Origin of the sequence: Amycolatopsis sp. NPDC049159 (assembly GCF_040648295.1) — a bacterium.
Lineage (GTDB): Bacteria > Actinomycetota > Actinomycetes > Mycobacteriales > Pseudonocardiaceae > Amycolatopsis > Amycolatopsis pretoriensis_A.
The window spans coordinates 227,304-333,999 of the sequence record NZ_JBEZDL010000011.1; the positions used below are offsets into that span (position 1 = coordinate 227,304).

The window sequence follows — 106,696 nt, forward strand, 5'->3', positions numbered from 1 at the left end:
CGAGCTCGCGCGCCTCGCCCAAGACGAGCTTCGCCGCGCGCGCGGACGCCTCCTGCAGGTCGGCGAGCGCGCGGCCGAGCAGGACGTCGCCGGCCTGCTCCGGTTTGGCCTTGTACCCCAGTTCGGACCGGCCGGTGCCGGCCGCCTGGGCGCCGATCCGGAGGCCGGCGGCCCGCAGCAGCGCGGGGTCGGCTTCGAAGCCGTTCATTCAGGTCGTCCTTCGGGTCAGCCCGGGGAACCGGGGCTCAGCTCGGCGATCAGCGATGGGGGCAGCGAAAACGACCGCTCGGCGCCGGTGCCGCGGCGGGCGCTCGGGTCGACGAGCAGCCCGGTGGGCGTGGCGCGCCGGCCGGCGCGGCCGACGAACTCGCGGCCGGTCGCCTGGAGCCCGCTGGGCCAGTGGCACCCGACGGCGTCGCGGTAGCCGGCCAGGGTGTGCTCGTCGCGGAAGACGCAGAGCCAGGCCCCGCGCGGGCCGAGGTCGACGACGATCGGTTCCCGCGCCAGGTCCGCCGGCGCGCACCAGGACTGGTCGAGGAACCACCGGACGACGTCGTCCGCGTTGGCGTGGAAGCCCTCGATGGGACTGGGCGGCGGCACGGTCCGGCCGGCCAGCCGCTGCTGCGCCCGGATGATCTCCCGCTCGCCGAACGGGGACTTGGGCGTCCGCAGGCTCAGGTACAGGGCCTCCTGGAAGTGCTCGAGGTCGCGGGTGTGGCTCCGGGCCGAGCGGCCCGGGAGGCTCTCGAGCCGCGTGCCCAAGTTCGCCGACAACGGCTCCGGCCCGATGTTGTAGGCGGCGTGCACCAGTTCGGGCTTCGGCTCGACCATCGAGTCGAGCACCTGCAGCAACCGCAGGCACACGATCGCGCAGACCCGCACGGGCGGGGCCTCGGTTTCGATCGCCCAAATCCGGCGCAGATCGGCACCGAGCTTCCCCGGCAGGCCCGCGCCCCGGACACCGGCGTTTTTGTGCAACCGGCTGGCGGCGTTTTCCGCGCGCAGGAGTCCGGGGTCCTTGCCCCCATCCGCAGTCGGGTGTCGCCCGGCCATCGTCACTCCCCAGCATCCAGAACGGAGTCCGCATCATAAAGGTCGTGCAAACCGCGCGCACAACTCCATTACCCACGCGTGTCGCCACTCAAAACCGGGCACCACCAGGGTTTCCGCCAACTTCTTGACAGATCTTGGACAACTTTCCGGCACCACTCTCGCCAAAAACTCGTCAAGCGGAATAGCGCAAGAGTCCAAACCGTACGGTCGTCCTTGACTTGTTTCTGGCGAAAGCGCAGATCAGCGGCCCGACAATGGATCACCACACGTACGTTGGTTTCGACGGCCCGTTCTCCGGCGGCCGCAAGACAACGGGAGCACCACAGTGGAATTGATCTTGATCGCGATTCTCGCGTGCTTGGTCGGCAGCCTGGTCACCGCACGCGTGTCGGCGTGGCTGCCGCGGCCGAAGGAGCACGAAAGCGACCGCAAGGTCGCCGAACTCGAAGCCCGGCTCCAGGCCGTCGAGTACGCCTACCGCACGGGCCGGCCCGTGCTTCCCCCGCCGCCGTCGGGGCCGCACCGGATTCCGCCGCCCTTCGCCGGGCCCGTGGTGCCGCCGCCGTACTGGTGACTCAGGCCAGCACGACCCGCGCCAGTTCCGCCGGCGTCGCCAGCAACCCGTGCTTCGGCAGCACCCGCACGGTGTACCCGATCGACCCCGGCCTCGGCAGCTTCAAGCGGGCCGCGAACGCGCCGATGCCGTCCTCCGTCATCGGGACCGTCACCGCGTCGCGGAGTTCGTCGTCGTCGGCCACCTGGCCGACCACCGCTTGGATGTCCACTTCGGACGGGTTCAGGCCGGCCAGGTCGATGCGGGCGCGGATCGTCACCTCCGTGCCGACCACCAGCGGCTCGGTCTGCTCCACCAGCAGTTCCGAGTCGAAGATGCGCAGGCGGGGCCAGGAGACCTCGAGCTTCGTGCGGTAGTCCGCCAGGGACAGCGCGCCGCGGTAGCCGTCGCCCGTTGCCTCGGCCACCATGCGGGAAGCCGGGAGGTAGCCGTTGTCCACGTACTCGCGGACCATCCTGGACGCCTGGACGCGCGGGCCGAGCGTCTCCAGCGTGTGCCACACCATCGACAGCCAGCCGGTCGGGACGCCGTCGGCCGAGCGGTCGTAGAACAGCGGGGCGATCTGCTGGCCGAGCAGCTCGTACAGCGCCGCCGCCTCGAGGTCGTCGCGGCGCAGGGGGTCGGTGACGCCGTCCGCGGTCGGGATCGCCCAGCCGTTGCTGCCGTCGTAGCACTCGTCCCACCAGCCGTCGCGGATCGACAGGTTGAGGCCGCCGTTCAGCGCCGACTTCATGCCCGACGTCCCGCACGCCTCCAGGGGGCGCACCGGGTTGTTCAGCCAGACGTCGCAGCCGCGGTAGAGGTAGCGCGCCATCGACATGTCGTAGTCCGGCAGGAAGACGATCCGGTGCCGGACGTCCGCGCCGTCGACGAAGCGGACGATCTGCTGGATCAGCTGCTTGCCGTTCTCGTCGGCCGGGTGCGACTTGCCGGCCACGACGACCTGCAGCGGCCGCTCCTCGTTGAGCAGCAGCGTGCGCAGGCGCTCGGGGTCGCGCAGCATCAGCGTCAGCCGCTTGTACGTCGGGACGCGGCGGGCGAACCCGACCGTCAGCACGTCCGGGTCGAAGACCGAGTCCACCCAGCCCAGCTCCAGCGGGGACGCGCCGCGCTGCAGCCACGCCGCGCGCACCCGGCGCCGGACCTCGTGCACGAGCTTCTCGCGCAGCTCGCGCCGCAGCCCCCACAGCTGGGCGTCCGAGACGCCGTCGCGCAACGGCCCTTCGCCGACGTCGAGACCCCACTCGCGGCCGAGCAGCGTGCTCAGCTCGCGCGCCACCCACGTCGGGCCGTGGACGCCGTTGGTCACCGACGAAATCGGCACCTCGTCGTGGTCGAAGCCGGGCCACAGCCGGGAGAACATCCGCCGCGTGACGCGCCCGTGCAGCTGGGAGACACCGTTCGCGCGCTGCGCCAGCCGCAGGCCCATGTGCGCCATGTTGAACAGGCCGGGGTTGTCCTCGGCGCCGAGCGCGAGCACCCGTCTCGGGTCGATGTCCGGCACCAGCCTGCCGTCGTTGAAGTAACGCTGCACCAGGTCCACCGGGAACCGGTCGATGCCCGCGCTGACCGGGGTGTGCGTGGTGAACAGCGTCCCGGCGCGGACAGCGGGCATGGCTTCGTCGAACGCGAGGCCGTCGGCCTGCACGATCTCGCGGGCGCGCTCCAGCCCCAGGAAACCCGCGTGGCCTTCGTTCGTGTGGAACACCATCGGCTGCGGGTGGCCGGTCAGCTCGCAGTACTTGCGCACCGCGCGGAACCCGCCGATGCCGGCCAGGATCTCCTGCCGCAGCCGGTGGTCGGCGTCGCCGCCGTAGAGGCGGTCGGTGACGCCGCGCAGGTCTTCGTCGTTGGCCTCGACGTCGGTGTCGAGCAGCAGCAGCGGCACGCGCCCGACGCGGGCCTGCCAGATCTGGGCGCACAGCTCGCGCCCGCCCGGCATCGCGACGCCGATCAGCACCGGCCGCCCGCCCGCGGTCAGCAGCTCCAGGGGGAACGCGTTCGGGTCGATCACCGGGTAGTGCTCGACCTGCCAGCCGTCCAGCGAGAGCGACTGCCGGAAGTAGCCGTTGCGGTAGAGCAGCCCGACGCCGACCATCGGCACGCCCAGGTCGGAGGCAGCCTTGAGGTGGTCGCCGGCCAGCACGCCGAGGCCGCCGGAGTAGTTCGGCAGGGCTTCGGTGACGCCGAACTCCATCGAGAAGTAAGCGACCGCGGGCGGCAGGTCCGCGTCGCCGCGCTGCTGGTACCAGCGCGGCTCGTCGAGGTACCGCTGCAGGTCCTCGGCCGCGGCGCGGGCGCGCGCGAGGAAGCCGTCGTCGACGGCCAGCTCGTCGAGCCGGGCCGGCGGCAGCGCGGTGAGCATCCGCAGCGGGTCGCGCACGGCGTTGAACAGCTCGGCGTCCATCGACGCGAACAGGTCACGCGTGGGCGGGTGCCAGGTCCAGCGCAGGTTGGTGGCCAGCGCGCCGAGGCCGGACAGGGACTCCGGGAGACTGGCGCGGACGGTGAACCGGCGGACTGCACGCATGGGAAGCGACGATATCGGGCCGCGGCCCGTCGTGCGCAGGCAGTAGTTCGGGGATAACGTGCACGCTCCGCGTAAGCCCTGGGTATGGTCCTGCCCGTCGGGTCCGGGTGGGTACGAGAGCGAGTGAACAGATGATCCATGGGGGAGGACGGCGCGCGCTGGTCGCGTTGCTCGCCGTCGCGGCCGTGGCCGTGAGCGGGTGCAACGACAAGGGCGGTTCGGGGAGCGGTCCGGTCCGGGACAACGGCGCCGGTTCGGTGTCCGGGCTGCCGGTGACGCACTTCGAGAGCGGCCTCAAGCCGGACGCGCCGTCGCCGGATCTCGACGTCCGCAACGCTGACGGCGGCGAGGACGACAAGCTCGCCACGGCCGCCATCGCCGACGTCCAGACGTACTGGGGCGAGCACCTGAAGGCCGACTTCGGGCAGCAGTTCGAGCCGGTGAAGTCGCTGCTGTCCTACGACGCGCAGACCGACACCGAGAAGACCGGCTGCGGCAGCGTGAAGAAGCTCGTGAACGCGTTCTACTGCCCGGTCGACGACTCGGTGGCGTGGGACCGCGGCGTGCTGCTGCCGATGCTGCGCCAGCGGTTCGGCCCGATGTCGGTGGTCGTCGTGCTCGCGCACGAGTTCGGCCACGCCGTCCAGTACCGGCTCGGCGACAAGGCCGGGATCACCAAGAGCACCCCGACCGTGGTCAAGGAACAGCAGGCCGACTGCTTCGCCGGCGGCTACTTCCGCTGGGTCGCCGAGGACAAGAGCAAGTTCTACCGGGTGTCGACGTCCGAGGGCCTGAACCAGGTGATGGCGTCGATGTTCCTGATCCGCGACCAGGCGGGCACCAGCGCCGCCGACAAGGGCGCGCACGGCACGGCGTTCGACCGCACGTACGCGTTCCAGGCCGGGTTCGAGAAGGGCCCGAAGGAGTGCGCGGCGATGAACGCCGACAACGTGAAGGCCCGGCTCACCGAGCGCCCGTTCGACAAGGGCGACACCGGCAAGGGCGACGCGAAGTTCACCGACCAGGCCGTCGAGCTGCTGAAGAAGAGCCTCGACGAGGCCTTCAAGGGCGCCGGCGTCGCCGGCCCGGAGATCACCGACGGCGGCAGCTGCCAGACCACCCCGCCGGCGTCGTACTGCCCGGGCGACAACACGGTGAGCATCGACCTGGCGAAGCTGTCGCAGCTGGCCCAGCCGATCGACCGCGAGGCCGAGATGAAGGGCGAGGACCCGGGCGGCATGGGCGACTTCGCGGCGTTCTCGGAGGTCGCTTCGCGGTACGCGCTCGGTATCCAGAAGGGCGTCGGCGCGTCGATCGACAACGCGAACGCGGGCCTGCGCACGGCGTGCCTGGTCGGCGCGTGGGCGGCGTTCACGAACCGGCCGGGCGACCTGCGGCTGTCGGCTGGTGACCTCGATGAGGCCATCGCGGATCTGCTGCAGCCGGAGAGCCTGGTGTCGGCGGACGTGAACGGGAAACGCCCGGACAGTGGTTTCGACCGGGTCGAGTCGCTCCGGAAGGGTTATCTCGAGGGCTCGTCGGTCTGCTCGAAGCAGTACGGCTGAGCGGAAGCGTGAAAGAGGCCCCCACCGCGCGGTGGGGGCCTCTTTCGTGAGTTCTCAGAAGAGGGCGCTCGCCAGGTCGCGGCGGGCCTTCATCACGCGGTCGTCGGCCGGGTCGAAGAGGTCGAACAACGCCACCAAGTGCTCGCGGACCCGGTTGCGGTCCTCCCCCGCCGTGCGGCGGACCGCGTCGATGAGGCGCTTGAAGCCCGCCTCGACGTCGTTCGCCGCGATCTCCAGGTCGGCCGCGTCGAGCTGGGCCGTCAGGTCGGTCGGGTCGGCGTCGGCCTTGGCGAGGGCCTCCGGGTCCGCGCTCTCCGCGCGGGCGGTGAACTTGACCTGGGCCAGGGCGTTCTTCGCCAGCTCGTTGGCCGGCTCGACGTCGAGGATACGCTCGTACGCCGCCTGGGCCGCGGCGAAGTCGCCGCGCTCGAAGGCCTCTTCCGCTTCGGTGAAGCGCGGGTCCTCGGGCTCCTCGACCGGGCCGCCGCCGTTGGCCTCCGCCTCGCGGATCGACGGGAGCTTGTCGCGCAGGGCGTCCAGGAGCGCGTTGATCCACTTGCGGATCTCCGGCTCGGGCAGCGCGCCGGAGAACGCGTCGACCGGCTGGCCGCCGCCGATGGCGACGATCGTCGGGATGGACTGGGCGCCGAACAGCTGCGCGATGCGCGGGTTGGCGTCGACGTCGACCTTCGCCACGACCCACGCGCCGGCGGATTCGGCGGCGAGCCGCTCCAGCACCGGGGACAGCTGCTTGCACGGGCCGCACCACTCGGCCCACAGGTCGACGATCACCAGCTGGCGCAGGGACCGCTCGACGACCTCGGTCTGGAAGGTCGCCTCGGTGACATCGATCACGGCGTCGGTCGAGACGGGCGGCGGCGGCCCGTCGCCGCCGGGCGGGCCGGCCTGCGGGGCCGGCTGGCGCTGCGCCGAGTCGGCGCGGGCCTTGAGCGCGGACAGGTCGACCGCGCCGGAGAGGGCGGCCGACAAGGCCGCTGACTTCGCTGCAGATCCGCGTGGCTGTGTCACGCCCTCCATCCTGGCACGCGCGCCGGAGGAGTTTCACCGGGTGCCCCGGCCGGTCCGCTTGGCAGGACGGCCCCCGCTGGGGCAGGCTCGGCCGGTGCACATCCGGCGTGACGTGAAGGTGGGGCTGTCGATCGCCGCCGCCGTCGCGTGGATCGGCGCGGTGACGCTGCTCATCGTGCACGAGCCGGACCCGGGCGCCGCCTCCCCGGCCGAGCTGCGCGATCGCCTGGCCACGGCGCTTTCCGGGCACGACGCGGACGCGCTGGGCGGCCTGCTCGACTACCCCGGCTCCGGCGGCGGCGACTTCGCGAAGGACTACGTCGCGGTGCTCGCCGACCACGGCGCCCACGACGTGCGGGTGGCGCTGGGGCCGGACGCCGCCGCGCCCTCGCGCGCCACGGTGACGGGCACGCTCGGAGACGGGCAGCCGTTCAGCTACCCGCTGACGGTGACGAGCGAAGACGGCCGCTGGACGGTCGCCTTCACCCCGCCACTCCCCTAGTCCGCGTCGCGGAGGTGCGCTTCGATCCGGTCCACCTTGGCTTCCAGCTGGCCCTCGAAGCCCGGCCGGATGTCCGCCTTGAGGACCAGCCCGACGCGCGCCGAGCCTTCGCCCGCGGCCTCGACCGCGCGCTTGACGACGTCCATCACCTCGTCCCACTCGCCCTCGATGTTCGTGAACATCGCGTTGGTCGAGTTGGGCAGCCCGGAGTCGCGGACCACCTTGACGGCCTTGGCGACGGCTTCGCTCACCCCGCCGTCGGGCTCCCCGCCGGACGGGCTCACGCTGAACGCGACGATCATGGTCGGAAGTCCCTTCTTCGGTGCTCTTTCCGCCGGTCGGGCGACACGCGCCGGTACCCGCTGGTAACTTCGCGTGTCATGAACCGTCCGCTGCCGTTCGACCCGATCGCCCGCGCGGCCGCGCTCTGGGAGGACCGGATCGGCCCCTCCGGGACCATGGCCGCGGTGACCGGGGTGATGCGGGTCCAGCAGATCATCCAGTCCGCGGTGGACGGCGCGCTCAAGCCGCACGGCCTGACCTTCGCCCGGTACGAAGCACTGGTGCTGCTCACCTTCGCCCGCAGCGACAGCCTGCCGATGCGGGTGATGGGCGAGCGGCTCCAGCTGCACCCCACCAGTGTCACCAACATAGTCGACCGGCTGGAGCGCGACGGGCTCGTCAAACGCGTCCCGCACCCGACGGACCGCCGCACCACGCTCGTCGAGATCACCGACGAAGGCTGCAAGCGCCGCGAGACCGCGACCGAGGCCGTGACGACCATCGACTTCGGACTGTCCGGGCTCACCGAGCGGCAGACCGAGCAGCTGACCGACCTGCTGACGAAGGTGCGCCGGGCGGCCGGCGACTTCACGGAATGACGAAAAAGGCCCGCACCGGGCGGTGCGGGCCTTTCTCACGTCTTGGGATCAGACGGCGACGGGTTCGCGCACCTGGAACAGGCCGACACCGCCGTGGGACAGCCGCTGCGGGCCGTCGAGCTTGCCGTTGCGCAGCGCCCACTTCTCGAACAGCCACGTGAACAGCGGCGGGATACTCGCGAGCAGGGCGAGGACCAGCGTCTTCGGGCGCCAGCCGAGCGGCTTCGCCACGGACAGGGAGACGACCACGTAGAGGACGAAGATCACGCCGTGCACCATGCCGATGACGGGCACGCCGCCCTCGCCGGAGGAGTGGACGACGTACTTGAGGAACATCCCGACAAGCAGCGCCGCCCAGGAAAGGGCTTCGGCTACTGCGGCCACGCGGAATACTAGAGCGGCCTTGCTGGACACGTCTTCCTCCTGTGGGGTCTCACCACGTTGGTCACTGCACACGAGCTGTGTTCACAAAAAAACGCCCGACACACCGTCCAAGGCGGACTTGCCTTGTACGTCAACGGCGTCGTCGGACGTGCTGATACCAGTGTGAGGCGTGACGGCCCTCACCGGAACACCGGGTCCCGTGACGATGCTCACGAACGTGGTCCATTGTGGTCAAGACCACGTCCGTGAGCGCCGCTGTCTAGTCAGAACACGGGGAAACCGGTGCTGCGGACGGCGAAGTCCCCCACGTCGCCTTCGCGACGTCAGCAGTCAGGGAGAAGTCCAGCGTCGCGCCGCGCTCGAGTTGGCCGAAGCCGACGTACACCTTGTCGCTCGGCTTCGAACCGACCTTCAGCCCCGCGACGTACTGCAGCTTCGCGCCGTCCGCGCCGGGGGCCTTGATCGTGATGTCGCGCCCGTTCTCCAGGTGCAGCACGGACTTGGCGAACCGCGGCGCGTTGAGCACGAAGTTCCCAGTCCCTGGGACGGCAGGGTAGAGACCGAGGGCGCTGAAGACGTACCAGGCCGACATGGTGCCGAGGTCGTCGTTCCCGGTGACACCGTTGGGCGCGTTCGTGAACAGCGTGTGCGCGGCCCGCACGACCGTCGACGTCTTCGCCGGCTGCCCGGTGAGCGCGTACATCCACGGCGAGTGCAGGTCCGGCTCGTTGTTCGGGTTGTAGCGGAACTGGTCGTAGTAGTCGTACGGGCCGACGACCCAGTTCTCGCGCACCGCGGTCGCCGGGTTCTTCACCAGTTCGTCGTAGGCGAAGAAGTCGTCGAGGCGCTTCCCGGTGGCCGCCGGACCGCCCATCCGCTGCTCCAGGCCGGGGACGTCCTGCTGGACCAGCCACTGGTACTGCCAGGCCGTGCCCTCGTGGAAGCCGTCCTGGCTCTGCGGGCTGTACGGCTTGTCGGCCGGGCTGAACCAGGCACCACCGGCCACCTTCGGCCGGAAGAAGCCGGTGAAGCCGCGGTCGGCCTGCGTTTCGTCCCACAGCGTCCGGTAGGTCCGGCCCTTCGCGGCCAGCGCGGCGGCGTCGTCCTTCTTGCCGAGCGCGGCCGCCATGACCGACAGCGAACAGTCACCGAGCGCGTACTCCAGCGTCGCCGACGCGCCGTGGTTCGGGTCGGTGTCCTGGCCCTTCTTCGGGAAGTCCGGGTCGTACTGCACGAAGCCGTCGGCCTGGTAGCTCGCGTTGCCCGAGCGGCCCTGGAACGGCGACGACGCGGGCGGGATCTGCGTCGAGTTCTGCAGCAACGCCTGGTAGGCGCGCGCTTCCTCGCCCGAGAGCGCCCCGAAGCGCCAGAGGTCGACCAGGAACGGCGTGACCGGATCGCCGGTCATCGTGTTCGTCTCCTGGCTCGCGTACGCCCACCGCGGCAGCCAGCCGCCCTGGTCGTGGATGGCGAGGATGCTCTTGGCGATGTCCTTCGCCCGGCTCGGCCGCAGCAGCGCGAGGAGCTGGTTCTGGGAGCGGTAGGTGTCCCACAGCGAGAAGAAGTCGTAGTAGGTCCAGCCGACCGCGCGGTGGACTTTCTTGTCGAAGCCGTAGTAGCGGCCGTCGGCGTCGTTGGCCGTCAGCGGCTGCAGCAAGGCGTGGTAGAGCGAGGTGTAGAACACCGTGCGGTCGTCGGTCGCGCCGCCCTTGATGTCCACAGTGGACAGCTCGTGCCGCCAGGTGCGCTGGACGTCGGCCTTGGCCGCGTCGAACGACCGGATGCGCTCCGACGCCAGGTTGACCCGCGCGCCTCGGGCGTCCACCTGGGAGGTGGCGGTGGTGGCGGTGACCTGGCCGCCGCCCGCGAACGTCAGCCACGCGCCGCGCAGGCCGGCCCCGCCCGCGGAGGAGCGGGAGCCCGGCGTGCCGCCGGTCGGCGACCACGTGCCCGAGGACTTGAAGGGCTTGTCGAACTTCGTCGTGAAGTAGGTCGTGTAGGCCTTGCCGCCGCAGAAGGCCTGCGACTCCACGGTTCCTTCGACGGTCCGGTCGTCGACGACGCGGATGCTGCTGCCCGTCACCGGCTCCTTGTCGTTGGCCTGCCCCACGTTGACGAAGACGTTGGCATCACCGGGCTTCGCGAACGTGTAGCGTTCGACGCCGGCGCGGGTGGCCGCCGTCGTCTCGACGTCGACGCCGCCGTAGCCGGTCAGGTGGACCTTGTAGTAGCCGGGCTTGCCGACCTCACCGTCGTGGGTGAACGGCGCCGCGTACTGCTTCTGGTCGAATGTTTCGGGCGCACTCGTGTCGAACGCCTTGCCGGGACCGACTTCGCCGGTGGTCGGCAGCGTCGAGACGAGGCCGCCCTGCTCCCAGCAGCCCGCGCCGGACAGGAAGAAGTGCCCGAACCCGCGGATCGCGGTGTCGGTGTAGCGGTAGCCGGCGTAGTGCGAGGTGATCGGGCTGACCTGCGTCATCCCGAACGGCGCCGAGGCACCCGGGAAGGTGTTCCCCTCGTCCTGCGTGCCGATGAACGTGTTCACGGCGTCGAGAGCGTCCCCACCGGACGCCGAAGCGACCGCGGGACTCACCCCCGTCGCCACCACGGCGAGCGTCAACGCGCCCGCCAGGACCTTGCTCTTCACTGAGCTTTCCTCTCGATGCCAGGAAAGGCCGCCCGCGCGAGGCGGGCGGCCTTTCACAGGGGGATCACTACGCGCCGATGCCGATGGCGAACACGTGCAGGGCGCCGCCGCTCACGTTCGAAGGCAGCGTCACGCTCGCCACGGTCTTGCCCGCGTCGAGGGTGATCGGGTTGGTGCCGAACACCATCGTGCGGATCTGCTGCGGGTCGCTGCCCGAAGCGTTGCGGTACGGCGTGGACAGCACGATCCGGTTGCCGAACGCCGGCTGCGCGCCGCCGCCACCGAGGGTCCAGTCGGAGAACCCGATGGTCGCGGTGGAGGTGGTGCCGTCGGTGTAGGTCACCGTCAGCGTGCCGGACGCGTTGCCGTTGGACGCCGAGCCGAGCAGCGCGAGCCGCCCGGAACCGGTCACGTTCACCTTCTGGCCGCCGGCCACCACGTTGTCCGGGTCGCCCACCGGGAAGGACGGCCAGGTGAACTTGATGCCGTCACTGGTCACCGTGCCGCCCGGGGTGGCGCCGGCCGCGGCCAGCGCGTCGGCCGAGTAGCTCCAGCCGCCGCCGTCGAAGTTGGCCGCGCCCGAGTTCGAATCCGGGGAGATGCCGGCGTTGTCCACCGTGGCGAGCCAGCTGTTCGGCTGGGCCACCAGCACCGTCAGCACGGCCTGCGTGCTCGCGAGTCCCGGGGACGAGAACGTCACCGGGATGCGGCGGGCGCCGTCGGCCAGTCCCGCCGGCACCGAAACCGTCAGATCGGCCTTCCCCTTGCCACCGGCCGGGACCGCGATGCTGCCCGCCGCCGGGGTCAGCGTGATCCCGTCGACGCTGCCCGCGCTGTAGGTCCAGCTCCGGGCGGTGCCGGAGAGGTCCTGGACGCCCACGGACGCCTTCGACGTCGACCCCGCGGGCGTCACCGCGCGGGCCGGGTCCACAAAGGACAGGCTCGGCTTCTCCTGCTCGCGGAACGACGGCGGGGCGTCGGCCGCCGCGCTGCCCCACGCGGTCGCCGTGGCGGACCGCGTGTAGTCGAGCGTGCCGCCACCGGAGATCAGTGCCTCCGGCAGCCACGCCTTCGCGGCCGTGCCGCCGTTGACCTTCAGGCTGCCCACGTAGTCGCCGGTGCCCGGCGCGTTGACGGTGACCTTCTTGCCCGCGCCGGTCGTGAGCACGGCGTGCTCGAAGCGCGGGGTGACCAGCAGCGTCTCGGCGCGGCCCGGGATCTCCGGGTAGATGCCGAGCGCGGACCAGACGTACCAGGCCGACATCTGGCCGAGGTCGTCGTTGCCGATCAGGCCTTCCGGACGCGGGTTGTACAGCTCGTCCATCGAGCGGTGCACGATCGACTGGGTCTTGGCCGGGGCGCCCGCGTACGAATACACGTACGGCGCGTTGGAGTTCGGCTCGTTGCCCATGAAGGCGTACGGCTCCTGCGTACCCGCGTTCAAGTCGGTGAAGAAGGTGTCCAGCCGGGACTGGGTCGCGGTGTTCCCGCCGAACGCCGTCACGACGCCGCCGAGGTCGTAGGGCACCATCCACTCGTACTGCGCGCCGTTGCCCTCGACCCAGCCCTGAGAGCTGGCGGGGTCGTAGGTGCCGGCGAACGAGCCGTCCGCGTTGCGCGGCTGCAGGTGGCCGGTCCCGGGGTTGTAGAGGTTCTGCCAGTTCTGCGCGCGCTTCATGAACGTCGTGTACGTCGCGCTGTCGCCGAGCCGCTTCGCGAACTGGGCGATGGAGAAGTCGGCGCTGGTGTATTCGAGCGTGTCCGCGCCGGCGCCCGGCACGTACCCGAGCTTCTGGTAGTCCTCCAGGCCCGGCCGCTCGGTGTAGCCCTGCGTCGGCTGGGTGGCGCCCTTGATCATGAGCAGCAACGCCTTCTGGGCGTCGAAGTCACGCGCGCCGAACGCGTACGCACTGGACACGATGATGTGGTACGGGTCGCCGTTCATGACGCCGGTGTAGTCGTTGGCCACCGTCCAGCGGTCCCACGAGCCGCCCTGCTCGGCGTAGGCCATCATCGACCGGACGATGTCCGACGTCTCCTTCGGGTCGATCGTCGCCAGGAGGGGGACCTCCGAGCGGTAGATGTCCCAGCCGGAGAAGTTCGTGTACATCGCGTGGCCCTTGTCGGCCTTGTGGATCCGCCCGTCGAAGCCGATGTACTGACCGTCCACATCGGAGAAGACGTTCGGCTGGATCAGCGAGTGGTACAGCGAGGTGTAGAACGTCGTCAGGTCGGCGTCCGAGCCACCGGTGACGGCGATCTTGCCGAGCTGGTCGTTCCACGCCTTCCGCGCGCCGGCGGCCACCTTGTCGAACGACTTCCCGGTGTTCTCCGCCTTCAGGTTGGCCTTGGCGCCGTCCACGGATACGAAGGACAGTCCGACCTGGACGTTCACCTGGGCGCCGTTGAGGTTGGCGAAGGTGACGTACCCGCCGCTGCCCGGGCCGGACACGGTGGTGTTCTGCTGCTTGGCGGTGGTGGTGCGCGCGATCGAGGCGTTCACGCCGTTGGGCTGCGCGACCTTCGCCTTGGCACCGCCGGTTTCCGCGGCCTTGCCCGGCGTCACGGCGCCGTTCTTCCAGGTGCCGATCGAGGCGAACGGCGTGTCGAACTTGGCCGAGAAGTAGACGCGGTAGCTGTTCTGCGCGCCGCAGAAGCGGCCGCTCGTGGCCCAGCCGCTGATGGTGTCCTTGCCGATGGTGATCGACGCGTCGTCGGTGCCGTTGACCGAGCCGGAGGTGTTGACCAGCAACGTCGAGGACGCGCCCGCCGGGTAGGTCAGCCGCGCGGAGCCGGTGCGCTGGGTCGCGCTCAGCTCGACCTTCGCGCCGCTGTCGAGGGTGACGTCGTAGGCGCCCGCGGTCGCGTGTTCGTTGGTGTGCGAGAACTTCGAGGTGTAGTGGGACGGGTCGGTCGCCGGGGAAGTCGTCACTTCACCGACATAAGGGATGAACGGGATGTCCTCATAGGTCGAACAGCCCGCGCCCGAAAGGTGCGTCAGGCTGAACCCGGTGAGGGCGTTGTCGTCGTAGAAGTACCCGCCCGGCTGGGATTTCACCGTGTCGGGGCTCCACTGGACCATGCCGAACGGCGCCACCGCGCCCGGGAACGTGTTGCCGGCACCGCCGCCGGTGCCGTGGTCGGCGCCGCCGGGGCGGGTGCCGACGAAGGGGTTGACCCACTTCGCGAAATCGGTGCTCGTGGCTGCCGCGGCGGGCAAAGCGGGAGCCACCGCTGCCGTCACCGCCAAGGTCAAAAAGGTCAAACCGGCTCTTAAGCGCAATCGCGCCATGGCCATCGCCTCTCACGTCGTCAGCGCGACCGAAATGACAACCTTGTCGCGCAGTCGGTCGAACCGGGTCACCTTGGGCAGCGGCCCACCGGACAGTCAAGGTTCTCGTCAAGACCTGTCCACTTAAGGACACCATGATCAGCCGTCTGACCTACGACGTCGGTAGCCGAATCGGCACAATCCACGCAGCAGGCGTTGACAAGCCACGGGCGGGTGGCGTTCAATCCCGGTCACTATGACAACGTTGTCTCCACCCGGCCGCGACCGGGACGGCGCCGCGCGCACCGCGAGCAGGCGCGCCACCATGAGTGACGTGGCCCGGCTGGCGGGCGTCAGCATCAAGACCGTCTCGCGCGTGGTCAACGACGAGCCGGCGGTGCACCCGGACACCGCCGAGCGGGTCATGGCGGCCATCGAGCAGCTGGGGTTCCGGCGCAACCTGGGCGCGCGCAACCTGCGCCGCGGGTCGACCACCGGCACCATCGGGCTGATCGTCGAGGACGTCGGCAACCCCTTCTACTCCGAGCTGAACCGCGCGGTCGAGCGCATCGCGACGTCGTTCGGGCGCCAGGTGCTCACCGGCTCGTCCGAGGAGAACTCCGACCGCGAGCGCGAACTCGTCCTCGAGTTCTGCGCGCGGCGGGTGGACGGCATCCTCGTCGTCCCGGCCGGTCTGCAGCACGGCTACCTGGTGCCGGAGATGCGCGCGGGCACGCCGGTGGTGTTCATCGACCGCCCGGCCGGCGACATCGTCGCCGACACGGTGCTGGTCGACAACCTCGGCGGCACCATCGAAGCCGTCACGCACCTGGCGAAGCACGGCCACCGGCGGATCGCGTTCCTCGGCGACAGCCCGGACATCTTCACCGCGGCCGAGCGCCTGCGCGGTTTCCGCGAAGGCTGCGTCCGCAACGGGATCTCCTACGACGAGTCGCTCGTCTCCATGCGCACGCCGACGCCGGAGTACATCGGCGACGTGGTGAAGCGCCTGCTGCACGGCCCGGACGCGGCCACCGCGGTGATCGCGGGCAACAACCGGATCGCCGTGCACGTGCTGCGCGCGCTGGCCCACGCCGAGCAGCGGCCGGCGATGGTCGGCTTCGACGACTTCGAGCTGGCGGACCTGCTCGACCCGCCGGTCACCGTGATCGCGCACGACGTGAGCGCGCTCGGCCACGCCGCGGCCGAGCTGCTCTTCGCCCGCGTCCAAGGAGACCAGTCCCCGCCCAGAAAGGTAGTCCTGCCCGTGCATCTCGTCGCCCGTGGTTCCGGTGAGGTCGCCCCGTGACCCTCGAACCGATCCGCCTCCCGGCCAACCAGCCACCGCAGTTCTACCGCGGTGGCGACGCCATCGCGGCGCTGCGCGGGGCGTCGTCCGACAAGAAGTTCGGCCCGGAGGACTGGGTCGCGTCGGTGAGCACCATGTTCGGGCAGGACACCAACGGCCTCACCCGGCTCCCGGACGGCGCCTGGCTGCGCGACGCCGTCGAGCGCGACGCCCCGGCGTGGCTCGGCGCCAAGCACGTCGAAGCGCTCGGGACGTCGACCGGCCTGCTGGTGAAGCTGCTCGACGCGGGCCAGCGGCTGCCCGTGCACTTCCACCCGGACGACACGTTCGCGAAGCGGCACTTCGACTCGCACTTCGGTAAGACCGAAGCGTGGATCGTGGTCGGGACCTACGGCGACGACCCGCGCGTCTACCCCGGGTTCAAGGAGACGCTGTCGAAGGCCACCGTGTCCGAGTGGACGCGCGAGCAGGACGTGCCGTCGATGCTGGGCGCGCTGAACAGCGTGCCGGTCAGCGCGGGCGACACCGTCTACATCCCGGCGGGCCTGCCGCACGCCATCGGCGAAGGCGTGTTCGTCGTCGAACTGCAGCAGCCGACGGACTTCTCGCTCACCATCGAATGGCGGGACTTCCTCGCCTCGCCCGAAAAGGGCCACCTCGGCCTGGGCTTCGACACCGCGATCGAGGCGCTGGACACCTCGGGCTGGGACACCGGGCGGCTGGACACGATCATCAAGCGGACCGCCGGCGACAGCGGTTCGACGGTCGACCTGCTGGCCACCGGTTCGGAGCGGTTCTTCCGAGCCGAGCAACTGCGCACCGACAAGGCGACAACGTTGTCATTGGACCCGTCCTTCGCGGTTCTGGTCGTGCTCGACGGCGAAGGCACCCTGCGCACCGAGCACGGCGGCGAGTACGCGCTGGCCAAGGGCGACACCTACGTCGTGCCGTTCGACGCCGGCCAGACCGAGCTGTCCGGCACGGCGACGGCCATCCGCTGCCGCCCGCCGGCGCCGGAAGAGAGGAACGGATGAGCGAAATCCTCCTGGAAGCGGTCGGCCTGACCAAGCACTACGGCTCCGTAGAAGCTCTGCGCGGCGCGTCCTTCCAGGCCCGCGCGGGCGAAGTGACCGCGCTGATCGGCGACAACGGCGCCGGCAAGTCCACCTTGGTCAAGTGCCTCTCCGGCGCGGAGCAGCCGACGTCGGGCAAGATCCTCCTCGACGGCGCCGAAGCGCACTTCGACTCGCCGACCACCGCGCGGCGCCTGGGCATCGAGACCGTCTACCAGGACCTCGCCGTCGCCCCCGAGCTCGACCCGGCCGCGAACCTGTTCCTGGGCCGCGAAATCCACCGCAAGGGCATCCTCGGCAAGCTCGGCATGCTCGACAAGGCGGAGATGCGGCGGCGGGCCGTCGAGGAGTTCCAGCGCCTCGGCGTGACGCTGCAGAGCACCGACGTCCCGATCGGCTCGCTGTCGGGCGGGCAGCGCCAGAGCGTCGCGGTGGCGCGCTCGGTCGTGTGGGCGTCGAAGGTCGTGTTCATGGACGAGCCGACCGCGGCGCTGGGCGTCGTGCAGCGCGAGCGGGTCCTCGACGTCATCAAGAAGGTGCGCGACAAGGGCATCGCCGTGGTGCTGATCAGCCACAACATGCCCGAGGTGCTGTCGGTCGCCGACCGCGTCGAGGTGCTGCGGCTCGGCAAGCGCGTCGCCCGCTTCACCGGGGCGGACACGAAGCTCGAAGACCTCGTCGCCGCGATGACCGGCGCACTCGTGCAGGAGGAAGCCGCGTGAGCGTGTCCACTCCCCCGAAGGACATCCAGGAGTCGCCCGAAGCGGGCTTCGGCAAGCGGCCGCTGGGCAAGCGCCTGGTCGAGGCCAACACGTTCTGGATCGGGCTGGTCCTGCTGGGCCTGGTCGTGCTGTTCAGCGTGATCGCGCCGGACACCTTCCCGACGCTGTTCACCTTCCAGACGCTGTTCATCGAATCCGCGGTCCTGCTGATCCTTTCGGTCGGCATGACCTTCGTGATCATCACCTCGGGCATCGACCTCTCGGTCGGCTCGGTGCTGATCCTCTCCGGCATGGTCGGCGGCAAGACGATGGAGGCGCTCTCCGGCGGCGACGCGTCGAAGGCGGGCTGGGGGGTGATCGCCGTCGGGTTCGTCGTCGCCGTGGTCACCGGCACGATCTGGGGGCTGATCAACGGCGCCCTCGTCGCGCTGGCGAAGCTCCCGCCGCTGATCGTCACGCTCGGCACCATGGGGGCGGCGCTGGCCACCGCCTACCTGCTCAACGGCGGCTCGGACCTGCGGACGGTGCCGGCCGCCCTCACCCAGACCCTCGGCTACGGCACCTCCTTCGGCATCGTGCCGAACCTGGTGATCGTGGCGATCGTGATCACCGTGATCGGGGCGTGGCTGCTGCGGACGACGAAGTTCGGGCGGTACACGTTCGCGGTCGGCTCCAACGCCGAGGGCGCGCGCCGGGTGGGCATCGGCGTCACCGCCCACCTGCTGAAGGTCTACACGCTCACGGGTGTCCTGGCCGGGATCGCCGGGTTCCTGTCGCTGGCCTACTACAACTCGACCACCATCTCCGGGCACACCACCGACAACCTCAACGCCATCGCCGCGGTCGTGATGGGCGGCACGAGCCTCTTCGGCGGCGTCGGCACGATCCTCGGCACGGTGATCGGGGTGTTCATCCCCGCGGTGCTGCGCAAGGGCTTCACCATCATCCACGTCCAGGACTTCTGGCAGATGTTCATCGTCAGCTGGGTCCTGATCGCCGCGGTCTGGTTCGACCAGCGCCGCCGCCGTCGCCGCAACTCCCGCTGAGTCCCCCCGAGTACAAAGAGGTGCTTACGCATGAAGCTGACCAAGTCTCTCACCGCCATGGGTGCCGTGGTCTCCGCCGCGGCCCTGCTCACCGCGTGCGGGTCCGGCACGGTCGGGCAGACCGGGTCCGGTGACTCGGCCCAGCCGGTCGGGGGCAAGAAGCTGGCGCTGATCCCCGGCGTGCAGGCGGAGCCGTTCTACATCTCGCTGCAGTGCGGCGCGGAGGCCGAGGCGAAGAAGCTCGGCTACGAGCTGACCACGCAGGCGCCGCAGAAGTTCGACGCTCCCCTGCAGACCCAGCTGGTCAACGCCCTCGGCTCGAACCCGCCGGCGGCGCTGCTCATCGCCCCGACCGACGACACGGCGATGCTCGCGCCGATCCAGCAGGTCAAGGCCCGCGGCAGCAAGATCGTCGAGGTCGACACCGCGCTCAAGGACACCGGCGTGGCCGCGTCGTCCGTCTCGTCCGACAACGCCGCGGGCGGCAAGCTGGCCGCCCAGACGATGGCGAAGCTCGCGAACGGCAAGAGCGGCTCGGTGCTGGTGCTCGACACGATCGCCGGCACGTCCACGACGGCGGCGCGCGCGAAGGGCTTCGAGGACGAGCTGAAGAACACCCCGAACCTGAAGTCGATCGGCGTCCAGTTCACCCAGAACGAGCCGGAGCAGGCCGCGGCGAAGGTGACGGCGGCCCTGTCGTCGACGCCGGACCTGATCGGCGTCTTCGCGACCAACCTCAACACCGGCGAGGGCGCGGCGACCGGCCTGCGCAACGCGGGCAAGGTCGGCGCGGTGAACCTGATCGGCTTCGACGCCAGCCCGTCCGAGGTCGAGGGCCTGAAGAGCGGCCAGTACCAGGCCCTCATCGCCCAGGACCCGGCGTCGATCGGCACCCAGGGCGTCGACCAGGCTGTCGCCGCGATCGAGGGCAAGCCGGTGACGCGGAACCTGACCGCGCAGCTGCACTCGATCACCAAGGCGGACATGGAAGCCAACTCCCAGTACTTCTACAAGCAGTCCTGCTGATCGGTCCGTCAGGTCCCTGCGAGGGGTGCGCGCACCTCCCGTAGGGGCATTGACCAGCGGTTTCACCGCTGGTGATCGGTCACCGCCGGTCACCGCGGCGGGGCAACCGCTCACCGCACGGCCCGTTTCACGGACGGGTGCCGCCCGTCACACTCATCTGCACATGCATTTACACATGCATGATCGCAGGGAGGGTGCGATGAACTACGAACGATCGGCCGTGCACCGGACGATCTTCGCCGTGGACGTCGAGGGCTACGGCGATCGGTGCCGGACCACACCACACCGCTTGGCGCTGCGCGAGGGGCTGTACCGCGCGCTGTGCCGGGCGTTCGACGACGTGGGCGTCCCCTGGACGGCCTGCCGGAGCGAGGACTGCGGCGACGGTGTCTTCGTCCTGGCCCCGCCGCAGATCCCGAAGCGGCTCTTCGTCGAGTTCTTGCCCAACGCGCTCGCCGTGGCGCTGCACCGGCACAACCTGAACCACCACGCCGGTGCCCGGATCCGGCTCCGGATGGCGCTGCACGCGGGTGAGGTGGCCTACGACGACCACGGCGTCACCGCGCCGGCGATCAACCACGCGTTCCGGCTCCTGGACGCGGCACCGCTGAAGGAGGCGCTCAAGGCGTCGCCCGGCGTGCTCGGGCTGATCACGTCGGCGTGGTTCTTCGAGGAGGTCGTCCGGCACAGCGAGGGGCTGGACCCGACGACGTTCCGGCCGGTGCGGGTGGCGGTGAAGGAGACCCGCACGACGGGCTGGATCTCGCTGCCCGACCGGCCCTACCCGGCCGACGCGAGCCTGCTGGTGCGAGTGCCGGAACCCGCCGAGGTCACCGGCCTCGACGACTACCGGACCTGGCGCCGCTTCCGCCGCCACGCCCAGGTGCTGGCCGATCGCGGGGAACCGGGGTAGCCGTAGGATCTGTTCCCCTGGACACCGCCGCCGAGGGGAGGCCCGATGACCGTGCACCTGCGCCCGGCGTCGCGCGCCGAACCGCTGCCGGTGCTCGCCGCCGCCCGCCGGATCACCGACGACCTGCGCGACGGCCTCTCCGGCACCCGCGCGCGCCGCGCCGCGCACGGCCTGCGCCGGCTGTTCGGCTTCCCCGGGCTCGGCCTCACCGACCTGTCCGGTTCGCTGCTCTGGTCGGGACGGCCCGGGCCGGACGCGGTCGTCGCGACGGTGCTCGACGGCGTGCTGCACACCGAGGAACCCGGCTCCGCACCGGACGTCCTGGTGCTGCCGCTGCACGTCCGAGACGAACTGGCCGGGGCGCTGCTGGTGGTCGGCGACGTCCGCGAGGCGGTCGCGGCCCAGGCGGCGGACCTGGTCGTGCAGGCGCTGGAGCGCGGCCGGCTGGAGGCGTCGGCGGAACAGGCGGCGCAGGCCGAACTGCGGGCGCTGCGGGCGGAGATGTCCCCGCACTTCGTCTACAACGCGCTGACGGTGATCGCGTCGCTGGTGCGCTCGGACCCCGACCGCGCCCGCGACCTCATGCTCGACTTCGCCGACTACACCCGCTACAGCCTGGCGCGCCACGGCGAGTACACGGTGGTGGCGGAGGAGTTCCGCGCGATCGAGACGTACCTGGCGCTGCAGCGCGCGGTGCTCGGCGAACGGCTGCGCGTCCAGGTGCGGGTGGCGCCGGAGATCCTCGCCGTCGCCGTGCCGTACCTGGTGCTGGAACCGTTGGTGGAGAACGCGATCCGGCACGGCATCGAGCCACGCTCGGGCACCGGCTTCGTCCAGGTGCACGGCCAGGCGGAAGGGAACGACTGCGTGATCTTCGTCGAGGACGACGGCGTGGGCATGGACCCGAAGCGCGCGGCGGACCTCCTCGCCGGCCGCACCGGCGACGACGACCCGGCCGGCCTCGGACTGGCCAATGTGGACAGACGGCTGAGGGACGTCTACGGCGCCTGGTACGGGCTGACCGTGGAGACCGAGGTCGGCGCGGGCACCCGCGTGGTCGTGCGGGTCCCGCGGTTCCAGCCGGGGGTGCTGCCGTGACGTCGCTTCGCGTACTCGCCGTCGACGACCTGCCGCCCGCGTTGGACGAGCTCTGCCGCATGCTGCGCGAGGCGCCCGAAGTCGGCGAAGTCGTCGGTGCGGGCGACGCGCTGAAGGCGTTGAAGCTGCTTCAGGCAGATCGGTTCGACGCGGTGTTCCTGGACATCTCGATGCCGGGCCTCGACGGTTTGGAACTGGCTTCCCTGCTGGCGCGCTTGAGCGAGCCCCCGGTGATCGTGTTCGTCACGGCCCACGACGGCCACGCGGTGGCGGCGTACGGCATCGGAGCCGTGGACTACCTGTTGAAGCCGGTCCGCGCGGAACGCCTTTCGGCGGCGCTGGCGAAGGTGCTGCGGATGGCGACACCGGCTTCCCGCTCGACCCCCGACGCGATGGCCGCGCTGCCGGTGGAGTCCGGCGGGCGCACGAGGTACGTCCGCCGCGACGACGTCCTGTTCGTGGAGGCCCACGGCGACTACGTCCGCCTGCACACCCGCGGCGGCGTGCACCTGGTGCGGATGCCGATTTCGCGGCTCGAGGAGTACTGGGAGGGAACGGGGTTCAGCCGGGTGCACCGCGGGTTCCTGCTGGCGGTGGGCGCGGTGCTGGAGCTGCGCAGCGACAGCGCGGGCGGCTTGCTGGCCCACACGGAGGCCGGCGACGTACCGGTGAGCCGACGGCACGCACGGGACTTGCGGGACCGGCTGCTGGAGGCGGCCCAGCGCGGCCAGCTCGGACCGGGCCCGCGATGAACCGCGCAGCCGCCACCCACCCCCGGCCGGGCCCGCGATGAGCAAGATCCGCCGCGTCGCCGTCACCAGCCCGCAAACCCGGCTCGCCCACGCCCGCCGCCGCTCCCGCCACCGCTGGCGCCAGTCCCGCCTCCCCGTCGGCGACACCCAGCGCGCCACCACCCTCTACCGCGCCCAGCGCCGCCGCGGCATCCCCGCCCTCGTCCTGATGTTCGCCCTGCTGCTCGGCCTTCCCGGCGTCTTCGCGCTCTTCCCCGCCCTGGACACCGTGCGCCTCGTCGGCATCCCTCTCTCTTGGCTGATGCTCGCCGTCCTCCCGTACCCCGCGATGGCCCTCCTCGCCCGCTGGCAGCTCCGCCGCGCCGAGCGCCTCGAGGACGATCGATGACCCGCCTCCCCCTCCGGCCCCGAGCGCCCCACTGTGGCGTTGGGTGCATCCAGCGCACCCAATGTGGAACCGGCGGAGCACGCTAATGGGCATCGCGCTCGCCGTCGCCCCCGTCGTCCTCGTGACGCTGCTCATCGGCGTCCGCGGGGTCGCGGCGATGCGCACGACGTCCGACTTCCTGGTCGCGTCCCGCCGGATCTCGCCGCTGGTCAACTCGGCCGCCGTCTCCGGCGAATACCTGTCCGCGGCGAGCTTCCTCGGCGTCGCGGGCCTCGTCGTCAAGGACGGCATCGGTGCCCTGTGGTACCCGGTCGGCTTCACCGCCGGCTACATCGCGATGCTCGTCCTCGTCGCCGCCCCGATGCGGCGCTCGGGCGCCCTGACCGTCCCGGACTTCGCCGAAGCCCGGCTCAACTCCCCCGCGCTGCGCCGCCTCACCGCCGTCGTGGTCCTGGTGATCGGCACCATCTACGTCGTCCCGCAGTTCCGCACCGCCGGGCTGGTGCTCACCGCGGTCGGCGGCACGCCGTACTGGGTCGGCGTGGTCCTGGCGGGCACCGCGGTCAGCGTCACGCTCGCGCTCGGCGGGATGCGCGCGGCGACGTACGTCCAGGCGTTCCAGTTCGTGCTCAAGCTGCTGCTGTTCCTCATCCCGGCGATCTGGCTCGTCCTCCAGGCGGGCGCGGTCAACCGGACCGACGCGCTCAACCCCGTCGAGTTCACCCACTTCGCCCGCGAAACCCCGGTGCGCTTCGAAGTCGACGTCACCATGGAGATCCGCGAGCCGACCCCGGTGCGGCGCAACGGCATCGTGGAAACTCTGCCGCCGGGTGAATTCACCGCGCACAGCCAGGACGAAGTCGTGTTCGGCGCGGGGGCGGCGGTCCCGGCCGTCCGCGGCGGCGCCCCGCTCGGCGGCGCCGACTGGCAGCGGCCGCTGCTCGACCTCGGCGACCAGGGCTACCCCCTGCTCGGCACCTGGTCCGTGCTCATCGCGACCATGCTCGGCACGATGGGCCTGCCGCACGTGCTCATGCGCTTCCACACCAGCCCGGACGGCCGCGCCGCGCGCCGCACCGCCGCGATCACCGTGGCGCTGCTGGGGATCTTCTACCTGTTCCCCGGCATCTACGGCGTGCTCGGCCGGGTCCTCGTGCCCGGGCTGTACCTCTCCGGCGCGACGGACACGGTGGTCGTCGCGCTGCCGTACCAAGTGGACAGTGGCTGGGCCGGCGGTCTCTTCACGGCGTTGCTGACCGCGGGCGCGTTCGCCGCGTTTCTCGCGACGTCGCTCGGCCTGCTGCTGGTGATGTCCGGCGCCATCGCGCACGACCTCGTGCCCGGCGGGCTGCGCCGGCTGCGGATCGCGGTGTTCGGCGTCGCCGCGATCATGGTGCTGCTGGCGCTGCGCTCGGCCGAGCTCGACGCGGGGGTGCTCGTCACGTGGGGCTTCACCGTGGCCGCGTCGACGTTCTGCCCGCTGCTCGTGCTCGGCATCTGGTGGCCGCGGCTGACCGCGGCGGGCGGGATCGCCGGGGTGCTGACCGGGCTCGTCGCGTCGTCGGGCTCGATCCTGTTCGCCCTCGCCGGGCCGGACCTGCACGGCTGGGTGGCGATCTTGGTGCAGCAACCGGCACCCTGGTCGGTACCGCTGGCATTCGGCGCAATGGTGCTGGTCTCCCTGCGGGGCAGGCCACCCACCTGGTCGACGGCGGCGATGCTCCGGTTGCACCTGGACGAACCCCGTTCGACGGAACCGCGAGACCGTTCGTCAACCGTTCGTCGTCTGGCCCGGCTGTTGAGCCGCTGAATCTTCACGCGAGACTCACACGTCCCTACGGTGTCGCACGTCACTTTCCGCAGCGTCGCAGGGAGCAGCAGCGATGAGCACTACGGACACCGGCGGGCCCCCGGAAACGTCTGAGACGGTCTGGGAACACGCACATGACAGCACCGAGTTCCGGGAGCTGCGCAGCCGCCTGCGCCGGTTCGTCTTCCCCATGACGGCGTTGTTCCTGGTCTGGTACCTGCTGTACGTGCTGCTCGCGGACTACGCGCACGGCTTCATGAGCACCAAGCTCTTCGGGAACATCAACGTCGGGCTGGTCTTCGGCCTGCTGCAGTTCGTTTCGACGTTCGTCATCACCGGGCTGTACGTCCGGTACGCGAACCGGAAGCTCGACCCCGTGGCCGAGAAGATCCGGGAAGACATCGAGAAGGAGCAGGCATGACCGCGACACTTGCCGCGAGCGTCGAGGGCAGCAACCCGCTCCTCAACATCGGCATCTTCGCCCTCTTCGTGCTCATCACGCTGGTGATCGTGTTCCGCGCCAGCCGCAACTCCAAGACGGCATCGGACTACTACGCCGCCGGCCGCGCCTTCACCGGCCCGCAGAACGGCGTCGCGATCTCGGGTGACTACCTTTCGGCAGCGTCGTTCCTCGGCATCGCCGGTGCCATCGCGATCAACGGCTACGACGGCTTCCTCTACTCCATCGGCTTCCTGGTCGCGTGGCTCGTCGCGCTGCTGCTGGTCGCGGAACTGCTGCGCAACACCGGCAAGTTCACGATGGGCGACGTGCTGGCGTTCCGCATGAAGCAGCGCCCGGTGCGGGCCGCGGCCGCGACGTCGACGCTGATCGTGTCGTTCTTCTACCTGCTGGCGCAGATGGCGGGCGCCGGCGGTCTCGTCGCGCTGCTGCTCGGCGTCGAAGGCTCCGGCGCGCAGGCGCTCGTCATCGCCGTGGTCGGCATCATCATGATCGCCTACGTGCTGATCGGCGGCATGAAGGGCACCACCTGGGTGCAGATCATCAAGGCCGCGCTGCTGATCGTCGGCGCGCTCGCGATGACGCTGTGGGTGCTGGGCAAGTACGGCTTCAACTTCTCCAGCCTGCTGCAGGCCGCCGTCGACAAGGCGGGCAAGGCCGGCGAGACACTGCTCGGCCCGGGCAAGCAGTACGGCGCCACCGGAACGTCCAAACTGGACTTCCTGTCCCTCGGCATCGCCCTGGTGCTGGGCACCGCAGGCCTGCCGCACGTCCTGATGCGCTTCTACACCGTGCCGACCGCCCGCGACGCGCGCCGCTCGGTCGTCTGGGCGATCGTGCTGATCGGCGTGTTCTACCTGTTCACGCTGGTGCTCGGCTACGGCGCCGGTGCGCTGGTCGGGCCGGACACGATCAAGAAGGCGCCCGGCGGGGTCAACTCCGCGGCGCCGCTGCTCGCGCTCGAACTGGGCGGGCCGGTGCTGCTGGGCCTGATCTCCGCGGTCGCGTTCGCCACGATCCTCGCGGTGGTCGCGGGGCTGACGATCACGGCGTCGGCGTCCTTCGCGCACGACGTCTACGCGAACGTCGTCAAGCGGGGCAAGACGTCGCCGGACGCCGAGGTCAAGGTCGCCCGGATCACCGCGCTGGTGATCGGCGCCCTCGCGATCGGCGGCGGCATCCTGGCCAACGGGCAGAACGTGGCGTTCCTCGTGGCGCTCGCCTTCGCGGTGGCGGCGTCGGCGAACCTGCCGACGATCCTGTACTCGCTGTTCTGGAAGCGGTTCAACACCCAGGGCGCGCTCTGGTCGATCTACGGTGGCCTGGCCATCACGATCGTGCTGATCGTCTTCTCGCCGGCGGTGTCCGGCAAGAGCACGTCGATGTTCAAGAACGCCGACTTCGCCTGGTTCCCGCTGAGCAACCCGGGCATCGTCTCGATCCCGGCCGCGTTCGTCCTGGGCTGGCTGGGCACCGTCCTGTCCAAGGAGCACGACGAGAAGAAGTACGCCGAGATGGAGGTCCGGTCGCTGACCGGCGCGGGTGCCGAGAAGGCCGTCGCGCACTGACCCCCCGAAACACCGAAGGCCGTCGTGAGTCACCCTCGCGGCGGCCTTCGGCCATTCTCAGTAGGGCAGCTTGCCTTCGGCGACCCCGGAAAGGGCCGCTTCGAGCTGCTTGCGGGCGTACTGCCACAGCCCGCCGCCGAGCGAAATCCTCGCCACCCCCAGTTCGGCGAGGCCTTCGAGGCCCGGGCTGCCCGGCCACGCGGGCGCGTTGACGGCGCCGCCGACCCCCTGCACGAACTCCGCGATCAGCTCCGGCGTGCGCAGGTGGATCGGGTAGACGCAGTCGGCGCCCGCTTCGAGGTAGGCCTTCGCCCGGGCGACGCCGTCGGCCAGCGCTTCCTTCGCGTCGACGCCGCGGAAGGAGTCGACGCGGGCGTTGATCACCAGGCCGTCGCCCGCCGCCTCGCGCAGGGCGGCGATCCGCGCGGCCTGCTCGGCGACCGGCCGCACCCCGCCGGTGGCGTGGTCGGTGTCCTCGAAGTTGCAGCCGACCGCGCCCGCGTCGGCCAGCCGTCCGGCGAGCTCGGCGCCGGACAGGCCGTAGCCCGACTCGGCGTCGACGGTCACCGGCACGCCGACCGCCTTGGCGATCCGCGCGGCGGCGGCGAACATCTCGTCCGCCGGCGCCTGCTCCCCGTCGGCGAACCCGAGCGCGGCCGCTACGGCGACCGAACTGGTCGCGACGGCCGCGAACCCGGCGGCTTCGACGAGCTTGGCGGTGTCGGCGTCCCAGGCGTTCGGCAGCACGAGCGGCTTGCCGGGGACGTGCAGCGCCTTGAGCGCGGCGGCGGTCACGAGTCCCGCTTCGGCAGTGGCGTGTGGCTGGTGATGGTCATCCGGTTCCAGCTGTTGATCGCGATGATCTCCCACGCCACCGCGCGGTACTGGTCTTCGGTGAACACCTGCGCGGCCTGCTCGTAGACGTCGTCGGGGACGGTCTGGGTCGCGGCCAGCTTGGTCATCGCTTCGGTGAGGGCGAGGGCGGCCTGCTCCTGCTCGGTGAACAGGTCCGTCTCGCGCCAGCCGTCGAGGACGAACAGCCGCCGCGGCGACTCGCCCAGCTCCAGGGCGTCGCGGGAGTGCATGTCGAGGCAGAACGCGCAGCCGTTGATCTGCGACGCGCGGGTCTTGACGAGTTCGAGGAGTTTCGGGTCGAGCCCGGCGTTGGCCCCGGCCTTGTTCACTTCGGCCTGCAGGTTCGCCATCGCCTGGTAGAGCTCGGGGGCGCCCCCGAGTCCGATTCGCTTGGTCATGACGTTCACGCTAGCCCGAACTGGTCCACGGGTATGGTCCAGTGACATGGCAGATCTGTGGTCCAGTTCCGGCGTCGACGGCGGCCCGTCGAGCGGCCTGGACGTCCACCTCGATTGGCAGCCCGCGACCGGCCGGAGCGGTCTCGCGGCGGCGATCCGCGCGGCCATCCGCGAGGGCCGCTGGCAACCGGACGCGGCGGTGCCCTCGACCCGCGCGCTGGCCCAGGACCTGGGCGTCGCCCGCGGCACGGTCACGCGCGTGTACGCCGACCTCGCCGCCGAAGGCTACCTGCGCACGGCCCAGGGCGCACCGACCCGCGTCGCGACGGCGGGTTCGCTCCCCCAGTCCGCTCCGCGCCAAGTGCCCCGCGATCCCGCGCCCCGCTGGGATCTGCGGCCGGGCCGCCCGGACCTGACGGCGTTCCCGCGTCAGGCGTGGCTCAGCGCGACCCGCCGCGCCCTGCTGCGCACCCCGGCGTCGGCGTTCGGCTACGAGTCGGAGCTGGGCGCGCCGGAGCTGCGGGACACCCTCGCGGGCTACCTCGCCCGCGCCCGCGGGGTGGTGGCCGACCCGGCGCGGATCGTCGTCTGCCACGGGTATTCGCACGCCATCGCGGTGCTGTCCCGTGCTTTTTTCGGCTTGGGCGTCGGCGAAGTGGCGTTCGAAAACCCGTCACTGGGCATGTACCGCTCGATCGCGGCGGCCCAGGGCCCGCGGGTGGTCGGCGTGCCGGTCGACGAGCACGGCCTCGACGTGTCCGCTTTGGACAGTCCGGTCGTCGTCGTGACGGCGGCACACCAGTACCCCACCGGCGTCACGCTCGCCCCGCACCGCCGGGCCGCGCTGACCCGCTCCGGCGCGTACGTGCTGGAGGACGACTACGACGGCGAGTTCCGGTTCGACCACCAGCAGGTCGGCGCGCTGCAGGCGCTGGCCCCGGAGCGAGTCGTCTACGCGGGAACGGCGAGCAAGACGCTCGCCCCGGCCCTGCGCCTGGCCTGGCTGGTGCTGCCGAGGTCGCTGGTGGAGCCGGTCCGCGCGGCGATGGCCGACAGCGGCTCCCGCCCGGCGGTGCTGAACCAGCTGGCCCTGGCGGAGCTGATCGACTCGGGCGCGTACGACCGGCACGTCCGCCGCAGCCGCGCGGAGTACCGCTCGCGCCGCACCCGCCTGCTGGCCGCGTTGCCGGATTCGGTCCGCCCCCAGGGCATTTCGGCGGGGCTGCACCTGCTGCTGGTGCTGCCACCGGGCGGCCCGACGGAGACTCAGGCCCTCGCGGCCTGCCGCCGCCGAGCGATCGGCATCGAAGGCTTGGGCAGCCACTGGATGGACGCGAACCGCCCGGGCGGCCTGATCGTCGGCTACGCGGCCCCGGCGAAGCACGCTTTCGCCGGCGCGGCCCAGACGTTGATCGAGGCCCTGCACGAGATCACCAGCTGAGCTCTCCCTTCTCCGGTGAAGCCGCGGGCCACCCTGACCGGGTGGCCCGCGGACGTCATCAGAACCAGCAGTCCGGCCGGACTCGCAGCAGTTCGGTCCGCAGCACGGGCGTCCCGTCGACGGGCGCGGGATCCTCCGCCGTCGGCTCGATGCCACCGGCGGCGACCTTGTCGAGGGTCTTCAACCCCTCGGCCCCGACGGTCCCGAACACGGTGTAGTTCGGCCGCAGCGCGGAATCGCCGTAGACGACGAAGAACTGCGAACCGTTGGTGTCCGGCCCCGCGTTGGCCATCGCCAGCAACCCGCGCGCGTACACCCGCCGCGCCCCGGTCGGGTCGGTCGGCGCCGGCGGCAGGTCCACCGGGAGCTCGTCCTTGTACTTGTAGCCCGGCCCGCCTTCGCCGGTCGCGCTCGGGTCGCCGCACTGCAGCACCTTCAGCGTCGGGTAAGAAGTAAGCCGGTGGCAGACGGTGTGGTCGTAGAACCGGTGCCGCGCGAGGTGCAAAAAGCTCTGCACGGTGCACGGCGCCTTGGCCCGGTCGAGCTTGAGCGGCAACGAACCCTGGCTGGTCGGGATCGCCACGCCGACCTTGCCGTGGTCCGGCGTCCACCGCGGATCGGGCGGCAGGGGCACCGGCCGCGACGCCGGTTCATCCGGCGTCTCGGTGTACTGACAAGGCCCATGCGTCGTCTTCGGCGGCGGCGCATCGGCCGCGGAGGCGACGCTGGTGCCCGCCGCGAACAACGCACCCACCGCCAGCGCGGTGACGAGTGTCTTCTTCATCCTGCACGCCCTCCCAGTGATCGCCCGTTTCCGGAGCGTCCCGCAGTCTAGGGCCCACCCCCCGACAGGAATAACCGGCGAAAGTCGCCCGTGTCAGCCCATCGGGTGAACCCGCGGCGGGCACCCCCGGAAATTGTCGGACCCCCGGCGCACGATGGTGATCACGCGGCAGAGCGCCGCCCGGCGAAAGGGGCACGACGTGACCGGAACAGTTGGTGCAGCAGGGATTCGGCAGCTAGCGCGGGCAGTCGCCGGGTTCCTGTGCGCCGCGCAGGGACTCGCCCTGAAGTCGCTGGCCGGCGCGGTCGCCGTTACGCGGCAACGGAAAGCGGCGAGTGGACGACCCGCCCGTGGCCGGTCGAGAGCCGCGCCGGAAAGACCCCAGCACGATCAGGAAGGTGAGCACGATCCCCGCGGCGATGACGAACACCGCAGCCCGGATCCCTTCGCCGGTCGCGATCCTCAGCGCTTCGCCGTCCGGCCGCCGGGCGCCGGCGGTGGTGGTGGCGATCAGGACGAGCACCGCGAGCCCGGCCGCCGCACCCACGCCGGAACCGGTGGTGACGATCCCCGAGGCGACACCCTGCCGGTGGCCGGGCACGCCCGTCGCCGCGGCGATGTACATGGCCGTGAAGACCATCCCGTCACCGACGCTGACCACGATCAAACCGGGCACCAGCCAGGCGTAGGAGCCGTCCGGCGTCAGCGCGAAGCCGAGCAGGCACGTGCCCGCGGCGCCGGTGGCGAGCGCGCCGAGCAGGGTGCGCCGCACCCCGATCCGCGTCACGACCGGACCGGCCAGCACCGAGCCGGCGACCACGATCGCGGTCGGCAGCAGGAACCCGAGCCCGGTGGCCAGTGCGTCGTACCCCCACACGTCCTGGAAGTGGAGGGAGAGGAAGTACAGCAGCGATCCGAACGTGGCCGTGAACATGAACGCGACCACCAGGGCCAGGGCGAGACTCGGGGTGCGCAGCAGGCCGCGGGGCAGCAGCGGGTCCGCGCCGCGCCGCTCGATCACCGCGAAGGCCCCGAGCAGCAGGGCTCCCGCGACCAGGGAGGCCACGATCCAGGGCGAACCCCACCCCGCGTCCGGCCCCCGGACCAGCGCGAAAGCCAGCAAGGTCACCGCACCGGTGACGCTCAGCGTGCCGGCCAGGTCGAATCTCCGGCTCCCCGCACGCGGCCGGTCGGCGGCGATGAGCACGAACGCCGGCACGATCGCGCAGCCGGCCAGCGGAACGTTGACGAAGAACACCGCCTGCCACCCGAAAGCCTGGGTGAGCACGCCCCCGAGCAGCACCCCGATGACCAGGCCGGCGGCCCCGGCTCCGCCCCACACGCTCAGCGCGCGATTGCGGTCGTGTCCCTCGGCGAAGGTCGTGTTGATGATCGCCAGGGTGGTGGGAAAGACCAGCGCGCCGCCCAGGCCTTGCAGCGCGCGGCCGGCGAGCTGCCACAGCGGCACCGTGGCCAGGCCCCCGAGCACCGAAGCGACCGCGTAAAGCGCCAGGCCGGCCACCAGCACCCGGCGCCGGCCGAGCAGGTCCGCGGCCCGCCCGCCGAACAGCAGGAAACCGCTGGAGGCGATCGCGTACGTGCTGATCACCGCTTGGAGCGTCTGGGCCGAGTACCCCAGATCCCGGCCGATCGCGGGCAGCGCGACCACGACGATGTACTGATCGAGCGAAACGATCAGCATCGCGAACGCCAGCAGCGCCAGCAGCGCACCGCGGTGGTCGTGGCGCGCCACCGCGGGGTGCACGGCGGTCAGCTCCGGCTCGAACGACATGTGTGCCTCCCGATGGTCACCACTGGACGCTGCCGAACTGTACGCTTCAGTACACATGAACTCAACTGTTCAGTTCAGATGAACTGGACTGAGCAGTTCAGGAGGTCGCTATGCTGAGCGCATGACGGACACGCGACGGCGCACACCCACCGGCGAGCGCGCCGACCTCAAGCGACGGGCGATCGTGGACGCCGCTCGCGAGGTCTTCCTCGCTCGCGGCTTCGAAGCCGGCATCGACGTCATCGCGCACCGGGCCGACGTCTCGAAGGTGACGATCTACAACCACTTCGGCAGCAAGAACGAGCTGTTCCACGCGGTCATCCACGACGCTCTCAAGGAGGCACTCCAGCAGTCGACGTCGGCGCTCGAGAAGAGCCTGGCCGAATCGGAGGACATCCGGGAGATCCTCGTGCGGACGGCGCGGGGGTGGGTGGCCGGGATGGCGCAGCCCCAGGTGCTCGCGCTGCGCGCGCTCGTCGCGAGCGAAGCGCAGCGGTTCCCCGAACTCGGCCAGGCGTGGAAGGCCAACGGCCCTGACCTGACGTCGGCCATCCTCACCGAGGAGTTCCGCAGGCGCATCGACGCCGGCGAGCTCGAGATCCCCGACATCGAGCTGGCCCTGGTCCAGCTCTACGCCCTCGTCCTCTACCCGCACTTCACCCACGCCGCCTACGGCGAACGGATCGGAAAGGAGCGCACCCACGACCTGATCGACCGCGGCGTGGACATGTTCCTCGCCTACTACTCGGCCGGAGAGCGGAAAGCACCGTCCCCCGCCGGGCGACGGCGCTAGCTCCGCAGTTCCGCGATCAGCTCGTCCGCGGCGGCGAACGGATCCAGCTCCCGCGCCACGACCCGCTCGGCGACCTCGGTGAGCCGTCCCCCGCCGCGCAGGTCCACGAGCTCGGCTCGCACCTGCCGGAGTGCGATGGCCTCGACCTCGTCGCGTGCCCGAGCCGCCCGGCGCCGGGCCAGCTCGTCGTGGGCGACCAGCCACTCGTGGTGTGAAGCCAGCGCGCGCACCACCTCGTCGACGCCCTCGCTCTTCGCCGCGACGGTCCGCACGATCGGCTGGCGCCAGCTCGCGCCCCGGATCTCCCGGCGCGCCAGGGAAATCATCTGCTTGAGGTCGTGCACCGTCGCGTCCGCGCCCTCGCGGTCGGCCTTGTTCACGACGAAGACGTCGGCGATCTCGAGCACCCCGGCCTTCGCGGCCTGGATCCCGTCGCCCATCCCCGGGGCGAGAAGCACCACAGTGGTGTCGGCCAGCTTCACGACGTCCACTTCGGACTGTCCGACACCGACGGTCTCGATCAGCACCACGTCGAAACCGGCGGCGTCGAGCACGCGCACGGCCTGCGAGGTCGCCCACGAGAGCCCGCCAAGGTGGCCGCGGGTGGCCATCGAGCGGATGAACACGCCCGGGTCGGTGGCGTGCTCGGTCATCCGGATCCGGTCGCCGAGGAGCGCGCCGCCCGAAAACGGCGAAGACGGGTCGATCGCGAGCACCCCGACCCGCTTGCCCTCCGCGCGCAACGCGGTGAGCAGCGCCGAAGTCGAAGTCGACTTGCCGACGCCGGGCGGCCCGGTGAGCCCGACGACCCGGGCCCGCCCGGTGTGCGGGGTCAGCGCCCGCGCGATTTCGGCGACGCGGGGGTGGGCGTCCTCGACGAGCGACAGCAGCCGCGCGACGGCACGGGGCTGCCCGTCCCGCGCGCGGCCGACCAGGTCGTCGAGGTCGAGGGAACCGGCCACTTACGCGGACGGCACCCGCAGCAGCAGGGCGTCGCCCTGGCCACCGCCACCGCACAGCGCGGCCGCGCCGAGGCCACCACCGCGGCGGCGCAGCTCGTGGATCAGGTGCACGGCGAGCCGGGCCCCGGAGGCGCCGATCGGGTGGCCGAGCGCGATCGCGCCGCCGTTGACGTTGACCTTGTCCGCGTCGAGGCCGAGCTTCTCGGTCGAGACGAGCCCGACGGCGGCGAAGGCCTCGTTGATCTCGACGAGGTCGAGCGCGTCGGCGGTCAGCTTCTCCTTGGCCAGCGCGGCGAGGATGGCGTTCGACGGCTGCTCGTGCAGGCTCGCGTCCGGCCCGGCGACGACGCCGTGCGCGCCGATCTCGGCGAGCGGCGTGAGGCCGAGTTCCTCGGCCTTCGCCTTGCTGGCCACGATGACCGCGGCGGCGCCGTCGGAGATCTGCGAAGCCGAGCCCGCGGTGATGGTGCCGTCGGAAGCGAACGCCGGGCGCAGCTTGGCGAGGCCCTCGGCGGTGGTGTCGGCGCGGACGCCCTCGTCGGTGTCGAAGACGACCGGGTCGCCCTTGCGCTGCGGGATGGCGACCGGCGCGATCTCGTCGGCGAAGTAGCCGTTCTTGATCGCCTCGGCGGCGCGCTGGTGGGAGCGGGCGGAGAACGCGTCCTGCTGCTCGCGGGTGACGCCATAGCGGGAGTTGTACTTCTCCGTAGAGGAACCCATGGCGACCTGGTCGAAGGCGCAGAACAGGCCGTCGTAAGCCATGTGGTCGACGAGCGTGGTGTCGCCGTACTTGAACCCGGAGCGGGACTTCGGCAGCAGGTGCGGCGCCTGGGTCATCGACTCCTGGCCGCCCGCGACGACGAGGTCAAATTCGCCGGCCCGGATCAGCTGGTCGGCGAGCGCGATGGCGTCGAGGCCGGAGAGGCAGACCTTGTTGATCGTCAGCGCGGGCACGCTCATCGGGATGCCCGCGGCGACCGCGGCCTGGCGGGCGGGGATCTGGCCGGCGCCGGCGGTCAGCACCTGGCCCATGATCGTGTACTGGACCGCGTCCGGGGAGACCCCGGCGCGTTCGAGGGCCGCCTTGATCGCGAACCCGCCCAGCTGGGCTCCCGTGAAGTCCTTGAGGGAGCCGAGCAGGCGCCCGATCGGCGTACGGGCGGCACCCAGGATCACGGAACCGGACACGGCGTCCTCCAAGCATCGGCGCATGGGCAGTTTTGCCGACCATACCCGGGAGGCGGCCTTCTTGATGGAGCCAGTGTGAGGCGGGGCACGCGACGATTCCGCCTCGACGCCGCCCCGCGGCCCCCTATCCTGCCTCCATGAATGACGCCCTGCGGCCGTTCGTGACGGCCATCGACCACGTCGGCATCGCGGTCCCGGACCTGGACGCGGCCATCGAGTTCCACCGCGCGCACTTCGGCCTGGAGGTCGCGCACGAGGAGGTGAACGAGGAGCAGGGAGTACGCGAGGCGATGCTGCGCGCCCCCGGTACGGCGGGCACGGAGACCCAGATCCAGCTCCTGGCCCCCCTGCGCGACGACTCGGCGATCGGCAAGTTCCTGACCAAGAGCGGCCCGGGCCTGCAGCAACTGGCGTACCGCGTGTCCGATGTGGACGCAGCGGCGGCGGCCCTGCGCGACCAGGGTCTGCGCCTGCTGTACGAGGAGGCGAAGCGAGGCACGTCGAACAGCCGGGTGAACTTCGTCCACCCGAAGGACGCGGGCGGCGTCCTGGTGGAACTGGTGGAGCCGGCGAAGAACGGCAACGCACACTGAACCCCGAACCCGTTCCGGCATAACAACTCCACCCGGCCCGGACCGCACCCGCCTGACACCTGGCCGGTCCCGGCGCCGGTCCGCGCACCGGGACCCGCCGGCGCCGGGCAGGTCTGCAGACCCACGCCAGGATCCGCCGGAGCCACGCCGGTCCGCGCGGGCACGCCGGGATCCGCCGGAGCTGGGGTCGGTCCGCACGGGCGCGCCGAGATCTGCCAGCACTGGGCCGGGCCGGCCGCACGGGTCTGGCCGGAACAGCGGGCGCCGACGGGCCGCGCCGGTACCTGCGGGCGCCCGCACCGCTGGCCCGGCCGGGACGGTACCGGTCCGCAAGTCCGCGCCGGGATCGCTGACGCCGAGCCGTTCCGCGCGACCGCCCGGGATCCGCCGGTGCTGGGCCGGTCCGCGCGCCCTGGCAGGCACCCGTGGGCGCCGGCGATCTGACCGGGCCGGCACCGGTCCGCGCAGCCGCGCCGGAACCTCGCCGCTCCAAGCTCGCCCGCTCGTCCGCCCCCGAACCCTGCCGCGCGAAGCCCGCCCGCATGTCCGCGCCAGAACCCGCCGTACCAAGCCCGCCCACACACCCACGCCAGAACCCGCCGTACCAAGCCCGCCCACACACCCACGCCAGAACCCGCGCAGGCGCGGGGCCGCTAAGCCGGGGCCGCCTTCGAGGCGAGGGCGTCGGCGATGAACGTCAGCTCGCCGTCGAACTCGGCCGGCAGGTCGTCGTCCGAGTGGCGGGCTGTCGCGTGGCGGTGGCTGACCGCGCGGGCCAGCAAGCCCGATGCGCGCTCCACGTCCGCCGACGGGAGGCCACCCCCGGTCGCCGCCAAGATCACCGCGCGGACCTGGCGGACCAGGAGCTGGAAGCGCTCGTGGAGGGCGTCGCGGACGACGTGGTGCGTGTCCGCCTCGCGCCACAACAGGTGTGACAAGCCCAACGACCGGCTGAAGCGGTGGTCGAGTTCGCGGACGAGCTTGCGCAGGCTGCCCGCCAGGTCGCCGGGGACGACGACCACCGCCGGCTCGATGCGCTCGTCCGGCAGGCGCTCGACGAGCGCCGTGAGCAGGTCCGGCTTGTGCCGGAAGTAGTAGTGCACCAGCCCCTTCGGCACTCCTGCCCGCTCCGCGATGCGGGACGTCGGGGTGGCGTCGAAGCCGGACTCGGCGAAGAGCGCCTCGGCGGCGCACAAGATGCGCTCCTTCGCCGAATCCTCGGTCATTCCGGTGCCTCCTACAGCGTCAGTGCTGGCCTGCCGTGCGGTGCGCGGCGGTCGCGACCGGCATCGCCGCCGCGCCGGCGACGATGACCAGCACCCCGGCGATCCAGGACGTCCAGGAAGCGCCGTTGAACTCGGTGTACCCCATCACCCACGGCGCGATGAACAGCAGCACGCCGAGCGCGATCTGGATGCCTTCGCCGTAGACCATGCCCGGCACGGCCAGCGAGACCAGGCCGTCGAGTGCGATCAAGGCGCCCAGGACGACCATCGTCCACATCGCGGTCGAGTCCGTGCTCAGCCAAAGGGGTGAAAGAGCGGCGACCACCCCGATGACGACCTCGGCCCAGTCGTGCGGCCGGGCCCAAGCGCGCGTAGAGACTTCACTCATTCGTGCTCACCTCCGTCGGTGAAACTGCTGGTCGGGTGGGTGTACCCACCGCCGATGATCCGCTTGACTGGCCAGCCGGTCAAGATAGTCCGGTCACAGTTCGACGTGTAATGGTGCTGTCCGTCTCGTACAGTTGTGGACGCGAGTTACCGGCGAGTAATTTCTGCCGCCAACGCCGTTGACCCCCATCTCCGCGGAGGAACCGATGACGCAGCTCGGCGAGATCCAGCAGGCCATCCTGAACGGCGAGTCCGCCGCCCTCGGCTCGTTGCCCGTGCCCGAGAGCTACCGCGGGGTGACCGTCCACGCCGACGAGGTCGACATGTTCGAAGGCCTCGAAAGCCGGGACAAGGACCCGCGCAAGTCGCTGCACGTCGACGAGGTCGCCGTCCCCGAACTCGGGCCCGGCGAAGCACTGGTCGCGGTGATGGCGAGCGCGATCAACTACAACACCGTGTGGACGTCGATCTTCGAGCCGATCCCCACGTTCAAGTTCCTCAAGAAGTACGGCAAGCTCTCGCCGCTGGCCAAGCGGCACGACCTGCCCTACCACGTCGTCGGGTCCGACCTCTCCGGCGTCGTCCTGCGCACCGGCGTCGGCGTGCACAACTGGAAGCCCGGCGACGAGGTCGTCGCGCACTGCCTCAACGTCGAGCTCGAGAGCCCCGACGGGCACAACGACACGATGCTCGACACCGAGCAGCGGATCTGGGGCTTCGAAACCAACTTCGGCGGCCTCGCCGAGATCGCGCTGGTCAAGGCGAACCAGCTGATGCCCAAGCCGGACCACCTCACCTGGGAAGAGGCCGCCTCACCCGGACTGGTGAACTCCACCGCCTACCGGCAGCTGGTCTCGCGCAACGGTGCCGACATGAAACAGGGCGACGTCGTCCTGATCTGGGGCGCCTCGGGCGGCCTCGGCTCCTACGCGACGCAGTACGCGCTGAACGGCGGCGCCATCCCCGTCTGCGTCGTCTCCAGCCCGGAAAAGGCCGCGATCTGCCGCAAGCTCGGCGCCGAGCTGATCATCGACCGCAGTGCCGAGGACTACAAGTTCTGGAAGTCCGACACCGAGCAGGACCCGAAGGAGTGGCAGCGCTTCGGCGCCAAGATCCGCGAGCTGACCGGCGGCGACGACCCCGACATCGTGTTCGAGCACCCGGGCCGGGAAACCTTCGGCGCGTCGGTCTACGCCGCGCGCAAGGGCGGCACGATCGTCACCTGCGCGTCGACCTCCGGCTACATGCACCAGTACGACAACCGCTACCTGTGGATGAACCTGAAGCGGATCATCGGCTCCCACTTCGCGAACTACCGCGAGTCCTGGGAAGCGAACCGGCTGATCGCGAAGGGGCTGATCCACCCGACGCTGTCCAAGACCTACTCCCTGGAAGAGACCGGGCAGGCCGCGCTGGACGTGCACCGCAACGCCCACCAGGGCAAGGTCGGCGTGCTCGCGCTCGCCCCGCAGGAGGGCCTCGGCGTCCGCGACGAAGAGAAGCGGGCGAAGCACATCGACGGGATCAACGCCTTCCGCGGCGCCTGAAAACGGCCGCACGCAGGCGATCCCGGCCGCCGGGTCGCCCGCGTGCGGCAAGATCCTCTCGCCGCGCCACGCGGCTCGTTCGGCGCACCGCACGGGTGCTCACCCTTCCGTGACCCGGCTGCGACTACGGTAGGCGCATGAGCCTTGGCGATGAACGGGAGCTTGTGCCGCTGGGAGCCGGCTTCGACGTGGCGAAGCGCGGGTACAGCCGAGCACAGGTCGACGAGCACCTCGAACGGCTGGACGCCGACCTGAAGATGCTCACCGCGGACCGGGACGCCGCCATCGCGCAGGCCGGCGACCTGGCTCGCCAGCTGGAGATCGCGCGCGGCGAGATCGCGGACCTGCGCGGGCAGGTCGACCGGCTCGCCCAGCCGCCGACGAGCGTCGAAGGCCTGTCCGAGCGGCTGCAACGGATGCTGCGCCTCGCGCAGGACGAGTCCGCCGACACGCGCGCCCGCGCCGAAGCCGAGGCCGGGCACATCCGGGCCAAGGCCGAGACGGACGCCAGCGCCATGCGCGCCCGCTACGAGCAGCTGCTCACCGAGCTCGACCTGCGGCGCAAGGAGATGGAAGCCGAGCACCGCAAGGTCCTCGAAGACGCCCGCGCGCAGGCCAAGGAGATCACCGACAAGGCCGAGGCGGAGCGCAAGCGCCTCGACACCGAGTCGCAGGACCGCCGCACCAAGGTCGAAGAGGACTTCGAGATCGCGATGGCCTCGCGCCGCACCGAGGCGATGCGCGTGCTGGCCGAGCAGGAGGCGGCGAGCAAGGCCGAGGCCGCACGGCGCGTCCAGGAAGCCACGCAGGACGCCGCCGACATCCGCGCGAAGATCATCGAAGAGGAGAAGTCGGCGAAGGCCGACATCGACCGCCGCCAGCGGGAGTCGGTCGCGGACGCGAACAAGCGCCGCCAGGACTCCATCACCGAGGCGAACGCCCGGCTCGCGGAGGCCGCCGACGAGGCGCGCCGTCGCGTGACGACGGCGACCGACGAGTCGAACCGGCGGATCACCCAGGCCAACGAGCGGGTCGACGCGCTGCGCAAGGTCCGCGGCGGGCTGGCCGAGCAGGTCCGCGCGGCGCGGGCGGTGCTGGCCGAGGCGCACACCGTCCTCGGCGACGAGGTCAAGGTGCCCGCGGACGTCACGGCCGACCTCAAGGCGTCCGACCTCAAGGTCGAGAAGCCGGCGGCCGGCACCGGGAAGACGGCGCCGGTGGGCGACGTCGAGGAAACCATCCGGATCAAGGCGTCGGACGTGCCGAAGCCGCAGCCGGCGCCCAAGCAGGCTCCCAAACAGGCCCCCAAGCCGGCGCCGAAGCCGACTCCGCGGGCAAGCGGAGCGCAGAAAGCGACTGGCGAGTAACCTTCCACCCGACACGGGCGCGGACGAGCCGGCACGGTCGGTACCGACCGGCTATCGTCCCTGCTCACGCGGGATCACCTGGAGGTTTTGCGCATGGGTGCGGCATATCGGACCGTGGTGGTGGGCACGGACGGCTCGGAGTCTTCGTTCGCGGCGGTGGACCGCGCGGCGGCGGTGGCCGGCGACGCGGGCGCCACGCTCGTCATCGCGTGTGCGTTCTACCCGGCCAGTCAGTCCGACGTCGACAAGGCCCAGGACGCCCTCGGTGACGAGGCGTACCAGGTCGTCGGCTCGGCTCCGGCCGAGGACACCCTGCAGTCGGCGCGGGACCGCGCGACGAAGGCCGGGGCGGAGAAGATCGACACGGTCGCGGTGAAGGGCGACCCGGTCGACTCGCTGCGCAAGGTGGTCAAGGAGCGCGAGGCCGACCTGCTGGTCGTCGGCAACCGCGGCCTCAACACGATCGCCGGCCGGATCCTGGGCTCGGTGCCGTCCGAGGTGGCGCGCAAGTCCGGCGTGGACGTGCTGATCGTCCACACGACCTGAGCCGTGACCGATCCGAGCGAGGAGCTTCAGCAGCGGCTCGAACGCGTCCTGCTCGGCGGCAGGCGGAAGTACACCCGGCTCGAAGTGGCCGAGAAGGCCGGCGTGCCCGACGAACGGTCACGCCGGCTCTGGCGCGCGCTGGGCTTCGCGACGGTGCGCGACGACGAGGTGGTCTTCACCGACGCCGACGTCGAAGCCATGCGGACGGCGGACCAGCTGGTCCAGTCGGGGCTGATCGACCCGAGCATCGAGGTCTCGGTGACGCGCGCGCTCGGCCAGCACCTGTCGCGGCTGGCCGAGTGGCAGGTCGACATGCTGTGGGAGCTGATCCGGGAGCAGCCGGAACTGGGCCGCAGCGAGCGCCAGGTGACCCGCCTGGTCGACCGGCTGCTGCCGGAGCTGGAGCGGGTCCAGAACTTCGTCTGGCGCCGCCACCTGGCGGCCTACGCCGGCCGCGCGTTCGCGGCCTCGGGCGACAACGTCGAGGCGCGCACCCAGGTCGTGGGGTTCGTGGACATGGTCGGCTACACGCGGCTGACCCGCCAGATCGACGAGGAAGAGCTGAGCCGGGTCCTCGACGCGTTCGAGACGCTGGCCACCGAGGTGATCGCCGAGCACCACGGCCGCGTGGTGAAGATGATCGGCGACGAAGTCCTGTTCGTCGCGGACTCGGCGCCCGACGCGGCGGAGATCGCACTGGCCCTGACCGAGCGCACGTCGGCGGACGAGAGCCTCCCGGCGGTCCGCGCGGGCATGGCGTCGGGCCGCATCCTGTCCCGCTTCGGCGACGTCTACGGCTCGGTGGTCAACCTGGCGGCCCGCCTGACGTCGGTGGCCCGCCCGGGCACGATCCTGGTCGACCGCGAACTGGCCGCGGAGCTCGCGGACGAGAAGGCGTACGAACTCCGCCTCCGCCGTCCGGTGACGGTCCGCGGCTACAACCGCCTCCGCCCGGCAGCGCTGCGACGGTCGAGCGAGGCCCCGACGGGGATGTTCGCGAGTTCGCAGCAGCTGGCGGCGGAGATGCTGGGCCTGACGGACCCGCTCGCCCGGGAAGCGGCGCCGGAGGAACCGGGCACGCCACCCGAGGACCAAGTGACGGAGCCGAGGCCACGCCGCCGCCGTCGCCGCGGCCGCTGATCAGGCGTCGAAGTCGACTGTGATCTCCTCCGAGACCGGGTACGACTGGCACGTCAGCACGAAGCCCGCCTCGACCTCCGCCTCCTCCAGCGCGAAGTTGCGGCGCAGGTCCACCTTGCCGTCCGTCACCCGGGCCCGGCAGGTGCCGCACACGCCGCCCTTGCAGGCGAACGGCAGATCCGGGCGGAACTTCTGGGCTCCATCCAGGACCGACGTCGTCCGGGGCAGGGTCATCGTCGACGAACGGCCGTCCAGGACCACGCGGACCTCGGAGGACTCGCCCGCCACGTCCGGGTCGAGGTGCGTCACCGGCTCCGGTGGGGTGTCGACGTAGAACAGCTCCTGGTGGATCCGCGCGCGCGGGACGTCCAGGGACGTCAGCAGCTCCTGCGCGCCCGTCACCATCTCGAACGGGCCGCACAGCCACCAGTGGTCCACCGACGACACCGGAACCAGCGACGAGAACAGCGCACGCAGCTTCGGCACGTCCAGGCGCCCGGTGAACAGCTCCGCCTCGCGCGGTTCGCGCGAGAGCACGTGGATCAGCTCCAGGCGCGCGGGTGCGCGGTCCTTCAGGTCCGCCAGCTCGTCGGCGAACATCACCGTGTCCGTGCGGCGGTTGCCGTACAGGACCGTCACCGTCGCGTCCGGGGTGTCCAGCAACGACGCCACGATCGAGAGCACCGGGGTGATGCCCGAGCCCGCCGCGATCAGGACGTGGTGGCCGCCCGCCGACAGGTCCGGGGTGAACGACCCCGTCGGCGTGGCCACGTCGATCGTGTCGCCCGGGCGGACCTCGTTCACCAGCCAGGACGAGAACAGGCCGTCCGGGACCAGGCGGACGCCCACCCGGGGTGCCGTGCCCGCCGCCGCGCAGATCGAGTACGACCGGCGCTCGTCGCGGCCGTCCACCGCCCGGCGCAGGGTCAGTGACTGACCCGGTTTGAAGGCGAACTCGGCGGACAATGCGGGAGGCACGTCGAACGTCACCGCGACCGCGTCGTCGGTCAACCGCGTGACGCCCGCGACCTTCAGGGGATGAAACGCCACCTCAGATCTCCTTGACGTGCTCGAACGGCTCCGCACACGAACGGCAGCGCCACAAGGCCTTGCACGCCGTCGCGCCGAAGCGGGACTGCTCTTCGGTGTCCGGGGAACCGCACAGCGGGCACGAAACCCGCGTGACCGGCGCCGACAGCGTCAGCGGGATCGGGCCGGTCCGCCGGGGCGCCGCTCCCGGCGGGGCGATCCCCGCCGAGGCCAGCTTTTCCCGGCCGGCGGCCGAAATCCAGTCCGACGTCCACGCCGGCGCCAGCTGCGTCCGGATCTCGACGTCCGCGAAGCCCGCCGAAAGCAGCGCGTGCTCCAGGTCGTCGCGCATGGTGTCCATCGCCGGGCAGCCGGTGTAGGTCGGCGTGATCGCCACGACCACGCGGCCCTCGTCCTCGGACACCGAGCGCAGCACGCCCAGGTCCGCGAGCGTCAGCATCGGCAGCTCGGGGTCGGTCACCGTCGCCGCGACGGCCGCCGCGGTCACCACTTCGCGTCCGGCATCGCCCGGGCGACGCTCTGCAGCTCCGCCAGCAGGAACCCCATCTGCTCGGTGTGGACGCCGTCGCGGCCCGTGCGGCCCGAGACGCCGGCCAGCTCACCGGCGGCAGGCCGGGAAAGCGTTGCCGCCGTGAGGGCCTGGTCCAGCACCGCGTCGAACTCGGGCCGCAGCGAAGCCGCGTCCACCAGCTCGTCCGGGTGCGTGCGGAACAGTTCCCCGACGTACGGCCAGGCCGCGTCGAGCCCTTCCTGCATCCGCTCGTGCGACAACGGCGTGCCGTCGCCGAGGCGGACGAGCCACTGCGCCGCGTAGTCGCGGTGGTAGGTCAGCTCCTTGACGCCCTTGTCCGCGATCGCGGCCAGCACCGGGTCCACCGACGTCACCAGCCGCTGCAGCAGCGCCAGCCGCCACGTCGAGAACACGAACAGCCGCGCGATCAGGTGCCCGAAGTGGCCGCCGCCGAGCTCCGCGAGCCGGACGTTGCGGAACTCGGTTTCCGCGCGCAGGAAAGCGAACGAGTCTTCGGTGCGCGACGAGCCGTCGGCCTTGCCGGCGCGGGCGAGCAGCAGCCGCGCCTGGCCGAGCAGGTCGAGGCCGATGTTGGCGATCGCGACTTCGTCCTCCAGCTCGGGCGCGTTCGTGCACCACTCCTGCAGCCGGTGGGAGAAGATCAGTGCGTCGTCGCCCAGCATCAGGCAGTAGGCGGCCAGCCGCGCACCGTCCACACCGGACGGCACCGAAGTGTCCACTCCGGACAGCGGGTCCTCGAAGCCGGTGCCGAACGCCCAGCGGGCGTCGTTCTCCTCGGTCAGCGACTCGTACACGTTGTCGAAACTCATATGTGCGGCACCTCCTCGGGGATGTCGTAGAACGTCGGGTGCCGGTAGACCTTGTCGCCGCTGGGCGCGAAGAACGGGTCCTTCTCGTCCGGCGACGACGCCGTGATGTCCGCGGCACGCACGACCCAGATCGACACGCCTTCGTTGCGCCGCGTGTAGAGGTCACGCGCGTGGTGCAGCGCCATCTCGTCGTCGGCCGCGTGCAGCGAGCCGACGTGCACGTGGTTCAGGCCGCGCTTGCCGCGGACGAACACCTCGTACAGCGGCCAGTCGTGCTTCACCGGGCCCGGTGCGGCGGGCACGCCCTCCAGCGGGACGGCGCCGTGGCCGCCTTCGGCCGTCAGGTCGCTCACTTGCGCTCCTTCTTCTCCGCGTGCGCCACGGCGGCTTCCCGCACCCACGCACCGTCTTCGTGCGCGCGGCGCCGGTGCGCGATCCGCGACGCGTTGCACGGGCCGTTGCCCTTCAGCACGTTCTTGAACTCGTCCCAGTCGACCGCACCGAAGTCGTAGTGCCCGCGCTCGGCGTTCCACTTCAGGTCGGGGTCCGGGAAGGTGACCCCCAACGCGGCAGCCTGCGGGACCGACATGTCGACGAAGCGCTGCCGCAGCTCGTCGTTGGTGTGCCGCTTGACCTTCCACGCCATCGACTGCGCGGTGTTCGGCGAGTCGGCGTCCGGCGGGCCGAACATCATCAGCGACGGCCACCACCAGCGGTTCACGGCCTCCTGGACCATCTCCCGCTGCTGATCGGTGCCGCGCATCATCGTCATCAGCAGCTCGAACCCCTGCCGCTGGTGGAAGGACTCCTCCTTGCAGATGCGGATCATCGCCCGCGCGTAGGGCCCGTACGACGACCGGCACAGCGGCACCTGGTTGCAGATCGCCGCGCCGTCGACCAGCCAGCCGATCACGCCGACGTCGGCGAAGGTCAGCGTCGGATAGTTGAAGATCGACGAGTACTTCTGCCTGCCGGTGATCAGCTTGTCGGTCAGGTCGGCGCGGTCCGCGCCCAGCGTCGCCGCCGCGGAGTACAGGTAGAGGCCGTGGCCGGCTTCGTCCTGCACCTTCGCCAGCAGGATCGCCTTGCGCCGCAACGACGGCGCCCGCGTGATCCAGTTGCCTTCGGGCTGCATGCCGATGATCTCCGAGTGCGCGTGCTGCGCGATCTGGCGGATCATCGTCTTGCGGTAGCCCTCGGGCACCCAGTCGCGCGGCTCGATGCGCTGGTCGCGCTCGATGACGGCTTCGAACTGCTCCTGAAGCTGTGTCCCATCCAAGGTCACGGCTGCTCCTTCGACACCAGGGTCAGGACGTCGTACTTCGCCACGGACTCGCCCTCGGCGTTGGTCACGTCGGCGTCCCAGCGGACCTCGCCGTACTCCTGGTCGATCCGCGGGGTGATCTGCTTGGCGGTGAGCGTCACGGTCAGCGAGTCGCCGACCTTGACCGGCGTGAGGAAGCGCAGGTTCTCGAGGCCGTAGTTGGCCAGCACCGGGCCGGGCTCGGGCGAGACGAACAACCCCGCGGCGAACGAGACGACCAGGTAGCCGTGCGCGACGATCCCGCCGAACAGCGGGTTCGCGGCGGCGGCCTCGGGGTCGGTGTGGGCGTAGAACGTGTCGCCGGTGAACTCGGCGAAGTGGTCGACGTCCTCCTGCGTGACCGTGCGCGGCCCGGCGACGACCGAGTCGCCGATGCGCAGCTCGGCCAGGGACTTGCGGAACGGGTGGACGTCGCCCTCGGTCCGCGGCGCGCCGGTCACCCAGCGGCCGGTCACCGCGGACAGCACCGCGGGCGAGCCCTGCACGGCGGTGCGCTGCATGTGGTGCAGCACGCCGCGGATGCCGCCCATCTCCTCGCCGCCGCCCGCGCGGCCGGGGCCGCCGTGGACCAGCTGCGGCATCGGCGAACCGTGGCCGGTGGACTCCTTCGCGTCCTCGGCGTCCAGGACGAGCAGGCGGCCGTGGAACGGCGCCGCGCCCAGCACGACCTCGCGGACGAACTCCCGGTCCGCCGACACGATCGACCCGGCGAGGCTGCCGCCGCCGCGCGCGGCGAAGTCGACGACCTGCTCGGTGGACGTGTAGGGCATCAGCGTCGAGACCGGGCCGAACGCCTCGACCTCGTGCGGCTCCGAGCGCTCCGGGTCGGCCTTGAGCAGCACCGGGGAGATGAACGCGCCGCGCTCGGCGTCGGCGTCGACCACGTCGACCTTCTCCGGGTCGCCGAAGACGACGCTGCCGGCGTCCAGCAGCGCCTTGAGCGAGCGCCGGACCTCCTCGCGCTGCTCCAGGCTGGCCAGCGCGCCCATCCGGACACCCTCGGCCGCCGGGTTGCCGACGGTCACCTTCGCGAGCCGCGCCGACGCGGCAGCGGCGACGTCGTCGAGCAGCTCCGCGGGCACGAACGCGCGGCGGATCGCGGTGCACTTCTGGCCCGCCTTGACCGTCATCTCGCTGGTCAGCTGCTTGACGAACAGGTCGAACTCGGTGGTGCCCTTGACCGCGTCCGGGCCGAGGATCGAGCAGTTCAGCGAGTCGGCCTCGGCGTTGAACCGGACGGCGTTGCGGATGATCGCCGGGTGCGCCCGCAGCTTCTGCGCGGTCGAGGCCGAGCCGGTGAAGGACACCAGGTCCTGCGCGGTGACGTGGTCGAGCAGGTCGCCGACGCTGCCGGCGACGAACTGCAGCGAGCCCTCGGGCAGGATCCCCGACTCGATGATCAGCTCGACCAGCCGCGCGGTCAGGTACGCCGTCGAGCTGGCCGGCTTGACCAGGCTCGGGACGCCGGCGAGGAACGCGGGGGCGAACTTCTCCAGCGGGCCCCAGACGGGGAAGTTGAACGCGTTGATCTGCACCGCCACGCCCCGCAGCGGCGTCGCGATGTGCTGGGCGACGAACGTGCCCCCGCGCGAGAGCGGCTCGACCGCGCCTTCGACGTAGACGGTGTCGTTCGGCAGCTCGCGCTTGCCCTTCGAGCCGTAGCTGAACAGGACGCCGATGCCGCCGTCGATGTCGAACTTCGAGTCACCCAGCGTGGCGCCGGTGCGCGCGGAAAGCGCGTACAGCTCCTCGCGGTGCTCGCGCAGGTGCGAAGCCAGCGCCTTCAGCAGGGCCGCGCGCTGGTGGAACGTCAGCTCACGCAGCGCCGGGCCGCCCACGCGGCGGCCGTACTCCAGCGCGCCCGCGAAGTCGACGCCCGCCGACGAGATCCGGGCGACCTCTTCGCCCGTGGCCGCGTCGTGCAGCGGGACGCCATCGCCGGACGCCGTGTGCCACTCCCCGGAGACGTAACTGCGCAGCAATGCCATCAGGTCCGACCTCTCCCGCCGAATTACCTACCGGACGTTCAGTAATTGCCATGGTAGCCGCTGGCCCCGGAGATCGGAAGGGGCGGTGCTTGACACGGCCCCGAGCACTGCCTTTACTGAGCGACACCGCGAGGTGACCGTCCATTCGGTCAGTCTGGAGAGCGAGCACATGACCAACGCCGCGCACACCATGTTCGCCGCCGACGAGGCTTCCCGCGCGCTGGGGATCGAACTCGTCGAAGCGGGCGAAGGCCGGGCCGTGGCGACCATGACGATCACCCGCGAGATGGTCAACGGCCACGACATCGCCCACGGCGGGTACGTCTTCCTGCTCGCCGACACCGCGTTCGCCTGCGCCTGCAACACCCACGGCCCGGTGACCGTGGCCGCGGGCGCCGAAATCTCGTTCGTCGCGGCCGGCCGGCTCGGCGACCACCTCGTCGCCACGGCCACCGAGCGCACCCGCTACGGCCGCAACGGCATCTACGACGTCACCGTGCACCGGGAGACCCCCGGCGGGCCCGAGGTCGTCGCCGAATTCCGCGGCCGCAGCCGCGCCATCTCCGCGAAACGGGGCGACGCATGATCGAGGCGAACATCGGCGCGGACGAACTGGCCGCCCTCCAGCTGGAACGTCTGCAGTGGACGCTCAGGCACGCCTACGCGAACGTGCCCGCCTACACGCGGAAGTTCGACGCCGCCGGCGTGCACCCCGACGACTGCAAGGAGCTCGCCGACCTGGCGAAGTTCCCGTTCACGACCAAGCAGGACCTGCGCGAGAACTACCCGTTCGGGATGTTCGCGGTGCCGCAGGCCGACGTCCGGCGCATCCACGCCTCCAGCGGCACCACCGGCAAGGCCACCGTCGTCGGCTACACCGAGCAGGACATCGACACCTGGGCGACGGTGATGGCCCGGTCGATCCACGCCGCGGGCGGGCGGCCCGGGCACAAGGTGCACGTCGCCTACGGCTACGGCCTGTTCACCGGCGGGCTCGGCGCGCACTACGGCGCGGAGAAGCTGGGCTGCACGGTGATCCCGGCGTCGGGCGGCATGACCGCGCGGCAGGTGCAGCTGATCACCGACTTCCGGCCCGAGATCATCATGGTCACGCCGTCGTACATGCTGACGCTGCTCGACGAGTTCGAGCGCCAGGGCGTCGACCCGCGCTCTTCTTCGCTGAAGGTGGGCATCTTCGGCGCCGAGCCGTGGACCGAGCAGATGCGCGCGGAGATCGAGGAGCGGTTCGCGCTCGACGCCGTCGACATCTACGGGCTGTCGGAGGTGATGGGGCCGGGCGTCGCGCAGGAGTGCGTCGAGACGAAGGACGGCCTGCACATCTGGGAGGACCACTTCTACCCCGAGGTGATCGACCCGTACTCCGAGGAGGTCCTGGGCAGCGGGGAAACCGGCGAGCTGCTGTTCACGTCGCTGACCAAGCAGGCGCTGCCGATCATCCGCTACCGCACCCGCGACCTCACGGCGTTGCGCCCCGGCACCGCGCGCCCGGCGTTCCGGCGGATGGACAAGGTGACCGGCCGCACCGACGACCTGATCATCCTGCGCGGGGTCAACGTCTTCCCGACGCAGATCGAGGAGATCGTGCTGCGGACCGAAGGGCTGAGCCCGCACTTCCAGCTCGTCCGGTCCACGCGCGGGCGGCTCGACCACCTGACCGTGCTGGTCGAGGCGCGCCACGACGCTCCGGGCTCCCAGCGGGAAGCTGCGGCTGCCGCGCTGGTGAGCGGGGTGAAGGACGGCGTCGGGGTGACCGTGTCGGTGGACGTCGTCGACCCGGACACCCTCGAGCGGTCGATGGGCAAGATGCGGCGGATCGTCGACCAGCGGGAGACGCCGTGACCGCGCCCCGCCGCGGGCGCCCCGGCTACGACCTCGAATCGCTGCTGCAGGTGGCGGTGAAGCTGTTCAACGAGCGCGGCTACGACGGCACGAGCATGGAGGACCTCTCCCGCAAGCTCGGCATCACGAAGTCGGCGATCTACCACCACGTGCCCAGCAAGGAAGAACTGCTGCGGCTGTCGGTGGACCGGGCGCTGGACGGGCTGTTCGAGGTGGCGGCGTCGACCGACCGGCTCGACGGCCCCGCGATCGACCGGCTGGAACACCTGGTCCGCGGCAGCGTCCTGGTCCTCGCCGACCGGCTCCCGTTCGTCACGCTGCTGCTGCGCGTGCGCGGCAACACGAAGGTGGAGCGCGCCGCGCTCACCCGCCGGCGCGAGTTCGACCGCCTGGTGACGGACCTGGTGAAGCAGGCGGTGGCGGAGGGCGACCTCCGCCCGGACGTCGACCCGGCGGTGACCGCGCGGCTGGTCTTCGGCATGGTGAACTCGCTGATCGAGTGGTACCGCCCCCGGCGCGGCTCGTCGGCGGAGGAGGTCGCGGACGCGGTCTGCAAGGTGGCGTTCGAGGGCCTGCGCACCGGCTCGTGAGTCACTCGCCCGCGGTCCGCGGGGGACGGCCCGACTGCCACAGCAGCGCCTCGCGCAGCTGCTCGATCAGCCGTTCGTCGTCCGCTTCGGACGGGTCGATGCCGAGCGGGATCCACTGCTCGGAGACTTTCGCACCCTCGTCGTAGCCGGTGATCACGATGCCCGAGTACGAAAGCGATTCCTCGTCCGCGCAGTCGCCGTCCGGCGGTGGCTCTTCGACCTCGAAGCCCTCGTCGAAGCTGACGTGGCGATGCTGCAGGCGGACGCTCACCCAGCGTCCGGCCTGCCGGATCGGCGCGTCTTCTTCGGTCATCGGCTCCTGCCACCGGTCACGGGTCCCTGCCGTCTCGTCGCATCCGGGTGCCGGGGAGTTACCGGCGGGTTGTTCCGGTTGCGTAACGGCGGCGGCCGGCGTGAAACATGCCGTGCCCGCCACCGGAGCCACCCCTCTTGACGAGGGGTCAACTACTTGTTGACAGGCTGCCGATCCCCCGCGAGGCTGAGCGGATGACCAGTGGCACCCGGCCGCGGCGGCGCCGCCTCGAACCGGCCGAGCGGCGGGCGGAGATCCTCGCCGCCGCGCGGCGCCTGTTCGGGGCGGGCAGCTACGCGTCGGTGTCCACTTCGGACATCGCCGAGGCCGCCGGGGTGGCGCGCCCGCTGATCAACCACTACTTCGGCGGGAAGCGCGAGCTCTACCTGGAAGTCGTGCGGCAGCTGATGATCGTGCCCGCGCCGGTCACCGAAGCGCTGCCGGACACCACGATGGAGCAGCGGCTGGCGATCGGCGTCGAGCGCTGGATCGAAGTCGTGGACCGCAACCGCGACGCGTGGCTGACCGTCATCGGGCCCGAGTCGGCCGGACGCGACCCCGAAATCGAGCGGATCATGCTGGAGGCCGACGAAATCGCCGCCGACCGCGTCCTGGAGGCCGCGCTGATGACCGGCGTGACCGAAGGCCGCGAAGAGCTGCGCGCGATGATCCGGTCGTTCGGCGGGATGCTGCGGGCGGCGTCGCGCGAGTGGCTGATCCGCGGCACGCTCGACCGCGCGGCCCTGCGCACCTTCCTCACCGACTCGATCCTGAACCTGCTGAAGCTGACCTACCCGGCGGTGCTTGCCGAGCGGCGCGGAAGCGACGGGCGAACGCCGCCGGCGTCATCCCGGTCCAGCGCTTGAACGCGTAGATGAAGCTCGACGCCTCGGCGTACCCGAGCCGGTAGGCGACGTCCTCGACCGACAGCACGCCGGTGTCGAGCAGCTCTTCGGCCAGCGTGTGGCGGACTTCGTCGACGAGTGCCCGGTAGCTCGTGCCCGCTTCGGTGAGCCGACGGCGCAGCGTGCGCGTGCTGAGGGTGAGCTGGCGGGCGATCTCGTCCATCCCGGCGTCGACCCCGCCCAGGCGGACCAGCCGTTCCCGGACCTGCTGCGAGATGCCCGAGCGCTGCCGCCGCCGCGTGACGAGCGCTTCGCACTGCGCGGCGCACAGGGCGACGGTCTGGTCGTTGGCCTGCGGCAGCGGGAGCAGCAGCAGCTCCGGGTCGAGCGTCGCGCGGCAGGCGTCGGCGTCGAAGCGGGGACGCAGCCCGAACGTCGTCAGGTAGGCGTCCGGAGCGGCCGCCGGGTGCCGGAAGCTCAGGTCGTCCAGCGCGATCTCCGGCAGCAGGTCGCGCATCACGGTGAAGATGGCGGCCAGGTCGCGCAGCACGAGGAACCGGGCGACGTCGGCGGGGACGCGGGTGTCGTCGAGCTCGAGCGTCAGGCGGTCGCTTTCGAGCGTGACGCGCGGGATGCAGAAGGCGAAGCTGAGGTCGAAGTAGCGCAGCGCGAACAGCATCGCGTCGCGCAGCGTCGGGCTGCTGATGCAGGCGAAGCCGAAGATGCCGAAGGTGGTGACGCGGTAGCGGCTGCCGAGCTCCAGCGCCGTCGCGTCCGAACCGTCCAGTTCGCTCAGCGCCCGGACGACGGCGAGCTCCTGGCGGGCGTCGACCTGGACGCCGGCGTCGGTGAGCAGCTCCGGCGACAGCGTCGTGGCGGCGAGCAGCTTTTCGGCGGGCAGGCCGCGTTCGGCGGCGAACCGGGTCATCAGTTCGATGCTCGCGGTGCCGCGCGGGAAGTCCCAGTCCCCGACGGCGGGCGCGGCGAGCTCGGCCATGGCCGGAAGTATGGATCACGCGCTATCCGCGTGCAATCGAGGACCGGAACTGTCCGGGGTGATCGTTAGGGTGAGCGCCGTGGAGACCTTGAGCCGACGGGCCCTGAACCGGGCGACGCTGGAGCGCCAGCTGCTGCTCCGCCGCGCGAAGATGTCCGCTTTCGAAGCGGTGGAACACCTGGCAGGGCTCCAGGCGCAGGCGCCGTTCCCGCCGTACTACGCGCTGTGGCCGCGGCTGCACGGTTTCCGGCCGGCGGAGCTGGCTTCGCTGCTGGAGAGCAGGCAGGTGGTCCGGATCGCGCTGATGCGCGGCACGGTCCACCTGGTGACGGCGGCGGACGCCTTGGCGTGGCGCCCGGTGGTCCAGGTGCTGTACGAGCGCGACCTGAAGTCGAACACCCAGCACGCGGCTCCGCTGGCGGGGCTGGACCACACCGAGGTCGCCGCGGCAGCGCGGGAGCTGCTCGCACGCTCGCCGCTGTCGAGCACGGCCCTGGGCGCGGAGCTGGCACGGCGGTGGGACGCGCCCGCGGCGTCGCTGACCCACCTGGCACGGGGGCGGCTGCCGCTGGTGCAGACCCCGCCGCGCGCGATCTGGGGCAAAGCGGGGCAGACGACGTACGCGTGCCTGGAGGAGTGGGTGGGCTCGCCGCTCTCGCCCCCTTGGCCGGCTTCGCTGATCTCGCGCTACCTGCGCGCGTTCGGCCCGGCGTCGGTGGCGGACGTCCAGACGTGGGCGGGCATCACGCGCCTCGGCGAGGTGGCGGCGTCGATGGACCTGCGGCGCTACCGCGATCCGGACGGCCGGGAGCTGCTCGACCTGCCGGAGCTGTCGGTGCCGGACCCCGACGTGCCGGCCCCGCCGCGGCTGCTGGGGCCGTTCGACCAGACGATCCTGTCGTACGCGGACCGGACGCGGGTGGTTTCGGACGACTACCGCAAGCGGGTGATCACGCAGAACGGGCTGGTGAAGGGGACCTTGCTGGTGGGCGGGTACGTCCGCGGGTTCTGGGAGATCAAGACGGCGAAGAAGGCGGCGGTCGTGGAGCTGACGCCGTTCGAGAAGCTGCCGAAGCGCGACTTGGCGGCGTTGGAGAGCGCGGCCGGGCAGCTGATGAGCTGGGCCGAGCCGGCCGCGGAGACCCAGGAGGTGAGGGTGCTGGCCGCAGCGTGACGCCGGCGGATTCGAGCACTTCGCGGACCCGCGGCACCTCGGGGTCCGCGACGGTGAACGGGGCGGTCGCACCGGAACCGCCTCTCAGGCAGTCGGCGAGCGCGTCGAGGTTCCGGCCGAAGTACCCGCCCGGGCCGTTCACCGCTTCACCGAGCGCGCAGGAGAAGCTCGTGAGGTCCGCGTGGCGGCCACCGCGCGGGAACCCACTCGGCGATGTCGAGCCGAAGCGGGCTCAGCTCGGTCTCGATCCTGTCGTGGCCGGAATTCTCGATCGAGTGACCGATCGTGTCCTGTTGTCACAGCCTCCCGATGCGTAACTTCCCCTGCATGAGTAGTTCGGCGAAGGGGCCGTCGGTGCTGATCGTGGGCACCGGGTTCGGCGGGATCGGGACGGCGATCGAACTGCGGCGCGCCGGGTTCACCGACTTCACGATCCTGGAGAGCGCCGCCGAGGCCGGTGGGGTCTGGCGCGACAACACCTACCCCGGCGCCGCCTGTGACATCCCGTCGCCGCTGTACTCCTTCTCCTTCGAGCCCAACCCGCGGTGGCCGAAGCGGTTCTCGCACCAGCCGGACATCCTCGCCTACCTGCGCGGCGTCATCGCCAAGTACGGGCTCGAGCCGCACATCCGGTACCGGACCGAAGTCACCTCCGCCGCCTTCGACGAAGCTCGCGGGCTCTGGCGCGTCGAGACCAAAAACGGCGAGACCTACGAAGCGAACGTCTTCGTCCCCGCCGTCGGGCAGCTGTCGCGGCCGGTGCTGCCCGCCATCCCCAACCGCGAGAACTTCGCCGGTGACGCCTTCCACTCCGCGCGGTGGGACCACGACGTCGACCTGACCGGCAAGCGCGTCGCCGTGATCGGGACCGGGGCCAGTGCCGTGCAGTTCGTGCCCGAACTGCGCAAGCGCGCCCAGCACGTCACCGTCTTCCAGCGGACGCCGCCGTACGTCATGGCGAAGTCCGATCCGAGCTACCGGCCGTGGCAGCACTGGCTCTTCGAGCACCTGCCGCCCACGCAGCTGCTCGGCCGGCTGCGGATCTTCCTGCTCGCCGAGTACGCGACCTACGCGATGACGAAACACCCCGTGCTGGCGAAGATGTTCGAGCTGCGGACCGCGCAGCTGCGCCGCCGCCACATCAAGAACCGGGAGCTGCGCGCGAAGCTGACGCCGTCCTATCCCCTGGGCTGCAAGCGGATCCTCTTCACCAACGACTACCTGCCCGCGCTCGCCCAGCCGAACGTCGACGTCGAGACGCGGCGGATCACCGAGATCACCGAGAAGGGCGTGCGGGTCGAGGACGGGACCGAGCTCGAAGCGGACGTCCTGGTCTACGGCACCGGGTTCGCCGCGACGGAGTTCCTCGGCCGACTGTCGGTGACCGGCCTCGGCGGGCGATCGCTGCAGGACGAGTGGTCCGGCGGCCCGCGGGCGTACCTCGGCATGGCCGTGCCCGGGTTCCCGAACCTGTTCTGCGTCTACGGCCCCAACACCAACCTCGGCGCCGGGTCGATCATCTACATGATCGAGCGCCAGGCCCGGTACATCCGGCAGGCGGTGGAGCAGCTCGCGCGTCCCGGCGTGTCCTATTTGGACGTCCGGCCCGAGGTCGAGCAGCGCTACGACGACGAAGTGCAGAAGCGCCTGGGCCACAGCGTGTGGAGCGCCTGCACGAGCTGGTACCGCCAGGCCGACGGCCGCGTCACGACGAACTGGCCCGGCCTGGTCACCGAGTACGACCGCCGGACCCGGCGGCTCGACCCCGCGGACTACCGCATGGGAGCAGTGGCGTGACGGACTACGACGTCCTCGTGATCGGCTCGGGCTTCGGCGGCAGCGTGACGGCGTTGCGGCTGACCGAAAAGGGTTACCGCGTCGGCGTGCTGGAGACCGGACGCCGGTTCGCCGACGACGAGTTCGCGAAGACGTCGTGGCGGCTGCGGAGGTACCTGTGGGCGCCCGCGCTGGGCTGTTTCGGCATCCAGCGGCTGACGCTGCTGAAGAACACCTTCGTGATGAGCGGTTCCGGCGTCGGCGGTGGTTCGCTGGTGTACGCGAACACACTGTACGAACCCCCGGACAAGTTCTACGAAGACCCGCAGTGGGCGCACATCACGGACTGGAAGGCCGAGCTGGCGCCGTACTACGACCAGGCGAAGCGGATGCTCGGCGTGGTCGAGAACCCGGCGACGACGCCCGCGGACCGGGTGCTTCGCGAGGTGGCCGACGACATGGGCATCGGGCACACGTACCGCCGCACGCCGGTCGGCGTCTACTTCGGACAGTCCGGGGTGGACCCGTTCTTCGGCGGCGCGGGCCCGGCACGCCAGTCGTGCACGCTGTGCGGCGAGTGCATGACCGGCTGCCGCGTCGGCGCGAAGAACACGACCGTCAAGAACTACCTCTACCTGGCCGAACAGGCCGGCGCGGTGGTCCACCCGCTGACGACGGCGGTGTCGGTCCGCCCGGTCGACGGCGGGTACGCGGTGGACACGGTCCGCACCGGCCGCCGCTCGCGCCGGACGTTCACCGCGCAGCAGGTGGTGTTCTCCGCGGCCGCGCTGGGCACGCAACGGCTGCTGCACCGGCTGCGGGACAACGGGACGCTGCCTTCGCTGTCGCCGCGGCTCGGGCTCCTGGCGCGGACGAACTCCGAAGCGGTGCTGGCGGCGCGGTCGTTGCGCGGCGACACGGACTACACGCGCGGTGTCGCGATCACGTCGTCGATCCACCCGGACGAGGTCACGCACGTGGAGCCGGTGCGGTACGGCCGCGGCAGCAACGTGATGGGCCTGATGGCGACGGTGCTGGTGGACGGCTCGCCCGGGCGTCGCCGCTGGGTGCTGGGGTTGCGCGAGCTGTGGCGTTCTCGCCGCGACCTGCTGCGGATCCACAACCCGCGCCACTGGTCGGAGCGGATGATCGGGCTGCTGGTGATGCAGACGCTCGACAATTCCGTGACGACGTACACGAAACGCGGCCTGTTCGGCCGCCGCATGACGACCCGCCAGGGAGCGGGCTCGCCGTCGCCGGAGTGGATCCCGGCGGGCCACGAGGTGACCCGCCGGGTGGCGGAGAAGATCGGCGGCCTCCCGCAAGGCGCGTGGACGGACATGGTGAACATCCCGATCACGGGCCACTTCATCGGCGGCTGCACGATCGGCGACTCCCCTTCGACGGGCGTCGTCGACCCGTACCAGCGGCTGTACGGGTACCCGGGACTGCACGTGGTGGACGGCTCGGCGATCACGGCGAACCTGGGTGTGAATCCGTCGCTGACGATCACGGCGCAGGCGGAGCGGGCGATGGCGTTCTGGCCCAACCGCGGGGAGGCGGACCCACGCCCGGAACTGGGCGCGGAGTACCGGCGAGTGGCGGCGGTGGCGCCGAAGAACCCGGCGGTGCCGTCGGACGCGCCGGGAGCGCTGCGGTTGCCGGTGGTGGAGCGGTGATCAGCGGCCCCAGGTGGCGGGGCCGCTCGAGGTGATCAGGACGCGCTGGGCCACGAACCGGATGAGGTCGAGGTCGTAGGTGAGCAGTTTCGACTCCCTTCCGAAGGGACGCAACGGCTCTCCTCGGCCGTTTCCGCCTTCCTTGCCGTGGACGATCCGGCAGCGCAGGTCGTAGATCCGGTCGGAGACCTGCTCGACGAGCGACGCGCTGGTGTCCTTCGGGTTGAGCAGCCGGATGTCGGAGATCCGCTTCTTGTCGGCCATCGCCGCGGCGCCGTGGGGATGACCTTCGAGGTAGCCGACGAGCGCACTGGCGTCAACGCAGCGTGTCACGGTCGCCTTCAACTGCTCCCGCTCGGTCGCCGAGGTACGACCCGTGTCGGTGACCATCTCGATGACCCGGCCGAGCACGACGTCGTCATCGTGGTCGAAGCGTGGATCCCTGAGCACGTCGCGGAGCTTCTGGATGGCGGCCACTCGCGCGTACTTCGGCATGAAGAATTCGAGCACCTGGTAGTAGGCGAGGTATTCCAGCAATGGCGCCGACACCAGCGTTCGCGCGTAGAGGTACAACGACGCCGCGTCATAGTTGTGCGCGAGAACGGGAAACCTCGGCATCTTGGTCGACAAGGCATCCTCGTCGCTCGGTTCGGAAGCCCACTCCACACGGTAGTCCTTCTTCAGCCGGAACGCTAAGCCGTAGCTCAGATCGAGGTCGATGAAGAACGAGGTGGAGATCTCCTGGAGGAGTCCTAGCGCTTGGTCGTGCCGTTCCGTGGTGACACCGGTGATCGCGACGCCCCACGTGCGCGGATTCTCCCGGCAAGCGACTCGTAACGCCCTCGGTGGCGGCCGCTGAATCGTGATCGACAGTCCTTCCACAGATGGGTGTTCGACACGCAATCTGACCGGTTCACGGAAGGCGGTCTCAGTCAGCGCCTCGCCCTCACGTGGGGCCAGGTCCGGGTCGTCCTCCGGCATCGGCACCAGCCCCGGGATCTTCTTCTGAGCAAGACCGAACCCGTCGGCCGTGTACCCGAGGGCAGCGACCACCGTGCCGGACGCCCGGTCGAGGAAGGCATCGTAGTCACCGAGGAAAACCCAGTGCGCGAAGTCGGTCGAAGCCCAGTCCGGCGCGTCCCGCCGCGATATGCGCACTTCCCGGGCTATCCGGCCGGCGGGGAAGTCGATCTGCAGTTCCGGCTCGCCGACGATCGCTACGGTCGGGTGAGCGTTCCAGCGCAGGGTCCACACCTTCAGCCCGGCAGCGTGCGCACGATCGGCGATCTCCCGCAACTCCGGGGCCAGCTCGTCATCCTGCTCCGCGTCCGAAGGAGTCACGGTCGCAGAGCCTGGCACATCCAGCCGCCCACGAGCAATTCTCGCTAAGCTCGCCTCCGTGCAGCCCAACGAGGTCATCGACGTCCTGAACCGCCCCGCCAGCCAGGAACTCCTCGCCCGGACCATCGCTCGGCTCGGTTATGTCGCCGGAGACGGGACGCCGCGGGTGGTTCCGATCGGGTTCACCTGGAACGGTGCGGAATTCGTTCTCTGCACGGCCAAAAACGCCGCGAAAGTCCGGTCGCTGCGGAAGAATCCCGCCGTCGCCTTGACGATCGACACCGAAGCGCAGCCGCCCAAGATCCTGCTGATCCGCGGGAACAGCACCCAGGAGGCGCTCGACGACCTCCCCGCCGAGTTCCTGCGGCAGGCCGCCGGAATGCCGCCGGAGCAGGCCGCCGCTTGGGAAGCCGAGGTCCGCGATCTCTACGCCGACGGCATGGTGCGGATCAAGGTCACACCGTCGTGGGCCAAGCTGATCGACTTCGAAACCACCCTGCCCAGCGCCGTCGAAGAGCTGGTCCGCCGCAAGAACGGCTAGCCCGCCGACAGTTCCGCGGCCACCGAGACGTACGCGCGGATCGCTTCGTTCTCCTCCGACGCGCGCCACACCGGGACCGCGAGCATCGGCGGGATGTCCGGCACCGGGATCACCTTCAGGCCCGGGAACGGGTAGCGCTCGAGCAGCGAAACCACCGAAATGTGCAGGCCGATGCCGCGCGCCACCAGGGAAAGCATGTCCTCCGCGCCGATGCGGGTGCGGCCGATCAGCTGCGGGACGTCCTCCTCCGTGCGCGGGATCGGGCGGCCCGACGGCGTGACCGGCGGGGCCCACAGGTCGCGCGCCACCGGGTTGAGGGCCTTGCCCGGGTCGAGCAGCCGGTGGTCCGCGAGGTCCTCCAGGCTGACCGTCGTGCGCGAGGCGAGCGGGTGGTCGTCACGCAGCAGGAGGCCGCGGGGCACCGTCAGCAGCGCCGGGCCGGTGCGCAGGTTGGGTTGCGCGAACGAGCGCGTGTCGCCGCCCGGGGACCAGTGCAGCACCAGGTCGAGGTCGCCCTCGGCGAGCAGGTCCGTTTCGTTCCAGCGCTGGCCGATGCGGGTCGGGGTCAGGGTGACGCGGCACGCCGGGTGGCGGCGTTCGAACTCGGTCGTCACCCGCGTCACCAGGTCGCCGCCGAGGCTCGCCACGTAGCCCACGCGCAGGCGGCCGCCGATGCGGCGTTCGGCCAGCCGGGTCTCGGTGAAGATCGCCGCCAGCTCGGCCACGCCCGCGCGGGCGCCCGTGCGCAGCCGCTCCCCCAGCTCCGTCAGCCGGACGCCGCCCTCGCCGGACACCACCAGCGCGCCGCCGATTTCGGCTTCCAGCTCGCCGATCTCCTTCTCCAGCACGTCGGCCGTGCTGCGGACCCGCCACGCCGCGGCCTCGAAGTCGCCTTCGCGCGCCACGATCAGCAACGTCGCGACCGCGCGGATCGCGGCCAGCTCGATCAGCGACCCGGTCCGGGCGCCGGCCCGCGCGAGCGGCGCGTCCAGTTCGGGGTCGCCGGCCAGGATCCGGCGGTGCAGCTCCCGCAGCGCCGGGCCCGGGTCCGCACCGAGTGAGCCCGCCAGCCGCCGCCGGACGCGCTCGAAGTGCGCCAGCGCGTCCGCCTGCCGGCCGCTTCGGTAGTAGGCGAGGATCAGCTGGCCGGCCAGCCGCTCGTCGAACGGGTGGTCCGCGGCGGCCCGGGGCAGCTTCGCCAGCAGCGCCGCGTGCCGCCCGAGCCGCAGCGAGACGTCGTTGCGGTCCAGCCGGGCCGCGTGCCGCTCGGCTTCCAGGCCCTCCCGGACCCCGGTCAGCCACGGCGAATCCAGCCCGGCGAACGGTTCGCCCCGCCACAGCGCCAGCGCGTCGTCGAACAGCGCGGCCGCGGTGACGTCGCCCGCCGCGGCGCGCGCGAGCGCCACCTTCTCCCGGAACCGGTGCAGGTCGAGCGCGTCCAGGTCGACGCGCAGCAGGTAGCCGTGCGCGGTGCGGTCGATCGCGCACCCGGCGGCGCGCAGCCGCGAAAGGTAGCTGCGGACCGTCGCGGCCGCCCGGTGCGGCGGGCTCGCGCCCCAGACGCGCGTGACGAGCTGGTCGAGCGGCACCGGCCGGTTCGGCTCGGCCAGCAGCGCGGCGAGGACGTAGCGCCGCCGCGCGTGGCCGACGTCGAGGAGCGTGCCGCCGGACTCGGCTTCGAGGGTGCCGAGCACGCTGTAGCTGATCACCGCACTCCCTCCCCGACCTGCGGATTCCACGATTCCGCAACGTTCGCACACGCCGCGTCCGGCAGTGTAAGCGGCGCAGGCGCGGGTGCCGAGGGGACGGCGCGCGCCCGGCTGGGGGTGTCATGAAGGGGCCCTTCCGGACCTGGTCCGGAAGGGCCCCTTCATGGCGAGAACGGTTACGGCAGGCCCGCGAGCCCGGCCGAGACCGTGTTGGCGAACGCGTAGCCGTTCGTCGCGTCCCAGTTGATCGACCACGTCATCGCGCCGCGGATCGCCGGGTAGGTCGCCGACGGCTTGAACGAGCCGCACGACGTGCCCTTGGCCAGGCAGTTCAGCGCCGAGACCGTGTTGGCCGGTCCCTGGTAACCGCCGCCCGCCGCCTGTGACGACGCCGGCAGCCCGAGCCCGACCTGGTCGGCGCGCAGGCCGCCCTGCAGCTGGATGCAGGCCAGCGCGGTCAGGAAGTCGACCGTGCCCTGGGAGTAGACGTTGCCGTTGCAGCCCAGCATCGAGCCGGAGTTGTAGTACTGCATGTTGACGATCGTGAGGATGTCCTTGATGTTCAGCGCGAGCTGGAAGTAGCCGCCCTGCGTGGACTGCATGTCGATCGTCTGCGGCGCCATCGTGATGACCTTGCCGCCGCCGTTGTGGATGCTGCGCAGCGCCTGGCCCATGTAGGTGGCGTTGATGCCGTTCTCGAGGTCGATGTCGACGCCGTCGAAGCCGTAGTTCGAGATCAGCGACTTGATGCTGTTGGCGAAGTTGTTCGCCGAGGTCGAGTCGCTGACGCTGATCGTGCCGTTCTGGCCACCGACGCTGATGATGACCTTCTGGCCGCGCGCCTGGACCGTCTTGACGTCCGCCTTGAACTGCGCGTCGGTGTAGCCGCCGAGCTGCGAAGACAGACCGGAGTCGAGCGTGAAGCTCACCGCGCCCGGCGAGCCGGTGGCGTCGGCGAACGACACGGCGATGATGTTGTACTTCGTCGGGACGTCCGCCAGCTTCAGCGCCTTCGCGCCGTTGTAGAAGTTCTGCCAGTAGCCGGTGAGGACGTGCTTCGGCAGGTCACCCTGGGTCGGCGGCGGCGTGGTCGTCGTCGGCGGGGTGGTCGTGGTGGGCGGGGTCGTCGGCGTCGTCGGCGTCGTGGGGGTGGTCGGCGTCGTCGGGGTCGTCGGCGGCGGGGTGCCCGGGCCGTCGAGGTTGACGTCGTCGGCGTAGTAGGTCGGCTGGCCGTACCAGCCGTGCAGGTACACCGTCAGCGACGTGCTCGAGCCGGTCGTGAAGTTCAGCGACAGCTGCTGGTAGCCGCTGGTACCCGGCGTCCACGTGCTGGTCGTCGCCGACCCGGAGACGCCAAGGTAGACGTAGCTGCCCTGGACCCAGGCCGACAGCTTGTACGCGGTGTTCGCCGAGACGGTGAGCGTCTGCGAGCACTGCGCGTTGTCCGACGACGACGGCGACGCGCTCAGCGCGCGGCTCCCGCTGTGCACCGGGGTGCTCACCGCGGTCGGCGCGGTGGTGCAGGTCCAGCCCGAAGTACCGGCTTCGAAGCCGGGGTTGGCCAGGATGTTCGCCGCCGAAGCGCTGCCGGCGAGCACGAACGTCACACCGAGACTCAGCGTGACCACGGAAAGTAACGAAAGCAGAGCGATGCGAACCTTGGGGACCACGGAAGACCTCCGCTGTGGTGAGGCAGGTCACCACAAAATGGACTAGACCAATCTGATTGTCAAGGAGCCCCATCCGAAAGTCGGGGCGGCGGAAACGGCAGAATGTGACGATCGAAGCCAGGCGAAGCGGGAGCGTGTTGGAGTGAGCGTGTCGGTCGAGCAGAAGATCGCCGAAGAACTGGGCGTGCGCGAAGGACAGGTCAAGGCCGCCGTCGACCTGCTCGACGGCGGGTCGACCGTGCCCTTCATCGCGCGCTACCGCAAGGAAGTCACCGGCATGCTCGACGACGCGCAGCTGCGCACGCTCGAAGAGCGCCTGCGCTACCTGCGGGAACTCGACGAGCGGCGGCTCGCCGTGCTCGAGTCCATCCGGAGCCAGGGCAAGCTGGACGAGGCCCTCGAGGCCTCGATCCTCGCCGCGGACACGAAGTCGCGGCTGGAGGACATCTACCTCCCGTACAAGCCGAAGCGCCGCACGAAGGCCATGATCGCGCGCGAAGCGGGTCTCGAGCCGCTGGCCGACGGCCTGCTGAGCGACCCGGCGACCGACCCGCAGGCCGCGGCCGCGGTGTTCGTCGACGCCGACAAGGGCGTCGCGGACGCGCAGGCCGCCCTCGACGGCGCCCGCGCGATCCTCGTCGAGCGCTTCGCCGAGGACGCCGACCTGATCGGCGAACTGCGCGAGAAGATGTGGGGCCAGGGCCACCTCGTCGCCAAGGTCCGCGCGGGCAAGGAGGAGGACGGCGCCAAGTTCTCCGACTACTTCGACTTCTCCGAGCCCTACACCAAGCTCCCCTCGCACCGGATCCTCGCGATGCTGCGCGGCGAGAAGGAGGAGGTCCTCGACCTCACCATGTCGCCGGACGAGCCGACCGACGAGCCGCAGGTCGGGCCGACCGACTACGAGGCGCGCATCGCCGCGAAGTTCGGCATCTCGCAGCAGGGCCGCCCGGGCGACAAGTGGCTCGGCGACACCGTGCGCTGGGCGTGGCGCACCAAGATCCTCCTGCACCTGGGCATCGACCTGCGGATGCGGCTGCGCCAGGCGGCCGAGGACGACGCCGTGCGCGTGTTCGCGTCCAACCTGCGCGACCTGCTGCTCGCCGCGCCGGCCGGCACCCGCGCCACGATGGGCCTCGACCCGGGCTTCCGCACCGGCGTCAAGGTGGCCGTCGTGGACGCGACCGGCAAGGTCGTCGACACCCACGTCATCTACCCGCACCAGCCGGCGAACAAGTGGGACCAGTCGATCGCCGAGCTCGCGGCGCTGTGCGCGCGGCACAAGGTCGACCTGATCTCGATCGGCAACGGCACGGCGTCGCGCGAGACGGACAAGCTCGCGATCGAGCTGATCAAGAAGCACCCCGAGCTGAAGCTGACGAAGGCGATCGTGTCCGAGGCGGGCGCGTCGGTGTATTCGGCGTCGGCGTTCGCTTCGGCCGAGCTGCCGAACATGGACGTCTCGCTGCGCGGCGCGGTCTCGATCGCCCGGCGGCTGCAGGACCCGCTGGCCGAGCTGGTCAAGATCGACCCGAAGTCGATCGGCGTCGGGCAGTACCAGCACGACCTGTCCGAGGTTTCGCTGTCGCGCTCGCTGGACGCGGTGGTCGAGGACTGCGTGAACGCGGTCGGCGTGGACGTGAACACGGCTTCGGCGCCGCTGCTGACCCGCGTCTCGGGCATCACGACGGGGCTGGCGGAGAACATCGTTTCGCACCGCGACACGAACGGGCCGTTCCGCTCGCGGACGGCGCTGAAGGAGGTCGCGCGCCTCGGCCCGAAGGCCTTCGAGCAGTGCGCGGGCTTCCTGCGCATCCCGGACGGCGACGACCCGCTCGACTCGTCGTCGGTGCACCCGGAGGCGTACCCGGTGGTCCGGCGGATCCTGTCGACGACCGGCACGGACCTGCGCTCGCTGATCGGCAACACGCGGACGCTGTCGTCGTTGAAGCCGGCGGACTTCGTCGACGACACGTTCGGCCTCCCGACGGTGACGGACATCCTCGCCGAGCTGGACAAGCCGGGCCGCGACCCGCGCCCGGCGTTCAAGACGGCGACGTTCGCGGAGGGTGTCGACAAGATCGGCGACCTCAAGCCGGGCATGCGGCTGGAGGGTGTGGTGACGAACGTGGCGGCGTTCGGCGCGTTCATCGACGTCGGCGTGCACCAGGACGGCCTGGCGCACGTTTCGGCGCTGTCGAAGAACTTCGTGAAGGATCCGCGCGAGGTCGTGAAGCCCGGCGACATCGTGAAGGTGAAGGTGCTGGACGTCGACGTGCCGCGCAAGCGCATCTCGCTGACGCTGCGCCTGGACGACGAGCCGGGCGCCCCGTCGGGCAATCGCGGCGGCGGAGGCGGCGGCCAGCGCGACCGCGGCCAGGGCGGCGGCGGTGGCGGTCAGCGCCGCGGCGGTTCCGGCTCGGGCGGCGGTCAGCGTGGCGGTGGCGGCGGTGGCGGCAGCCGGGGCGGCAACTCCGGAGGCGGCAGCGGCTCGATGGCGGATGCCCTTCGCCGGGCCGGGTTCGGCAACAAGTAGCGCGAGGTTCGTGAAGGCCGTCTTGAGGAACTCGAAGTTCCTCAAGACGGCCTTCACGGCGTTTCGGGAGAGCAATCACCCGGTCGGCGCAACATTGGTGACGGAACGGATACGGCGGACCGGAGATCGTAACGCTGCGCGACAGCGGGCCGAACTATTCACCGTTCAGCCCCGCACGCCGGGGATTTTCCGCCCGAACCCGGGAGACGCCGCCATGACCGCTCCGTACTCGCCGCCCCCGGCCGGCTACCCGTACCCGGCCCCGATGCCCGTCAAGAAGCCCGCGAAGTTCGCCGCGCTCGCGTGGAGCGCGGTGATCCTCGGCATCGTCGGGGTGGTCGGCTCGCCGGTCATCTTCCTCAACAACCTCACCGCCGTCGTCGCCGGCGTCGGGTTCGTGCTCGGCGTGATCGCCCTCTTCGGCAGCAAGAAGGTGCTCGCCGCCATCGGCGTCGTACTCAGCGTCCTGGCGATCGTGTTCACCGTCATCGCGCAGAACGCCGCCGTCGAAGACCTGAAGGACAAGCTCGGGCTGCCCGCCACCGACGACAACGCGAGCGGCCAGACGTACTCGATCGGGCAGACCCACCGCGGCACCGACGTCGACATCACCATCGCCGACGCCAAGGCCTTCACGACCAGCGACGTCGCCGCGCCGAAGCAGAACGCGCCGGCCACCAGCTTCCAGGTCACCCTCGCGAACCACTCCGCCAAGCCGTGGTCGGCGGCCATGCTCATCATGCAGGCGACGGCCGGCAGCACCACCGCCGAGCAGGTCTACGACACGGACTTCGAGGGCTCTCCCAGCCAGGACATCCTGCCCGGCAAGGAACTCACCTACCGCATCGCCTTCGTGGACGCCCCGGGCGACCTGACCATCCAGGTCGGGTCCGTCGGCGGGGACAAGGTGTACTTCGTCCACAAGCGCTGAGTCACCCGCACTGCAGGGTGCACCTCGCCCGGTCGAAGCGGCCCGCTTCGAGGTCCTCGGCCCGGATCACCCAATACAACATCCCGGCGTCGCCCCAGATCATGCCGGCGTCGTCGTCGCTGTCGAGCTGGGCGAGCAGCACCCAGCGGGCCGCCTCCTCGACCAGACCGGGGTCCTGGTGGCCGCCGAGCACGTTCGCCGCGACCTCGATCTCCACGGCGCCCTGCACGGGGGCGGCGAACCCGCCGATCTGGTGGTGCGGGCCCTTTTCGTGCAGTTGCCAGACCAGCTGGCCGAAGACCTCGGCGCCGACGTACTCCCCCGGCAGCTCCACCATCTCGGCCGCCTCGGCCAGGGTCTCGCCGCTCGCGGTCTCGGTCTGGTCGAGCAGGATGTGCTCCTGCTCCGGGGCCGTGGCCACGACCTCGCCGAAGAGGTCCCGCGCCGGGTAGGGGTCGACGCCGTCGGGGGCCGCCCGCTCGGCGGCCGGGACTCCCGCGGGCACGAAGACCACCCGGCTCGCCTCTGCGTCTTCGAGCATCGGGGTGTCGTCCGACTCCCGGCGGTCGGCGTCGAAGGAGAAGAACAGGAGCGTGCCCGCTTCCGGCAGCGGGATGCTCAAGAACTCCCGCGGCAGCGCGGCGCAGTCCACCGCCGCCAGGAAGTCGAGCGGCCCGCGCCCCGGCCACTCGGGCCACGGCACGTCCTCAGGCAGTACCGGTGCCCCGCCCAGCCGGCCCACGCGAGGGCCCGGCCCTTCGGAAACCAGCCGGATGCCCGGCCGGAACAGCCCGGCCCACGCGGCAGCCACCTCGGGGGGCAGCCACTCGTCGGCGAGGGCGCTGAGTCGATCTCTCCAAGACGTCACCGGGACATCGTGGCAGGGGGCACCGACAAAAACGGCTCAGCGGAGCGCGAAGAGCCCGATCGCGAACAACGCCACCGGCACGACGGCCGCCGCCGAGCTGATCACCCCGGTGCCGTTGCGCCAGCCGGCCGGGGAGTCGTCCAGCACCAGCCGCCGGACCAGTGCCGCCTCGATCACCGCCAGCAGCAGGAAACCGAAGCCGACGCTGAAGATCGCCGCCGCACCGACGAACAGCAGCCCCGACGTCGACGCCGCCCCGAGCGGCGCCGCGACCTCCCACCGGACCACGCCGGCGGCCGCCGCGAGCAACGCCAGCAACAGCACGAAGGCGACGAGGAAGCCGATCCGCGCGGTGGACTGGTGCTGGCCGCGCGAGAACCACCAGAGGCCGGCGTCGAGCGCCACGACGAGCACAGCGAGCACCACGAAGCCGGGCCGGATCGTCATGCGGCGAACCGCACTTCGACGCTGCCCAGCTCGCCGAAGTCCGCCAGGACCCGGCCGCCCGCGCGGATCGGGCACGGCGGGGTCGCCGTTCCCGTCGTCACGATGTCGCCGGGGCGCAACGCGAGGCCGTGGCGAGGGAGCTCCATCGCCAGCCAGTGCAACGCCAGCCTCGGGTCGCCCAGGACCAGGCTTCCGCTGCCGCGCGAAAACTCTTCGCCGTTCGCGTGCAGGACCACCGGGCGGCGGGGGAGGTCGAGGTCGCGCCAGCCCGGGACCGGGCGGCCCTCGACGAAGCGGCCCGCGCACGCCATGTCCGCCAGCAGCTGCGGGCCGCCCGCGTGCTGGTGGTCGGTGTAGCGGCTGTCCGGGAGCTCCACCGCCAGGAACATCGTGTCGACCGCGTCGAGCACGCCGGTCAGGGACGGCGACAGGCCCGGGTCGGCCTTCAGGCGGAACGCGAACTCGGGTTCGGCGACGCCCATCGTCATCGTGTCGGCCGGGACCGCCTCGCCCTCGGTGTGCTGGAAGCGCGCGAACATCGCGCCCGGCAGCGGGCCGGGGACGTCCAGGTACTGCCGGGCGTACACCGTGGTCGCGGCGATCTTCCAGCCCGACACCGGGCCGGCCAGCTCGGCGAGCGCCGTCTGGGCCGCCATGCCCTCCGCGGCGTCGCACGGGCGGGCGTCGGGCGGCAGCCCGTCCAGGCGCTCGCCGGTCTGCCACGCGTCCCAGATCAGCTCCGCCGCCCGCTCTCGGTTCACGCTCTTGATCTTGCCAAGCGGAACACCGGGTGTCGATCGGCTTCCGCCGCGAAGACGTCCGCCGGGTCGCTGAGCTTCGCGTCGAAGAACGGCGCCGTCACCGGGATCTTGCGGACGTAGGTGCGCAGCACCGGGCCGGCCGTGGCGGCACCGGCCTCCTCGACCTCCCACGTTTCGCGCCTGCGGCCGCGCCGGAGCCGGGCGGCCGGGTCGGCGCGCAGGTTGTGCACCCAGCCGACCTGGCCGTACGGCGAGACGAGCCAGCGCTCGCCGTCGACCTCGAGGACGTTGACCGGAGTGGTCCGGTCCACGCCGGTGCGGCGCCCGCGCGTGGTGAGCAGGAACCCGGTGCCGCCGGTGACCGGGATCCCGAGCGCCAGCAACGCCGTCACGACGACGTTCGCGGCCTTCCGCGTCACGCCCAGCCGGTACTTCCTCGCCATCACGGGGTCATAGCGTAGACCCCGGAAAGCTCCCGCACGCGGGCCCAGACGTTCTCGAACCGCGCGGTGTCCACCACCGGCTTCCGCACCGCGGCCAGGGCGATCGCCTGCTGGGCTCCGGTCGAGCTCGCCTTGCCGTTGAGGTCCACCGCCGCGGCGCTGAAGTCCTGCACCAGCACCGCGAAGATCTGGTCGGCGACCTCGTCGTCGAGCCCGGTGATCCGGGCCTGCTCCAGGACCAGCTGGCCGTACACGATCAGCGTGAACAGCTCGGTCAGCGCGAGCCCGAAGTCGAGGTCGGCCTGCTGCGCCTCGTCCAGCGCCGCCTCGGTGAGCAGCTTGACCAGGTACCCGGCCTGCTCGGTGAACAGCGCGACGTTCGGGATGTGCGCGGCTTCGGCGTACGCGGTCTTCCAGTCGTGGAAGCGCACCTTCGACAGGCCGCGCGCCGGGCCCTGGCGGAAGAGGAACTCGTCGTCCGCGGCGTCGGTGCGGGTGCCGACCGGCGCGTACTCCTGCGGGGCGAACAGGTACGCGGGCATGAACTTCGCGATCAGCGCGAGGTTCACCGCCACCGTGCCTTCGAGCTTCGGGAGCCCGTCGATGTCGTTCTTGGACATCGCCAGGTAGGTGTCGGCTTCGAAGCCCTTGGCCGCCACGACGTCGGCGACCAGGCCGATCACCTTCTGCGCCTCGGTCGTCACCTTCATCTTGGTGATCGGGTTGAAGAGCAGGTAGCGGCGGTCGTCCGGGTTCGCGCTGCGGAAGTAGTCGACGGCGCGGTCGGAGAACAGCTTCATCGCGGTCAGCCGCGCGTACGCCTCGACGAACTCGCGGCGCACGTGCGGGAAGTCGGTGACCGGATTGCCGTAGAGGACGCGGTTGTGCGCGTGCGTGATGGCCTCGTACAGCGAGTGCGTCGCCATGCCGATGCCGCCGAAGCAGAGGTTGAACTTGCCGATGTTGACCGTGTTCAGCGCGGCGCTGAAGGCTTCGGCGCCGACGTGCAGGATGTCCTCGGCGCGCACCGGGTAGTCCTCGAGCCGGAACTCGGCGACGTACATCTGCGACGGCACCACGTTCTTGACCACGTGGTAGTTCGGGTGCTCGGAGTCGGCGTAGAAGAAGACGTACTGGTCCGGGCCCTCGACACCGTCGATGCGGCCGAAGACCGACACCGTGCGCGCGCAGTTGCCGTTGCCGATGTAGTACTTCGAGCCGGTCGCGCGGTAGCCGTCGCCGTCCTCGGTCAGCACCAGGTCCGAGGAGTAGATGTCGGCGCCGTGGTCCTTTTCGGACAGTCCGAACGCGCCGACTCCCCCGGCGTCCAGCGCGTCCGCCGCGCGCTTGCGGGCGACGTCGTTGCCGCTCTGCCACACCGGCCCGAGGCCGAGGATCGTGACCTGCCACGGGTACCAGTAGTTCAACCCGTAGAACCCCAGGATTTCCGAGAGCGCGGCGACGCGGGCGGTGTCCCAGCGCTTGTCCGGGTTGCCGCCGGCGTTCGCGGCGGGGGTCAGGAAGGTCGAGAACAGGCCTTCCTTGCCCGCGAACTCGAGGAAGTCCGCGTAGAAGGTGCGGCTGTGGTAGTCCTCGGTCAGCTTCGCCTTGCCGCGCTGTTCGAACCAGTCGATGGTGGCGCGCAGCAGGCGCCGGGTCTCGGCGTCGAAGTGCGCCGGGTCGTACTCGCGCGGGTTCAGCAGCATGGGGGTCCTCCTCGATTACCGACCGGTAACTTAGCAAGGCGGCGCGAGTGCGGGCAATCTCACTGGGGGTACGTCACCCTTCCCCGCTATACTGATCATGCGGGCCGCTCAGTTCTGCCTCGGCCCGCTGCTGTTGTCGACTACCACGCGCCGCGGCCGCACGCCGGTCTGCGCCGGGCAGGACAACCCTTCTCATGTTACGGAGACCAGGGCACCCGCGTGCCCGCACGACTTATGAGTACTTTCGCTGAACTCGGCCTGCCCACCCCGCTCGTGGCGGCGCTGGCCTCCCAGGGCGTCACCGAGCCCTTCCCCATCCAGGCGGCGACCCTGCCGCACACCCTCGCCGGCCGGGACGTCCTCGGCCGCGGCCGCACCGGCTCCGGCAAGACGTACGGCTTCGTGCTGCCCGTGCTCACCCGCCTCGCCGCGGGCCCGACGCGGCGCAAGCCCGGGCGCCCCCGCGCGCTGATCCTCGCGCCGACGCGCGAGCTCGCGACGCAGATCGAAGCGTCGATCCTGCCGCTGGCCAAGCCGCTGGGCCTCCGGACCACCACGATCTTCGGCGGCGTCAGCGCGAACCCGCAGATCACGAAGCTGCGCGACGGCGTCGACATCGTCGTCGCCTGCCCCGGCCGGCTCGCCGACCACATGCGCTCCGGGCACGTGAAGCTCGACGCGATCGAGATCACCGTGCTGGACGAGGCCGACCACATGGCCGACCTGGGGTTCCTGCCCGAGGTGCGGCGGATCATGGACCAGACGCCCTCGCGCGGGCAGCGGATGCTGTTCTCCGCGACGCTGGACAACGGCGTCGACGTGCTGGTCAAGCGCTTCATGAACGACCCGATCACGCACAGCGTCGACTCGGCGCAGTCGCCGGTGTCGACGATGGAGCACCACGTCCTGCACCTCGAGGAGACCCACCGGCTGCCGGTGCTGGTCGACCTGACCGCGGCGCCGGGCCGCACGCTGGTGTTCACCCGGACGAAGAGCCGCGCGAAGGCGCTGACGCGCAAGCTCGTGGCTTCGGGCGTGCCGGCGGTCGAACTGCACGGCAACCTGGGCCAGAACGCGCGCACGCGCAACCTCGAGGCGTTCTCCTCGGGCACGGCGAAGACGCTGGTCGCGACCGACATCGCGGCCCGCGGCATCCACGTCGACGACGTCCGGCTGGTCATCCACGCCGACCCGCCGGTCGAGCACAAGGCGTACCTGCACCGCTCGGGCCGCACGGCACGCGCGGGCGCGTCGGGCACGGTGGTGACGCTGATGACCGATGCGCAGGTCCGCGACGTGCGCGACCTCACGCGCAAGGCGGGCATCAAGCCGACGACGACCCAGCTCGGACCGGGTCACCCGCTGCTGGCGGAGCTGGCCCCGGGCGAGCGGACGTTCTCGAAGGCCCCCGCGGTCGACAACCGCCCGAAGAAGGTGACGGCGTCCGGCGCGGCGCCGGGTACCGGTTCCGGACGCGGGCGTCGCGGCGGAGCGCCGAAGGAGAACCGCGGCGGCCAGCAGGCCCGCGTGCGGCGTGAAGACCAGCCCGGTTCGGGCCGCTCCGGCGGCGATTCGCGCCGGTCGGGTGGCACTTCGGGTGGCTCGCGCCGCTCGGGCGCTCCCGCTTCGGGTGGCTCGCGCCGCTCGGGTGCGCCGGCTTCGGGCGGTGCCCGCCGGTCGGACGCCCCCGCTTCGGGCGGCACCCGGCGCACGGGCGGCGCGGCCGCGTCCGGCGGCTCCCGTCGCGCGGGCGCCCCGGCCACGGGCAACCGCACCGGCGGCGCGGCGGCTTTCTCGTCGGGCACCCGCGCGGGCGCCCGGCGCACCGGCCGCTGAGCTCAGCGTTCGTGAAGGCCCCCTTGCGGAACTCGAAGTTCCGCAAGGGGGCCTTCACGCAGGTCAGAGTGCGGGCAGACCGCGGGCGGCGGCCCGGGCGGCCGCGGCGTCACGACGTTCCTCGAAGCGCGCGGCCTGCGTGTCCAGGGTCTTGATGAACGCGGCGAGCTCTTCGCGCGCGGTCTCGCCGACCTCGCCGAACCCCTCCCGGTCGAACACCCTCCAGTAGCGCAGCAGCGGCATCACGACGTCGTCGTGGTGGATGCGCAGGTCGTAGATGCCGGCCTTGGCGATCAGCGCCGCCTTGCGGGCGAAGCTCGGGATGACCGCGCCGGGCATCGCGAAGTCGACGACCTCGTCGGTGATCGCCCGCATCATGGCGTCCGGCGAGATCTCGAACGCCGCCTTCACCAGGTTCCGGTAGAAGACCATGTGCAGGTTCTCGTCGGTGGAGACGCGGGCGAGCAGCTTCTCGGCCAGCGGGTCCTGGGTGTAGCGGCCGGTGTTGCGGTGCGAAAGGCGCGTCGCGAGCTCCTGGAACGAGACGTAGGCGCAGACGCGCAGCAGCGGCTTGTCGCCGGTTTCGTAGCCGGCCTGCATGGTCTCCATGCGCATCCGCTCGAGCTCGACCGGGTCGACCGCGCGCGTGACGAGCAGGTAGTCCCGGATGCAGATGCCGTGCCGGCCCTCCTCGGCCGTCCAGCGGTGCACCCAGGTGCCCCAGGCGCCGTCGCGGCCGAAGGCGCGCTCGATCTCGCGGTGGTAGCTGGGCAGGTTGTCCTCGGTCAGCAGGTTGACCTCGAGCGCGGTCCGCGCGATCGGCGTGACGCGCGACTGCTCCGGATCCCACGCCTCCCCGCCGAGGTCGGCGAAGTTCCGCCCCTCACTCCACGGCACGTATTCGTGCGGCATCCATTCCTGCGCTGCGGCGAGGTGGCGGTTGAGGTTCTCCTCGACCGTCCCCTCGAGCTCGTACATGAGTGCGGTGCTCTCGGGAACGGTCATGCGCGCGTCCTTCCGGGGATCGGGGGGCGTGACCTACGGAACCGTAACTTACGGAGCCGTAGGTAACGACAACGAACGCGGAACCGGAAGCGTTCCGAGAGCGATGTCACCTCCGCCGGCTTTTCACCCACCACCAGGCCCCGGCCCCGGGAACGAGCGCGAGCAGCCCGGCCGACACCCCGGCGGGCAGCAGCGCGACGGCGGCGCACAGCTCGGCGAGGAGCAGGGCGGCGCCGATGACGACGACCCGCAGGAGGCGGATGGTGTTGCGGGTCCGCTCGGCCGAGGCGACGACGTGGGTGAAAGCGTCGACCACCTTCACCGCGCCAGCTCCCGGGCTTTCGAACCGCGAAGGGCGAAGCGGAGGGCCGGGAGGCGGCTGAAGAGGCGGAGGACGTAGAGCAGCTGAGCTCGGCGAGGGCGGGCCGACTGGGCGAGGTCGTCGAGCTCGCTGAGGTACTCGTCGAAGTAGCGCTCGCGCTCGACGGCGGGGACGGCCCGCGACGCCCATTCGGCGGCTCGCTGGGACGCGCGAGCCACCGGCCGCCGAGGCACCACGGCCGGAGGGCCGTCCGGCTCGGGTGTGGCGGCAGTCGACCGCGCTTCCGCCAGCGCTCGGCAAAACGCCTCGAGCTCGATGACCGCTTCGACGAGCCGCGCCTTCACCGGCGCAGCGGCTCCGGCTTCCAGCAGTTCATCGGCCCAGACAAGCTCCGCCTCGGCCGCCGAGCGGCAGAATTCGCCTCCGTACTGCTGCTCCAAGGTCCGGAAAGCGCGCGTCGCGGCCTCGACTTGGCGCACTTCGACCATCCCGATCCGCTCGGGCACCGGCCGACGCCACGGGGAGGTGCCCGGCTCCGATCCGAAGACCGCCGCGCCCATGGTCACCTGGTAGGCGTGCGCGAGAAACTTTCGCCGCTTCGCCGCTTCTTCTTCGTCGACCGGTGTCACCGTGGTTTCGTCGTAGGCGAGGCCCAGGTAGCCGCGCGGAACGCCGAGACCGTCGGCGATGCGCTCGAGCACGTCGTAGGCCCAGACGCCGCGTCCTTTGACGATCTCCGCCACCTCGGACTGCCGGTGGCCGGTCATCGCGGCGATCCGGCGCTGCGGGACACCGGACTCCCGCAGCAGGCGGAAGACCTTGCCGATGTCGCGCACCGCGAGCGCGGCTCGCATCTCGCGCCTTTCCCACATGTCCGCGGGAACGTTCACGAGGTTTCCCCCGCCCGCCCCGGACGCAGCCGGCCCAGCGCCTTGGCCGCCGGGGCCGCCCGGTGCAGGGCGGCCCGGACCGTGGCGAGGTTGTTCGGGTCGAGGCGGTAGTACCGCCGCCGTGGCCGGCCCTCGTCGCGGGCGTCGATCTCCTCCCAGCGGCTGGTCAGCCAGCCCGCCTTCTCCAGCCGCGCCAGGATCGGGTGGATCGTGCCGCTCGCCAGGCCGGCCGCCTCGCAGAGCTGGAGGCCGTACATCTCGCGGTCCGGGTCGTCGATCAGGACGTGCAGGACGAGCTGCGTGGGCAGCGTCATGCGTGGTCCGCGGTCACCAGCCATGCTAGAACTCTACCTAGGGGCACTACAGCGAAGCAGTAAGCCCCCGCGCGCGCAGCACGGCCCGCTCCAGCGGACGGAACACCAGCAGCTCGATCCCCACCCCGACCAGCAGGATCAGGAAGATCGCCGCGATCACCGTCTCCATGCTGTTGAACGACGAGCCCTGGTTCAGGTACGCCCCCAGCCCGATCCCCAGCTGCGGGGACAGCGCGATCAGCTCCGCGGCCATCAGCGAGCGCCACGAGAACGCCCAGCCCTGCTTCAGCCCCGCCAAGAAGCCCGGCAGTGCGGCCGGCAGCAGGATGTGGCGGGCCGAGGACAGGCGGTTCGCGCCCATCACCTGGCCGACGCGGGGCAGGATCGGCGGGATCTGGTCGATGCCGGACACCAGGCCGTTCGCGATCGACGGGACCGAGCCCAGCAGCACGACGAAGTAGATCGCCGCGTCGTTGATGCCGAACCACAGGATCGCCGCCGGGACCCAGGCCACCGACGGGAGGCTCTGCAGGCCGCTCAGCAGGGGGCCGATCGCCGCGCGGACCAGGCGGACCTTGGCCACCACCAGGCCCAGCGGGGTACCGATCAGGACGCCGACGAGGAAGCCGAGCGCCGCGCGGTGGACCGACGTCCAGACGAAGCCGAAGACCTTGCCGTCGGTGACGTTGCTCCAGAACTCGTCCCACACCGCCAGCGGCGCCGGCAGCTGCGACTCGGGCCAGAACGCCGCCGCCCAGAGGATCTGCCAGACGACGACCAGGAGTACGAGCGCGCCCAGGGGCGGCAGGAACCCCCAAGCGAAGCGCTTCCAGAAGCTGGGCCGGCGTTCCCCCACCGGGGCGTCGAGGGCGTCGAGGCCGGACCCGACGGCTTCGAGGTCCTCGACCTCCGCACCGGCCCGGTCAAGCTGCGGCATGGGTGCTGATCACCTCGCGCAGGTGGCCCGTGATTTCCTCGGTCAGCTCCTCGGCGTCGGCCAGCGGCACGTCCGTCCACTCGCGCACGACCCGGCCGGGCCGCGACGACAGGAGCACGACCCGCTGGCCGAGCCGGACCGCTTCGCGCACGTCGTGCGTCACGAACAGCACCGACGTGTTCGTGCTGCGGTAGACGCGCAGCAGCTCGCCCTGGAGGCAGTCGCGGGTGATGGCGTCGAGCGCGGCGAACGGCTCGTCCATCAGCAGCAGCGACTGCTCCGGGTCGCCGCCGACGCGCAGGGTCGCCGCCAGCGCCCGGGCCAGCGCGACGCGCTGCCGCATGCCGCCGGACAGCTCGTGCGGGCGCTTGTTCGCCGCGTCCGTCAGCCGGACCAGTTCCAGCAGCTCGGCGGCCTTTTCGCGGCGCTCGGCCCGGCCGAACCCGGCCAGCCGCAGTGGCAGCTCCACGTTGCGGGACGCGGTCAGCCACGGCATCAGCGCGGCCTCCTGGAACATGACCGCGGGCCGCGACGTGTTCAGCGTGATCTCCCCCGCCGACGGCGCGTCCAGCCCGGCGACGAGGTTCAGCAGCGTGCTCTTGCCGCAGCCGGACGCGCCCAGCAGGCAGACGAACTCGCCGGGCGCCACCGTCAGGTCGACGCCGTCGAGCGCGACGACCGCGCGACCGGCCGGGCCGAACGTCTTGCGCACGCCGTCGAGCCGCACCGCGGTCGCGCCGGTGAACCGGGGCCGGCCGGTCGGGAGGGTGGTGGTCATCGCTGGCTGCCTCTCCACATCACTCTCGGTTTCGGGGGTTCCGGGTCGCGGAGCCCCCGGTTTCACTTCGTCAGTTCGGGAGCTTCGACGGCGGGCAGGTTCTTGGCCTTCAGCACCTCGTTCAGCGGGCCGAAGTCGGCGAAGCCCTTGAGCGCCACCGCCGTCTTCACCACGCCTGCCGTCACCGAGTCCTGCGCGAGCTGCGGGAATTCGGCGGCGACGGGGTCGGTGGTCAGCTCGATGCCGGAGAACGCACGGTCCAGGACCGCGGCGCTCAGGGTACTGCCGGCCAGCTCCTTGAGAGCGCCGTTGACCACGGTCTTCGCCTCCGCCGGGTTGGCCTTGGCCCAGTCGATCGCGGCGAGCTCGCCCTTCAGCAGCGCGCGGACGGTGTCCGGGTGCTGCTGCAGGAACTCGCTGCGCACGATCACGACGGTGGTCGGGAAGCGCCCGCCCGGCCACAGGGTCTTCTCGTCGACGAGCACCTTCGCGCCGGCGTCGAGGACCAGCCGGGACGCCCACGGCTCGGGCAGCCAGCCGCCGTCGACCTCGCCCTTCTTGAAGGCGTCCAGCGTCTTCGGGTTGTCGGTGTTGGTGATCTTGACCTGGTCGGTCAGCTTCTTGCCGGCCAGGAACTTCTTGAGCGCGACGTCCTGGGTGTTGGCCAGCTGCGGCGTCGCGATGTTCTTGCCCTTGAGCTGCTCGACGTCGGTGATGTCCGGCTTGACGACCAGCTGCGCGCCACCGGAGACGGCGCCCGAGATCAGCTGGATGGCACCCTTGGACTTGGTGAAGGCGTTGATCGCCGGGCCGGAGCCGAGGAAGGCGACGTCGAGGGAGCCGCCGAGCAGGGCGTTGACCTCTTCGGGGCCGGCGTTGAAAGTCTGGGTGGTGAGCTTGGTCGAGCCGAGCTCGTTCTTGAAGAAGTCCTTCTTCGCGCCGATGAGCGCGGGAGCGTGGGTGACGTTCGGGAAGAACCCGACGCGCACCTCGCCGGCGGTGCCCTGGTCGGCGGCCGGCGCGGCGCTGCTGTCCGCGCGTGAACAGCCGGCGAGCACGCCCGCGACGGTCAGGGCGGCCAGCGCCGAGGCCAGGAAGCGGGTTCTGTGGTGGGTGCGCACGTCAGCGTCGCCTTTCGGGATCGGTGTTCGGGGCGAGGTTCGCACGGTCACCCACTAGGGCGCATAGCCATCCGCATCCCGGGAATTCTCGTGAGATTCCTTGACATCGGCGGCGCGTGCCCCTACTGCGGACCGTTCGACCAGGTGGAGCGTGGTGCGGCAAGAGCATGCTGGGTCGCCGGGCCGGACGCGAGGGCCCGCGCTTTCTTCCCGGCATCCGGGAAGAAAGGCCGCTTCGGAGAAATCCCGTAACGCGGGCAACCGCCGACGTCACCCGAACGTGGTACCGGTGACGACCGATCCGGGAGGGAAGAGATGACGAGCACCGCACATCGACGAGGCCACGGCGTCGCCGGCGTCCGCGTGGCGCTGGTCGTGCTGTTCATCGGACTGGGCCAGGCGTCCTTCGAGTGGCTCCGGTCACTCGGCATGGACGCGGTGACGAGCCTGGTCGTCTGGGCGATCCCGGTCGTGACGGGCGCGGCCGTGGCGCTGGTCCTGTGGCTGGCCTCGGACCGCGCGTTCTCGCTGCGGACGTGGCTGCCGGTGGCGATCTGCATCCCGGTCTACATCGCGGGCGCGTTCGGCCTGGCCACGGCAACGGCGAGCCTGGTGGCATCGATCGTCAGCGGCGTGGGCCTGGGCATCGCGGTGGTGGCGGTGGCCGGCCTCCTCAGGTCCCGCCGGATCGAGGCCGGCCACTAGCGGGTCAGCGGCGCAGCAGCAGCGACACGTCGCCGAACTCGTGCCACAGGTACCGGCGCTCCACCGCCGCGTCGTAAGCGTGCTGGACGCGGTCGTGGCCGACCACCGACTCCAGCAGCAGCAAGTGGGACGCCTCCGGGGCGTGCAGGCCCGTCACGATGCCGTCCACCAGGCGGGCCGGGTGGTCCGGGCCCAGGACCAGGTCCGTCCAGCCCTCCGCCGCGTGCGCCTCGCCGGCAGCGAACGCCGACTCCAGGGCGCGGGCCGCCGTCGTGCCCACCGCGATCACCCGGCCGCCTCGCGACCGGACCCACGAGACCAGCGCCGCCGTCGTCGGCGGGACGCGGAAGCGCTCCGGCTGGGGTGGCTCGTCCGCCTCCGGGGACGACACCCCCGTGTGCAGCAGCAGCGGTGCGAACAGCACGCCGTCCGTCACCAGGCGGGTCACCAGCTCCGTCGTGAACGGGCGGGACGCCGAGGGCATCTCCGCGCTGCCCGGCTCGCGGGCGAACACCGTCTGGTAGTCCGACAGCGGCCACGCGCTCGGGACGTACCCGTAGCGGATCGGACGCCCGGCCGCGGCGAGGAAGCCCGGGACCGGGCCCTCGACCGCCACCGAAGCGCGCCACAGCCGCTCGGTCACCGGGGATCGCAGTGTCAGCGACGCGCCGCCGGGCAGGTCCAGGACTTCGCCGGGACGGCCGTCGAGCAGCGGGCCGCCGGGGGCGCGCAGCTCCACCACCCAGCCGCCGTCGTCGAGCGGCGAGGCGAAGTGGACGACCACCGGGCGCCCGGCCCGGACGGCGTCCACCGCCGCCGGCAGCGTCCCCGACGTGTTCACCACCAGCAGGTCGCCGGCGGACAGGAACGAGCCCAGCGCCGAAAACACCGTGTGGTGGACGCCCGAGGGCCCGGCCACCAGCAGGCGGACCTCGTCGCGCGCCAGGCCGCGGGCCTCCGGCGGGGCCGACGCCGACAGCTCCGCGGGCAGCTCGAACCGGATGTTCATGCGGTCACGAGGAGGTCCGCCGCGCGGTAGCGGCCGCTGGGTGGGCGCTCGTCCAGCAACCGCAGGAACGCCGGGACGACCGACGACGGCAGCGGCCGGTCCGAGATGTCCTCGCCGGGGAACGCGCGCTGGTGCATCGCCGTGCGCAGGTCGCCCGGGTCGACCGCGTACACCGCCAGGTCCGGGTTTTCCGCGCCCAGCACCGCCGTGAGCTGGTCGAGCGCGGCCTTCGCCGAACCGTAGGCCCCCCAGCCTTCGTAGGCTTCGACGGCCGCGTCCGAGCTGATGTCGAGCACCGTCCCGCGCGCGGCCGTCAGCGCGGGCAGGAGCAGCTGCGTCAGCGCCAGCGGCGCGAACACATTCACGCGGTAGACGTCCTCCAGCTCCGCCAAGGGGTAGCTCCCCAAGGACGGCAGCGGGCTGACGCCCAGCGAGCTCGCGTTGTTGACGAGCAGGTCGAGCGACGGGCAGGCGGCGGCCAGCTGGGCGCGGTGGGCCGGGTCGGCGACGTCGCCGGGGACGGCCGTGAAGCCGGTCTCCCGTGCGGCCGCGGACAACGCGGCCGCGTCCCGGCCGTCGCCGACGACCGTCCACTTGCGACTCACCAGGGCCGCGGCGAGCGCCCGGCCCAGACCGGCGGACGCGCCGGTCACGAGTGCGGTTGGCATGGTTCCTCCTCCGAGGGGTACCACACCATCGTGAAACCTCTACATTACTTGAGGTCAACCCGGGACCGGCCGCGCAGCAGGAAGTACGCTGCCAGCGAAACGACGAGCCCGACGTAATAGGCCAGATCCGCGCCGTGCAGCGCCGCCGCCACCGGTCCCGTGTAGAGGGACGTGTTCATGAACGGCACCGCCGCGCCGAACCCGAGCACGAACGCCACGACCGCCGCCCACGGCCGTACGGAATCCGACGCGAGGACGTCCACCCGCCGCCCGCCGCGGGTGCGCGCGAGCCAGTCCGGGACGACCACGCCGAGGAACGGCGGGATCCAGTAGCTGACGAACAGCAGCACGTTCTCGAACTTCGCGGACAGGTCGCCGCTGTGCATCCAGAGGATCAGCGCGAACGCCAGCACCGTCACGACGACCGCCGACACCGGGCGCCGCAGCCGGACGCCGACCGTCTGCAGGGCCAGCGAACCGCTGTAGTCGTTCATCGCGTTCGACGACACCGCCGCCAGCGCGATCACCGCGAGCGCCAGCGCGCCCAGGAACCCGCCGCCGAGCAGTTTCGCGACGCCGGACGCCGTCTGGTCGCCCAGCGACGACCCCAGCGCGAGCCCGAGCCCCTCGCCGATCGCGTACGACGCGACGAGACCGAGCAGCGTCGCCCAGAAGACACTGCGCGACGACGTCGACGCGGGCAGGTAGCGGCTGAAGTCCGACGCGTAGGGCGCCCAGGAGATCGCCAGCGACAACGTGATCGTCGTGAACAGGACGACGCCGCCGGCCAGGTCGGCACCCGAAGCCGTGTCCGCCGCCGCGATCGGGTGGCCGGAAAGGACCTTCACGGCGAGCGCGGCGAACGCGAGCACCAGCAGCACGCTCATCACCGCCTGGACGCGGTGGATCAGCGCGTAGCCGAACACGCCGAGCGCGCACTGCAGCACCAGCACGATCAGCACCGCCGCCCAGAACGGCAGCCCGGTCAGCTCGGCCAGCGCCTCACCGCCGAACAGCCCGACGAGCGCGTCCCACGCGATCGAGCCGAGCCACTGCACCAGGCCGGGCAGGACGACCCCGCCGCCGAACGGCAGCCGGGCCAGCGGCAGCTGGCCGGTGCCGGTGCGCGGGCCCCAGGTGGACAGGTACGCGACCGGCAGCGACCCGAGCACGGTCCCCGCGAGCATCGCCGCCAGCCCGGTCCAGAAGCCGAGGCCGAGCGACGCGGCGAGGGTGCCGGTGAACACCGCCGTCATCGTCAGGTTGGGCGCGAACCACACGCTGAACAGCCGCCACGGCCTGCCGAACCGGTTGCCCTCCGGGACCGGCGCGATACCGTGGGTTTCGATCGCCAGGTCACCGCCGCCGGTGGGCATCCGCCCGCCGAAGACCTCGGCGTCCAGACCACGTCCGCTCATTTCCTGCCTCTCGTTCGCCCCGGGCTTCACCCTAAAGCGCCGCCGCCCGGTGTAACGCGAGAGCCCGAACGGGCGAATCACGGTTTGCGTGGCCGGGAGCACACCGGGAGGGGTGGGCGTGGCGCAGCACCCGCGGACGCTCGTGATGACCGGCCTGCTGATCGCCGGTCCGGCCCTCGGCGTCACCGCGCTGACGCTGAAGGCGGCCGACGGCGACCATTCCGCGCTCGACACCGCGCTCAGCACCGCGACCGGGTTCCTCTTCCTGCTCGCGGGCGCGGTCGCGCACGTCCGGCGCCCGGCCAACCCGATCGGCGTGCTCATCGCGCTCGCCGGCGTCGCGCTGTTCCTCGAAGACCTCCAGTTCACCCGCGACCCCGTGCTGTACACGATCGCCGTGCCGCTGCGCGCCGCGTCCAGCCCGGTGATCGCGCACCTCGTGCTCGCGTTCCCGCACGGCAGGCTGCGCACGCGGGGGGAACGGCTGCTCGTCGCCGCGGCCTACCTGGTGGTGCTCGGTTCCGGCGTGGTCGGGCTGCTGGCCGGCGACGACCCGCGCGACCTGCTGGCGATCCGGCCCGGCCCGGGCGGCGCCTTCGCCGACCGCGCTCTCGCGCTCGCCGCGACGGCGATCAGCGCCGGCGTGGTCGTCGTGCTGCTCTACCGCTGGCTGACCGGACGGCTGCCGCAGCGGCGCCTGCTCTCGCCGGTCGTCGCGATCGCCCTGCTGGGCGCGCTCACGTCGGGGGCGGGCACCGCGCTCGGCGACGGGCACCCGCTGTCCGAGCCGCTGCTGCAGGTGTACCGGATCCTGTTCTGCCTGTGGCCGCTGGCGTTCCTGGCCGGGGTGCTGCGCGCCCGCGTCGGCAACGCGGAGATGATCCGGCTGCTGCTGGAGCGCGACGGCAGCGGGCTGGCCGCGCTGGTGCAGGACGACGAGGTCTGGAAGGACAGCCGGTCGATCGACGCGCTCGACGCCGCGGCCGGGCTGGTGCTCGACAACCAGCGGCTCACGGCGGAGCTGGAGCAGCGGCTGGCCGAGGTGCGGGCGTCGCGGGCGCGGCTGGTGGCGGCCGGCGACGACGAGCGCCGCCGGCTGGAGCGCGACCTGCACGACGGCGCCCAGCAGCGGCTGGTGAGCGTCGTGCTGCTGCTGCGGATGACCGGCCGCCGCTACGGCGACGACCTGCCGCCGGAGGTCCGCGCCCTGCTCAGCGGCTCGGTCGACGAGCTGCAGACGGCGATCACCGAGCTGCGGGAGCTGGCCCGCGGCATCCGGCCGGCGATCCTCACCGAGGCCGGGCTGGTCGCGGCGGTCCGCTCGCTGGCCGACCGCAGCCCGATGGAGGTGGCGCTGTCGGTCGGCACGGTGCCCCGCCTCGACGCGGCGGTCGAGGCGACGGCGTACTTCGTGGCGTCGGAAGCGCTGACGAACGCGTTGAAGCACGCGGAAACCGACCACGTCGGCGTCCGGATCACGACCGAGGGCGCCGAGCTGCGGGTCGAGGTGACCGACCGGGGCGTCGGCGGCGCGTCCCTCGACGGCGGCACCGGCCTGGCCGGCCTGCGCGACCGGGTCGAGGCGCTGGGCGGCGAGCTGACCGTCTCCAGCGGCCCCGGCGGCACCGCGGTACACGCGGTCATCCCCCTAGGGGAAACGCCATGAAGGGCACCCTCATGGACTTAAAAGCCATGAGGGTGCCCTTCATGAACTACGGAACTAGACGAGCAGCAGGAACAGCAGCCCGTTGGGCGTGCCGAGACCCGTCACGTCGTCGTAGCCCGGGGTCGTGTGGATGGTGAGACCCTGGTAGTCGAGCGTGCGCACCGAGGTGAGCAGGCCGCCCGAAGCGTCGACCGAGTTCGCGTAGTCGACACGCTCCACGGCGGCGTCCACGTGCTTCACGTCGCTGATCGCCGGCGTGCGCGAGGTCAGCTTGTAGATCACGGGGTTGATGAAGCCGTGGTGGAAGTGGTCGAAGCTGTCGGCCACCGCCATGATGCCGGCGAACACCGGCGACGCGAGGCTCGTGCCGCCGATCCGGTACTGGTCGTAGTAGGCGCCGTCCGGGAAGGTCTGCGTCTGGCCGACCAGGAAGCCGGTGTTCGGGTCGCCGATCGCCGAGATGTCCGGCACGACGCGGCCCTTGTTGTTGCCGGTCTGGTTCTTCTTCGCCAGCGCGTCCGGCACGACACCCTTCTGGTAGAAGGGCTGCGCGAACAGCCGGCTCGTGCCGCCACCGGAACCGCTGGTGTAGGCCGCGGGGCCGTAGACGCCGTTGGTCAGCGAGGACTTGCTGGTCTCCCAGCCGGTCTCGAAGATCCGCTTGCCGTCCTTGCCGATCGCGATGGACGTGCCGCCGACCGCGGTGATCCACGGCGCCGAGGCGGAGAAGTCCGGCGACGGCGTGCCGAGGCGCGCGACCTCGTCGCCGTTGTCACCCGAGGAGAAGTAGACGCCGATGCCCTCGAGCACCGCCTGCAGCGAGATCTGGTTGAACACCTTGACCTCGTCGGCCGGGATGTCCTCGCCGGTGTCGCCGTAGGAGTTCGACACGATGTCGGCCTTGTGGCCGGCGATCACGTAGTTCAGCGCCACGTCGAGGGCGTTGTCCTCGCAGGACTCACCGCCGACGTAGAGGATGTCGGCGCCCGGCGCGAGACCGTGGGCGGCCTCGACGTCGAGGGTCTCCTCGCCGTACCAGCCCGCCGCGTCGCACTGGTCCGGCGGCTCGAGGACCGGGTTCGCCGGGAAGACGTGCTGCTTGAACTGGCTCTGCTTCAGCGGGTGCTGCGGGTCGTTCTTCTTGGCGTACGTGCTCGCGTCGGCGTAGATGGTCGGCGAGGCGAACGCGTCCACGATGGCGATCGTGGTGCCCTTGCCGTCCGCGCCGACCTTGTCGACACCGTAGGCCGAGCGCAGCTGCGCCGGGGTGTAGCCGCAGGGGGCGTACGGCAGGTTCTTGCCGTTGTAGGCGGGATCGGTGGTGTCGATCTTCTCGCCGTAGTAGGCACTGCACGGCCGCGCGTTGCGGAAGCCGGGCCCGGGCGCGACGTCGGACGGCGTCCCGGAACCGGTGGCGTGGTCGGGCTTGAACAGGTTGGTGGCCTGGTCCACGCCGACGACGCCGAGGACGTCGTTCGCCAGGTTCGCCGGCACCGACAGGTTCTTGTCGGCGGCGCGGAGGGTCTGGCCCTTGACCTTGTACTTGCTCAGCTTGACGTCGAACGCCTGCTGCGTCTGGCCGGCGGTACCGGTGGCCTCGACGTAGGCGCGGTTCGACGGCACCTCACCGATGCTGAAGCCGTTGCCGGTCAGCCACGACTTGACGGCGTCGACCGTGGCGTCGCTGGCGGCGAACCGGTCGCGCACCTGGTCCGGGCTCAGGTACTGGCGGTAGGTCTTGCTGTCCGGATCGGACACGGCCTGGGCCAGCGCCTCGGCACCGGCGTTGTCGCGCTGGTTCAGGTAGACCCGGAAGCTCAGCTTCGCGGCGGGCGCCGTGTCGGCGACCTTCGCCTGCGCGTTCGCCCACAACGGGTGCGACTGCGGAATGTCCTGACGCCCCTGCGCGGACGCCGTCGCCGGCAGGGCGCCGGTCAGGCCACCCACCACCGCGAGCGAAAGGAGCAGGGTGGAGCTTCTTCGCACAGAAATCTCCCTCTTCGAAACGGCCCCCGGAAAACGGGCCTTGCAACACCGGGTGAGACTAGATCGGTGTTCCGCTCGCGGGGAAGTGCTTGCGGAACCGTTATCTCGTCGCGAATTCACGCGATGTGGGGGGTGGTGCGGAAATCCGATTTGTCGGACGAAAAACGCGAGGAATGCTCCACGGTGTGCGTTAAGTCCGGTTTCCGCACCACGGGCGACGGCCGCGCGCCACCTACTAAAGTCGGGCGGTCCGTCCACTCGGGACAGTCCACGCCGTGACGGTACTTCGGCCGTGGTCAGCGCGGTGCGGCCAGCCTGCGGTCCACTTCGGCCGTCGAAAAGACCGTGTCGACGACCATCGCCACCGCGCCGCCGAGCGCGTCGCCGCGGCCGCCGATTTCGACGCGCAGGTGCTGCGTCGCCCGCGGGAGCGCGCGCCGGTAAAGCTCTTCGCGGACGCCGGCGACGAAATGCGGTTCGGCGAGATCCCCGGCGACGACCAGCACGCCCGGGTTGACCACGCAAACGAGCGTCGCGAGCACCTCCCCCACCTGGCGGCCCGCGACTTCGGCGAGCCGGACCGCCGCCGGGTCGCCCGCCAGGAGGCGGTCGCGCACGCCCGAGCCCGACGTCGTCGGCAGGCCCAGCTCGGTCAGGCGCGAGGCGAGGGCGCCTCCGCTGGCGACGGCCGCGAGGCAGCCGAGCGAACCGCACTGGCAGCGGGCGCCGGGGTGGCCCGGCAGGCGGATGTGGCCGATGTCGCCCGCGCCGCCGTCGATGCCGCGGTACACCTCGCCGCCGAGGACGATGCCGGCGCCGATGCCGGTGGACACCTTGACCACCACCAGCGCGGCCGAGTCCGGGTGGCGGGCGCGGTGCTCGCCCAGCGCCATCAGGTTCGCGTCGTTCTCGACGAGCACCGGGGCGGCGAAGCGGGCGCCGAGGTGGGCGTCGATCGGGTAGCCGTCCCAGCCCGGCATGATCGGCGGCTGCGTCACGCGGGCGCGGCCGGGTTCGACCGGGCCGGGGACGGAAACGCCGACGCCGCACACCGGCCTTCCCGCCTCGGCCAGCAGCTCGTCGAACCACCCCGCGATCCGGTCGAGCACCGGTTCCGGGCCGTCGGCGACGCGCAGCTCGCCTTCGCGGTGGGCCAGCCGCCGTCCGGCCAGGTCGGTGACCGCGGCCTCGGCGTGCGTGGTGTCGATGCTCGCGGCGAGGACGACGGCGTGCTGGTCGTCGAAGCGCAGCTGCCGCGCCGGGCGGCCGCCGGTGGAGTCCTCCTGGCCGCCCTCGGCGAGCAGGCCGGCCGCCTGGAGGCGGTCCAGGCGCGCGGTGAGGGTCGACCGGGACAGGCCGCTGCGGGTGAGCAGTGCCTTGCGCGTGGTCGCCTCCCCCGTCTTGACCAGCTGGAACAGCTCCCCGGCACTGGTCGGCATCCGACGTCTCCCCCCTTTTGTCTATTGACACTACACAAGTCCGAGATAAGTTGGACATATGGATGTAACACGAGCCGCGGCCGTACTGGCGGGCAACTGGCTCGGCTCGTCGACCGTGCCCTCGCGATCGCTCTACCCGCACCAGTGGAGCTGGGACTCGGCGTTCATCGCGATCGGCCTGCGCCACCACGCGCCCGAGCGCGCGCGGCGCGAGCTGCTGACGCTGTTCTCCGCACAGTGGCTTGACGGCCGCGTCCCGCACATCGTGTTCGACCCGGGCACCCCGCCCGAGGCGTACTTCCCCGGCCCGGCCTTCTGGCGCGCCGGGCGGACGTCCGGCATCGTCCAGCCACCGGTGCACGCGCGCGCGGTGCTGGCGGTGCACGAAGCCGCGCCGGACCGCGGATTTCTCGCGACGCTGTACCCGAAACTGCGCGCCTGGCACGAATACCTGCGGGGATCACGCGACGCGGGCGGGCACGGCCTCGCGGCGATCGTGCACCCGTGGGAGTCCGGGATGGACAACAGCCCGGCGTGGGACGAGCCGCTGGCGCGGGTCACGCCGTCAAGCGGCTTCGTCCGCCGCGACCTGGCCCACGGCACCGAGGCGGACCGGCCGAGCGACGCCGACTACGGCCGGTACGTCCGCCTCGCCGCGGACTACCGCGACAGCGATTACCGGGACTTCGGCGACTTCGTCGTCGAGGACCCGGGCTTCAACGCACTGCTGGCCGACGGCGAACTGGCGCTGGCCGAGATCGCCGAGGAGCTCGGCCTGCCGTCGGAGGAACACCGCGAATCGGCGGCGCGCATCGCGAAGGCGTTGCAGGACACGTTGTGGGACAACGGTTTCTTCTTCGCCCGTGACGTCCGCACCGGGGCGCTGACCCGGCAGCACACGTGCGCCGGGCTGCTGCCGCTGCTGCTCCCGGACCTGGCGGTCGCCCCGGCCCTGCTGGCCACGGCAACCGGCCCGCGCTTCGGCCTCGGCCGCGTCCACGGCATCCCGAGCTACGACCTGACGGCCCCGGACTTCGACCCGGCCCGCTACTGGCGCGGCCCGTCGTGGTCCAACGTCGGCTGGCTCCTCCACCGCGCCCTGCGCCACCACGGCGAACACGCGCTCGCCACCCGGCTGCGCACCGACCTCCTGACGACGGCGGCGGCCACGGACTTCGCGGAGTACTGCGACCCGCTGACCGGAGCGGGCCACGGCACCCGCTCGTTCAGCTGGACCGCGGCGCTGGCCGTGGACCTGCTGGCTCAGCCCGCGTAGGCCGAGCCCAGCCAGGTTTCGTCGAGGCGCAGGCGCTTGTAGCGCGTGCTGTCGCTCGAGGCCGCATACGTGCTCGTCACCCGCAGGCGGACGTACCTCGTCGTCGTCGCCGGCAGGTCGATGAACTGGACGCCGCGGTGGCTCGGGAGGGTGCCGGACTTCAGGGCGCTCCCCCAGTTCTTGCCGTCGGCCGAGACGAACACCTGGTAGGCCTTGATGCGCGCGGACTGCTCGGTGTCCGACCGGGCGTAGCTCACCGAGTCTTCGCGCTGGTTGAGGCCGACGTACCGGACCGGCCGCGCGGCGCCGAGGTCGTAATCCAGGTCGACCGGGAGCGTCTTGCCGTTGTCGAAGTACGTGAGGTAGTCGCCGTCGCTCGCGGACTGTCCACTGTGGCCACTGGCGGACGCGCTCGCCTTCAGCGTCACGGTACGCGGGTCGTACGTTCCCGTGCGGCCCGCCGTTTCGACCTTGAACACCGTGTCGTAGGCGTCCCAGCCCGACAGCCCGGACAGCGTCAGGGTGCCACCACCTTGGCCGAACGAGATCGCGGCGCCGGTGCGGAGGTTCGTGACGCCCGAGACGCGGTAGCCGTTGTCGCGGATCTTCAAGGTGCTCCCCGACGGCTTGGTCAGCACGTGCACGTACTGCGTTCCGCCGCGGATCGTGATGACGCCGTGCGCTCCGTCGTTCCAGAAGCCCGGTTGCATGCCGCCGTACATGTACCCCGCGCCTTCGGTGCCGTCGAGGGATTCCGCGATCGCGCCGAGGTAGCCGGCCGCGAAGTTGTTGAACGCCTCCTGGTTCGCCGGGAACCGGCCGTTCACCATCGCCGTCTCGGCCATCAGGGACTTGATCGACGAGCCGGCGTTCGTCACCAGGCGGCCGAGGTTGAGCGCCTTGGTCACCGGCGGGTTCGAGCCGCCGTACCACCAGGAACCGGTGTCGGGCAGCTTGAAGCACGCTTCCGTGAGCCGGGGCATCGCCGTGTACGTCGCCTGCGGGTAGTCGTACGACGGCGTCATGCCGGTCTTCTGCTCGTTGCTGATCGTGTCCATGATCGGCGTGTCTTCGTTGTTGTTGCTCAGCAGGTAGTCCGGGCGCTGCTGGTAGATCTGCCGGTACAGGTCGTGGGACTCCCAGTAGGCGTTGTCGTTGTCGATCCAGAACCCGCCGAGGTCCGGGTAGTTCTTCATGACCTCGAAGAAGTTGTCGTAGCTGAACTGGCCGAAGCCGTCCTGGCCGTCGAGGTCCACCGTCTTGCCCTTGTACTTCGAGTAACCTGCCGAGTCGAGCCACTCGTGGCCGCCCTCGTCGTGCCACTGGGCGTCGTTGGTCATGTAGAGGATGACCTTGAGCCCCTCGGTCTTCGCCGCGGCGACCAGCTCGCCGAGGAAGTCCCGTTTGGTGCTGCAGCTGCCCGGGATCTTCGACGGCCACGCCCGCGAGTAGCCGAGGCGGCTGTGGAAGGAGGCCAGCACCAGGTAGGAAGCGTGCAGCTTCTTCGCCTCGGTGACCCAGTAAGCGGGACTCCACCCGCCGTCGGTGATCGCCTTCTCCCAGGCGCTGCAACTGGTGTAGCCGGGCGAGGTGCGCATGCCCCAGTGCAGGAACAGGCCCGCCTGGCTCTCACGCAGCCACTGCTGGGAGGGTTTCTGCAGATCGGCCGACGCCGGCGCGGCGGTGAGCCCGGCCACCGCCAGCAGAGAAGCGCACACGACACCCAAGCGACGCAAGAACATCGATGACCTCCAGTGGTCTGGTCCACCCGGAGTGGTACTCCTCCGGTTCGCCGTCGGTCAAGCCTCTGATCCGACCTTTGGCACCCGTTTCGCCCACCGGTACACCGAAGTACCCGCCATTCGGGTCAAGTATCTGATATATGACTTAAGAGGTCGGACCTCTATTGACCGGCTCTCGCGAGGCGAGTACATGTTCTCCGTGGGAAGCGCTTTCGCTCCCCGACCACCGCTCCGGCGAAACGGGTAGCACGCCGCGCCCCAGAGCCGGCCGGGATGCCGACGGACGGCGGATCGGCATCCCGGCCACCTCTTCGCACCACCCGCGTCGCGGGGGCCAGTGCAGGAAAGGGACGACGCATGTCCGAGCACCCCCTTCGCCCGACCCGGCGCGCGGTCCTGACCGGCACGCTCGGCGCGCTCGGTGCCCTCGCCGCGGCGGGCCCCGTCGCGCGCGCGGCCGACCGGCTGCCCCCGATCGGCGGTGCCGCGCCGCCACCGGACTGGTCGCGGGCGGTCATCGACTCGACGATGAAGCGCTACACGCCGGGCACCATCGGCGGCTGGGGCTACACCCTCGGGCTCTACCTCTACGGCCAGTACCTCTTCTACCAGCGCACCGGCGAACAGAAGTACCTCGACTACATCGTCGCCTGGTACGACCGGTTCATCACCGACAGCGGGATCTCCAACAGCTTCACGAACCTCGACTCGATGCGCTCGTGCCAGCTGCTGCCGCTGCTCTACGCCGAAACGGGCCGCAAGAAGTACAAGACGGCGGCCGACCAGCTGCGCAAGCGGTTCCCGGCCTACCCCCGCACGTCCGACGGCGGCATGTTCCACGCCACGAGCAAGGTCGGCCAGCTGTGGGGCGACGGTGTGTACATGGCCCAGCCGTTCCTCGCGCTCTACGGCGCCGCGTTCGACGACGGCGCGTACTGCTTCGAGGAGGCGGCGAAGAACATCTCGGTGTACTTCAGCCACCTCCGCGAGCCGGCGAAGGGCCTGCTGTACCACGCTTACGACGAGGACGGCTCCGAATCCTGGTCGTCGGGGGCCGGGCACCACTCGAAGTACCACTGGGCCCGAGCGATCGGCTGGTTCGGCATGGCCACGATCGACATCCTCGAGGTGCTCCCGGCGGACCACCCGCGCCGGGCCGCGCTGATCGACGTCGTGCGGTTCCTGGCCGCGGGCTACCAGCGCTACCAGGACCCGGCCAGCGGCCGCTGGTACCAGGTCGTCGACCGCGGCGGCGAGGCGAAGAACTGGCTGGAGACGTCGGCGTCGTCGATGTACGCGTTCACGATCGCCCGCGGTGTCCAGCGCGGCTACCTGCCCTCGTCCTACCAGGCGGTGGCGGACAAGGGCTACGCCGGCGTGCTGAAGAAGATCTCCCTCGGCTCCGACGGCCTCACGAACATCACCGACATCTGCGAGGGCACCAACGTCGGCGACCTGTCCTACTACTACGCGCGGGCCCGCAAGACGAACGACTTCCACGGCCTGGGCGCGTTCCTGATCATGAACGAGCAGTTCCACCACTGACCACGAGGCGCGCCGCAGGAGGGGCCCCGGCTTTCCGGCCGGGGCCCCTCCGTTTTCGTCAGCAGTCCGAAGTGGACCCCGTCGCGTTCACGCGCAGCGCCGAGTCCCGGACGCAGTAGCCCGTCACCGACTGGAAGCCGATGTCGTACGGGCTCTTACTGCCTTTCTCCGCGGTAAAGTGGTCGAACGTGATGTCCGAGCTGTTGTTGACGATGCTCGCCGGGCGGCCGTCGTCCTTCCCGAAGTCCACCGAGCTGTCCACGAACCGGATGCCGGCCGCGTAGTGCAGGTACCAGCCGTAGGACGGGCGGGTGCCGATGCTCTTCGGGTTGTAGTCCGTCGCGTCGTTGCTCGGCACGCCGGTGCCCGCGGTCCCGTTGCCACCGGGCACGGTCAGCTTGACACCGGTGAAGGTGACATCGGAGACGCGGTGACCGCTGTCCGCGCCCCAGATCGTCGGGCTGAAGTTGCTACCGGTGTGCGTGCCGGTGACGTTGTCGAACGTGATCCCGCTGATCGAGCCGACGCCGGGGTTGTTCCCGCACCGTTTCCGCGTGCCGATCTTCATCATGACCGGCGAATACGTACCCGACATCGTGATGTTGCGGTAGTGCACGTCGGAGATCTTCGCGCCGTCCATGGAAACGATGCCGAGACCCGATTTGTGCGCGCCGGTGATCGAGATGTCCGAGAACCGGTAGCCGGTGAAGTCACCGCAGGTCTCGGACCCGAACATCAGCGCGTTGCAGCACACCGCCGAGAGTTTCGCGCCGGTCACCGTGACGTTCCCGTTCGGCAGTTTCGCGCCGAGCGCGTAGTCGCTCTTGAACACGAGCGCGTCGTCGTTGGCCGCGATGGCGGCGTTGGTGATGGTGACGTTCGTGGTGCTGATGATGTTCCAGCCGTCGCGATCGCCCGCCGTGTCGATGGTCAGGTGGTCGGAGACGACGTTCTTGCACCCGTTGACCAGCGCCGCGAAGTGCCCGCCGCGACGCAGCTTGATGCCGGACAACGTCAGCCCGTCGCACCGGGTGAGCGACAGGATCTTGTCCGCCTCACCGGATTTCGGGTTGCCGGTGATCAGGTTGCCGCCGCCGTCGATCGTGCCCGCGCCGGTGAAACCGATGTTCGTCAGCTTGTCGCCGGCGAACATCGCGTTGTGGAAGTGGCTGTGGCCGTAGTCCTGGTAGTCGTCCCAGGGGTTCGATTCGGGCTTGTCGTAGGTGTCCGCACCGGACCCGGTGATCGTCGCGCCCGCGTCGAGCTGGATCGTCACGTTGCTCTTGAGGTGCACCGTGTTCGCGGACTTGTAGGTACCCGAGGGGAACCGGACGGTACCGCCGCCCGCGGCGTTGGCCGCCGTGATCGCCTTGTCGACCGCGGAAGAGTCGTTGGCGGAACCGTTGCCCTTCGCGCCGTAGTCCTTCACGTCGTAGACGCCACCGGGCGCCGCCGCGGAGATTCCGGTACCGGCCACCACCAGCCCGGCCACCGCCCAGCTGATCAGCAAAGATCTTTTCACCGTGAGACCGCCTTGTCATGGAATCGGGAAATTCGGCATGACGGCGGAGAACCCAGATTACGAGTGGCGCCAACGGACTGTCAAGATCGACTGGCTCGGGGGACCCGCGCCACCCCCAGTCGGACGCGGGTCCCCCGGGGTCCTTTCGGGATTCCGCAGTCTACCGCCGGCGCCCCCGGGGATACCGTGCGAATTTCACGCCCGGACCGAGAATCCCGCATGATCAGGCGAACTCTGGTCCGGACGACAGCAGTGTGAACGCCCGATCGGCCGCCTCGACGGCCGCCGGAAAGCGCTGTCCCGCCGGGACGCCGGCCGCCACCGCGGCCATGTTGGCCGTGGCCAGCACCCGGCGGACCGCCGAAATCCGCGCGGCCGCGAGACTCGCGTCGAGCGCCGGGACGCCGGCCTCCCCGAGCGCGGCGGCCAGCGCCGCCTCCCCCGCACCGGCGAACCCGGCCGGCCGGGTCGTCAGCGCCGGGGTTCCGGTGACCAGCCGGAACACCGCGAGCACGCCGGGCTCGTCGCACAACCCGGTCACCGGTGCACGCTCGTCCAACCCGCGCAGGAACGCCTCCCGCAGCGCTTCGAAGGCTCCCTGCCCGGGCCGGCGGGCGCGGACGACGGCCGCCGCGCCGGTCTCGTGGTCGGCGAACCGGTGCAGCACCAGGTCCTCTTTGGTCGGGAAGTAGGCGAAGAGCGTCCGCTTGGACACCTCGGCCGCGCCCGCCACTTCGGCGACCCCGACGGCGTCGAACCCGCCCTCAAGGAAGAGCTGGATCGCCGCCGCCGAGATCGCCGTCCGCGTAGCGTCCCGGGGTCAGACCTTCTGCAGGCCAGGCCGGCCCGCTTGCACTACGTAACTGACATCGTTCTTGATCACGACCGACGCCGGGTCGTAGACGCTGGTGTCCGACGTGGTCATGAAATCCGCTCGCGTCTGCCCGGGCGTGGTCGTGACGCGGACGTAGCCGCGCTCGCCCTTGCAGTACTTGACGTGGGGGTTGTTCGCGTACCAGGCCGCGCTCGGCGCGGTCGCGGTGTCGCTGTTGCTCGTCACCGACGTCGTGACCAGCTCCGAGCCGATGACCGGGTCGCTGTGGTCGAAGTAGTCCAGCCGCAGGTCGGCGGCCCAGTGCCGGTGGACGTCGCCGGTGAGCACGACGGGGTTGGCGACCTTGCGGTCCACCCAGCCCTGCTGGATCCGGTTGCGGGAGGCCTCGTAGCCCTGCCAGGAGTCGGGGCTCTCGCAGGTGGCCTTGTTCCCGTCACCATCGCGCGTGGCGAAGAAGACCTGCTGGCCGAGGAAGTCCCACGTCGTCGGGTGCGACTCGAACTGCTTGAGCAGCCAGGCTTCCTCGGTGCTGCCGAGGATGCTGCGCGAGGTGCTGCGAGTGTCCGTGCACGACGGCCCGGTCGAGCCGGACGGGTCGGCCACCTGGGCGCTGCGGTACTGGCGCGTGTCGAGCATGTGGAAGCGGGCGAGGTTGCCCCAGACGAACTGGCGGTACAGCTGGATCGACGAGCCGTTCGGCTTGGCCGTGGACCGGATCGGGGTGTTCTCGTAGAACGCCTGGAACCCGGCGGCCTTGCGCGCGGCCGTCGCGGGCGAGGTGGTGCCGTTCCAGTTGTTCATCACTTCGTGGTCGTCGAACACCACGATCCACGGCGCGATCGCGTGCGCGGCCTGCAGGTCGGCGTCGGTCTTGTGCTGCGCGTGGCGGGCGCGGTACTGCGCGAGCGTCGTCACGTCCTCGGTGAAGGCCAGGCTGCGCGGGTTGCGTTCCGCGGCGGCGCGGCCCGACTTCTTCTCGTAGATGTAGTCGCCGAGGAACAGCACCAGGTCCGGGTCGTCGGCCACGATGCCCTTGTACGCGTGGTAGTAGCCCTCCTCCCAGTGCTGGCAGGAGCTGAAGCAGTACTTGAGCTGGTTGACCGCGGCACCGGCGGCGGGCGCGGTGCGCGTCCGGCCGACCGGCGAAAGGTAGCCGCCGGTCTTGAAGCGGTAGAAGTACTCCCGCGCGGGCTGCAGGCCGGTCGGTTCGATGTGGACGCTGTGCGCGGCCGCGCGGACGGCGCTCACCTGGCCGCTCTGCACGATCGAGCTGAACGCCTGGTCGTTCGCGATCTCCCAGTCGACCGCGTAGGTGGCGTCCGGCATGCCGCCGAAGCCGTCCGGGTCGAGCGGGGCCGGCGCGAGTCTCGTCCACAGCACCACGCTGTCGGGCAGCGGATCGCCGGACGCGACGCCGAGCTGGAAGGGATCGTGGATAGTAGGGGCGGCGGCCGTGGTGCGGGCGTTCGCCCACGACGGCAGCGCCGCCGAAGCCGCGGTGGCGGTGACCGCGGCGAGGCCGCCGAGGAGCACCTTGCGCCGGTTGACCTGACCCATGGTGGAAAGCCCTTTCTCTTCCTGTGGACGCGGTCAGGCCGCGAAGTCGGTGAGGCCGTCGCTGCAGGACTTCAGGTCCGGCTTGCCGGTGGTGTAGTTGGCGACGCAGACCTTGTAGAAGACCCAGCCGCCGTGCGGGACGGAGACGGCCTTGTCGGCCTTCGTGCCCTCGCCACCGGAGTTCCAGACGTAGAACGGCCCGGCGCCGCCCTTGAGCCAGTAGGCGACGACGGCGGAGTAGCCGTCGGCGTTCGTGTCGTAGACCAGGAAGTGCGAGTCGGACGAGCGGTACTGCCCTTCGCCGGCACAGGCGCCGGCGCACTGGGCGCTGCCCGTGCCGACCCCGCAGTCCGGCGCGATCCGCGTGTCGGAACCGGTGTAGACGTAGGTGTCCGAGATGTACCCGCCGAGCGCGGGCACGTAGTCCCAGAGCGTGCTGGTGCCGTAGGTGCCGGTCACCGAGGAGCCGGTGAGCTGGCAGTCGATGGCCACGGTCGCGCCGTTCGCGACGGTCTTGACGGCCGTGGCGCTGGCGGTCGGCGCCCGGCGGACGTTGAGCGGGTCGCCCGCGGTCTTCACGGTGCCGCTCGCCGCGGCGGACGCCTCGAGCGCGCCGCCGGCCGCGAGCGAGCCGATCGCCGCCACGATCACCCCGAGTCCGGCGATACGCCGGAGGTTCAAACGCTTCATGGCGGGAGCGTGACCGCGGCCCGTACACGTCTCGTACAAAGCCCGTCCTCGCGCGCACGCGCGCGCCCAGACACTCCGAATGGATCTATCGCCCGAGGTCGGGCGGTCATAGCATCCGCTCATGGGGGAACTCATCGGGCAGGTTGAGACCACCTCGCTGACCATCCGCGTGCTCGGCCCGCTGGAGGTCACCGCCGCCGGGCGGGTGATCGCGCTGGGCGGGCCGAAGCCCCGGCTGCTGCTGGCCGCGCTGGCGCTGCAGCCGAACGTCGTCGTGTCCACCGACGTCCTGGTCGAAGTGCTGTGGCCGGAATCGGCACCGCGGTCGGCGGCGGCGAACATCCGCACGTACGTCCATTCGCTGCGAAGGCGTTTCGCCGAAATCGACCCCGGTCTCGGCGAACGGATCAGCAGCCGCGCGTCCGGCTACCTGCTGACCGCGTCCCCCGCGGAGCTGGACCACCTCGCCTTCGCGGCGTTGGCGGGCGAAGCGCAGGAAGAGCTCGATCGCGACCGGGCCGAGAGCGCTCTCAAGCTGCTCGACCGCGCCGACGCGCTGTGGCGCGGCGAAGTCCTCGAAGGACTGCCGCACGACCACAGCTGGGGCGCGACCGTCGCCCGGCTCGCCGAACTCCGGCTGTCGGTGCAGGAACAGCGCCTGCGCGCGCGGATCGGCCTCGGCCGCTGCGGGGAGGCCGTCGCCGAGCTGCGGGGGCTGGTCACCGAGCACCCGCTGCGCGAAGAGCTCTGGGCGCAGCTGATCGTCGCGTTGCGCGCCGCGGGGCGGACCGCCGACGCGATCGAGGCGTACGAGTCGGCCGAGCGCGTCCTGCGCGAAGAGCTCGGCGCCGGACCGGGTGCGCGGCTGCGCGAGCTGCGCGCGACGCTGGTGCCGGAGACCGTCGCCGCCCCGCGCCCCGCCGACGTCGCCCCGGTCTGCCAGCTGCCGCTCGACCTGCCGGACTTCACCGGCCGTGACGACGTGATCCGCGACGTCGTCGCCCTGATGCGGGACCGGGCCGACTCGGGCACGCCCGCCGTCATCGTGCTCACCGGCGCGCCCGGGGTCGGGAAGTCGGCGCTCGCCGTCCGCATCGCGCACGCGGTCCGCGAGGAGTTCGCCGACGGCCAGCTGCACGTCGACCTGGCCGGCACGTCGTCTTCGCCGCGCGCGCCGATGGGCGTGCTCGCCGAGCTGCTGCACGCGCTCGGCGTCCCGGACGCGGGCCTGCCGCGGGAGCCGGCCGAGCGGTCGGCGCTGCTGCGGTCGCGGCTGGCCGGGCGGCGGATGTGCGTCGTGCTCGACGACGCCGGGAGCGCCGCCCAGGTGCGGCCGCTGCTGCCCGGGGCCGGCGCGTGCGCGGTGCTGGTGACCAGCCGGATCCGGCTGCCGGGGCTGGCCGGCGCGAAGGCGGTCGACGTCGACCTGCTGCCCGAGGCCGAGGCCGCGCGGCTGCTGCAGGGCATCGTCGGCGCCGAGCGGGTGGCCGCCGAGCCGGAGAGCGCGGCGGCGATCCTGCGCCAGTGCGGGCACCTGCCGCTGGCCATCCGGGTGGCCGGCGCGAAGCTGACGCACCGGCCGGGCTGGACGCTGCGGCTGCTGGCCGACCGGCTGCGCGACGAGCACCGGCGGCTCGACGAACTGCGCGTCGGCGACCTCGCCGTCCGGGCGAGCGTGACGCTGTCCTACGACCTGCTGCCGATGTCCGCGGCCACCGCGTTCCGCGGGCTCGGGCTGCTCGGGCCGGTCCAGTTCCCGCCGTGGGCGGTCGCGGCCGTGCTCGGCCGCCGCGACGCCGAAGACGTGCTCGACGTGCTGGTCGACGGCCACCTCGTCGAGCTGGTCGGGTCCGATTCGGCGGGGCAGCCGCGGTACCGGCTCCACGACCTGCTGCGCGTGTACGCGGTCGAGCTGGCGGCGCGGAGCGACGCGGAGAAGACGCGGGCTGCCCTGCGCCGGGTCCTGACCGGCTACCTGGCGCTGGCGCTGGAGGCCGCGCGCCGGATGCCGCTGCACTTCTTCGGCATGTACTGCGACGACGAGCTGCCGCGCCCGGCGGTGCCCGCGGACGTCCTGCCCGACGACCCGGCGGCGTGGTTCGCGGCCGAGCGCCACACCAGCGTCGCGGCGGTTTCCCTGGCCGCGGACAACGGCTTCGACGACCTGGCCTGGCAGCTGGCGTCGGCGCTGGCACCGTACTTCGACCTGCGCGGCCACCAGGACGACTGGCACAGCACCCACCTCATCGCCCTGGCCGCGGCCCGCCGCACGGGCTCACTGCGCGCGGAGGCGATCGTCCAGCGCAACCTCGGGCAGTACCTGCTCTACCAGGACGAATACGCGGGTTCGCGGGTGGCGTTCGAGGAGTCCCGGGCGCTGTTCGAGCGGGTCGGCGACGCGCAGGGGGCCGGCATCGCGCTGACCGGGCTCGCCACGATCCTGCGCATCGAGGGCGAGGACGACCGCGCACTCGACCACTGCCACGAGGCGCTCAAGCTGTTCGCGGAGGCGGACGACCCGCACGGCGAAGCGGTGGCCCGCATCGGCGCGGGCGCGGTCTGGATGTCCCGAGGCTGCTACGCGGCGGCGAAGCGCTGGTTCACCGACGCCTTGGAGCTGTCCGCGGCGATCGGCGACCGGCACCGCGAAGCCCACGCGTTCAAGCGCCTGGGCCTGCTGTTCCAGCACCAGGGCAACCTGGCGGCGGCCCGCGAGCACGTCGACCGGGCGATCGCGATCTTCACCGACCTCGGTGACGATCATTGTGTGGGGTACGCGAACCAGAACCTCGGTGAGTTGTGCCTGCACAGTGGGGACTTCGCGCATGCGCAGCTGTTGCTGGTGAACTCGTTGTCGGTGCACCGCCGGAACGGGGACCGCCGGTCGGAGGCGGAGGTTTCGCAGCTGCTCGGGGAGCTGCACCGGGCGCTTTCGCAGCCGGAGCGGTCGCGGGACTACTCGGAGCGGGCGCTGGCGATCTGGCGGGAGCTGTCCTCCTCCCGGCCCCCGGCTCCCGCGGCGCCCGCCGAGCCGCCGCACATCGTTTCCGCCTGACGCCCGGGTGCACAACCTGCTTGTACGGATCGTGTACGTCGTCCCGTCAGTCTTTCGCCACGTTCGAGTGAACAGGTGCGAAGGGAGAACCGGGGATGATCCGGATCAGGAAGGCCGGCCGCGTGACCGCGGCGGTTCTGGCCGCGGGGGCGGTGACGGCGCTGGCCGGAGCACCCGCCCAGGCCGCGGCGAAGACCGATGGCGCGAGCTGGACCGCCGATGTGTCCACTGTGGACAGCGATGACGTCAACGTCGCCGGCACCGGCGGAACGCTGACGCTGGCCGACGCCGCGTGGCACAGAACCGCGCGGGTTTTCGCCGGCAGTGAAGGCAGTCTCACCACCGCCGAGCACGCGCTCGGCTCCGCCGCCAACCGCGTCAGCGCGGAACTGGCCGCCGACACGCCGAAGGGGACCTCGGTCGACGTCGACGTCCGCGGCCGGACCGGGGTGAACGACTGGACCGAGTGGACGCCCGCGGGCACCACGCTCAAGACCGCCGTCTCCGCCGTGCAGGTGCGCATCAGCCTGCACAGCAGCACCGACGGCGTGCGGCCGACGGTCAAGGACGTCAAGCTCAGCGCCGACAACGCCCCGCAGGTCAACGCGCTGGCCGCGGCCGCCGCGCTGACTTACAAGGTCTACGGCACCCGCGAGGGCCTGATCGGCGGCACGACCGCGAACGGTCACGTCATCACCAGCCGCGACCACTTCGTCGCGCTGCCGTCCGGAAAAGGCTTGTCCGGCAAGGGATCGGGCACCTACTCCGTGCGCGTCTGCCGCACCGACGGCAGCAAGTGCGAGTACGCGCCGGTGTGGGACATCGGCCCGTGGAACGAGCAGGACGACTACTGGAACCCGGCGGCGACCCGGACCAAGTTCAAGGACCTGCCGCAGGGCCAGCCCGAGGCGTACGCCGCTTACTACAACGGGTACAACGGCGGCAAGAGCGGCCTCGGCTACAAGGTGGCGAACCCGGCCGGCATCGACCTCGCCGACGGCGTCTTCTGGGACGGGCTCGGCATGTCCGACAACGGCAACGTCAACGTCACCTACCTGTGGACCGGCTCCGGCCCGACCGGCGTGGTCAGCACCGCGGGCGACCCGATGAACGTCCGGGCGAGCGCGAGCACGTCGGCCGCCATCAAGGGCCTCGCGGCGAACTACGCCAAGGTGACCATCGAGTGCTACGTCGAGGGCGACACCGTCACCGGCAAGTTCGGCACCAGCAACATCTGGGACCGCATCGGCCCCGGCCACTACGTGTCGGACACCTACCTGCAGACCGGCTCCGACCTCCCGGTGGCGCCGAAGTGCTGAAGCACTGAAGCTCTGAAGCGCGGCTCGAGTGAGCCTCGATCATCGCGTGGTTGACTGCCCTCACCCCCGCGATAACAGCGAAGGCCCGGTGTCCCCCACCGGGCCTTCGCCCTTTTCTCCGCCATTCCCGCTCACCGGGACGTCAATTCACAAGCGTGAATGCGAGTCCGCCGGGTGTACAACTCACGGGTGACCGTGCAAAAATTCCGGGCACTTTCCCCGCACGGAATGGCGGTCCCCTGTGAGCGTTTCCCGGAGAACCCTGCTGACCACCGCGGCCGGTGCCGCGGTGGCCGCGAGCAGTTCGACCTCTGCTTTCGCGGCCACCCCCGAAGTTCCCGACCAGGCCACCGTGACCCGGACGCTCCGCCAAGCGGCCGATTACGCGGTGGCGAAGCTGCGCGCGGTGGCCCCCGGCGTCACCGCGTTCCCGGTCGGCACGAAGTTCGAGAAATGGACCTATTCGCAGAATGGCGACTGGGTCGGCGGATTCTGGCCCGGCCAGTTGTGGCTGGCCTGGCTGCACAGCGGCGAGGAACAATTCAAGACCCTCGCGCTGGCGTCCGCGGAGAAACTCGCGCCGCGCCGGACCGACACCGGCACGCACGACCTCGGCTTCCTCTTCTACCCCTCGTGGGTGACCGCCTGGCGGCTCACCGGCGACGAGAAGTGGCGCGCGGGCGCGATCCAGGCCGCGTCGTCGCTCATCAAGCGCTACAACCCGGCCGGGAAGTTCATCCGCGCCTGGGGTGCGCTGAACGACCCGGACAACGCCGGCCGCGTCATCATGGACACGATGATGAACCTGGACCTGCTGGCGTTCGCGACCGAGCAGACCGGGGACCCGGCGTACCTGGACATCGCGGTCGCGCACGCCAGGACCGCGCAGAAGAACTTCCCGCGTCCCGACGGTTCGACGCCGCACGTGTTCGACTTCGACCCGGTCACCGGCGCGCCGGTCGGGCCGAACACCGTGCAGGGTTACAGCCCGGCGTCGTGCTGGTCGCGCGGGCAGGCGTGGGGCGTCTACGGGTTCACCACGATCCACCGGCGCACCGGCGACCCGGAGTTCCTGACGACGGCGCGGCGCCTCGCGGACTACGCGCTGTCCCGGCTGACCGCCGACCACGTGCCGGTGTGGGACTACCTGGCGCCGCAGGCCCCCGACGACGTCAAGGACGCCTCGGCCGGCGTGATCATGGCGTGCGGCCTGCTGGACCTGGCCGAGCTCACGCACCGCCCGCAGTACCGGGACAGCGCGCTGCGCATCCTGACGGCGGTGTCGCGCACGTGCCTGACGACGAAGTCCACGCGCGCCGAAGCGAGCGTCGCCCGCTGCACCCGCAACCGCCCGGCCGAGGACGGCGTCGAGGTGTCGCTCCCCTACGCCGACTACTACCTGCTGGAAGGCATCCTGCGGGTGCTGGACCGGCGGAAGGTCGACCGCGCGGTCGACCTGTCGAGCGTGTAGCGGCGTCCGGGGAGGCCGCCACCTCCCCGGACGTGTTTTCAGTGCTGGTGGTGCGCGTGCACCTTGGCGTGGCCGAGACCGCGCCCGATCATCCACTTGTTGACCGGCACCGTGACGACGAACGCGATCGCCAGCGACAGCGCCAAGGCCAGCCAGAAGAGGAAGCTGGCCAGCCCCGCGTCCATCGCCCCCGGGATCGCCACGACCACGGTGTTGTCGATCAGCTCCATGACGGCGATCGACACGGTGTCCGCGGCGAGCGCGACCTTGAAGGCGGCCTGGACGCCCAGGCCCGACTTCAGGACCCCGCGCATGGTCAGGCCGTAGCCGAAGACGAAGGCCAGCGCGATCGACAGGACCACGGTCGCCGCGTTGTGCAGGCCGAACGCCGTGCCCAGCACCATGCCGAGCACCTCACCGATGGCGCAGCCGGTCAGGCAGTGGAGGGTCGCCTGGATCGCCGTCGCCCACGAAGCCCCGTGCTGTTCGTTCATGCCGGCGACTATACCCCTGGGGGGTACCAAACGCGAGTTCCGCGAGTCACACGCCGAGCGACGAGGGAAGCTCGAGAGGGCGTCATCGTCACCCTGCGTGGCCGACACCGCCGACCAGGCGATCTTCTTCTCATCCACCCGGAGCAGAACTCACTTCCGTAACCCTTTGCGCACATCCCGTTGACCTCCGTTACCCGGGGCCCTACCGTTCGCCCTTGGTCTCCACCGTGCGCAGACCGTCCGCAAGTCATGAGGAATGGGTGGGATGCGAGGGCCGACGAAGACCTTCCGGCTGGTCGCGACGCTGCTGCTGGGTGCCGTGCTGACGGTCGGGGGCTGCTCGGACCAGCTGGGCAGCGCGCCCGCGCCGGCTCCCACCCGGGTCGCCTTCGTGCCGAAGATCGGGGGCATCCCGTACTTCGAGGCCATGGACACAGGCGGGCAGGAAGCCGCGAAGCAGCTGGGCGTGGCGTGGTCCACGAACGCGCCGGGCAGCGTCGACCCGGCCGCCCAGGTCGCCATCCTCCGTGAGCTGATCGCCAAGAAGGTCGACGTCATCGTCGTGGCGCCCAACGACCCGGCCGCGCTCGCGCAGGTGATCGGCGAAGCCCGGGCGAAGGGCATCCACGTGCTGACCTCGGACACCGATGCGCCGGGCACGCAGCGTGAGGTGTTCGTCAACCAGGCCACCGCCAAGGGCATCGGGACCGCGCTCGTCGACGCGCTGATGAAGAAGACCGGCGGCACCGGGCAGTACGCGATCGTCTCCTGCGGCCCGGCCGCGGCGAACCTCAACACGTGGATCGCGGTCCAGAAGGACTACGCCGCCACGCAGTACCCGAAGGCCCAGCTCGTCGAGACCGTCTACGCGGGCGAGGACCAGGACACCGCGACGAACCTCGCCAAGGAGCTGATGGCCCGCCACCCCGGCCTGACCGGGCTGATCGGCGAGTGCACGACGTCGGCGCCCGGCGTCGCGAAGGCCGTGCGCGACGCGGAAAAGATCGGCCAGGTCTTCACCGTCGGGGTCGGGACGCCGCAGGCGATCAAGCCGTTCCTGCTCGACGGGTCCTGCTCGCAGTCGGTGCTGTGGAACGTCGAGTCGCTCGGCTACCTCACCGCGTGGACGGCGAAGCAGGTCGCCGACGGCAAGCCGCTCCAGGCCGTCAACAAGGTGAGCCTGGAGTTGCCGGCGGTGAAGTTCGACGCCCCGTCGAAGACCGTCCTGCTGGGCGATCCGCTGCTCATCACCGCCGACAACGTCGACCAGTTCAAGTACTAGCGCACGTCGATGGTGACCGTCGCGGTGCTCGTCGCCGCCGGGAGCCTCGTGGTGTCGACGGCCAGGTACTCGCCGTCGTCCTGACGGCCGTCCGGCAGTGTCTTCGGGTGCAGCGCGTACGGCGGTGCCGCGTTCGTCACGCCGTCGATGCCGAAGTCGTTGTCGTTGCTGATCACGACGGTCCGGCCGCCGTCGGTGGTCGCGACGCCTTCGACCTTGTCGTGCCCGAAGAAGCCGCCGCTCGGGTCCAGCCCGGTCACCAGGGCACCGAGGTCGAGGTACAGCTTCTTCGAAACCGGCTTGATGCCGGCCGCGGCCAGGTCGGCGGTCGCCTGGGCGGTGGTGTCCTTGCCGACGTAGGCGTCGATGCTCTTGCCGCCGACGAGCAGCCCGCCCTTGACGGCGTCATAACCCGCGGCGCGCGGGCCGACGTCGGTGGCGCCGCTCAGGTCGATCTCGTACAGCTTCTTGAACGCACCCGGCTCCGGCTTGCCGTCGCGCTCGTCCACCAGGAACCGCGTCGCCGACAGCGCCGTGATCTCGCTGACGGCGGTGCCCGTCGCGTCCGGGTCGTCGAGCAGGTAAAGGTACTCGTGCGTGGCGCGGGTCCGCAGGTCGACGGTGACGATCCGCAACGTCGTCACGTTGCCCGGCTTCTTCGTCAGGTCCGGCTGCTGCAGCGCCGACTGCATGACGCCGACCAGCGTCCGGCCGTCCGGGGTGAGCGCGAGGCCTTCCATGCCCTTGTTGGGGACGCGGTACTTCAGCTCGCCCGGCAGCGAGCCGTCGTACGGCGAGAGGCGCTCGAGCGCGCGGCCGTCGCGGCCGAAGTGCGTGATGAAGGGGCCGTACTCGTCGGACACCCAGAACGTGCCGTCGCGCTGGGCGACCAGGCCTTCGGAGTCGTAGCCGTTCGCGGACTTCGGGAGGGTGTTCCCGTTCAGGTCGACGATGGTCTCGCCGGTGTCGGCGACCGGGCTGACCTGGCCGTTGTACGGCGTGCCGTCCGCCGCGCGCAGCGGGACCACCTTCTCCAGCACGGCCTTCCCGTCCCGCAGCCGGAACTTGCCGATCGCCGGGGTGAACGCGGGCAGCGGCTCGATCTTGCCGCCACCGGGCGCGTCGACGTTCGGGCCGCGGTCGGTGAGGCCGTAGACCTCGTCACGGGAGAGGGGCACCGGGGTCAGCGCCGAACCGTAGGCGCCGCCCTTGACCTCGACGCCGCCGATCGTCGCCAGCGGCGGGAGGGCCGTCGGGTAGAGCTTCACCGCGTCGGAAACGGTGTAGGTGAAGGAATCCCGGCCGGTGAAGCCGGGCGCCGGGGTGTAGTGGAACGTCCCGTCGGCGCCGATCGCCACCGTGCCGTGCGCGGCCGCGGTGTGCCGGACGACCGCGGTGGCCGACCGGTCGTTGCCGAGCACCCCGCCCCGCAGCGGCTGCCCCGCGCGCACGCGGTAGTGGTCGTCCTTCGCCCGCGGGCCGTGGTCGTGGGCCGCCGCCGGTCCCGCCGCCACCAGCGGCAGCGCCAGCACCCCGGCCACCAGGGCGATTCGTACCCGCTTCATCCGGTTCTCCTCCTCCGGCGCGCCGATCGCGCCGGAGGAGGAGTCTGAGCGGCCGAAGTGGACAACGGACGTCTTCGAGAAGGCGCCGGCCTTAACGGTGCCGCCGTCCGTGCGCGGCCGCGGCTCCGCCGCCGAGCACCAGGATCAGCGCGGTGAGCCCCCAGCGGCGTTGCTGCCGGGTCCGGTGCGCGGTGTCGTCGGCCGCCGGCTGCGGTTTCTCGGTCGGCCGCGCGCGCGGTGCGGACGTCGGCGGCGGCGCCGGTGCCGGGGTGACCTCCCGGGGGCGGACGACCGGCGCCGGCGTGGGTGCCGGCGCCGGCACCGGGGCGGCCGGCTGTTCGACCGGCGGCGGCCGCGGCGGTGGCGGGGGTTCCGGCGCCGGGGTGGTCGGGGTCGGCGTCGGTGCCGGGGTCGTCGTCTGCGGCGGGGCCGGTGTCGTGGTCGGCGGCGGAGATGGCTCAGGCGACGACGTCGTGGGCGGCGGGGGCGGGGGTGGCGGCGGGGGCGGCGGTGTTTCGGTGAGGCAGCCGGCCGCGTCACCGCTCACCAGCACCGGCCCGGTCGCGACCTCGACCGCCGGGCCCGAGCCGTCACGCGGCAGCCGGTAGGTGACGCTGCGGTGCCCGTCGCGGTTGGCCGTGGCGTAGATCGCGCCGGGGCCGAGCACGACCGAGCCGTACGCGCCGCCGTCGGGGAACCTCAGCCCGGGCACCGGCACGACCTTCCCGGTCGCCGGGTCGAGCGTGACGACGGCACCGCCGCCGCGCGAAGTCGTCGAGACGCCGTAGAGCAGCCCGTCCACCGGGTCGTAGGCGAAGTCGTCGACGCCGACGGCCAGCGACACCGGCCGCAGCGGCGTCCGGTGCACGACCCGCAGGTAGTCCTGGGTCGCCGGGCTGATGTCCACCGTGTACAGATCGCTGTCCTGCCGGACGTACCAGCGGTTCCCGGCGACCGCGCCGGCGGTCGCGCCGGTGACCAGGCTCCACAGTGGACGCGTCGCGCCCGCGCGGCCGATCACGCCCAGGTCGGTGACGGTGCCTTGGCCGTCGATCCGGACGGCGTGCGCGCCGTGGGCGTACCGGCCGCCGCGGGTGCCGTCGGCGACGCCGTAGACGAGGCCCTGAGCGGCGGAGTACCCCATCGCGTTGATCCAGTACCCGGCCTGCGTCAGGCGTTTCGTGGCACCGCTGGGCAGGTCGAGCAGCCGCAACGTCGTCGGCGCGCCGCTGCGTTCGTTTTCCGCCTGCAGGATGGTGCAGCGGTCCGGCGCCTGGGCCGCCGGCTGCCGGGACGGCGTGAGCCAGCCGGTCGCCGCGAGCAGCGCCGAGACCGCCGCGGCGACGCCGAGCATCGCCGCCCAGCGGGCCCGCGTGCCGGTCAAGCCAGCCGGTCCAGCGCCGTCGTGAACGCCTCCGGCGGCACCTTCGCCCCGCCGCTGAACGGGTTCTGCAGTTCGTGGATCGCGAAGAGGAGCAACGTGATCGTGCCGGCCAGCGTGGACACGATGATGATGTGCGCGGCCAGCCGGGTGCCGCCGAACAGGTTGGGCAGCAGGATCGCGGTGATGATGCTGCCGAGGATCAGCGCGAACCAGACGACCGCGCCGACCCCGCCGCCGCCGGAGTTGGCCAGCCGCTGCTGGCGGGCCTGGTAGACCGACCAGAGCTGGTTGGTGGCCTCGGTCTTGCGGTCGATCTGCCAGTCGCCGTCGACGTCGGCGGCCGCGACCGCCTGGCGCATCTGGTCGAGCTGCGTCCAGCCGGTCGCGGGGATCGCGCCGCCGTCGGCCAGGCGCGGCCACTCCTGGTCCTCGACCGTGCGCGCGTAGGCGACGGCGAGCTCGCGCACCCGGTCCTTCGTGTCGGCGGGCAGCGCGTCGGCCGCCCAGGTGGCCGCGACCAGGCTGTCGGCCTCGGTCTGCGCGTCCTGGCTCGCGGAGCCGACGGAGTCGAACAGGGAGATGAGCACGAACGCGACCAGCACCGCGTGCAGCCCGCCGACGATGGTGAACACCTGGCCCGCCGCGTCGTTGTTGTCGGGCCGGCCTTCGTCCCAGCCGAACCGGCGGACCAGGTAGGCGATCAGGCCCCCCACCAAGGCCGCGCCGGCCACCCAGAGCGCACCGGTCACGAAGATGTTCATCCACGTCCTTTCCCCGCCGGGGGTTTCCACCACCGGGATCACCCAAGTCACCAATCCGGCCGAAAGCAGGCGGACGCGGTCCGCGGCCGATCCACACGACGTGCCGGTTTCCGCCGTGACTGCCGCCGGATTGGTAACCAGCGAGACAGTAGTCACCGGTTTCCGGCCGGACAACCGTACATTGTTCGATTCATCCGGGTGGCCGCACCCCGGTCCAGGATTTCGCCGGTTCGGCCCAGTTCCCGGCGGCCGGACGGCGGTCATCGCTCCGGCCGGCGACCGGCTGTTCCCCTTATGAGCTGGGCACTTCCCGACCGGGTGACGCTCGCACACCGGGGGTGACCGAGCCTCCGGCGGCGGGTGTCCGAAATGGCGGCGCGGCTCCCGTCAATCGAACTCGGTGACCCGATCGTGGCATTGTGCGGTGGCGCGCCGTTGCTATGTTGATTTCGCGACTTCGCTGGACCACGCGAATTTCGCTCCGACGCGATTGATGAGGGGTTTTCGCTGTGACTGTCACCGACCCGGTGGAATCCGAACAGACACCACTGAGCCTCGGCCGCGCCGCCGCCCGGACACTGGCCACCACGACCA

The 106,696-nt window shown here is 71.2% G+C and carries 94 protein-coding genes and 2 pseudogenes (1 of these 96 running past the window's edge); 42 read left to right on the forward strand and 54 right to left on the reverse strand.

All coding sequences use genetic code 11. The annotated features are described in order from the left end of the window. Together AB0B33_RS21945 and AB0B33_RS21950 are read right to left on the reverse strand one after the other, a co-directional pair. Positions 1-208 carry the 5' portion of a hypothetical protein gene (locus AB0B33_RS21945; protein ID WP_360774621.1) on the reverse strand. Its footprint begins 98 nt before the window's first position, so only the first 208 of its 306 coding nucleotides appear in the window; it begins with the start codon at positions 206-208; its stop codon lies off the left edge, out of view. 17 nt (positions 209-225) lie between these two features. Beyond that, on the reverse strand, positions 226-1,053 hold the full coding sequence (locus tag AB0B33_RS21950) for a hypothetical protein (RefSeq protein WP_360774624.1): 828 nt from the start codon (positions 1,051-1,053) through the stop codon (positions 226-228). A gap of 337 nt (positions 1,054-1,390) precedes the next feature. Between AB0B33_RS21950 and AB0B33_RS21955 the strand changes: the two genes are divergently transcribed. Beyond that, positions 1,391-1,627, forward strand: a complete 237-nt coding sequence (locus tag AB0B33_RS21955; protein WP_360774627.1) for a hypothetical protein — start codon at positions 1,391-1,393, stop codon at positions 1,625-1,627. A gap of 1 nt (position 1,628) precedes the next feature. On the opposite strand, the gene glgP is transcribed toward AB0B33_RS21955, so the two are convergent. After that, complete coding sequence (gene glgP / locus AB0B33_RS21960; RefSeq protein ID WP_247013678.1) at positions 1,629-4,157, reverse strand: alpha-glucan family phosphorylase; 2,529 nt, start codon at positions 4,155-4,157, stop codon at positions 1,629-1,631. Between the two features lie 131 nt (positions 4,158-4,288). On the opposite strand from glgP, the gene AB0B33_RS21965 reads away from it, so the two are divergent. Beyond that, the gene (locus AB0B33_RS21965; protein WP_247013680.1) at positions 4,289-5,722 is read left to right on the forward strand and encodes a neutral zinc metallopeptidase; all 1,434 of its coding nucleotides are present in this window, start codon (positions 4,289-4,291) and stop codon (positions 5,720-5,722) included. Positions 5,723-5,776: 54 nt separating this feature from the next. Here AB0B33_RS21965 and AB0B33_RS21970 read toward each other — a convergent pair whose 3' ends face one another. Beyond that, the gene (locus AB0B33_RS21970) at positions 5,777-6,751 is read right to left on the reverse strand and encodes a tetratricopeptide repeat protein (protein ID WP_247013682.1); all 975 of its coding nucleotides are present in this window, start codon (positions 6,749-6,751) and stop codon (positions 5,777-5,779) included. A 94-nt stretch (positions 6,752-6,845) separates the two neighbouring features. On the opposite strand from AB0B33_RS21970, the gene AB0B33_RS21975 reads away from it, so the two are divergent. Then, a complete protein-coding gene (locus AB0B33_RS21975) occupies positions 6,846-7,253 on the forward strand; it encodes a hypothetical protein (RefSeq protein WP_247013684.1) in 408 nt (135 codons plus the stop codon). On the opposite strand, the gene AB0B33_RS21980 is transcribed toward AB0B33_RS21975, so the two are convergent. Further along, positions 7,250-7,555, reverse strand: coding sequence for a thiamine-binding protein (locus tag AB0B33_RS21980; protein ID WP_247013686.1), 306 nt, complete (start codon positions 7,553-7,555; stop codon positions 7,250-7,252). The two genes, AB0B33_RS21975 and AB0B33_RS21980, sit on opposite strands and share 4 nt — an antisense overlap. 78 nt (positions 7,556-7,633) lie before the next feature. Between AB0B33_RS21980 and AB0B33_RS21985 the strand changes: the two genes are divergently transcribed. Then, positions 7,634-8,134 carry a MarR family transcriptional regulator gene (locus AB0B33_RS21985; RefSeq protein ID WP_360774632.1) on the forward strand — a complete coding sequence of 167 codons (501 nt, stop codon included), beginning with the start codon at positions 7,634-7,636 and terminating at the stop codon, positions 8,132-8,134. A 48-nt stretch (positions 8,135-8,182) separates the two neighbouring features. Here the strand turns inward: AB0B33_RS21985 and AB0B33_RS21990 are convergent, their stop codons facing one another. From AB0B33_RS21990 to AB0B33_RS22000, 3 genes are all read right to left on the reverse strand, one after another. After that, positions 8,183-8,548 (reverse strand): DUF3817 domain-containing protein, encoded by a 366-nt coding sequence (locus tag AB0B33_RS21990; RefSeq protein WP_284743138.1) that lies wholly within the window; start codon positions 8,546-8,548, stop codon positions 8,183-8,185. A 229-nt stretch (positions 8,549-8,777) separates the two neighbouring features. Then, positions 8,778-11,165 (reverse strand): GH92 family glycosyl hydrolase, encoded by a 2,388-nt coding sequence (locus tag AB0B33_RS21995; RefSeq protein WP_360774635.1) that lies wholly within the window; start codon positions 11,163-11,165, stop codon positions 8,778-8,780. A 67-nt stretch (positions 11,166-11,232) separates the two neighbouring features. Next, positions 11,233-14,457, reverse strand: a complete 3,225-nt coding sequence (locus AB0B33_RS22000) for a GH92 family glycosyl hydrolase (RefSeq protein ID WP_360774638.1) — start codon at positions 14,455-14,457, stop codon at positions 11,233-11,235. A gap of 304 nt (positions 14,458-14,761) precedes the next feature. Between AB0B33_RS22000 and AB0B33_RS22005 the strand changes: the two genes are divergently transcribed. From AB0B33_RS22005 to AB0B33_RS22060, 12 genes are all read left to right on the forward strand, one after another. Further along, entirely contained in the window at positions 14,762-15,745 is a 984-nt protein-coding gene (locus AB0B33_RS22005) for a LacI family DNA-binding transcriptional regulator (RefSeq protein WP_247013694.1), read from the forward strand. After that, positions 15,742-16,779, forward strand: coding sequence for a mannose-6-phosphate isomerase (locus tag AB0B33_RS22010; RefSeq protein ID WP_360774641.1), 1,038 nt, complete (start codon positions 15,742-15,744; stop codon positions 16,777-16,779). The genes AB0B33_RS22005 and AB0B33_RS22010 overlap by 4 nt, the downstream gene beginning before the upstream one ends. Then, positions 16,776-17,540: an ATP-binding cassette domain-containing protein gene (locus AB0B33_RS22015; RefSeq protein WP_360774644.1), complete on the forward strand. Its 765-nt coding sequence runs from the start codon at positions 16,776-16,778 to the stop codon at positions 17,538-17,540. Before AB0B33_RS22010 ends, AB0B33_RS22015 begins: the two co-directional genes overlap by 4 nt. Then, positions 17,537-18,586 carry an ABC transporter permease gene (locus AB0B33_RS22020; protein ID WP_360774647.1) on the forward strand — a complete coding sequence of 350 codons (1,050 nt, stop codon included), beginning with the start codon at positions 17,537-17,539 and terminating at the stop codon, positions 18,584-18,586. The genes AB0B33_RS22015 and AB0B33_RS22020 overlap by 4 nt, the downstream gene beginning before the upstream one ends. 30 nt (positions 18,587-18,616) lie before the next feature. Continuing rightward, on the forward strand, positions 18,617-19,612 hold the full coding sequence (locus AB0B33_RS22025) for an ABC transporter substrate-binding protein (protein ID WP_247013702.1): 996 nt from the start codon (positions 18,617-18,619) through the stop codon (positions 19,610-19,612). Between the two features lie 199 nt (positions 19,613-19,811). Beyond that, entirely contained in the window at positions 19,812-20,525 is a 714-nt protein-coding gene (locus AB0B33_RS22030) for a hypothetical protein (RefSeq protein WP_360774651.1), read from the forward strand. Between the two features lie 45 nt (positions 20,526-20,570). Then, positions 20,571-21,623 carry a histidine kinase gene (locus AB0B33_RS22035; protein ID WP_360774655.1) on the forward strand — a complete coding sequence of 351 codons (1,053 nt, stop codon included), beginning with the start codon at positions 20,571-20,573 and terminating at the stop codon, positions 21,621-21,623. Continuing rightward, positions 21,620-22,375: a LytTR family DNA-binding domain-containing protein gene (locus tag AB0B33_RS22040; RefSeq protein WP_360774657.1), complete on the forward strand. Its 756-nt coding sequence runs from the start codon at positions 21,620-21,622 to the stop codon at positions 22,373-22,375. Before AB0B33_RS22035 ends, AB0B33_RS22040 begins: the two co-directional genes overlap by 4 nt. Before the next feature lie 37 nt (positions 22,376-22,412). Then, positions 22,413-22,763: a hypothetical protein gene (locus tag AB0B33_RS22045; protein WP_360774659.1), complete on the forward strand. Its 351-nt coding sequence runs from the start codon at positions 22,413-22,415 to the stop codon at positions 22,761-22,763. 85 nt (positions 22,764-22,848) lie between these two features. Continuing rightward, positions 22,849-24,573: a cation acetate symporter gene (locus AB0B33_RS22050; protein WP_360774661.1), complete on the forward strand. Its 1,725-nt coding sequence runs from the start codon at positions 22,849-22,851 to the stop codon at positions 24,571-24,573. A gap of 73 nt (positions 24,574-24,646) precedes the next feature. Next, on the forward strand, positions 24,647-24,994 hold the full coding sequence (locus AB0B33_RS22055) for a DUF485 domain-containing protein (RefSeq protein WP_247013713.1): 348 nt from the start codon (positions 24,647-24,649) through the stop codon (positions 24,992-24,994). After that, the gene (locus tag AB0B33_RS22060; RefSeq protein ID WP_247013715.1) at positions 24,991-26,601 is read left to right on the forward strand and encodes a cation acetate symporter; all 1,611 of its coding nucleotides are present in this window, start codon (positions 24,991-24,993) and stop codon (positions 26,599-26,601) included. The genes AB0B33_RS22055 and AB0B33_RS22060 overlap by 4 nt, the downstream gene beginning before the upstream one ends. Before the next feature lie 57 nt (positions 26,602-26,658). Here the strand turns inward: AB0B33_RS22060 and AB0B33_RS22065 are convergent, their stop codons facing one another. Both AB0B33_RS22065 and AB0B33_RS22070 read right to left on the reverse strand, forming a co-directional pair. Then, the gene (locus AB0B33_RS22065) at positions 26,659-27,396 is read right to left on the reverse strand and encodes an isocitrate lyase/phosphoenolpyruvate mutase family protein (protein WP_360774666.1); all 738 of its coding nucleotides are present in this window, start codon (positions 27,394-27,396) and stop codon (positions 26,659-26,661) included. Beyond that, positions 27,393-27,854 (reverse strand): carboxymuconolactone decarboxylase family protein, encoded by a 462-nt coding sequence (locus AB0B33_RS22070; protein ID WP_247013719.1) that lies wholly within the window; start codon positions 27,852-27,854, stop codon positions 27,393-27,395. The genes AB0B33_RS22065 and AB0B33_RS22070 overlap by 4 nt, the downstream gene beginning before the upstream one ends. A 46-nt stretch (positions 27,855-27,900) precedes the next feature. On the opposite strand from AB0B33_RS22070, the gene AB0B33_RS22075 reads away from it, so the two are divergent. Beyond that, positions 27,901-29,295: a PLP-dependent aminotransferase family protein gene (locus AB0B33_RS22075; protein ID WP_360774670.1), complete on the forward strand. Its 1,395-nt coding sequence runs from the start codon at positions 27,901-27,903 to the stop codon at positions 29,293-29,295. A gap of 58 nt (positions 29,296-29,353) precedes the next feature. Here AB0B33_RS22075 and AB0B33_RS22080 read toward each other — a convergent pair whose 3' ends face one another. Both AB0B33_RS22080 and AB0B33_RS22085 read right to left on the reverse strand, forming a co-directional pair. Next, on the reverse strand, positions 29,354-30,079 hold the full coding sequence (locus tag AB0B33_RS22080; protein ID WP_360774673.1) for a peptidylprolyl isomerase: 726 nt from the start codon (positions 30,077-30,079) through the stop codon (positions 29,354-29,356). Positions 30,080-30,314: 235 nt separating this feature from the next. Beyond that, a complete protein-coding gene (locus AB0B33_RS22085; protein ID WP_360774676.1) occupies positions 30,315-31,871 on the reverse strand; it encodes an MFS transporter in 1,557 nt (518 codons plus the stop codon). 121 nt (positions 31,872-31,992) lie between these two features. On the opposite strand from AB0B33_RS22085, the gene AB0B33_RS22090 reads away from it, so the two are divergent. Continuing rightward, a complete protein-coding gene (locus AB0B33_RS22090; protein ID WP_360774679.1) occupies positions 31,993-32,664 on the forward strand; it encodes a TetR/AcrR family transcriptional regulator in 672 nt (223 codons plus the stop codon). Here the strand turns inward: AB0B33_RS22090 and meaB are convergent. Then, entirely contained in the window at positions 32,661-33,626 is a 966-nt protein-coding gene (meaB, locus tag AB0B33_RS22095; protein WP_360774682.1) for a methylmalonyl Co-A mutase-associated GTPase MeaB, read from the reverse strand. The two genes, AB0B33_RS22090 and meaB, sit on opposite strands and share 4 nt — an antisense overlap. Beyond that, entirely contained in the window at positions 33,627-34,814 is a 1,188-nt protein-coding gene (locus AB0B33_RS22100; protein ID WP_247013726.1) for an acetyl-CoA C-acetyltransferase, read from the reverse strand. Between the two features lie 137 nt (positions 34,815-34,951). On the opposite strand from AB0B33_RS22100, the gene mce reads away from it, so the two are divergent. Then, positions 34,952-35,407: a methylmalonyl-CoA epimerase gene (gene mce / locus AB0B33_RS22105; protein ID WP_360774686.1), complete on the forward strand. Its 456-nt coding sequence runs from the start codon at positions 34,952-34,954 to the stop codon at positions 35,405-35,407. A 653-nt stretch (positions 35,408-36,060) separates the two neighbouring features. On the opposite strand, the gene AB0B33_RS22110 is transcribed toward mce, so the two are convergent. Further along, positions 36,061-36,633, reverse strand: a complete 573-nt coding sequence (locus AB0B33_RS22110) for a TetR/AcrR family transcriptional regulator (RefSeq protein ID WP_247013728.1) — start codon at positions 36,631-36,633, stop codon at positions 36,061-36,063. 19 nt (positions 36,634-36,652) lie between these two features. Continuing rightward, positions 36,653-37,021 (reverse strand): SPW repeat protein, encoded by a 369-nt coding sequence (locus AB0B33_RS22115; RefSeq protein ID WP_360774689.1) that lies wholly within the window; start codon positions 37,019-37,021, stop codon positions 36,653-36,655. A gap of 205 nt (positions 37,022-37,226) precedes the next feature. On the opposite strand from AB0B33_RS22115, the gene ccrA reads away from it, so the two are divergent. The 4 genes from ccrA to AB0B33_RS22135 all read left to right on the forward strand — a co-directional run bounded on the left by ccrA (position 37,227) and on the right by AB0B33_RS22135 (position 41,620). Then, on the forward strand, positions 37,227-38,567 hold the full coding sequence (gene ccrA, locus AB0B33_RS22120) for a crotonyl-CoA carboxylase/reductase (RefSeq protein ID WP_247013730.1): 1,341 nt from the start codon (positions 37,227-37,229) through the stop codon (positions 38,565-38,567). Between the two features lie 137 nt (positions 38,568-38,704). Continuing rightward, positions 38,705-39,934 carry a chromosome segregation protein gene (locus AB0B33_RS22125; protein WP_247013731.1) on the forward strand — a complete coding sequence of 410 codons (1,230 nt, stop codon included), beginning with the start codon at positions 38,705-38,707 and terminating at the stop codon, positions 39,932-39,934. A 93-nt stretch (positions 39,935-40,027) separates the two neighbouring features. Then, positions 40,028-40,480: a universal stress protein gene (locus tag AB0B33_RS22130; protein ID WP_247013732.1), complete on the forward strand. Its 453-nt coding sequence runs from the start codon at positions 40,028-40,030 to the stop codon at positions 40,478-40,480. A 3-nt stretch (positions 40,481-40,483) separates the two neighbouring features. Beyond that, positions 40,484-41,620 (forward strand): adenylate/guanylate cyclase domain-containing protein, encoded by a 1,137-nt coding sequence (locus AB0B33_RS22135; RefSeq protein WP_360774692.1) that lies wholly within the window; start codon positions 40,484-40,486, stop codon positions 41,618-41,620. Here AB0B33_RS22135 and paaE read toward each other — a convergent pair whose 3' ends face one another. From paaE to paaZ, 6 genes are all read right to left on the reverse strand, one after another. Beyond that, positions 41,621-42,670 (reverse strand): 1,2-phenylacetyl-CoA epoxidase subunit PaaE, encoded by a 1,050-nt coding sequence (paaE, locus tag AB0B33_RS22140; protein WP_360774694.1) that lies wholly within the window; start codon positions 42,668-42,670, stop codon positions 41,621-41,623. Between the two features lies 1 nt (position 42,671). Beyond that, positions 42,672-43,160 carry a 1,2-phenylacetyl-CoA epoxidase subunit PaaD gene (gene paaD / locus AB0B33_RS22145; protein ID WP_360774697.1) on the reverse strand — a complete coding sequence of 163 codons (489 nt, stop codon included), beginning with the start codon at positions 43,158-43,160 and terminating at the stop codon, positions 42,672-42,674. Then, positions 43,154-44,011, reverse strand: coding sequence for a 1,2-phenylacetyl-CoA epoxidase subunit PaaC (paaC, locus tag AB0B33_RS22150; protein ID WP_360774700.1), 858 nt, complete (start codon positions 44,009-44,011; stop codon positions 43,154-43,156). Before paaC ends, paaD begins: the two co-directional genes overlap by 7 nt. Beyond that, complete coding sequence (paaB, locus tag AB0B33_RS22155; protein WP_247025279.1) at positions 44,008-44,292, reverse strand: 1,2-phenylacetyl-CoA epoxidase subunit PaaB; 285 nt, start codon at positions 44,290-44,292, stop codon at positions 44,008-44,010. The genes paaC and paaB overlap by 4 nt, the downstream gene beginning before the upstream one ends. A gap of 68 nt (positions 44,293-44,360) precedes the next feature. Continuing rightward, positions 44,361-45,296: a 1,2-phenylacetyl-CoA epoxidase subunit PaaA gene (gene paaA, locus AB0B33_RS22160; RefSeq protein ID WP_360774702.1), complete on the reverse strand. Its 936-nt coding sequence runs from the start codon at positions 45,294-45,296 to the stop codon at positions 44,361-44,363. Then, positions 45,293-47,323: a phenylacetic acid degradation bifunctional protein PaaZ gene (gene paaZ, locus AB0B33_RS22165; protein WP_360774705.1), complete on the reverse strand. Its 2,031-nt coding sequence runs from the start codon at positions 47,321-47,323 to the stop codon at positions 45,293-45,295. Before paaZ ends, paaA begins: the two co-directional genes overlap by 4 nt. A gap of 169 nt (positions 47,324-47,492) precedes the next feature. Here paaZ and paaI point away from each other — a divergent pair, with 169 nt between their 5' ends. The 3 genes from paaI to AB0B33_RS22180 are packed head-to-tail and all read left to right on the forward strand — an operon-like array spanning position 47,493 to position 49,773. After that, entirely contained in the window at positions 47,493-47,909 is a 417-nt protein-coding gene (paaI, locus tag AB0B33_RS22170; RefSeq protein ID WP_360774708.1) for a hydroxyphenylacetyl-CoA thioesterase PaaI, read from the forward strand. Then, the gene (paaK, locus tag AB0B33_RS22175) at positions 47,906-49,183 is read left to right on the forward strand and encodes a phenylacetate--CoA ligase PaaK (RefSeq protein WP_360774710.1); all 1,278 of its coding nucleotides are present in this window, start codon (positions 47,906-47,908) and stop codon (positions 49,181-49,183) included. Before paaI ends, paaK begins: the two co-directional genes overlap by 4 nt. Continuing rightward, positions 49,180-49,773, forward strand: coding sequence for a TetR/AcrR family transcriptional regulator (locus AB0B33_RS22180; RefSeq protein ID WP_360774713.1), 594 nt, complete (start codon positions 49,180-49,182; stop codon positions 49,771-49,773). Before paaK ends, AB0B33_RS22180 begins: the two co-directional genes overlap by 4 nt. Before the next feature lies 1 nt (position 49,774). Here the strand turns inward: AB0B33_RS22180 and AB0B33_RS22185 are convergent, their stop codons facing one another. Then, positions 49,775-50,086: a hypothetical protein gene (locus AB0B33_RS22185; RefSeq protein WP_247013742.1), complete on the reverse strand. Its 312-nt coding sequence runs from the start codon at positions 50,084-50,086 to the stop codon at positions 49,775-49,777. A 194-nt stretch (positions 50,087-50,280) separates the two neighbouring features. Between AB0B33_RS22185 and AB0B33_RS22190 the strand changes: the two genes are divergently transcribed. Further along, a complete protein-coding gene (locus tag AB0B33_RS22190) occupies positions 50,281-50,952 on the forward strand; it encodes a TetR/AcrR family transcriptional regulator (RefSeq protein WP_247013743.1) in 672 nt (223 codons plus the stop codon). On the opposite strand, the gene AB0B33_RS22195 is transcribed toward AB0B33_RS22190, so the two are convergent. Then, positions 50,843-51,928, reverse strand: coding sequence for an AraC family transcriptional regulator ligand-binding domain-containing protein (locus AB0B33_RS22195; protein WP_360774717.1), 1,086 nt, complete (start codon positions 51,926-51,928; stop codon positions 50,843-50,845). The two genes, AB0B33_RS22190 and AB0B33_RS22195, sit on opposite strands and share 110 nt — an antisense overlap. A gap of 79 nt (positions 51,929-52,007) precedes the next feature. On the opposite strand from AB0B33_RS22195, the gene AB0B33_RS22200 reads away from it, so the two are divergent. Beyond that, positions 52,008-53,102 (forward strand): winged helix DNA-binding domain-containing protein, encoded by a 1,095-nt coding sequence (locus AB0B33_RS22200; protein WP_360774720.1) that lies wholly within the window; start codon positions 52,008-52,010, stop codon positions 53,100-53,102. A gap of 85 nt (positions 53,103-53,187) precedes the next feature. Here AB0B33_RS22200 and AB0B33_RS22205 read toward each other — a convergent pair. Continuing rightward, positions 53,188-53,280 (reverse strand): annotated as a pseudogene (locus AB0B33_RS22205) (barstar family protein); the annotation flags it as partial. Between the two features lie 149 nt (positions 53,281-53,429). Here AB0B33_RS22205 and AB0B33_RS22210 point away from each other — a divergent pair. Next, positions 53,430-54,899, forward strand: coding sequence for an NAD(P)/FAD-dependent oxidoreductase (locus tag AB0B33_RS22210; protein ID WP_360774723.1), 1,470 nt, complete (start codon positions 53,430-53,432; stop codon positions 54,897-54,899). After that, positions 54,896-56,557, forward strand: a complete 1,662-nt coding sequence (locus tag AB0B33_RS22215) for a GMC family oxidoreductase (RefSeq protein ID WP_360774726.1) — start codon at positions 54,896-54,898, stop codon at positions 56,555-56,557. The genes AB0B33_RS22210 and AB0B33_RS22215 overlap by 4 nt, the downstream gene beginning before the upstream one ends. On the opposite strand, the gene AB0B33_RS22220 is transcribed toward AB0B33_RS22215, so the two are convergent. Next, a complete protein-coding gene (locus AB0B33_RS22220; RefSeq protein WP_360774728.1) occupies positions 56,558-57,898 on the reverse strand; it encodes a hypothetical protein in 1,341 nt (446 codons plus the stop codon). Positions 57,899-57,956: 58 nt separating this feature from the next. Between AB0B33_RS22220 and AB0B33_RS22225 the strand changes: the two genes are divergently transcribed. Continuing rightward, positions 57,957-58,439: a pyridoxamine 5'-phosphate oxidase family protein gene (locus AB0B33_RS22225; RefSeq protein WP_247013750.1), complete on the forward strand. Its 483-nt coding sequence runs from the start codon at positions 57,957-57,959 to the stop codon at positions 58,437-58,439. On the opposite strand, the gene AB0B33_RS22230 is transcribed toward AB0B33_RS22225, so the two are convergent. Next, a complete protein-coding gene (locus AB0B33_RS22230) occupies positions 58,436-60,148 on the reverse strand; it encodes a BTAD domain-containing putative transcriptional regulator (protein WP_360774732.1) in 1,713 nt (570 codons plus the stop codon). The two genes, AB0B33_RS22225 and AB0B33_RS22230, sit on opposite strands and share 4 nt — an antisense overlap. Before the next feature lie 176 nt (positions 60,149-60,324). Then, the gene (locus AB0B33_RS22235) at positions 60,325-61,818 is read right to left on the reverse strand and encodes a glycosyl hydrolase family 18 protein (RefSeq protein ID WP_360774735.1); all 1,494 of its coding nucleotides are present in this window, start codon (positions 61,816-61,818) and stop codon (positions 60,325-60,327) included. 142 nt (positions 61,819-61,960) lie between these two features. On the opposite strand from AB0B33_RS22235, the gene AB0B33_RS22240 reads away from it, so the two are divergent. Next, positions 61,961-64,354 (forward strand): Tex family protein, encoded by a 2,394-nt coding sequence (locus AB0B33_RS22240; protein ID WP_247013756.1) that lies wholly within the window; start codon positions 61,961-61,963, stop codon positions 64,352-64,354. A gap of 214 nt (positions 64,355-64,568) precedes the next feature. Then, complete coding sequence (locus AB0B33_RS22245; RefSeq protein WP_360774738.1) at positions 64,569-65,285, forward strand: hypothetical protein; 717 nt, start codon at positions 64,569-64,571, stop codon at positions 65,283-65,285. Between the two features lies 1 nt (position 65,286). Here AB0B33_RS22245 and AB0B33_RS22250 read toward each other — a convergent pair whose 3' ends face one another. From AB0B33_RS22250 to AB0B33_RS22270, 5 genes are read right to left on the reverse strand one after another with little or no spacing between them, the layout of a single operon-like run. Continuing rightward, positions 65,287-66,153 carry a YwqG family protein gene (locus AB0B33_RS22250; protein WP_360774740.1) on the reverse strand — a complete coding sequence of 289 codons (867 nt, stop codon included), beginning with the start codon at positions 66,151-66,153 and terminating at the stop codon, positions 65,287-65,289. A gap of 36 nt (positions 66,154-66,189) precedes the next feature. After that, positions 66,190-66,600 (reverse strand): hypothetical protein, encoded by a 411-nt coding sequence (locus tag AB0B33_RS22255; RefSeq protein ID WP_360774743.1) that lies wholly within the window; start codon positions 66,598-66,600, stop codon positions 66,190-66,192. Next, positions 66,597-67,361: a fumarylacetoacetate hydrolase family protein gene (locus tag AB0B33_RS22260; RefSeq protein WP_360774745.1), complete on the reverse strand. Its 765-nt coding sequence runs from the start codon at positions 67,359-67,361 to the stop codon at positions 66,597-66,599. Before AB0B33_RS22260 ends, AB0B33_RS22255 begins: the two co-directional genes overlap by 4 nt. Continuing rightward, on the reverse strand, positions 67,358-67,804 hold the full coding sequence (locus AB0B33_RS22265; RefSeq protein ID WP_247025281.1) for a nitroreductase family deazaflavin-dependent oxidoreductase: 447 nt from the start codon (positions 67,802-67,804) through the stop codon (positions 67,358-67,360). The genes AB0B33_RS22260 and AB0B33_RS22265 overlap by 4 nt, the downstream gene beginning before the upstream one ends. Further along, complete coding sequence (locus tag AB0B33_RS22270) at positions 67,804-69,510, reverse strand: acyl-CoA dehydrogenase (RefSeq protein WP_360774748.1); 1,707 nt, start codon at positions 69,508-69,510, stop codon at positions 67,804-67,806. Before AB0B33_RS22270 ends, AB0B33_RS22265 begins: the two co-directional genes overlap by 1 nt. Positions 69,511-69,744: 234 nt before the next feature. On the opposite strand from AB0B33_RS22270, the gene AB0B33_RS22275 reads away from it, so the two are divergent. Beyond that, positions 69,745-71,346, forward strand: a complete 1,602-nt coding sequence (locus tag AB0B33_RS22275) for a DEAD/DEAH box helicase (RefSeq protein ID WP_360774751.1) — start codon at positions 69,745-69,747, stop codon at positions 71,344-71,346. Between the two features lie 63 nt (positions 71,347-71,409). Here AB0B33_RS22275 and AB0B33_RS22280 read toward each other — a convergent pair whose 3' ends face one another. The 7 genes and pseudogenes from AB0B33_RS22280 to AB0B33_RS22310 form a co-directional block, all read right to left on the reverse strand. Then, positions 71,410-72,351 (reverse strand): acyl-ACP desaturase, encoded by a 942-nt coding sequence (locus AB0B33_RS22280; protein WP_247013773.1) that lies wholly within the window; start codon positions 72,349-72,351, stop codon positions 71,410-71,412. 106 nt (positions 72,352-72,457) lie between these two features. After that, complete coding sequence (locus tag AB0B33_RS22285; RefSeq protein WP_247013775.1) at positions 72,458-72,673, reverse strand: hypothetical protein; 216 nt, start codon at positions 72,671-72,673, stop codon at positions 72,458-72,460. 359 nt (positions 72,674-73,032) lie between these two features. Beyond that, a pseudogene (locus tag AB0B33_RS22290) lies at positions 73,033-73,527 on the reverse strand (transcriptional regulator); the annotation flags it as partial. A gap of 32 nt (positions 73,528-73,559) precedes the next feature. Then, positions 73,560-73,901: a helix-turn-helix transcriptional regulator gene (locus AB0B33_RS22295; protein ID WP_360774756.1), complete on the reverse strand. Its 342-nt coding sequence runs from the start codon at positions 73,899-73,901 to the stop codon at positions 73,560-73,562. Between the two features lie 22 nt (positions 73,902-73,923). Then, complete coding sequence (locus tag AB0B33_RS22300) at positions 73,924-74,814, reverse strand: ABC transporter permease (RefSeq protein WP_247013779.1); 891 nt, start codon at positions 74,812-74,814, stop codon at positions 73,924-73,926. After that, positions 74,801-75,592, reverse strand: coding sequence for an ABC transporter ATP-binding protein (locus AB0B33_RS22305; protein ID WP_360774759.1), 792 nt, complete (start codon positions 75,590-75,592; stop codon positions 74,801-74,803). Before AB0B33_RS22305 ends, AB0B33_RS22300 begins: the two co-directional genes overlap by 14 nt. 62 nt (positions 75,593-75,654) lie before the next feature. Continuing rightward, positions 75,655-76,713 (reverse strand): ABC transporter substrate-binding protein, encoded by a 1,059-nt coding sequence (locus tag AB0B33_RS22310; protein WP_360774762.1) that lies wholly within the window; start codon positions 76,711-76,713, stop codon positions 75,655-75,657. A gap of 315 nt (positions 76,714-77,028) precedes the next feature. Between AB0B33_RS22310 and AB0B33_RS22315 the strand changes: the two genes are divergently transcribed. Further along, positions 77,029-77,418 carry a hypothetical protein gene (locus AB0B33_RS22315; protein ID WP_360774765.1) on the forward strand — a complete coding sequence of 130 codons (390 nt, stop codon included), beginning with the start codon at positions 77,029-77,031 and terminating at the stop codon, positions 77,416-77,418. Between the two features lie 4 nt (positions 77,419-77,422). On the opposite strand, the gene AB0B33_RS22320 is transcribed toward AB0B33_RS22315, so the two are convergent. The 3 genes from AB0B33_RS22320 to AB0B33_RS22330 are packed head-to-tail and all read right to left on the reverse strand — an operon-like array spanning position 77,423 to position 80,513. Continuing rightward, positions 77,423-78,427 carry an S-adenosylmethionine:tRNA ribosyltransferase-isomerase gene (locus AB0B33_RS22320; RefSeq protein WP_360774768.1) on the reverse strand — a complete coding sequence of 335 codons (1,005 nt, stop codon included), beginning with the start codon at positions 78,425-78,427 and terminating at the stop codon, positions 77,423-77,425. Beyond that, positions 78,424-79,095, reverse strand: coding sequence for an SDR family NAD(P)-dependent oxidoreductase (locus AB0B33_RS22325; protein WP_360774771.1), 672 nt, complete (start codon positions 79,093-79,095; stop codon positions 78,424-78,426). Before AB0B33_RS22325 ends, AB0B33_RS22320 begins: the two co-directional genes overlap by 4 nt. Before the next feature lie 44 nt (positions 79,096-79,139). Continuing rightward, positions 79,140-80,513, reverse strand: coding sequence for a cytosine permease (locus AB0B33_RS22330; protein WP_360774774.1), 1,374 nt, complete (start codon positions 80,511-80,513; stop codon positions 79,140-79,142). A gap of 145 nt (positions 80,514-80,658) precedes the next feature. On the opposite strand from AB0B33_RS22330, the gene AB0B33_RS22335 reads away from it, so the two are divergent. Next, positions 80,659-82,179 carry a sensor histidine kinase gene (locus tag AB0B33_RS22335; RefSeq protein ID WP_360774836.1) on the forward strand — a complete coding sequence of 507 codons (1,521 nt, stop codon included), beginning with the start codon at positions 80,659-80,661 and terminating at the stop codon, positions 82,177-82,179. Positions 82,180-82,233: 54 nt separating this feature from the next. Here AB0B33_RS22335 and AB0B33_RS22340 read toward each other — a convergent pair whose 3' ends face one another. Continuing rightward, a complete protein-coding gene (locus tag AB0B33_RS22340; protein ID WP_360774777.1) occupies positions 82,234-84,165 on the reverse strand; it encodes a S53 family peptidase in 1,932 nt (643 codons plus the stop codon). Between the two features lie 296 nt (positions 84,166-84,461). Beyond that, positions 84,462-85,604, reverse strand: coding sequence for an ROK family protein (locus AB0B33_RS22345; RefSeq protein ID WP_360774780.1), 1,143 nt, complete (start codon positions 85,602-85,604; stop codon positions 84,462-84,464). Positions 85,605-85,662: 58 nt separating this feature from the next. On the opposite strand from AB0B33_RS22345, the gene AB0B33_RS22350 reads away from it, so the two are divergent. Then, positions 85,663-86,880, forward strand: coding sequence for a trehalase family glycosidase (locus tag AB0B33_RS22350; RefSeq protein WP_360774783.1), 1,218 nt, complete (start codon positions 85,663-85,665; stop codon positions 86,878-86,880). Here AB0B33_RS22350 and AB0B33_RS22355 read toward each other — a convergent pair. Further along, a complete protein-coding gene (locus AB0B33_RS22355; RefSeq protein WP_360774786.1) occupies positions 86,868-88,622 on the reverse strand; it encodes an alpha-L-fucosidase in 1,755 nt (584 codons plus the stop codon). The two genes, AB0B33_RS22350 and AB0B33_RS22355, sit on opposite strands and share 13 nt — an antisense overlap. Before the next feature lie 357 nt (positions 88,623-88,979). Here AB0B33_RS22355 and AB0B33_RS22360 point away from each other — a divergent pair, with 357 nt between their 5' ends. Further along, positions 88,980-90,167 (forward strand): glycoside hydrolase family 88 protein, encoded by a 1,188-nt coding sequence (locus AB0B33_RS22360; protein ID WP_360774789.1) that lies wholly within the window; start codon positions 88,980-88,982, stop codon positions 90,165-90,167. Positions 90,168-90,225: 58 nt separating this feature from the next. Here AB0B33_RS22360 and AB0B33_RS22365 read toward each other — a convergent pair whose 3' ends face one another. From AB0B33_RS22365 to AB0B33_RS22380, 4 genes are all read right to left on the reverse strand, one after another. Further along, a complete protein-coding gene (locus tag AB0B33_RS22365) occupies positions 90,226-91,689 on the reverse strand; it encodes a glycosyl hydrolase family 28 protein (RefSeq protein WP_360774792.1) in 1,464 nt (487 codons plus the stop codon). Between the two features lie 223 nt (positions 91,690-91,912). Further along, on the reverse strand, positions 91,913-92,485 hold the full coding sequence (locus AB0B33_RS22370) for a TetR family transcriptional regulator (RefSeq protein ID WP_360774839.1): 573 nt from the start codon (positions 92,483-92,485) through the stop codon (positions 91,913-91,915). A 24-nt stretch (positions 92,486-92,509) separates the two neighbouring features. Then, positions 92,510-94,081, reverse strand: coding sequence for an alkaline phosphatase D family protein (locus tag AB0B33_RS22375; protein WP_360774795.1), 1,572 nt, complete (start codon positions 94,079-94,081; stop codon positions 92,510-92,512). A gap of 33 nt (positions 94,082-94,114) precedes the next feature. Beyond that, positions 94,115-94,771 (reverse strand): hypothetical protein, encoded by a 657-nt coding sequence (locus tag AB0B33_RS22380; protein WP_360774798.1) that lies wholly within the window; start codon positions 94,769-94,771, stop codon positions 94,115-94,117. A gap of 121 nt (positions 94,772-94,892) precedes the next feature. On the opposite strand from AB0B33_RS22380, the gene AB0B33_RS22385 reads away from it, so the two are divergent. From AB0B33_RS22385 to AB0B33_RS22395, 3 genes are all read left to right on the forward strand, one after another. Beyond that, entirely contained in the window at positions 94,893-97,826 is a 2,934-nt protein-coding gene (locus AB0B33_RS22385; RefSeq protein ID WP_360774799.1) for a BTAD domain-containing putative transcriptional regulator, read from the forward strand. A gap of 95 nt (positions 97,827-97,921) precedes the next feature. Then, positions 97,922-99,145 carry a hypothetical protein gene (locus AB0B33_RS22390; RefSeq protein ID WP_360774802.1) on the forward strand — a complete coding sequence of 408 codons (1,224 nt, stop codon included), beginning with the start codon at positions 97,922-97,924 and terminating at the stop codon, positions 99,143-99,145. Between the two features lie 241 nt (positions 99,146-99,386). Further along, entirely contained in the window at positions 99,387-100,616 is a 1,230-nt protein-coding gene (locus AB0B33_RS22395; RefSeq protein ID WP_360774805.1) for a glucuronyl hydrolase, read from the forward strand. Positions 100,617-100,654: 38 nt separating this feature from the next. On the opposite strand, the gene AB0B33_RS22400 is transcribed toward AB0B33_RS22395, so the two are convergent. Further along, on the reverse strand, positions 100,655-101,110 hold the full coding sequence (locus AB0B33_RS22400; protein WP_247013818.1) for a DUF4396 domain-containing protein: 456 nt from the start codon (positions 101,108-101,110) through the stop codon (positions 100,655-100,657). A gap of 265 nt (positions 101,111-101,375) precedes the next feature. Between AB0B33_RS22400 and AB0B33_RS22405 the strand changes: the two genes are divergently transcribed. Further along, positions 101,376-102,392, forward strand: a complete 1,017-nt coding sequence (locus AB0B33_RS22405) for an autoinducer 2 ABC transporter substrate-binding protein (protein WP_247013820.1) — start codon at positions 101,376-101,378, stop codon at positions 102,390-102,392. Here AB0B33_RS22405 and AB0B33_RS22410 read toward each other — a convergent pair. The 3 genes from AB0B33_RS22410 to AB0B33_RS22420 all read right to left on the reverse strand — a co-directional run bounded on the left by AB0B33_RS22410 (position 102,389) and on the right by AB0B33_RS22420 (position 106,102). Continuing rightward, a complete protein-coding gene (locus AB0B33_RS22410) occupies positions 102,389-103,957 on the reverse strand; it encodes an esterase-like activity of phytase family protein (protein ID WP_360774809.1) in 1,569 nt (522 codons plus the stop codon). The two genes, AB0B33_RS22405 and AB0B33_RS22410, sit on opposite strands and share 4 nt — an antisense overlap. Before the next feature lie 91 nt (positions 103,958-104,048). After that, complete coding sequence (locus AB0B33_RS22415; RefSeq protein ID WP_360774812.1) at positions 104,049-105,341, reverse strand: hypothetical protein; 1,293 nt, start codon at positions 105,339-105,341, stop codon at positions 104,049-104,051. Continuing rightward, positions 105,338-106,102 (reverse strand): DUF4239 domain-containing protein, encoded by a 765-nt coding sequence (locus AB0B33_RS22420; RefSeq protein WP_247013826.1) that lies wholly within the window; start codon positions 106,100-106,102, stop codon positions 105,338-105,340. Before AB0B33_RS22420 ends, AB0B33_RS22415 begins: the two co-directional genes overlap by 4 nt. Between the last annotated feature and the right edge of the window lie 594 nt (positions 106,103-106,696).

What these genes read in the sequence shown, in the direction of transcription:
- AB0B33_RS22390 (WP_360774802.1), top strand. Translation starts at nt 97,922, where the DNA reads ATGATCCGGATCAGGAAGGCCGGCCGCGTGACCGCGGCGGTTCTGGCC.
- AB0B33_RS22130 (WP_247013732.1), top strand. Translation starts at nt 40,028, where the DNA reads ATGGGTGCGGCATATCGGACCGTGGTGGTGGGCACGGACGGCTCGGAG.
- AB0B33_RS22275 (WP_360774751.1), top strand. Translation starts at nt 69,745, where the DNA reads ATGAGTACTTTCGCTGAACTCGGCCTGCCCACCCCGCTCGTGGCGGCG.
- AB0B33_RS22355 (WP_360774786.1), bottom strand. Translation starts at nt 88,622, where the DNA reads ATGTTCTTGCGTCGCTTGGGTGTCGTGTGCGCTTCTCTGCTGGCGGTG.
- AB0B33_RS22320 (WP_360774768.1), bottom strand. Translation starts at nt 78,427, where the DNA reads ATGAACATCCGGTTCGAGCTGCCCGCGGAGCTGTCGGCGTCGGCCCCG.
- AB0B33_RS22030 (WP_360774651.1), top strand. Translation starts at nt 19,812, where the DNA reads ATGAACTACGAACGATCGGCCGTGCACCGGACGATCTTCGCCGTGGAC.
- AB0B33_RS22330 (WP_360774774.1), bottom strand. Translation starts at nt 80,513, where the DNA reads ATGAGCGGACGTGGTCTGGACGCCGAGGTCTTCGGCGGGCGGATGCCC.
- AB0B33_RS22080 (WP_360774673.1), bottom strand. Translation starts at nt 30,079, where the DNA reads ATGAAGAAGACACTCGTCACCGCGCTGGCGGTGGGTGCGTTGTTCGCG.
- AB0B33_RS22295 (WP_360774756.1), bottom strand. Translation starts at nt 73,901, where the DNA reads ATGGCTGGTGACCGCGGACCACGCATGACGCTGCCCACGCAGCTCGTC.
- AB0B33_RS22405 (WP_247013820.1), top strand. Translation starts at nt 101,376, where the DNA reads ATGCGAGGGCCGACGAAGACCTTCCGGCTGGTCGCGACGCTGCTGCTG.
- ccrA (WP_247013730.1), top strand. Translation starts at nt 37,227, where the DNA reads ATGACGCAGCTCGGCGAGATCCAGCAGGCCATCCTGAACGGCGAGTCC.
- AB0B33_RS22245 (WP_360774738.1), top strand. Translation starts at nt 64,569, where the DNA reads ATGACCGCTCCGTACTCGCCGCCCCCGGCCGGCTACCCGTACCCGGCC.
- AB0B33_RS22125 (WP_247013731.1), top strand. Translation starts at nt 38,705, where the DNA reads ATGAGCCTTGGCGATGAACGGGAGCTTGTGCCGCTGGGAGCCGGCTTC.
- AB0B33_RS22090 (WP_360774679.1), top strand. Translation starts at nt 31,993, where the DNA reads ATGACGGACACGCGACGGCGCACACCCACCGGCGAGCGCGCCGACCTC.
- AB0B33_RS22270 (WP_360774748.1), bottom strand. Translation starts at nt 69,510, where the DNA reads ATGCTGCTGAACCCGCGCGAGTACGACCCGGCGCACTTCGACGCCGAG.
- AB0B33_RS22190 (WP_247013743.1), top strand. Translation starts at nt 50,281, where the DNA reads ATGACCAGTGGCACCCGGCCGCGGCGGCGCCGCCTCGAACCGGCCGAG.
- AB0B33_RS22410 (WP_360774809.1), bottom strand. Translation starts at nt 103,957, where the DNA reads ATGAAGCGGGTACGAATCGCCCTGGTGGCCGGGGTGCTGGCGCTGCCG.
- AB0B33_RS22070 (WP_247013719.1), bottom strand. Translation starts at nt 27,854, where the DNA reads ATGACCAAGCGAATCGGACTCGGGGGCGCCCCCGAGCTCTACCAGGCG.
- AB0B33_RS22380 (WP_360774798.1), bottom strand. Translation starts at nt 94,771, where the DNA reads ATGAAGCGTTTGAACCTCCGGCGTATCGCCGGACTCGGGGTGATCGTG.
- paaC (WP_360774700.1), bottom strand. Translation starts at nt 44,011, where the DNA reads ATGAGTTTCGACAACGTGTACGAGTCGCTGACCGAGGAGAACGACGCC.
- AB0B33_RS22350 (WP_360774783.1), top strand. Translation starts at nt 85,663, where the DNA reads ATGGATGTAACACGAGCCGCGGCCGTACTGGCGGGCAACTGGCTCGGC.
- AB0B33_RS22005 (WP_247013694.1), top strand. Translation starts at nt 14,762, where the DNA reads ATGAGTGACGTGGCCCGGCTGGCGGGCGTCAGCATCAAGACCGTCTCG.
- AB0B33_RS22300 (WP_247013779.1), bottom strand. Translation starts at nt 74,814, where the DNA reads ATGCCGCAGCTTGACCGGGCCGGTGCGGAGGTCGAGGACCTCGAAGCC.
- AB0B33_RS21980 (WP_247013686.1), bottom strand. Translation starts at nt 7,555, where the DNA reads ATGATCGTCGCGTTCAGCGTGAGCCCGTCCGGCGGGGAGCCCGACGGC.
- AB0B33_RS22015 (WP_360774644.1), top strand. Translation starts at nt 16,776, where the DNA reads ATGAGCGAAATCCTCCTGGAAGCGGTCGGCCTGACCAAGCACTACGGC.
- AB0B33_RS21950 (WP_360774624.1), bottom strand. Translation starts at nt 1,053, where the DNA reads ATGGCCGGGCGACACCCGACTGCGGATGGGGGCAAGGACCCCGGACTC.
- AB0B33_RS22375 (WP_360774795.1), bottom strand. Translation starts at nt 94,081, where the DNA reads ATGGGTCAGGTCAACCGGCGCAAGGTGCTCCTCGGCGGCCTCGCCGCG.
- AB0B33_RS22325 (WP_360774771.1), bottom strand. Translation starts at nt 79,095, where the DNA reads ATGCCAACCGCACTCGTGACCGGCGCGTCCGCCGGTCTGGGCCGGGCG.
- AB0B33_RS22315 (WP_360774765.1), top strand. Translation starts at nt 77,029, where the DNA reads ATGACGAGCACCGCACATCGACGAGGCCACGGCGTCGCCGGCGTCCGC.
- AB0B33_RS22335 (WP_360774836.1), top strand. Translation starts at nt 80,659, where the DNA reads ATGACCGGCCTGCTGATCGCCGGTCCGGCCCTCGGCGTCACCGCGCTG.
- paaZ (WP_360774705.1), bottom strand. Translation starts at nt 47,323, where the DNA reads ATGGCATTGCTGCGCAGTTACGTCTCCGGGGAGTGGCACACGGCGTCC.
- AB0B33_RS22385 (WP_360774799.1), top strand. Translation starts at nt 94,893, where the DNA reads ATGGGGGAACTCATCGGGCAGGTTGAGACCACCTCGCTGACCATCCGC.
- AB0B33_RS21985 (WP_360774632.1), top strand. Translation starts at nt 7,634, where the DNA reads ATGAACCGTCCGCTGCCGTTCGACCCGATCGCCCGCGCGGCCGCGCTC.
- AB0B33_RS22210 (WP_360774723.1), top strand. Translation starts at nt 53,430, where the DNA reads ATGAGTAGTTCGGCGAAGGGGCCGTCGGTGCTGATCGTGGGCACCGGG.
- glgP (WP_247013678.1), bottom strand. Translation starts at nt 4,157, where the DNA reads ATGCGTGCAGTCCGCCGGTTCACCGTCCGCGCCAGTCTCCCGGAGTCC.
- AB0B33_RS22060 (WP_247013715.1), top strand. Translation starts at nt 24,991, where the DNA reads ATGACCGCGACACTTGCCGCGAGCGTCGAGGGCAGCAACCCGCTCCTC.
- AB0B33_RS22185 (WP_247013742.1), bottom strand. Translation starts at nt 50,086, where the DNA reads ATGACCGAAGAAGACGCGCCGATCCGGCAGGCCGGACGCTGGGTGAGC.
- AB0B33_RS22420 (WP_247013826.1), bottom strand. Translation starts at nt 106,102, where the DNA reads ATGAACATCTTCGTGACCGGTGCGCTCTGGGTGGCCGGCGCGGCCTTG.
- AB0B33_RS22050 (WP_360774661.1), top strand. Translation starts at nt 22,849, where the DNA reads ATGGGCATCGCGCTCGCCGTCGCCCCCGTCGTCCTCGTGACGCTGCTC.
- paaK (WP_360774710.1), top strand. Translation starts at nt 47,906, where the DNA reads ATGATCGAGGCGAACATCGGCGCGGACGAACTGGCCGCCCTCCAGCTG.
- AB0B33_RS22025 (WP_247013702.1), top strand. Translation starts at nt 18,617, where the DNA reads ATGAAGCTGACCAAGTCTCTCACCGCCATGGGTGCCGTGGTCTCCGCC.
- AB0B33_RS22345 (WP_360774780.1), bottom strand. Translation starts at nt 85,604, where the DNA reads ATGCCGACCAGTGCCGGGGAGCTGTTCCAGCTGGTCAAGACGGGGGAG.
- AB0B33_RS22045 (WP_360774659.1), top strand. Translation starts at nt 22,413, where the DNA reads ATGAGCAAGATCCGCCGCGTCGCCGTCACCAGCCCGCAAACCCGGCTC.
- paaI (WP_360774708.1), top strand. Translation starts at nt 47,493, where the DNA reads ATGACCAACGCCGCGCACACCATGTTCGCCGCCGACGAGGCTTCCCGC.
- AB0B33_RS22055 (WP_247013713.1), top strand. Translation starts at nt 24,647, where the DNA reads ATGAGCACTACGGACACCGGCGGGCCCCCGGAAACGTCTGAGACGGTC.
- AB0B33_RS22195 (WP_360774717.1), bottom strand. Translation starts at nt 51,928, where the DNA reads ATGGCCGAGCTCGCCGCGCCCGCCGTCGGGGACTGGGACTTCCCGCGC.
- AB0B33_RS22265 (WP_247025281.1), bottom strand. Translation starts at nt 67,804, where the DNA reads ATGGCGAGGAAGTACCGGCTGGGCGTGACGCGGAAGGCCGCGAACGTC.
- AB0B33_RS22000 (WP_360774638.1), bottom strand. Translation starts at nt 14,457, where the DNA reads ATGGCGCGATTGCGCTTAAGAGCCGGTTTGACCTTTTTGACCTTGGCG.
- AB0B33_RS22075 (WP_360774670.1), top strand. Translation starts at nt 27,901, where the DNA reads ATGGCAGATCTGTGGTCCAGTTCCGGCGTCGACGGCGGCCCGTCGAGC.
- AB0B33_RS22255 (WP_360774743.1), bottom strand. Translation starts at nt 66,600, where the DNA reads ATGACGATCCGGCCCGGCTTCGTGGTGCTCGCTGTGCTCGTCGTGGCG.
- AB0B33_RS22085 (WP_360774676.1), bottom strand. Translation starts at nt 31,871, where the DNA reads ATGTCGTTCGAGCCGGAGCTGACCGCCGTGCACCCCGCGGTGGCGCGC.
- AB0B33_RS22035 (WP_360774655.1), top strand. Translation starts at nt 20,571, where the DNA reads ATGACCGTGCACCTGCGCCCGGCGTCGCGCGCCGAACCGCTGCCGGTG.
- AB0B33_RS22360 (WP_360774789.1), top strand. Translation starts at nt 88,980, where the DNA reads ATGTCCGAGCACCCCCTTCGCCCGACCCGGCGCGCGGTCCTGACCGGC.
- AB0B33_RS22115 (WP_360774689.1), bottom strand. Translation starts at nt 37,021, where the DNA reads ATGAGTGAAGTCTCTACGCGCGCTTGGGCCCGGCCGCACGACTGGGCC.
- AB0B33_RS22400 (WP_247013818.1), bottom strand. Translation starts at nt 101,110, where the DNA reads ATGAACGAACAGCACGGGGCTTCGTGGGCGACGGCGATCCAGGCGACC.
- AB0B33_RS22110 (WP_247013728.1), bottom strand. Translation starts at nt 36,633, where the DNA reads ATGACCGAGGATTCGGCGAAGGAGCGCATCTTGTGCGCCGCCGAGGCG.
- AB0B33_RS22280 (WP_247013773.1), bottom strand. Translation starts at nt 72,351, where the DNA reads ATGACCGTTCCCGAGAGCACCGCACTCATGTACGAGCTCGAGGGGACG.
- mce (WP_360774686.1), top strand. Translation starts at nt 34,952, where the DNA reads ATGAATGACGCCCTGCGGCCGTTCGTGACGGCCATCGACCACGTCGGC.
- AB0B33_RS21965 (WP_247013680.1), top strand. Translation starts at nt 4,289, where the DNA reads ATGATCCATGGGGGAGGACGGCGCGCGCTGGTCGCGTTGCTCGCCGTC.
- AB0B33_RS22305 (WP_360774759.1), bottom strand. Translation starts at nt 75,592, where the DNA reads ATGACCACCACCCTCCCGACCGGCCGGCCCCGGTTCACCGGCGCGACC.